This window comes from Mesorhizobium escarrei, assembly GCF_935825525.1.
In the GTDB taxonomy this organism is placed as follows: domain Bacteria; phylum Pseudomonadota; class Alphaproteobacteria; order Rhizobiales; family Rhizobiaceae; genus Mesorhizobium; species Mesorhizobium escarrei.
Genome location: NZ_CAKXZT010000121.1, coordinates 118,095 through 199,048, shown reverse-complemented (window position 1 = coordinate 199,048; position 80,954 = coordinate 118,095). Strand labels below are relative to the sequence as shown.

The 80,954-nt window shown below is 60.2% G+C and carries 79 protein-coding genes and 7 pseudogenes; 41 read left to right on the top strand and 45 right to left on the bottom strand.

Annotated features, from left to right (window positions below):
• A pseudogene (locus tag NMG80_RS13735) lies at positions 1-557 on the top strand (hypothetical protein); the annotation flags it as partial.
• A gap of 174 nt (positions 558-731) precedes the next feature.
• Here the strand turns inward: NMG80_RS13735 and NMG80_RS13730 are convergent.
• Both NMG80_RS13730 and NMG80_RS13725 read right to left on the bottom strand, forming a co-directional pair.
• On the bottom strand, positions 732-2,576 hold the full coding sequence (locus NMG80_RS13730) for a CHASE2 domain-containing protein (RefSeq protein WP_301943357.1): 1,845 nt from the start codon (positions 2,574-2,576) through the stop codon (positions 732-734).
• Positions 2,576-6,226, bottom strand: a complete 3,651-nt coding sequence (locus tag NMG80_RS13725) for a tetratricopeptide repeat protein (RefSeq protein WP_254018589.1) — start codon at positions 6,224-6,226, stop codon at positions 2,576-2,578. The genes NMG80_RS13730 and NMG80_RS13725 overlap by 1 nt, the downstream gene beginning before the upstream one ends.
• A 165-nt stretch (positions 6,227-6,391) precedes the next feature.
• Between NMG80_RS13725 and NMG80_RS13720 the strand changes: the two are divergent.
• The 4 genes and pseudogenes from NMG80_RS13720 to NMG80_RS13705 form a co-directional block, all read left to right on the top strand.
• Positions 6,392-6,655, top strand: a pseudogene (locus tag NMG80_RS13720) (hypothetical protein); the annotation flags it as partial.
• A gap of 851 nt (positions 6,656-7,506) precedes the next feature.
• A complete protein-coding gene (locus tag NMG80_RS13715; RefSeq protein ID WP_254018588.1) occupies positions 7,507-7,716 on the top strand; it encodes a hypothetical protein in 210 nt (69 codons plus the stop codon).
• Positions 7,717-7,752: 36 nt separating this feature from the next.
• A complete protein-coding gene (locus tag NMG80_RS13710; protein ID WP_254018587.1) occupies positions 7,753-8,082 on the top strand; it encodes a hypothetical protein in 330 nt (109 codons plus the stop codon).
• Positions 8,075-8,338, top strand: coding sequence for a hypothetical protein (locus NMG80_RS13705; protein ID WP_254018586.1), 264 nt, complete (start codon positions 8,075-8,077; stop codon positions 8,336-8,338). Before NMG80_RS13710 ends, NMG80_RS13705 begins: the two co-directional genes overlap by 8 nt.
• A 48-nt stretch (positions 8,339-8,386) precedes the next feature.
• Here the strand turns inward: NMG80_RS13705 and NMG80_RS13700 are convergent, their stop codons facing one another.
• From NMG80_RS13700 to NMG80_RS37835, 3 genes are all read right to left on the bottom strand, one after another.
• Positions 8,387-8,896 (bottom strand): ferritin-like domain-containing protein, encoded by a 510-nt coding sequence (locus NMG80_RS13700; protein ID WP_254018609.1) that lies wholly within the window; start codon positions 8,894-8,896, stop codon positions 8,387-8,389.
• Positions 8,897-8,989: 93 nt separating this feature from the next.
• On the bottom strand, positions 8,990-9,454 hold the full coding sequence (locus tag NMG80_RS37840; RefSeq protein WP_436798612.1) for a hypothetical protein: 465 nt from the start codon (positions 9,452-9,454) through the stop codon (positions 8,990-8,992).
• The gene (locus NMG80_RS37835) at positions 9,378-9,722 is read right to left on the bottom strand and encodes an ATP-dependent DNA ligase (RefSeq protein ID WP_436798614.1); all 345 of its coding nucleotides are present in this window, start codon (positions 9,720-9,722) and stop codon (positions 9,378-9,380) included. The genes NMG80_RS37840 and NMG80_RS37835 overlap by 77 nt, the downstream gene beginning before the upstream one ends.
• 372 nt (positions 9,723-10,094) lie before the next feature.
• Here NMG80_RS37835 and NMG80_RS13690 point away from each other — a divergent pair, with 372 nt between their 5' ends.
• A complete protein-coding gene (locus NMG80_RS13690; protein WP_254018585.1) occupies positions 10,095-10,283 on the top strand; it encodes a hypothetical protein in 189 nt (62 codons plus the stop codon).
• 26 nt (positions 10,284-10,309) lie between these two features.
• Here the strand turns inward: NMG80_RS13690 and NMG80_RS13685 are convergent, their stop codons facing one another.
• The 3 genes from NMG80_RS13685 to NMG80_RS13675 form a co-directional block, all read right to left on the bottom strand.
• Entirely contained in the window at positions 10,310-10,528 is a 219-nt protein-coding gene (locus tag NMG80_RS13685) for a KTSC domain-containing protein (RefSeq protein ID WP_254018584.1), read from the bottom strand.
• 34 nt (positions 10,529-10,562) lie between these two features.
• The gene (locus NMG80_RS13680; protein ID WP_254018583.1) at positions 10,563-10,748 is read right to left on the bottom strand and encodes a hypothetical protein; all 186 of its coding nucleotides are present in this window, start codon (positions 10,746-10,748) and stop codon (positions 10,563-10,565) included.
• A 131-nt stretch (positions 10,749-10,879) separates the two neighbouring features.
• Positions 10,880-11,053 (bottom strand): hypothetical protein, encoded by a 174-nt coding sequence (locus tag NMG80_RS13675; protein WP_254018582.1) that lies wholly within the window; start codon positions 11,051-11,053, stop codon positions 10,880-10,882.
• Positions 11,054-11,565: 512 nt separating this feature from the next.
• Between NMG80_RS13675 and NMG80_RS13670 the strand changes: the two genes are divergently transcribed.
• Both NMG80_RS13670 and NMG80_RS13665 read left to right on the top strand, forming a co-directional pair.
• Positions 11,566-11,868, top strand: coding sequence for a hypothetical protein (locus NMG80_RS13670; protein ID WP_254018436.1), 303 nt, complete (start codon positions 11,566-11,568; stop codon positions 11,866-11,868).
• Positions 11,868-12,314 carry a type II toxin-antitoxin system VapC family toxin gene (locus NMG80_RS13665; protein ID WP_254018581.1) on the top strand — a complete coding sequence of 149 codons (447 nt, stop codon included), beginning with the start codon at positions 11,868-11,870 and terminating at the stop codon, positions 12,312-12,314. The genes NMG80_RS13670 and NMG80_RS13665 overlap by 1 nt, the downstream gene beginning before the upstream one ends.
• Before the next feature lie 116 nt (positions 12,315-12,430).
• Here the strand turns inward: NMG80_RS13665 and NMG80_RS13660 are convergent, their stop codons facing one another.
• The 10 genes from NMG80_RS13660 to NMG80_RS13615 all read right to left on the bottom strand — a co-directional run bounded on the left by NMG80_RS13660 (position 12,431) and on the right by NMG80_RS13615 (position 22,057).
• On the bottom strand, positions 12,431-12,709 hold the full coding sequence (locus NMG80_RS13660) for a hypothetical protein (protein WP_254018580.1): 279 nt from the start codon (positions 12,707-12,709) through the stop codon (positions 12,431-12,433).
• A gap of 116 nt (positions 12,710-12,825) precedes the next feature.
• Entirely contained in the window at positions 12,826-13,104 is a 279-nt protein-coding gene (locus NMG80_RS13655; RefSeq protein WP_254018579.1) for a hypothetical protein, read from the bottom strand.
• Between the two features lie 12 nt (positions 13,105-13,116).
• Positions 13,117-14,649: a Fic family protein gene (locus NMG80_RS13650; protein WP_254018578.1), complete on the bottom strand. Its 1,533-nt coding sequence runs from the start codon at positions 14,647-14,649 to the stop codon at positions 13,117-13,119.
• A gap of 542 nt (positions 14,650-15,191) precedes the next feature.
• Positions 15,192-16,460, bottom strand: a complete 1,269-nt coding sequence (locus tag NMG80_RS13645; protein ID WP_254018577.1) for a flavin-containing monooxygenase — start codon at positions 16,458-16,460, stop codon at positions 15,192-15,194.
• Between the two features lie 70 nt (positions 16,461-16,530).
• Complete coding sequence (locus NMG80_RS13640; protein ID WP_254018576.1) at positions 16,531-17,277, bottom strand: SDR family NAD(P)-dependent oxidoreductase; 747 nt, start codon at positions 17,275-17,277, stop codon at positions 16,531-16,533.
• A 5-nt stretch (positions 17,278-17,282) separates the two neighbouring features.
• The gene (locus tag NMG80_RS13635; protein ID WP_254018575.1) at positions 17,283-17,969 is read right to left on the bottom strand and encodes an ABC transporter ATP-binding protein; all 687 of its coding nucleotides are present in this window, start codon (positions 17,967-17,969) and stop codon (positions 17,283-17,285) included.
• A 64-nt stretch (positions 17,970-18,033) separates the two neighbouring features.
• Positions 18,034-18,828, bottom strand: a complete 795-nt coding sequence (locus NMG80_RS13630; protein ID WP_254018574.1) for an ABC transporter ATP-binding protein — start codon at positions 18,826-18,828, stop codon at positions 18,034-18,036.
• A complete protein-coding gene (locus tag NMG80_RS13625) occupies positions 18,825-19,835 on the bottom strand; it encodes a branched-chain amino acid ABC transporter permease (RefSeq protein WP_254018573.1) in 1,011 nt (336 codons plus the stop codon). Before NMG80_RS13625 ends, NMG80_RS13630 begins: the two co-directional genes overlap by 4 nt.
• Positions 19,836-19,848: 13 nt before the next feature.
• Entirely contained in the window at positions 19,849-20,721 is an 873-nt protein-coding gene (locus tag NMG80_RS13620) for a branched-chain amino acid ABC transporter permease (RefSeq protein ID WP_254018572.1), read from the bottom strand.
• Positions 20,722-20,860: 139 nt separating this feature from the next.
• Positions 20,861-22,057, bottom strand: coding sequence for an ABC transporter substrate-binding protein (locus NMG80_RS13615; RefSeq protein ID WP_254018571.1), 1,197 nt, complete (start codon positions 22,055-22,057; stop codon positions 20,861-20,863).
• A 400-nt stretch (positions 22,058-22,457) separates the two neighbouring features.
• Between NMG80_RS13615 and NMG80_RS13610 the strand changes: the two genes are divergently transcribed.
• Positions 22,458-22,991: a CGNR zinc finger domain-containing protein gene (locus tag NMG80_RS13610; RefSeq protein ID WP_254018570.1), complete on the top strand. Its 534-nt coding sequence runs from the start codon at positions 22,458-22,460 to the stop codon at positions 22,989-22,991.
• 817 nt (positions 22,992-23,808) lie between these two features.
• Here the strand turns inward: NMG80_RS13610 and NMG80_RS13605 are convergent.
• The 7 genes from NMG80_RS13605 to NMG80_RS13575 all read right to left on the bottom strand — a co-directional run bounded on the left by NMG80_RS13605 (position 23,809) and on the right by NMG80_RS13575 (position 29,700).
• Positions 23,809-23,979 (bottom strand): LacI family DNA-binding transcriptional regulator, encoded by a 171-nt coding sequence (locus NMG80_RS13605; RefSeq protein ID WP_254018569.1) that lies wholly within the window; start codon positions 23,977-23,979, stop codon positions 23,809-23,811.
• Between the two features lie 136 nt (positions 23,980-24,115).
• Positions 24,116-24,853, bottom strand: a complete 738-nt coding sequence (locus tag NMG80_RS13600) for an SDR family NAD(P)-dependent oxidoreductase (RefSeq protein WP_254018568.1) — start codon at positions 24,851-24,853, stop codon at positions 24,116-24,118.
• Positions 24,854-24,927: 74 nt separating this feature from the next.
• On the bottom strand, positions 24,928-25,425 hold the full coding sequence (locus NMG80_RS13595) for a 2,4'-dihydroxyacetophenone dioxygenase family protein (protein ID WP_254018608.1): 498 nt from the start codon (positions 25,423-25,425) through the stop codon (positions 24,928-24,930).
• 324 nt (positions 25,426-25,749) lie between these two features.
• Positions 25,750-26,610 (bottom strand): sugar phosphate isomerase/epimerase family protein, encoded by an 861-nt coding sequence (locus tag NMG80_RS13590; RefSeq protein ID WP_254018567.1) that lies wholly within the window; start codon positions 26,608-26,610, stop codon positions 25,750-25,752.
• Positions 26,611-26,622: 12 nt separating this feature from the next.
• On the bottom strand, positions 26,623-27,771 hold the full coding sequence (locus tag NMG80_RS13585) for a dihydrodipicolinate synthase family protein (protein ID WP_254018566.1): 1,149 nt from the start codon (positions 27,769-27,771) through the stop codon (positions 26,623-26,625).
• Between the two features lie 7 nt (positions 27,772-27,778).
• Positions 27,779-28,558: a 3-ketoacyl-ACP reductase gene (locus NMG80_RS13580; protein WP_254018565.1), complete on the bottom strand. Its 780-nt coding sequence runs from the start codon at positions 28,556-28,558 to the stop codon at positions 27,779-27,781.
• Positions 28,555-29,700, bottom strand: a complete 1,146-nt coding sequence (locus tag NMG80_RS13575; protein ID WP_254018564.1) for an acyl-CoA dehydrogenase family protein — start codon at positions 29,698-29,700, stop codon at positions 28,555-28,557. Before NMG80_RS13575 ends, NMG80_RS13580 begins: the two co-directional genes overlap by 4 nt.
• A 174-nt stretch (positions 29,701-29,874) precedes the next feature.
• On the opposite strand from NMG80_RS13575, the gene NMG80_RS13570 reads away from it, so the two are divergent.
• Positions 29,875-30,894 carry an aldo/keto reductase gene (locus NMG80_RS13570; RefSeq protein ID WP_254018563.1) on the top strand — a complete coding sequence of 340 codons (1,020 nt, stop codon included), beginning with the start codon at positions 29,875-29,877 and terminating at the stop codon, positions 30,892-30,894.
• Positions 30,895-30,908: 14 nt separating this feature from the next.
• A complete protein-coding gene (locus NMG80_RS13565; RefSeq protein WP_254018562.1) occupies positions 30,909-31,388 on the top strand; it encodes a MaoC family dehydratase in 480 nt (159 codons plus the stop codon).
• Here the strand turns inward: NMG80_RS13565 and NMG80_RS13560 are convergent.
• Positions 31,385-32,965: an acyl CoA:acetate/3-ketoacid CoA transferase gene (locus tag NMG80_RS13560; RefSeq protein ID WP_254018561.1), complete on the bottom strand. Its 1,581-nt coding sequence runs from the start codon at positions 32,963-32,965 to the stop codon at positions 31,385-31,387. The two genes, NMG80_RS13565 and NMG80_RS13560, sit on opposite strands and share 4 nt — an antisense overlap.
• A gap of 251 nt (positions 32,966-33,216) precedes the next feature.
• On the opposite strand from NMG80_RS13560, the gene NMG80_RS13555 reads away from it, so the two are divergent.
• The gene (locus tag NMG80_RS13555) at positions 33,217-34,032 is read left to right on the top strand and encodes an aldo/keto reductase (protein ID WP_254018560.1); all 816 of its coding nucleotides are present in this window, start codon (positions 33,217-33,219) and stop codon (positions 34,030-34,032) included.
• Between the two features lie 61 nt (positions 34,033-34,093).
• On the opposite strand, the gene NMG80_RS13550 is transcribed toward NMG80_RS13555, so the two are convergent.
• The 6 genes from NMG80_RS13550 to NMG80_RS13525 form a co-directional block, all read right to left on the bottom strand.
• Positions 34,094-35,689 carry a GMC family oxidoreductase gene (locus NMG80_RS13550; protein WP_254018559.1) on the bottom strand — a complete coding sequence of 532 codons (1,596 nt, stop codon included), beginning with the start codon at positions 35,687-35,689 and terminating at the stop codon, positions 34,094-34,096.
• Positions 35,689-37,191: an aldehyde dehydrogenase family protein gene (locus tag NMG80_RS13545; protein WP_254018558.1), complete on the bottom strand. Its 1,503-nt coding sequence runs from the start codon at positions 37,189-37,191 to the stop codon at positions 35,689-35,691. The genes NMG80_RS13550 and NMG80_RS13545 overlap by 1 nt, the downstream gene beginning before the upstream one ends.
• 52 nt (positions 37,192-37,243) lie before the next feature.
• Positions 37,244-38,161: an ABC transporter permease gene (locus NMG80_RS13540; RefSeq protein WP_436798611.1), complete on the bottom strand. Its 918-nt coding sequence runs from the start codon at positions 38,159-38,161 to the stop codon at positions 37,244-37,246.
• 34 nt (positions 38,162-38,195) lie between these two features.
• Positions 38,196-39,707 carry a sugar ABC transporter ATP-binding protein gene (locus NMG80_RS13535; protein ID WP_254018556.1) on the bottom strand — a complete coding sequence of 504 codons (1,512 nt, stop codon included), beginning with the start codon at positions 39,705-39,707 and terminating at the stop codon, positions 38,196-38,198.
• Positions 39,707-40,684, bottom strand: coding sequence for an ABC transporter permease (locus tag NMG80_RS13530; protein WP_254018555.1), 978 nt, complete (start codon positions 40,682-40,684; stop codon positions 39,707-39,709). Before NMG80_RS13530 ends, NMG80_RS13535 begins: the two co-directional genes overlap by 1 nt.
• A 166-nt stretch (positions 40,685-40,850) precedes the next feature.
• Entirely contained in the window at positions 40,851-41,939 is a 1,089-nt protein-coding gene (locus NMG80_RS13525) for a sugar ABC transporter substrate-binding protein (RefSeq protein WP_254018554.1), read from the bottom strand.
• A 302-nt stretch (positions 41,940-42,241) separates the two neighbouring features.
• Between NMG80_RS13525 and NMG80_RS13520 the strand changes: the two genes are divergently transcribed.
• From NMG80_RS13520 to NMG80_RS13460, 13 genes and pseudogenes are all read left to right on the top strand, one after another.
• A complete protein-coding gene (locus NMG80_RS13520; protein ID WP_254018553.1) occupies positions 42,242-43,009 on the top strand; it encodes an enoyl-CoA hydratase/isomerase family protein in 768 nt (255 codons plus the stop codon).
• Between the two features lie 78 nt (positions 43,010-43,087).
• Complete coding sequence (locus tag NMG80_RS13515) at positions 43,088-43,741, top strand: TetR/AcrR family transcriptional regulator (RefSeq protein ID WP_254018607.1); 654 nt, start codon at positions 43,088-43,090, stop codon at positions 43,739-43,741.
• Between the two features lie 275 nt (positions 43,742-44,016).
• Positions 44,017-44,127: pseudogene (locus NMG80_RS37050) on the top strand (JAB domain-containing protein); the annotation flags it as partial.
• A 481-nt stretch (positions 44,128-44,608) separates the two neighbouring features.
• The gene (locus tag NMG80_RS13505) at positions 44,609-45,553 is read left to right on the top strand and encodes a MurR/RpiR family transcriptional regulator (RefSeq protein ID WP_254018552.1); all 945 of its coding nucleotides are present in this window, start codon (positions 44,609-44,611) and stop codon (positions 45,551-45,553) included.
• Between the two features lie 51 nt (positions 45,554-45,604).
• Positions 45,605-47,113, top strand: coding sequence for an ABC transporter substrate-binding protein (locus NMG80_RS13500; RefSeq protein ID WP_254018551.1), 1,509 nt, complete (start codon positions 45,605-45,607; stop codon positions 47,111-47,113).
• Positions 47,114-47,228: 115 nt separating this feature from the next.
• Complete coding sequence (locus NMG80_RS13495; RefSeq protein WP_254018550.1) at positions 47,229-49,124, top strand: ABC transporter permease; 1,896 nt, start codon at positions 47,229-47,231, stop codon at positions 49,122-49,124.
• A gap of 14 nt (positions 49,125-49,138) precedes the next feature.
• Complete coding sequence (locus tag NMG80_RS13490) at positions 49,139-50,188, top strand: ABC transporter ATP-binding protein (protein WP_254018549.1); 1,050 nt, start codon at positions 49,139-49,141, stop codon at positions 50,186-50,188.
• On the top strand, positions 50,178-51,335 hold the full coding sequence (locus NMG80_RS13485) for an amidohydrolase/deacetylase family metallohydrolase (protein WP_254018548.1): 1,158 nt from the start codon (positions 50,178-50,180) through the stop codon (positions 51,333-51,335). The genes NMG80_RS13490 and NMG80_RS13485 overlap by 11 nt, the downstream gene beginning before the upstream one ends.
• Complete coding sequence (locus tag NMG80_RS13480) at positions 51,332-52,822, top strand: aldehyde dehydrogenase family protein (RefSeq protein WP_254018547.1); 1,491 nt, start codon at positions 51,332-51,334, stop codon at positions 52,820-52,822. Before NMG80_RS13485 ends, NMG80_RS13480 begins: the two co-directional genes overlap by 4 nt.
• A gap of 65 nt (positions 52,823-52,887) precedes the next feature.
• Complete coding sequence (locus tag NMG80_RS13475; RefSeq protein WP_254018546.1) at positions 52,888-53,376, top strand: gluconate 2-dehydrogenase subunit 3 family protein; 489 nt, start codon at positions 52,888-52,890, stop codon at positions 53,374-53,376.
• Complete coding sequence (locus NMG80_RS13470; protein WP_301943356.1) at positions 53,373-55,001, top strand: GMC family oxidoreductase; 1,629 nt, start codon at positions 53,373-53,375, stop codon at positions 54,999-55,001. The genes NMG80_RS13475 and NMG80_RS13470 overlap by 4 nt, the downstream gene beginning before the upstream one ends.
• A gap of 134 nt (positions 55,002-55,135) precedes the next feature.
• On the top strand, positions 55,136-56,215 hold the full coding sequence (locus NMG80_RS13465) for a DSD1 family PLP-dependent enzyme (RefSeq protein WP_254018544.1): 1,080 nt from the start codon (positions 55,136-55,138) through the stop codon (positions 56,213-56,215).
• On the top strand, positions 56,212-57,348 hold the full coding sequence (locus NMG80_RS13460) for a pyridoxal-phosphate dependent enzyme (protein ID WP_254018543.1): 1,137 nt from the start codon (positions 56,212-56,214) through the stop codon (positions 57,346-57,348). Before NMG80_RS13465 ends, NMG80_RS13460 begins: the two co-directional genes overlap by 4 nt.
• A gap of 39 nt (positions 57,349-57,387) precedes the next feature.
• Here NMG80_RS13460 and NMG80_RS13455 read toward each other — a convergent pair.
• Positions 57,388-57,585, bottom strand: a pseudogene (locus tag NMG80_RS13455) (carbohydrate ABC transporter permease); the annotation flags it as partial.
• A gap of 38 nt (positions 57,586-57,623) precedes the next feature.
• Between NMG80_RS13455 and NMG80_RS13450 the strand changes: the two are divergent.
• A pseudogene (locus tag NMG80_RS13450) lies at positions 57,624-57,773 on the top strand (cytochrome c); the annotation flags it as partial.
• A 227-nt stretch (positions 57,774-58,000) separates the two neighbouring features.
• Here NMG80_RS13450 and NMG80_RS13445 read toward each other — a convergent pair.
• Both NMG80_RS13445 and NMG80_RS13440 read right to left on the bottom strand, forming a co-directional pair.
• Positions 58,001-58,357, bottom strand: a complete 357-nt coding sequence (locus tag NMG80_RS13445; protein ID WP_254018542.1) for a helix-turn-helix transcriptional regulator — start codon at positions 58,355-58,357, stop codon at positions 58,001-58,003.
• An 11-nt stretch (positions 58,358-58,368) separates the two neighbouring features.
• Complete coding sequence (locus NMG80_RS13440; RefSeq protein WP_254018541.1) at positions 58,369-58,983, bottom strand: cupin domain-containing protein; 615 nt, start codon at positions 58,981-58,983, stop codon at positions 58,369-58,371.
• Positions 58,984-59,103: 120 nt separating this feature from the next.
• On the opposite strand from NMG80_RS13440, the gene NMG80_RS13435 reads away from it, so the two are divergent.
• The 4 genes from NMG80_RS13435 to NMG80_RS13420 all read left to right on the top strand — a co-directional run bounded on the left by NMG80_RS13435 (position 59,104) and on the right by NMG80_RS13420 (position 62,034).
• Positions 59,104-59,715: a LysE family translocator gene (locus tag NMG80_RS13435; RefSeq protein WP_254018540.1), complete on the top strand. Its 612-nt coding sequence runs from the start codon at positions 59,104-59,106 to the stop codon at positions 59,713-59,715.
• A gap of 14 nt (positions 59,716-59,729) precedes the next feature.
• Entirely contained in the window at positions 59,730-60,050 is a 321-nt protein-coding gene (locus tag NMG80_RS37290; protein WP_367185950.1) for a DNA-3-methyladenine glycosylase I, read from the top strand.
• Between the two features lie 7 nt (positions 60,051-60,057).
• Positions 60,058-60,267, top strand: a complete 210-nt coding sequence (locus NMG80_RS13425) for a helix-turn-helix domain-containing protein (RefSeq protein ID WP_436798610.1) — start codon at positions 60,058-60,060, stop codon at positions 60,265-60,267.
• Positions 60,268-60,918: 651 nt separating this feature from the next.
• Positions 60,919-62,034, top strand: a complete 1,116-nt coding sequence (locus NMG80_RS13420; protein ID WP_254018539.1) for a Fic family protein — start codon at positions 60,919-60,921, stop codon at positions 62,032-62,034.
• A 166-nt stretch (positions 62,035-62,200) separates the two neighbouring features.
• Here the strand turns inward: NMG80_RS13420 and NMG80_RS13415 are convergent.
• Both NMG80_RS13415 and NMG80_RS13410 read right to left on the bottom strand, forming a co-directional pair.
• Positions 62,201-62,794, bottom strand: a pseudogene (locus NMG80_RS13415) (sensor histidine kinase); the annotation flags it as partial.
• 314 nt (positions 62,795-63,108) lie between these two features.
• On the bottom strand, positions 63,109-63,564 hold the full coding sequence (locus NMG80_RS13410; protein ID WP_254018538.1) for a Ros/MucR family transcriptional regulator: 456 nt from the start codon (positions 63,562-63,564) through the stop codon (positions 63,109-63,111).
• Between the two features lie 131 nt (positions 63,565-63,695).
• Here NMG80_RS13410 and NMG80_RS13405 point away from each other — a divergent pair, with 131 nt between their 5' ends.
• Entirely contained in the window at positions 63,696-63,851 is a 156-nt protein-coding gene (locus tag NMG80_RS13405; protein ID WP_254018537.1) for a hypothetical protein, read from the top strand.
• A 245-nt stretch (positions 63,852-64,096) separates the two neighbouring features.
• Here the strand turns inward: NMG80_RS13405 and NMG80_RS13400 are convergent, their stop codons facing one another.
• The 7 genes from NMG80_RS13400 to NMG80_RS13370 all read right to left on the bottom strand — a co-directional run bounded on the left by NMG80_RS13400 (position 64,097) and on the right by NMG80_RS13370 (position 71,318).
• Positions 64,097-64,930 carry a DeoR/GlpR family DNA-binding transcription regulator gene (locus tag NMG80_RS13400; RefSeq protein ID WP_254018605.1) on the bottom strand — a complete coding sequence of 278 codons (834 nt, stop codon included), beginning with the start codon at positions 64,928-64,930 and terminating at the stop codon, positions 64,097-64,099.
• A gap of 88 nt (positions 64,931-65,018) precedes the next feature.
• Positions 65,019-65,792, bottom strand: a complete 774-nt coding sequence (locus tag NMG80_RS13395) for an SDR family NAD(P)-dependent oxidoreductase (RefSeq protein WP_254018536.1) — start codon at positions 65,790-65,792, stop codon at positions 65,019-65,021.
• Between the two features lie 25 nt (positions 65,793-65,817).
• Positions 65,818-66,885 (bottom strand): ABC transporter ATP-binding protein, encoded by a 1,068-nt coding sequence (locus NMG80_RS13390; RefSeq protein WP_254018535.1) that lies wholly within the window; start codon positions 66,883-66,885, stop codon positions 65,818-65,820.
• 8 nt (positions 66,886-66,893) lie between these two features.
• Complete coding sequence (locus NMG80_RS13385) at positions 66,894-67,715, bottom strand: carbohydrate ABC transporter permease (protein ID WP_254018534.1); 822 nt, start codon at positions 67,713-67,715, stop codon at positions 66,894-66,896.
• A gap of 9 nt (positions 67,716-67,724) precedes the next feature.
• Positions 67,725-68,549 carry a carbohydrate ABC transporter permease gene (locus tag NMG80_RS13380; RefSeq protein WP_436798609.1) on the bottom strand — a complete coding sequence of 275 codons (825 nt, stop codon included), beginning with the start codon at positions 68,547-68,549 and terminating at the stop codon, positions 67,725-67,727.
• 133 nt (positions 68,550-68,682) lie between these two features.
• The gene (locus NMG80_RS13375) at positions 68,683-69,990 is read right to left on the bottom strand and encodes an ABC transporter substrate-binding protein (protein ID WP_254018532.1); all 1,308 of its coding nucleotides are present in this window, start codon (positions 69,988-69,990) and stop codon (positions 68,683-68,685) included.
• 65 nt (positions 69,991-70,055) lie between these two features.
• Positions 70,056-71,318 carry an ADP-dependent glucokinase/phosphofructokinase gene (locus NMG80_RS13370; protein WP_254018531.1) on the bottom strand — a complete coding sequence of 421 codons (1,263 nt, stop codon included), beginning with the start codon at positions 71,316-71,318 and terminating at the stop codon, positions 70,056-70,058.
• A 456-nt stretch (positions 71,319-71,774) separates the two neighbouring features.
• On the opposite strand from NMG80_RS13370, the gene NMG80_RS13365 reads away from it, so the two are divergent.
• The 8 genes from NMG80_RS13365 (at position 71,775) to NMG80_RS13330 (ending at position 79,431) form a co-directional block, all read left to right on the top strand.
• Positions 71,775-72,791 carry a hypothetical protein gene (locus NMG80_RS13365; RefSeq protein WP_254018530.1) on the top strand — a complete coding sequence of 339 codons (1,017 nt, stop codon included), beginning with the start codon at positions 71,775-71,777 and terminating at the stop codon, positions 72,789-72,791.
• A gap of 128 nt (positions 72,792-72,919) precedes the next feature.
• Positions 72,920-74,206 carry an ABC transporter substrate-binding protein gene (locus NMG80_RS13360; protein ID WP_254018529.1) on the top strand — a complete coding sequence of 429 codons (1,287 nt, stop codon included), beginning with the start codon at positions 72,920-72,922 and terminating at the stop codon, positions 74,204-74,206.
• A gap of 64 nt (positions 74,207-74,270) precedes the next feature.
• Positions 74,271-75,209, top strand: a complete 939-nt coding sequence (locus tag NMG80_RS13355) for a carbohydrate ABC transporter permease (RefSeq protein WP_254018528.1) — start codon at positions 74,271-74,273, stop codon at positions 75,207-75,209.
• The gene (locus NMG80_RS13350; RefSeq protein WP_254018604.1) at positions 75,209-76,042 is read left to right on the top strand and encodes a carbohydrate ABC transporter permease; all 834 of its coding nucleotides are present in this window, start codon (positions 75,209-75,211) and stop codon (positions 76,040-76,042) included. The genes NMG80_RS13355 and NMG80_RS13350 overlap by 1 nt, the downstream gene beginning before the upstream one ends.
• Positions 76,043-76,046: 4 nt before the next feature.
• Positions 76,047-77,177, top strand: a complete 1,131-nt coding sequence (locus NMG80_RS13345; RefSeq protein ID WP_254018527.1) for an ABC transporter ATP-binding protein — start codon at positions 76,047-76,049, stop codon at positions 77,175-77,177.
• 98 nt (positions 77,178-77,275) lie between these two features.
• Positions 77,276-78,004 carry an SDR family oxidoreductase gene (locus NMG80_RS13340; protein WP_254018526.1) on the top strand — a complete coding sequence of 243 codons (729 nt, stop codon included), beginning with the start codon at positions 77,276-77,278 and terminating at the stop codon, positions 78,002-78,004.
• 808 nt (positions 78,005-78,812) lie between these two features.
• Complete coding sequence (locus NMG80_RS13335; RefSeq protein ID WP_254018525.1) at positions 78,813-79,217, top strand: hypothetical protein; 405 nt, start codon at positions 78,813-78,815, stop codon at positions 79,215-79,217.
• Positions 79,218-79,236: 19 nt separating this feature from the next.
• Complete coding sequence (locus tag NMG80_RS13330) at positions 79,237-79,431, top strand: hypothetical protein (RefSeq protein WP_254018524.1); 195 nt, start codon at positions 79,237-79,239, stop codon at positions 79,429-79,431.
• A gap of 33 nt (positions 79,432-79,464) precedes the next feature.
• Here the strand turns inward: NMG80_RS13330 and NMG80_RS13325 are convergent.
• A pseudogene (locus NMG80_RS13325) lies at positions 79,465-79,632 on the bottom strand (recombinase family protein); the annotation flags it as partial.
• A gap of 441 nt (positions 79,633-80,073) precedes the next feature.
• On the opposite strand from NMG80_RS13325, the gene NMG80_RS13320 reads away from it, so the two are divergent.
• Positions 80,074-80,502, top strand: coding sequence for a putative toxin-antitoxin system toxin component, PIN family (locus tag NMG80_RS13320; RefSeq protein ID WP_301943355.1), 429 nt, complete (start codon positions 80,074-80,076; stop codon positions 80,500-80,502).
• Entirely contained in the window at positions 80,499-80,750 is a 252-nt protein-coding gene (locus NMG80_RS13315; protein ID WP_254018522.1) for a toxin-antitoxin system HicB family antitoxin, read from the top strand. Before NMG80_RS13320 ends, NMG80_RS13315 begins: the two co-directional genes overlap by 4 nt.
• Positions 80,751-80,954 lie beyond the last annotated feature (204 nt).

Sequence of the window (80,954 nt, the reverse complement as noted above, 5' to 3'; positions counted from 1 at the left end):
GGGAGCAGCAGTGGCGTTCTGCCAAGCAAACACACTGCAAACCGCTAGAACCAAGCCGGATGCGCCGTAAGCTCTGGTTCGCCTCAAAGTCATTGTTGCTGGACCTCTGCTACTCGCCGACACTCAACCTAACCACATCTGCTGACACTCGAGCCACGGTGACCACCGCCGTCACAGCTAGCGCATTTCTCATATTCAAGCTCTTGACCCGAACCAGTCAATGCCGCTGCACGGCGGCATCGTCGCCAGAGGGTGGTGAGCGGTCGCCCGTTCTGACCAGCACGAACGAGCATCTTGCGCCAGAAGCGGTCCATTCAGATGCGTTGATGGAATGGCAGCTACTCGGTCAGAACCAGATCTCTGCGATCACCCGCTTTGCGCCTCAATCTGCACTAGGCGCGCTAGAACGATCCTCCATCCAGCAGTCGGGCATCACCAGCCTGCGTGGCCTGGCCATCGCCCTGAACAACCGTGGCGTTCGAACAGTGCGCAACGGCCAATGGCAGGTCTCGAATGTGCGAAACATCTTGGCGCGGCAATCTGCTGCCCAGCTTTGATAGGCGGGAGTAACTAGGAGCCTGAGTCGCTCGAACTATCAATCGTAGCGGTGCCTCGACGACCGATCACATGGACCGAGGTTCGAGTAGGCATCAATGCGGTTATCGCGAGATAACCAGAACGAGCTACAAGGGGTCGCCGACAATCCTGTTCGAACGCGAACGGACAACCGCCTAACTTGCGGCTGTCGAAACCGGTGCGCTTACCGCCGCGGGGGCATAGACCATGGTAGACTCGCCGCGCCCCTTTACGGTGATCTCGCGCAGCGGGGTCAGCGGAATCCTGTCTGACACCAGTTCGGCGGTCGCCCGGCCGATCGCCAGCGGAACGCCGAGATCCTTCGAGGCGCCCTCCAGCCGCGATGCCAGATTGACCGCGTCGCCGAGCGCCGAATAGTCGAAGCGCTGCTCCGATCCGACATTGCCGACGACGCATTGCCCGGTGTTGACGCCGATGCCGATGCGCAGCGCTATCGGCGTTTCGCCGCGCGTTTCGGCTTCCGCCTGCAATTGCGCGTTCAGCCGATCTAGCGCGGCGAGCATTTCGAGGCTGGCCTCCACCGCATGGATGGCGTGGTCTGGATCGTCCAGCGGCGCGTTCCAGAACGCCATCAGGCAGTCGCCGATATATTTGTCGATGGTGCCGCCATGCGCCATCACGACGTCGGAAAGCGGCGTCAGCAGCCGGTTGACCAGCGTTGTCAGCCGCTCGGGATCGGCCTTCATCGCCTCCGCGATGGTGGTGAAGCCGCGAATGTCGCAAAAGAGAATGGTCAGCGTGCGGACCTCGCCGCCAAGCCGAAGCTGCGTCGGGTCGCGCGCCAGGCGTTCCACCAGGGCCGGCGACAGATATTGCGAGAAGGCGCGCGTTATGCCGCGCCTAAGCTTCCGCTCCGCCGCGAAATCGCGCGCCGCCTGCGCGCTTGCGACAAGAGTAAAGGCAAGCGCTGGCGCCAGCGGCGCGACGAAGACACGGCCGTAGCGCAGTGCCATATAGCTGCCGGCGAGGAGCGCCAGCACGGCAACCACAGCGCCGGCCAGGGTCTTCCATCCGGTCGACTTCCAGACGGCAAGAACGCCAATGCCCGCGCCAAGCAGGATCGAGAGAATTGCCGCCCATGCCGGGGGGCGCGCGATGAACAGCTGATGCGCCAGATTGTCGAAGACCGTCGCCTGGATCTCGACGCCGGAAACGAGCCTGCCGGTGCGGATGGTGAACGGCGAGGCGTGGACGTCGGCGCCGCCTTGCGACAGCGTCGGCGCGTTCTGCAGGCTGAGCCCGACCATGACGATGCGGCCGCGGAAAAAATTCTCCGGCAGAAAACTGTCGGGATCGAGCGCCTGATAGTAGGAGACGGCCGGATATGTGCGAGACGGGCCGAAGGCCTGCAGCAGCGCGTTTCGCGGTACAGTGGCCGGCCGGCCGGCGGCGTTCAGAAGCTCTGCCGCAAAGCCGTCGCCATAGCCCGGCACGCGCCGCAGGATGCCGTCGCCGTCGGGCGCGATTGAGGCGATGCCGGTTGCGGCGCCCGTCGCGGTGAAAATGGCCAGCGGCTCGACCCGGACATGCTGGGCGGCCTGCTCGGTCTCGATGAACGTCTCGTCGCCGGCCAGAACCACGTCCGGGCCAAGGCTCTTGACCAACGCTTCGTCCGCGGCCGCCGTCGACGGCTCGGCAAAGATGATGTCGAGCCCGACGGCTTTCGCTCCAGCGCGGCGCAGAGCCTCGACGAGCCGCCCGTGAAGATCGCGCGGCCATGGCCATTGCAGGCCGATCTCGGCAAGCGAGGGCTCGTCGATGGCGACAATGACCGGCCCGTCATCGGGCGGGGGCGGCGGCGAAATGGTCGAGAGATAATCGAAAGCGCGCGCCTCGACGAGCTTCCATGGCGTGAGCAGGGACAGACCAGCAACCAGCAGCACGGCGAGGACCGCGATCGCAAGAATGCCGTTGCGGCGGGAGGGGGTTCCGGGCGCGGAAGCGCCAAGGCCCTTCCACCACGGCCCGCCTGCAAACATCAGAACCGGACCTTCAGCGAACCGACGATGCTGCGGCCCCAGCCGGGGGTGAACGATGCGACCTGAAAATCCTCGTCGAACAGATTGTACGCGGCAATTTCGAGTTCAAATCGTTTGTCGAAAGGTTCCCAGGTCAGGAAGGCATCCGTCGACCAGTAGGATTCGAGCTCAGTCCCCGCCGCATCGCCGGTGCGTGAGCCGACATAGGTTTCGGCCAGCGTGACCTTGATGTTGGACGGGTGAACCCAGGTCAGGCCAAACCGCGCGGACGTTTCGGGGACAAAGGGCAGCGGGCCGCCGAAGCCTGGACTTGTCGGATCTTCGTTCTCTGAATCGGCGTAGGCAAAGGTCGCGAACGCGCCGAAGCCGTTGCCGATCCAGACGTTGGCCGTGGCGCTGATCCGGTCGAGCCGGCCCTCGCTGAGATCGATTGTGGTGGCGGAAGCCGGAACGCCGATCGAAAGTGTCTCGAATTCCTGATGCTGGTAATCGACGGCCGTAAAAAGGCGGCTGTTCCACTCGGCGTCCCAGCGCGCGGCAAACGTGTCCGAAAAGCCGTCGACAGCTAGAGAATTCTGATTGGATTGCAGGCCGAGTATTCCGACCGGCGCCAAGGTCGCCGACGTTATGAACGAGCTTTCGCGCAGGAACCCGGCGCGTAGGTAGTGGCCTTCGAAAGGCGTCCAGGCGACACCGAGCCGAGGCTCCAGGCGTTGTTCATCAATCGTGCCACCGTCGAGATAAGTGCCGAATAGGGCTCCCTCCACTTTGAGATTGGGGTTGAACTCGTAGACGGCGTCGAAATAGACGCGCCCAATGGCGACATCGACTGCCGTAGTGGATTCGGATATGATTGTGTCCGGGATAAAAGGAAACACGAAAGAAAACGTTTCGTCTTTTGAGACTTCCAATAGTCCGCCCTCACCTCCGTATCGGAGAGTCAAGTCACCGGTTCCGTAGATGTGATTGAATGCGGCGAGATAGGATTGCTGGCTGGTCTCACTCTCCAGAATGAATCCTGTTTCCCCGAAGCCGATTTCCTCCAAGCGGGTTCTGTTGCTTCGATCCGTAATGTCGGTCGCAAACAGCGCCGCGCTGGCAACGTTCTGGTAACCAAATGTATGGCTCCAGGCGACCCCGGCGTTGCCGGTTCGGGTGTCGCCGGTGTCGGCATACGTTCCTCCTAGCGGCAGAACGGTAGGGTCCAGCACTGTGCTTAGGTCGAACTCGAAATCCTTGACATCGATATACGCCACCACCCGGTCATTCGGCGTCGGCTTCATGGCCATGTAGCCTGTGCCGGTGATCGACCGGTCCTCGAGATCGAACTGGCCGGTCGCTGGATCATCGCCGCGACGCGTGTCGGTCTCCAAACCGTAGATCCTGCCGTAGAAGCTCCAGGGAAAGGGAGCTGCTTGATACCCTTGGGTTTCGATTTCGCTGTTCCAACCCAGATCGCCGTCGTCGGCGACAAAACCCCCGCCGACGGTGGTTTCGATGAAAGGTCGCCGGAGGATGTTGGCGCTCCTCTGGCGGCCGGCCAGCATTTGCGGGTCGAGCATCAAGCCTTGGAAAAACGATGAGAAGCTGGTTGTATTAGTGCCCGGTTCCGTCGGCACGTCGCCGAAACGCAGATTGTTGACGAAGGGATTTATGCTACCGGCAAGCGCCTGGTCGACATAGCCGGAGCCGGTGAAGGGATCGAAAACCGCGTCGCCGTAGTAGCGGCCCCAGGCGTTGAGATTGAGTAGCCGGAACGCGTCGTTCAACGTCGAGCCGGTGTCGCGATTGGCGCTGAGCGCGGCATAGTCGCCGCCGCGCGCTCTGGTGCGCTTCAGCGCTTCCTGTGCGCTGGCGATCGCCTTGTCGGCTTCGTACTCGTCGATTGCAACCGCCGTGCGGAAGGATGAAATCACCGGATCGTTCGGATCAAGGCGATCGGCGTTTTCGATAGCCTGTTCGGCGGGTTCCAGCTCGCCGGCTTCGTAATAGGCGACGGCAAGCAGCAGCAATCCATTGGAATAGGCCGGATTGGCGGTCGTGCCGGCGAGCAGGTCGTCACGCGCTTTGTCCAGTTCGCCGGTCTGCAGATAGTAGCGGCCGCGCGCAACCAGCCCGATGTCGAACGCCGGATCGACTGCGAGCGCCGTGTCGATTTCGGCCTTCGCTTCGGCCGTGCGGTCCTGCTCGAGATAGATGATGGCGAGGTTGGCGTGGGGGACAGGATCTTTCGGGTCGAGTTCGATAGCGCGCTTCAGCGCCGCCTCCGCCTCGCGAGTGGCGCCGCGCACGCTCTGAACGAGGCCGAGAGCGTTCCAGCTCGCCGAGCCGGGCGCCAGCTCCACCGCGCGCTCGAGGTCGGCAAGCGCGCCTTCAAGATCGCTCTTGATTCCGGCCCGATAACCGGCGCGTGCTTGGAGCGCGATCATATTATCCGGGTCGAGCGACAAAGCGCGATCGATTGCCGCTTCCACCTGTTCGCGGTCGTCGAGCAGGAACGCAATTTGTGCCCTGAGGGCGGGCAGCGTCGGATCACCGGGATAGCGCCGTTCGGCTCTTTCGAGAACGGCAATTGCAGCTTTGAGGTCGACCAGAAATCCGGCCGTCAGAGCCTCGGCGATGGCCGCGGCGACGCCGGCATCCCCATTAACCGGCGGAGCTTCGACATGGCTGGGGTCAGCCAGCGAGCGCGCATAGTAGCCGCCATAGCGCGCCATGACACGCCGGCCGGGATCGAGATGCGGCGCCGCGCGTTCGAACAGATGCGCCGCCTCGGCATAGCGCTGTTCGGCGCCGGCGATCAACGCGTCGATCAGATCGAGCCGGGCTTTCTGCGCGTGGGTCAGCGGGAATTGTCGCGCCTGCCGGGCCGCGTCGCGCGCCGCTTCCCGCCCTTCAAAGTCAAGATTAACCTCGGCCAATGTCACCCAGTCCTCGGCGGATCGGGACGACGGCTCCATCGTCTTTATCCTGGCGCGCGCCTTGCGCATGTCCAGACTCGACAATGCCGATGCTGGCAGGACGGTGAAAGCGTCGCGCAAGGAGTAGTAGAACAGCATCTGCTCGCGGTCGTCCGAATCGACGATGACGACCTTCGTCGGCGCCGAGCCGATGGTGGCCGCCGCGGCTTCGCCTTCGGCGACGCTGACAGAGCCGAATTCGTTGGCGAGTTCTACCGTGCCTTCCAGCACGATCAGCGAGGTGCGGCCGTTGCCGTCGACCGTCATCGTCCAGTCGGTGCCGCGGATGGCGGCGGCGGCGGCGGGCGTGTCGATGGTCAGCCCTTCGCCGCCGCGCTCTGCTCGCGCCCAGATGGTGCCGCTCTCCAGCTTGAACTCGGTGTCGGACGCCGCGCCGATCTTTTTGACCAGGAGCGTCGTATTGCGGCCAAGCCGCATCTGGGTGCGGTCGGCGAACAGCACTGCTAGGCTGCCGGTGGCGTTGGTGCGCAGATAGTCACCGGGGACGACGTCCTGCCTGAGATCGACCACCTGCCAAGAGGCGAATTCTAGGAAGCGCACTTCCTCGCCCGATTTGCGGGCAATGACCGACCCGGCCGCCGGCTGGTTGCGCGGCACGACATCGGCCGCCGCCGGCTGGATGCCGACGAGCGCCGTCAACAACAGCGAAAAACTTACCGGCCCCCGCATCGCAGTTCTGAAGCGCCCCCTCTTCGAACGGCTTTATGACGGTTCATTCATCGAACTGCCAAATACTCCGTTGCAGCAGATCGCCGAATACGGCAAACGTTGCTGCCCGGACACACAGCATCGGAAAACAGGCGAAAAAAAGAATGGCTGCTTCAACGAAAAAAGCTGGCGGTTGTTGGCAGCCAGGAGGTCGGCTCGGTGAGGGGAAAAGATTACCTTGATCATCTGAAAAAGATCAACGATGTCTTTTACGATCAGATAAAGATCGCGGACCAGAAGGCTGCGTATATCTTTACGTTCATGCTGGCGTTCCTGATAACCTCGTCGGAGGGCCGGGCGACGTTCCAGTGGCAGCGCTATGTCGATGCGCAGTTTCCGCTGGTGATCTTCTCGGCGATGATGGCGGTTGCCGCATCGATTTCGCTTATCTGCACTGGAGGTGAAAACTCGGCGTCCTCATGTAGCCCGATGAGATCGCGTAGGCGGCGCTCCAGCTCAACGGCGTTGCTGCTGAAGCCTAATTCCTGAAAGAACTTGCTGACACTGCAAACGGTGGTTGCAGTTTGAACACCCCCGGGATGACCAAGATGACGAGTGCAGTCGAAGGGTTCGGGTTGCTCCGCAGGCTCGCCGCAAGCGTCGGCAACACCCATTTGATAAACGCCCTCCTCATTCGTCGTCCCTCCAGACAACACGCCGTACCGTCCTGATTTCCGCAAGCCGCCTAACCCGAATGCCCTGCCGTTCCCGTGCCGATGGGTTCTGCGTTTCGACATGCATGAACTCGTGCTTTCCACAGCGTTCGCAACTCATTTTGCTCCCCACCAGTTCGGCCTCAATGTCCCCGAAGATCTCCTTCAGGTCCCCTGGCTGATACCAGCGTTTGACATTGCAGAGCCCGCATTGAACGCGCACAAGCTGCCCGACCTCGTGGGCATTGCTGAGCTTCCATTCGCTGCCGCGCTTACGTCTTCCACCAGTGTCAGGCATGACCCAAAATAGGAACGCATTCCTCCTCTGGTCAATTCTCTCTTGACAGTTTTGTTCCTATTTTGTTCACTGTGCCTGAAACGTTTGGAGGCACTGCCACGGATCGCATTGTGACGCTGGACAGCCGCCAAGAGGCCGACTTTACAGGACACGGCCGACAGGTTCGTTGCCGTCTACAAGGGCGACGCGATGAAGGCGCTCAAGGAAATGATCGTCCCTAACGGGCACCTTCCGGAACGGCTTTATGCACTCTCGGCACCGCGCCGGGCAACGCGATAGGAGGCACCACAATGGGCATTATGCACCTGGACCCCGAGGCCAAGGCGGAACTGCACTCTCAGGCGGAGAAGCTAATCGCTCGCTATGACAGCCCGCTTGAGACGGTGAAGGCGCTCATGGCATACAACTGCGAGCTTGAGACCCAGATCGTCGCTCTCGCGCACCGGCATCCGGGCTTGGTGCATGTCAGCTACGATGACACGCCGCCAGTCCTGGGGTGACAGCCGTGGGCGCTCACGCGAGGACGATGTTGCCCGATGCATGACCTTATCGCCTTTCTGAAAGCCAACTCGACGCTGGTGCTGGCGAACCCAGCCGTCTTTGCGACGTTTGCAGTTCTCTTCGGAGGCGGGGGCTTCCTAGTCGGCCGCTACTTGCTGACCGAGCGTATCGCCAATCTGGAAAGCCGAATAGCAAGGCGTGACGAGGAAATCGCAGACCTAAAGGGCGAACAGAAAGCTCCAAAGCGGGAACTGTCGATGGTGCCTTTGATCGGTGCTACTGCGATTTATCCCAGTGAACCGGAGCGACTTCCCGTGCCTGCTGCCGAACTCCCCGCCCAGCGGAAAGGCAACCAACGTGTCTGAGAACATCCTCCCACAGCAGAAGATCCCTAAGCTCATCGTGGTCACCGCCTTCGACCGCGACGAGAGCGGCGACCTTCAGCCTGTCTTTGGGCCAGCCGAGCAGCAGACCGAAGACCGGCCGATAAGAACCGCCAAGGGTCTGGCGGCGAAACATGCTGGCGTCATTGCGTGGTCGCGCGAAGCTAACCCGTCGCTGGGCGAATACCGCGAGCCGACGACGCTGTTTGTTGGCGGCGACGTCCCGGACATGGAGTGACAAGCTGCCGCGTCCGACGCGCAACACCGCTTGGAGAGGTGCAGCAGATTAGCGCTTAGCGCTATCGCTTTCCGTGTCGGCCCTCGCGAGGAACTGCTCGGTTGTCGAGGGAAGATGGTCTTTCAACCATTCCGCCATCGAGACCTCCTCTCGCAGGTTCTCTTCGCAAGCCCGCACGACCTCGGTTTCCCCTAGCGATTCAGCGGCGGCAATGAGGATCGTGTAGGAAGCGATTTCCATGTGTTCGAACGTGTAGCTCGCGAGCGATCCCTTCATTACCTCGTCGCCGGCGAAGATGCCGCTCAACGATTGCGCCATAGCAACCAACTTGCCGGCAGCATCCTTCATCGTGGATGAACCCTCATCCATCCGATCGAGACAGGCTTTCAGCCGAGCAGCCTGCTGCCTCGTTTCATCAAGGTGCAGCCGCATTCGGTCGGTGAGTTCGGGATAGTTCTCAATGCGGCTTAGCTGTCCGTTCAAGATCGTTTCGGCCTGTTCTTCCATGGCATGAGCGTCCCGAAGCCATTGGACCAGCCATTCTCGCGACTCAGACATTTCAAATCTCCTTTGTGGTAAAGGAGAACTGCCGAACGGTGACATTGTTCCTAGTCCGTCTGGTCAGCGTAGCAGGCGCGCTGGGTGAAAGAATCAATCGTCTTCCCAGAAATCCTGCAGCGACGCGTGCCGAAGGTCTTCCTCTCCCCTAAGGTGCTTCACGCGAGCCTTGATCCCCGGTTTGACCCACTGCGTCGCTGGCCGTTTCTTCATGTCCTTAGGCGCCGGCCCGGCATGTTCCTGGACGCGGTTCCAGAGGCGTTCCCGCATCTCGCGATTGACGCTGACGAAGGCGCTGCCAGCGTATTTCCCGGTGCCAGGTTCAGCTAGGAGGGCGAATGCCGGCTTGCCCTTCTCACGCTCGACGCCAAGCAGCTCAAACTCTCCGACTGTGAAGCACTTGGTCTTCAGCCAATTGGTCGTCGGGCCACTGCGGTATTTGGAGTCCGAACGCTTCGACACCATCCCCTCCAGGCCGGCCTTATCGAGGAGATGATAGATCGCGTCTGCCTCGCCGGGCAGTGCCTCGCTGAATTGGATGCGGCTGCCGGGCCTCAATTAGGCTGCCGAGAATTTCCCGCCTATCCTCCAGTTGCATGTCCCGCAGGTCGTGGCCGTTCAGGTGCAGCAAGTCGAGCGCGACGAAATAGAGATCGTGCTGGCGTTGGGTGATCGCCTTCCGCAGCTCGGCAAATTCCGAATGGCCCTCCTTGTTGAGAACGATCACTTCGCCATCGACGATCACGTTCTGAACATTCAGCCCCTTGGCTGTCTCGGCCAGGTCGCGATACTTGGCTGTCCAATCAAGACCCCGCTTGGTGAAGATGCGAACCTCCTCGTTGTCGATGAGGATTTGAGAGCGGTAGCCGTCGAATTTTGACCTCGTGAGTCCACCCGTCTCCGTGGGGCGGCTTGGCCACCAAGGTCGGCATCATCGGAGGAATGAACTCTAGCCGGCCAGCACCGGCAGTCACTCGTTTACGCACAGGTTCGAGTCTAGGCTCATCCGATTTGATGGCTAGGGGAACGGACCATGACCATTTTACTAAATTAGCAATGATGCATGAAGCGGCATATAATTCGCCCCAGCCGGCGAAACGAAACGCCCCCCCCGCTGGCTAGGCCCGGCGGCCCGATAGTCGCCCCCCAAGTGGCTGTCGGGCCGTCCCCTATCAGAGTATGCACGGTAGAGACCAACGTGAGCCGGGATAGAACCAACAACCCCGCAACCGGGATCAAGGGCAAGCGCCACGGGCCGCCTGCGAAGGACGAAGCAGAGCATTTCGAGTTCTGCCCCATTTGTGGCCAGGCGTTCGACAAGCGGAACCTTGGTGAGGTGCTGCATCATTATCTCCCCGACCATGAGCCGTTGAACCTCGATGGATAAGTGAACCGTCGTTCGCACGGATTAGGTCATCCAGGATCGTGACCGGTCCCAACCAGACGGTACCGGAAGTGATTGCGGATGTGGTCGTTGAAGAAGCGGCCCTTGGCGAAGGCGGCGCGGAACTCGGCGAAGGTCTCCGGCGGCACGTCCTCGAACTGGTAGCATTTACCGCTGGCCACGAACCACACAGAGAGGGTTTTGCGTTCCGGATCGTATTCCGTTTTGCGTATCGAGGTGGACGGCATGACGTTCGCGCCTTGGTTCGGCCGGGAGCGCCAGCTAGGGGGTTTCGTCCCGACTGGCCTTACCGATCGCCTCAAGCAATGAAGCGAGGGTTGGCGTCAGTTCTGGTTCGACGGTCAGCCCGAACAGCTTGTTTACGTGACGACGATTGTCCTCGGTACCGATCAGCTCCCGAACGGCGTCGGCAAGGGTGTTATGCCCGGCCTTATCACGCTTTGCCATGTCTGCATGTCCCAACCCCGCCCAGCCGCAACTCGCGGGTTACGGAATCGTTCCTTTAGGGGTCAGTAATGTTTGGTAGAAATTTCTGAGCGCGAAGGACTTTGGCTGATCAACCGGGAGCCATTAGAGGATCATTCGCGTTGGTCGAAGGCTACCGCATGCCCAAATGCCGGAGCCGCTTCCACGATAAACTCGATCAGATCACAGTCGGTCACTTCCCAATGGGGGCCATCTTCGCGCACCGCTGCTATGGTGGCCTTAACGGAGACGATTCCGCCGTATGGGGCTGCCTCGATGACCTCCATAACAAGGTCCTCGACTGTGCGCCCGTTGGTCGTCTTAACGTTCACCCGAGGGTTCCTCGGTCACTACCCCACGTAATCATTTGTTGCACTTTCCCGGAAAAAATCAACTTACGATTTCGTGTGAAAAAGGGGGCGGAATGTTTGGTAAAAATTTCTGAGCGGGTGATCCGATAACTGGCTCGCGCGAGGACCCCCGTGCCCCTCTTCGATCCACGACGCAGGGGCTTTGATGTTTCGCGGCTGGTGACGATGTGGCCCCAATCTCCGTAATCCGCCAGGTGGATATACGCCCGGGTGGACTGCCGAGATCATAACCGAGGGGACGTGGTCGGGATTACCGCGTAGTCCAGATACGTGCACTCTTCGGTCCAATCGCATTCTGGCGTAGTATTCGAGGCGTCGATTGGCAGCTTGGGTGGTCCTCGACAAAGGCGGATCCGCCCTCACCCCTAGCGGCCTTGTAGATTCTGGGCGTTCTGGTTATATTACCGGTTATACCTCCGGAGGCCCCTATGAGCAAGAGTCCTCAACGACGCGCTATCGACAACTATCGTGTCCGCCTGACTGAACGCGGGATGGTGCGTTTCGAGGTGATCGGCCGCGACACCGACCGTGAACTGATTCGCTCGGTTGCCCGGCGCTTGGCCGAGGGGGGCGCTGACGCCGACCGGCTCCGCAACGCCGTTAGCCAGACGATCTCGGGTGAGCGAGCAAAGAAGGGCGGCATCCTCAAGGCATTGCTCGCATCGCCGCTGATCGGCTCCGAACTCGACCTTACCCGTCCCCACGAGGAAGGACGTAAGGTCGACATTTGATGCGCTATCTTCTCGACACCAACATCATCAGCAATTTCACGAAACCTGCCCCTTCGCCGTCTCTCGTCGCCTGGATGGCTGAACAATCCGACGAGGATCTCTTCATTGCGTCCCTGACCCTTGCCGAAATCCGCAGAGGGGTGCTCGAGAAGCCGGCAGGCAAACGGCGCGATCAACTCGATGCCTGGTTTTCCGGCCCGCAAGGTCCGCAAACCTTGTTTGCCGGGCGTGTGCTCCCCTTCGACGAAACCGCTGGTCTCGTCTGGGCTAGGATGATGGCGGACGGTAAGGCGAAGGGACGTCCCCGCAGCGGCCTCGACACAATCATCGCCGCGGTGGCCGAAGCCAATGGCTGCGTTGTCGTCGCCGACAATGAACGGGATTTCGAGGGGAACGAGATCCTTAATCCGCTACGCAGTTCGCGCGGTGAGGAGGCCGATGGGTGACGTTTCTCGAACCGCCCGGACCATTCATTTCGAGCATTACCCGGCGGCAGCAACTTGCGAGTTGGACCGAGCGCGTGATCGAGTGCTTGCGGGCTTCTGGCGGCCGCATGCCTGTTTCAACTTCGTCCTAGAATGACGTCACCAGAGCGGCTCAGGGCAAAGATCCCGCAAACTATTGGCCGAAAACCTTGCCACTTGGTGCAGAAGCGTAACCAACATAGCGCATCATCGTTGAATGTCCGGAGGGCAAGGCTGTCGAGCCCGGCAAGCTTTGCCATCGTGCGAGTGAATCTCGGATCGTCTCCGCGGCGCAATGCGTCCGCAAGCGCGCCCAACACGCGCACCAATTCAACGGTGAAAAACCAAGTGACCTTGTCTTCGCCTTCGCCGTTCAAAAGGCGTCCTAGCGCATTACGATCTGCTATGTCGAGATTGTCTCTCCAGAAGCGAGCCACCGTGCGAAGAACACCATCGAAATCACCGCTGAGAAATCCTGCATAGAGCCGTTCGCCTAGGTTCGCTGATGAATATCCTCATCCCCGGCATCGGGATGAAGATCGATCCCGATATCGGAGTGGAACTCCTGCCGCGCATCAAGGTGTGCGGACTCGAAATATGGACGCAAGGCCTGGCAGAGAGTGCCGTGGTCTGCCTCTTTCTGCAAAAGCAGCAAATGACCAAAACTGCCATTGACTGACGGATACGCTTCTAGCGCCTCGTCCAAAGATTCGAACGGCGGCGAGCAGGTGTATTCAGCCTCCGCTCCGTTCGACAGCGCCGCATTTGCCAAGCCGCGCGCGGATCATGCAGCCTTCTCCATCGACCATCCGACGCGTTCTGCCAGGAACGTGGCGAACGGGCGAACGTCCATTTCCACGCTCGCGCTTTCCAGCACCGCCAGATAGCGTGCCCGGTCATCCACCCGGACCACGGTCCACGGATAGCCGCCTGAAGCCAGCATGGCATTCATGAGGAAGCGGGCCATGCGGCCGTTGCCATCGGGATAAGGATGGATGTATCCGACGAGCCAGTGGCCCAGCACACCGCGGACGGACGCCTCCGGCTCCTGCTCCAATAAATCAAAGAGCGCTGTCATTCCCTCCGGCACGACCTCCCACCGAGGAGGTACATGGCGGGAGCCTCGCAGATAAACTGGATGATTGCGATAGCCGGCGAGCGCGCCCGCGCGGAGGATGCCGGCGGCGACGGAGGGCTGGAACAGTTCGCGGTACCAGCCGCGATGACCTTCGCGGACGAGCGCACCGGGCGGCGCACCGCCGATGATGGAAGCGACAGATTCTTTTACCTGTTGAAAAGCCTGCCAGTAGCCGCGCGCGGCAAGGGCGTCGCGGTTCTTGCGGTCCTCGTCATTCACAACCGGATTCCAGTTGCCCTGCCTGACGCGGTCTATGAGGTCCGGGGTAACGCTGTATCCCTCGATTGAGAGCGAGTGATAGGCATCGCTCTGGTATATGTCGTCGACAAATTTCAGGTAGGCATCTCTGTCCTCCGGGAGGCCGGGTGCCGCCGGAAACGTCTCAATGACGGCCTGCCGTGTGTTTTCCCAGATCGCCTGCAGGCGGCCGACGATCGGCGGTGCGCCAGCGGCGATCGCTGGTACGCGCTCCTGCGGCATGAAAGGATCGGCCTCGCGCACGTCATAGCCTGCGCCTTTCATGGTCTTAGTGATTTCGCCGGCGAACGTGGGCCGTCCGGCACGCCGGAATGCGCCGGCAAGGCGTCCGGCAATGGCTGAATGGCCGCCATCTAGCAAACGGCCGAGAATGCCGGAAACATCTCTGACAGCGGCGAGCGCGACTTGCGCTTCAATCGGCGAGCGCTGGAAAAACGCTTCGGGCACTCTCACGAGCGCAGCGTCGGACGCAAAGAGGCGTAGCCCGTCTTTTTCGACGAGGTCCTCGGCCGACGGCATTTGCTTTTGCCGAAGGTCGTAAAGCGACGTTCCAAAGAGAAGCTGCAGGTTGTTATTCGCGCCTTTGGGGCTGTAGACGATGACCTGCGGAGGAATGGCCGTCGCTTCCGCATGAAGCAGGAGCGATTGCTCGGGCGAGAAGTGCCACTCATTGCCGAACCGTTCGCGGCAATAGAGAGCGCAAAACTCCCAGAACGAGGCGTACCAAGGGGTGGTGTCTCCCTCCTGGGGGCCTGTGGAGACGAGCCATCCTTTGATGACCTCGCGCAGGAAGCCATTTTGAAGGAGGCGCTCACGGTGCGCCCGCCTTATCTCTGCTGAACGAAACACGCGGCGCCCCCCGCTTTGCAGCTTTTTGAGGGTGTCTAGTGAGTCAGCGAGTTTCTCGTGAGGAGCGGCCATATCCGAGTCTTTGCAAGTTTTTGATGTCGCGCGATTACAAGTATATAATGCAGTGCTATCACAAGTCAATGATGTTGTGCAGTTACAAGTTTTTCCTGTCGGACAAACGCACGTTTTTCGTGTTAACTATCTGTAATCTATAACATATTTCTAGGAAAACGACGGCCTAGCTCGAAGCAGAGACGCGCTTCCGAGCCTCCTTAACTTGGGCCGTCCGTTGCCTTCCAGGTCAACGGCGAGACAGCGACAGCTGTGGCCTCATCCGATCTTTTGCTATCAGTCATCGGCACCACCCTGAGCAGGCGCTGAGTGAAGGCTATCCACGCCCTTGAATACGGTCGCAATGACATCACGGCGGTTGTCACGTTGGAACTCGAGAGCGAGCGAAGGTACCCGCTCAAGGCCTATGAATACCACGCCATCTCAGAATCAGGCGATCGTGCATGCGGCGCGAAGCAGACCCGCCTTTGTGCGCGCTATTCTACGCTAGAGCCCTCTCGGCTCCACCATCCTGAAAGTGGGAGGAGATACTACAGGTCGCTTTAACACGCGACTAGATTGCTGGCATGCTCGCGCAGCTTCGCCTCGGCCGCCTCGAGTTCCACGACCCAATGTGCGAGCAACCAGTCCATACGACCCGACGGAGCCTCGTCGGCGAACACGGTTGTCGACAGCGACGTGCCCAGCTGGAAACGGGCCGTAACCAGTTTTGCCAGCGTCTCGGCGCCGCGGCCGTAATTGTGCGGAGCGCCGCCTCGCGGGCTGCACATGCCGGAGAAATAGAAATTGTCGAAATCCGCCGAGATGAGACCGCCGACCTTCCGAGCGGGGAAGTCGCCGATATAGGTCAGGCACCCCTTCGACAGGAAGGGGACCGGGGCCTTATAGCCGGTGGCCCAGATCACGGTGCCCACTTCGGCCGACGTACCGTCGATGAAGACAACCTTGCGTCCTTCGAACCGCGCGATCTGCGGCACAGCCTTAACCCGTCCGCGCTGGGCCCAGTAGGGCACGAGCGTCGAGAAGGTCGGCGGCCTAGCCGTCCAGTCCTCGTCGCTCGGCTGGGGAAAGCCGTACGACCTCGGCTCGCCGACAGAGACCTTCACCATGAAGTGGTTGAAATCGTCGCCCGCCGCTCCCGGCATGTTGGCGTGAAAGGTCAGGTCACCGCGAGGCGTGCCGAAAAAGGATTGCGGTACGAACCAGGTCGGGCGGTGCAGTGACATGAGCGCCTCGCGGCCTGAGGCGATGGCGTCCGTGACCATGTCGCAGGCCGAGTTGCCAGAGCCGACGACGAGCACCGTGTTGCCGGCCATGTCGCCTGTGTTACGGTATTGCGAGGTATGGAGGATCGGCCCGTCGAACGTGCCCTCGACCTCAGGGATCCGTGGTGCCCAAAGATGGCCATGCGCGGCTACGAGCGCGTCGAAACGCTCCGTTGTCCCGTCCGATAGCGTGACATCCCACCCCTGCGTGCCTCCTTCGATCGGCACCGCCGCGACAACGGCGGTGTTGAAGCGGATATGGCGAAGAAGGCCGGATTCCCTTGCAAACCATCGGATGTAGTCGCGATACTGTTGCCCGGTCGGGAATTGCGGCGTCCCATCGGGCATCGGATAGCCTTTAAAGGACGTGGCGCGCCTGGACGTCAGCAGTTGAACCGTCTCATAGACGCTGCGCCAGATTCCGATGACGTCGTCTGTCTTCTCGAAGGCTTGCACGTCGTGACCTTCGGCGACCAACTCGCGGATCGCCACGAGGCCCGACACTCCTGCACCTACCACACAGATACGGGCCGCTTTGCGCACCATGATTTCCTACCTTTGTTCTCAGCCTGGACCGGCTGACCTGCCAGACCCGCCCGCACGCGGCTGCCATCGTTCAACTCATCAACTCGCCGCCAGTGACCTTGATCGTCTCGCCGGTGACGAAACTGACCCCCTCACGGTTCGCGAGGGCCCAGACCCATTCGGCGATTTCTTCGGGCTGTGCGACGCGACCGAGCGGGATGTGCTTCTCGGCCCCGACCATTCGTCCCGTCGCCGCGTTGCCCGGTGTATTCACCCATCCGGGCGCGATGCCGTTGACGATGATGTCGTCGCCAGCGACCGTTGCAGCCAACACGCGCGTTAGAGACACTACCGCCGCCTTCGAGGCGCTGTAGATGAGCTGCTGGGTCGAGGCGGTGAAGGCATCCGCCGAACTGATGGTGACGATGGCGCCCCTGGTGCCGGCAGCCCGCATGTGGCGGATCGCCTCCGCCGCGACGTTGAGCGTTCCCAGGACGTTCACGCCCATGATGCGGTCGAAGTGATCCACGGTGAAGGTCAGAAGGTTCGTCGGCGGAAAGATGCCCGCCGCCGTCACAGCCGCAGAAAGCTGACCGCCGATGCCGCTCCTGTCGATCGCGTCGGCGATCGCAGCCCGGTCGGTAACGTCGAGTGTGGCCGCGATGAGACTGGCCTCTCTACCGGCGTAGGCTTCGTGAAGCCGACCGAGGCCCTCGCCTGAAAGGTCCATCGCGAGAACGCCCCACCCTTTGGCCAGGAACTTCTCGGCGAAGGCGCGGCCCATTCCGCTGCCCGCACCGGTGACGATCGCCCATTTCGGGCCCTGCGACGTTGACATGAAGTTCAGCTCCTCTTTCCAAGATATGCTTCGGTCATCATCGGCGCGGTCGCCACCACATCGGGCGTGCCCTCGAGCACGACTTGCCCGGCCGCGAGAACATAGGCGTAGTCGGCGACACGCAGGGCGGCGCGCGCGTTCTGCTCGACGATGAAGACCGCGATCTTCCGGCTCTTGATTTCTTCGATGATCTCGAAGACACGCTTCACCAGCGCAGGCGCGAGGCCCATCGACGGCTCGTCCATGATGACGAGCTCGGGGTGGCGGATCAGCGCGCGGGCAAAGGCCACCATCTGCTGCTCGCCGCCCGACAAGACGCCCGAGGGGCGATTGACCAGGTTCTTCAGGGGCGGAAAGAGATCGAGCATCTCGGCGATGTCGTCGCTCGTGGCGCTGCCTTTGCTGCCGGCCCAGGCGCCCAGCTGGAGATTTTCAAGCACCGTGAGAGAGGCGAACATACGCCGTCCTTCCGGGACGACGCCGATGCCGCGCGCCATGCGCGCCGGCGTCGGTTCACGGGTGATCAACTCGCCCTTCCAGAAGATCTCGCCCGCGGTCACGGTCGTGGTGCCGCTGATCGTCTTCATCGACGTGGATTTGCCCGAGGCGTTGCCGCCAAGAAGCGCCACGATCTGCCCAGGGTAGATCTTATAGCTCACATCAGTCAGTGCGCGGAACTTGCCGTAGTTCACGCTCACATTGTCCAGCTGCAGAAGCGGAGTGCCGCTTTGACCAGCCGTCTGGTGCGTAGAGCAATCAGCCAAGGAATGCCTCCACTACTTTCTCGTCCTGCTGGATCATGCCGACGGGTCCATGGGCGATAACCGTGCCGCTGCTCAGCACGTAGACATTCGCGCAGAGGTCGCCGATCACCGACATCTTGTGCTCGACGAGAAGCATCGAGATCTTCTGGGCACGGTTGAGCGCGCGCAGCTGTTCGGTGAGTTCCTCCGTCTCGTGCGGGTTCATGCCGGCCATGGGTTCGTCGAGCAGCAAGAGTTCCGGCGCCGTCATCAACGCCCGGGAAATCTCGACCCGACGCCGGTTGGCGTAGGAGAGCGACAGCACCTGCTGATCGGCGCGCGGCAGAAGCCGGTCGCCAAAAAGCGCCATGACTGCCCTGGCCCGTTCGCGCTGCTCGGCCATTTCCAGCCGCGCGCGCGGCGTGCGCAGGATGCTGGCCACGTAGCCGGTGGCATAGTGGACGTGGCCGCCAAGCAGGATGTTCTGCTCGACCGTCAGCGTGTCGAACAGCCGGATGCCTTGGAAGATGCGAGACATTCCAACTGACGCGCGGCGGTGGGCGGGCATGTCGTGTACATCCGTGCCATTGATGCACACCTCACCCTGATAGGGTCCCCGATAGGCGCCCGAGATCACATTGATCAAGGAAGATTTTCCTGAGCCGTTCGGACCGATGAGCCCGATGATCTCGCCACTCGGCACCACGACGCTGACGCCGGCGAGCGCTTTCACGCCGCCATACGACAGCGTCAGGTTCGATACGGACAATGCGTCTCCCATCTTCGGCGTCTCCGCGGTGTCCGTCATTTTTTGATCAGGTTGGTGATCTTGGTCTTGCCAAGAATCCCCTGCGGCCGCGTCGCCATCAGGACAACGATCAGAAGACCGGCGAGGAGCAGCCGATAGTCCTGAAGCGGCCTGAGCAGCTCGGGCAGCAGGATGATAATGCAAGCACCGACGATTGAGCCGCTGATCCGACCAAGCCCGCCGATGACCGCCATCTGGAAGATGAGGAGGCTTGCCGTCACATCGAAGCTACGCGAGCCGACATAGCCGAGGTAGTAGCCGAGCAGCGCACCCGAAAGGCCTGCGAGCGCCGAGCCGATCGCAAAGAAGTAGATCTTCGGCGCGGCGGTCGCGATGCCGATGGATCTGGCGGCCACCTCGTCGTCGCGGATCGCTTCCATCGTAAGGCCAAACCGACTTGAGGCGATGGCCTGCGTAATGACGAGGCTCAGAAGGACGAGGCTGACGACCACCAGATAGAAGGGCGCTCCGACGCCCAGGTCGACGCCGAAAAGATGCATCGTCGGTACGCCCGTCAGGCCGGTCGCGCCGCCCGTGACATCCCCCCATTGCAGGATGACGTCGATCACGATGAGGTTGAAGCCGAGCGACACGATGAAGAGGTAGTCGCCGCTGATGCGTAGCGCCGGAAAGCCGACGAGCGCTCCGATTAACCCCGACAGGAGCATAGCCGCCGGGATCGTCACGGCCGCGTCCAAATTGTAGCGGACGGCCAGCACGGCCGAGGTGTAGGCGCCTACACCGACAAACGCGGCCTGCCCCATCGCCAAAAGGCCGGCATTGCCGATTATCAGGTTTTGCCCAACCGCCGCGGGCACATAAATCACCGTCAGGAGCGCGGCCGCCGACCAGATCGGCGGCAGGTCGAGCAGCGGGATCGCCACGACGATGGCAAGCCCGACCAGCCATCCCAACACCATCATCGTCTGGGCGCGGCCCGAGGGCTTGAGGCGCGCCAACGCTGACGCGTCGGACCTCGCCTTCACAGTGATCGGTTTGGAAACCACATCGAGCCCCATCTTATGGCCGCGAGGCGACCTGGACGCCGGCGATGCCGGTCGGCCGGAACAGAAGGAAGGCGATGAGAAGCGTGAAGGTAACGGTGTTGAGGAGCGCCGAGCTTACATAGCCGGTGACCATCGCCTGGAGTACGCCCAGAAAAAGGCCGCCCGCGAAGGCTCCCCAGACGCTGCCGATCCCGCCGATGACGGTCGCGGTAAAGGCGTTGAGCGTCCCTGAAAACCCCATCGTGACCGAGAGCGTGTTGTAGTAGGCGCCATAGAGGATGCCTCCCACGACGCCGAACAGGGCACCGAGCACATAGACCGTCACCACCACCCGGTCGACCGGAACGCCCATCAGCTCGGCCGTCGCCAGATCGTCCTTCACCGCACGCATGGCGCGGCCGAGATCGGTCTTTGTGCTGATGACCCACAGCAAGGCCGCCATGGCGAGTCCGACCGCGGCGACCAGGATCTGTAGGGGACTCAGCACCACCGGCCCGAGCCGGATGATGTCGGCCTGGAACGGGAACGGCATCGGCCGGATCCTTGAGGTCCAGATCAGCTGCGCGACATTCTCGATGATCAGGCCGACGCCCACGGCCGTCACCGTAGGCGCCAACCGGTTGCCTCGCACCGGGCGGTAGGCAAACCGCTCGATGACGATCGCGATCACCGCGCCCGCCACCAGACCTGCCGCGATCGCCAGCCACAACGGACTGCCGCTCGTGATCAACGACGCCGTCACGAAGGTGCCGAACATATAGACATAGCCATGCGCGAAGTTGATCTGCTGCAGGATCCCGTAGACCAGGCTGTAGCCGACGGCGAGCATCGCGTAGACGACGCCCGCGGTAAGCCCGTTCAGCAACTGTGTCGCGAAGAACTGCATCTGCCTTTGACCTTCTATTGCGTCACCGACTATTGCGCCCTGATCGTCACCGGCGATGAGTAGCGTCGCCGAGACGCGGATTGGGAACGGATTGAGGGTGTCGAGCCGAACGCCGATACTCGGGGTTCGGCGCCAGCTGTCAGTGGGCGTTTAACTTCTTGGTGCTCTCGTCGTCGAACACCCACTTGCCGCCGGTCAGCCGCAGCACGACAAGCGAGCCGCCGATATTGTCGCCGTTCTTGTCAAAGCTGATGGTGCCCATCGCGCCCTCATGCTTGGTCGCGCGAATGACCGGCATGAGGTTTTCGGTCGAGCCTTTGTTCTCTTCGATCGCCTGCTTCAGGACATAGATGTTGTCGTAGCCGGCTGCTGCCTGGACGCCCGGCTCGGCATTGAACTTCTTGGTGTAGGCCGCGACGAACGCCTTGTTCTGCTCACTCGGGTTGTTGATGTCATAGACATTGGTGACCCAGGTGCCTTCGGCCGCAGCCCCGGCGAGAGAGACATATTCGGGGACCTGGGTCTGGGCGTTGGCGAGAAGCGCGATGTGCTTGTCGCCGAAGGCGCGGACCGACTGGCTCACGGCGGCGCCCATGTCGGCGTAGTAGCCGGCGAGGAAAAGCGCATCGGGATTTGCCGCCGCGATGTTGGCGAGGACCGACGAGAAATCATTGGTCGAGCCGGTGATGTAGGTCTCGGCGGCGACGAGCTCGGCGCCCGAAGCCGTTGCGGCCCTCTTTGCAATCGCCAGAAGAGCTTGGCCATAGTCGTCGCTCGGATAAAGCACGGCGATGCGCTTGTAGCCCAGCACCTTGGTGCCGAGGTCCAGGCTCGCCACGCCCTGGATATCGTCGTTCGGGATAATGCGCGCGAAGTTCTCGAAGCCCTTGGCCGAAAGCGCCGGCGAGCTCGTCGTCGCTGCGAGGACCGGCATACCCACCCGCCCGAAGATCGGCATCTGCGCGAGCGTCGCCGAACTGCAGACGTTGCCCACAACCGCGACGACGGCCTTGTCGCTGATGATCTGGTTGGCCGCCGTCGCCGCCGGCGTCGGGTCGCACTGGTCATCATATTCGCTGAGCTTGATAGGCTTGCCGCCGATGCCGCCCGCCGCGTTGATTTCCTCGACGGCGAGATGGACGCCGTTCATCGTTTCAATTCCGTAGGCGGCGGCCGATCCGGTCAAGGGTGCGGTGGAAGCGATGTGAACCGCATCAGTGTCGGCCGCAAAGGCTGAGGTGCCGCAAAGACCCGGCAGGACGATGCTCGCGACCGCGAAGGACGCAATGGCAGGTATGGCGCGCCGAAGCGCGGCCTTGGAAACTATGGACATCATTTACGCCTTCTCTATCAGTTGGAGTTGAACGTCAGAGAAATACCATAATGAGTAAAAGTATATTTGCTCCTACCCCCTCACTTTCGACCAGATTGGATGCTGGCCCGCCAACCACCGGAGAACACCAATCAGTGGCGAAATTGATAACTCTGAAAAAAGGAGTGTCAATAGATTTGATACTGACGCCTTGCGCAAACGCGCTTTTTTAGGCAAACCGCGATTGCAGCGCGCGGTCGGGGTAGCGCCGCCCGCCGCGCGCATCGTGACACGGGTCGGGCATATGGCTTGGCTTGAGCAACCTATTTAGCCGATGTCTTGCCTGACATGCCGCCAGCCGGCTGGGAGCAACCTGACAATGAATGACTTTCTTTTCGGTCCTGACGTTCGGCCCTCCGCAGAAATGACGGTCGCGCTGATCAACACCTCTCCCGCTCGCGGTGGCGAAGAGGGGCTCAACGACACCGACACGCTTCGCGCTATGGGAGGCGAGGCCAGGGTCTATTACCAGCCCGATGGCTCGAAGGCCGAGATTCTCGCCATGCGCAAGCTGCGCGACCGGCTCGACGACATCGTGAAGGCGCCCGATAACCGGCAGCGTTTCACAATGCTGAACGAGCTTTTCTACTCAGCGTCCGCGATCCCGCAGATCGTCACGCATGCCGAGGATCCCCGGCCGCATTTCCACTATACCCTTGAGGACGCCTCGTATGTCGACCACCTCAAGGGCGTCACCGCCTATGCCCTGTCGCGGCTCATTATCATCGGCGAATGGCAGCGGCTGCGTACCTGCTCTGGGAACGCCTGCAACCGCCTCTTCTTTGACACCACCCGCAATGGCAAGCGGCTGTATTGCGATAGTCGCACCTGCGGCAATCGCATCCATGCGGCTCGCTATCGCATCCGTGCGGCGGAGCGGTCACTATCGGAGAACTGACACCCGACAACGCCGGTTGCACGATGGATTGCTGGGGGCGCTGACGGACACGACGCTCATGCATTTGGCGACGAATGATACGTACTTATGCAGGCGCAGCGCGTGCACGAGCAACGTTATCGGATCGACGCGGTCAAGCTTGGAACTAGGCGCGAGTGGCAACTCGCCTGCTTCTGTTCGCAAAAGGCCGCGGCCACCCTGCGGTCGACGTATCGCTCACGTGGTAGACGATCGCTGAGCTTATCGGCACCAAGCGGCAGCGCTTGAACCAAGTCATCAATCAAAGGCAAGCCGAAGCAAGGCGCCTCGAATGGCTGAAACGCATGAGGTGCAAAGCGGTCATCATCGCCTGAGCACTTCTTCGTCGTGTCACGACCAGAAGTCTGCGGTGACGGCACCAGATAGCACAGCCTACCTCTCCCAACTGCCTACCCTGTGGGATGCATTCAATGCGGCCTCCCTCGCGGGTCCGCTCGGGCTCTCCCTAAGGCGCATCAAATTGTGCAACAGCCCACTGCACAATTGAACGTCTTGAGGAGATCTCGTGTCGACCCAGCCTACCTGACGCCAGAAGAAGTCCTTGCCCGCTACCGTGGCAAGGTCAGCTAAGGCACGCTGCGGAATTGGAGAATGATGCGCATCGGTCCATCGTTCATCAAGATCGGCAAGGCCGCCGGATTGAGTCGTCCTTGGCGTTCGCGACGATTGTCAGATAGCCGGCCTCATAGGCGGACGTCACAATCGCTGAGTAATTCGGCAAAGAAGGGGTTGGACATGTCATGTACAATCGCGGCCAGAGGATTAGACTGGCCGGTCCTCAGGCGAGCAGCGTGTCGTCCCGAATAAACCCAACCTCGTCGGCGATTCTTCTTACCGTTTCCTGGATCTGCACCGAGAGTCGTCCCTTTCCCGACAACGCATAGGAGACCGCCGTCGTCGACAATTCGGCGGCCTTGGCGATATCCTTGATGGGGGGCCTCTTGCGCACGCTTACTTCCGGTCGAGATCACGCTGCATCACGTTCCACACAAATAATTACGATTGTCCAGTGTGGTGTTTTACGACCGCAACGCCCGGTCCCCGCAGATCGATGCCAATTCTGGCAAGTCTTGGGCGGTGGGAACTCAGGCAATGAGATAGCCGCCGTCAACGGGCAAAATCGCCCCGGTAACGAAGCCGGCGAGCGGCGAACATAGAAAGAGCGCGGGGCCCGTCAGGTCGCCCGGCGTCCCCCAACGACCCATCGGGGTGCGTTTCATTAGCTCGGCGTTGCGAGTAGGATCGGCACGCGGCACCGCGGTCATGGCGGTCTCGATCCAGCCAGGCGCCAACGCATTCACGCGGATGCCCGCCTCGGCATAGGCGATCGCGAGCGATTTGGTGAGTTGCACGATCGCGCCCTTGGAGGCGGCGTAGGCCGGAGCGTGCGGCGCGCCGAAAAACGCGAACATCGAGGCGATGTTCAGGATGGCACCACCGTTGGAGAGCGCCGATCGGAATGCGCTAGCGCAGCGCATGGAGCCCGTCAGATTGATGTCAACTACCGTTTCGAAGCCTTGGGCAGTGAACTCGGCGGCGCGCAGGTTAACCCCGGCGCAATTCACGAGAGCTGCAACGGATGTGAACTGAATGGCATACTCATTGACCGCCGCCGTGTCCCGCACGTCGAGGACGGAGTATACGATGGCGGACCCGTACCCGCGAGCGGTCTCTACCTCGGCAGCCGTAGCACCCGTCGCGTGGACGGTTGCTCCAGCCTCGGCGAACGCCGAAGCAATACCATTTCCGATTCCCGTGGTGCCGCCGGTTATGACAACATTCTTGCCCGCGAAAAAGCGCGTGGACCATGTGGACTCAGTCACTGAACACTCTCCTCGGCTCTCAACTCGGTGGCACAGCGCGAACTCACCGCCGTAGAAGAGGGATTGCGCCGGAACTATCGCACGAATTGATCGACGAAATCCTCACCTAGACCCACGCTTGCATAGTGCTTTCTGCACATATCGATCTTTGTAAAAACGTCTTCGAATCCAATCTGCTTGTTGTCCTTGTCCAGGTAAACCATGCAGCCGGAGATGTTGAAGAAGGTGATCATCTCGGCTACGTCATCGGGCACCGTGAGCGTGTGTATCTCGCCGGGCGGCTCGAACACGTAGGATCCAGTCTCTGCCACCCAGTCGTGCTCGAGATAGTGCCAGCGGCCCTTGATCACATAGCCATGCACGGGGGCCGGATGCAGGTGGCGGCTCAGGATCCCGGCGCGACGCACGCGAAGCAGATTGCACCACTGCCCCTGCAATGTGTTGAGCATAAGCGGCCGGAACCACACGCCCTCTGCCTGGGGCACCCAGACGCGCTCGTCGTTGGGGACGGCGGCGATAGCGATTTCTTTGGGTGCCAGCGGATGAGCCGAGCCGTTGAAGGATTGATACATAAAAACCTCTTTCGCTAGTTCTTCGGAACCGTGCGCCGTCAGCATGGTCCTGACAAGCGAGCCAAGAACAGGTCATCTTCGGCCAGCCATTCCGAATTAAGAGCCAAAGTGGCCTCAAACACCATGGCTCTGGTCACGCCTCGGACTTTCGCCCAAAATGTGAGCTGGGAAGGTGTTTGGCGACCTTCTCTGGTGACGTCTTGGCGGCACACCGATCGCTGCACCGCGGACCTGGTGCTGTGTGTCAGATTCGACGCCATCGCTATTCAGCTCGCCCCTCTCACGATCGGCCTCTTCTTCAAAGCCGACGCATTTTTCGATTGCTCAACAAACTGCCTTGAACCGTTCGACGCAGATGTCCAAAACATCGTTGGGATCTCGCTTCCACCAATTATTCACAGAGAAAACTTCCACCTCGCAAGGACCGGTGTAGCCGGCTTCCTCGACAGCCCGGCGCAAAGCCTTCAGGTCTGCCACACCATCGCCCATCATGCCGCGATCCAGAAGCACGTCGCGCGTGTCGGCGAGCCAGTCGCATAGGTGATATCCGGCGATCCGGACCGCGCTGGCGCGCTTGAGTTCCACCCCAAGCGAGAGATCCCACCAGACATGATAGACATCGACAGCGATGGCGATCGCCGAATGGCCGATCGTTTCACAGAGATGGACCGCGTCACGTACGGTGACCAGGCAGGAGCGGTTTCCGCCATAGACGGGATTTAGCGGCTCGAGAGCCAGCGTCACATTCGATTGCGCGGCGTAAGGCGCGGCTTCCGCAATGATTTCCGCAACCCGCTTCAGGCTCTCCGCCATACTGTGCGTGCCTGCGACCACGCCGCCTACGCAAATCGTGAGACAAGCTGCTTTCAGGCCGGCCGCCATGTCAATCGACGAGTGAAAATCATCGAGAACAGCTTGCCGGGTCGGTGGCGCGAGCGGACCGACCAGAAATGGTGAACGGCACAGACCGCTGACGGAAAGCCCGGCGGCTCTTGTGCGCTCGCCGATCTCGACCGCTCTCCCCCCGATCTCGCGGCGCCAAAAGGTTATAGCTCCAAAGCCGCGTTCCGCACAGGCATCGATTACCCGTTCCGGAGACCAGCCCGCTCCTTGACTTTCGACATTATGGCCGAGAGTCGCGGTATTCAGGGCAAGGGCTGAGTGATCCTTTGCGAAATCACGCATGTCGGTGCCCCCTCAGACGCCATACACCGCAAGCAGTTTGCGCATACGCGCTTCCGCCAGATCAGGATTACGCAACAGGCCATTTGCGTCGGCGAGCTTGAAAATATCGACGAAATAAGGAAGTGGCCGCATCGCCTGCGCACCATTCAGCATTACGAAATGGTCCTGGAAACCGTTCAACCAGGCCAAGAATACCACACCCGTCTTGTAGAAGCGGGTCGGAGCGCGGAAGATCAGACGGGCGAGCGGAACTGTTGGATCGAGGGTCCGTCGGAAGGCGGCTACGTCACCGGCCCCAAGCCTCGATATGGCATAAGCGGCGGCGGGCGCCAACGGATCGAATATGCCGAGCAGTGCATGGGAGTGGCCGCTATCGTCACCTTCAATGAGTTCGGGATAATTGAAGTCGTCGCCCGTATACATTTTGACGCCGACCGGCAGCCGCCGCCGCATCGCGATCTCCTTGTCCTTGTCGAGCAGCGAGATCTTGATACCGTCGACTTTGTCCCGGTTTTCGCCGATTACGGCAAGGCAGGTCTCCAGTGCCTCGTCGAATTTGTCCGCGCCCCAATAGCCGGCAAGCGCGGGATCAAACATGTCGCCCAACCAATGCAGGATGACCTTGCCCTCGCACTGCGCCAGCACATCGCGATAGACGGCTTCATAATCTGTCGGCGTTGCTGCGACCTTCGCAAGCGCCCGGCTCGCCATCAGAATAATCCGGCCGCCGATCTTCTGGATCGCCTCGACCTGCTCGAAGTAGGCACGACGAACATCGTCAAGCGAACGCGCTCCGTCGGCTTCGAGCTGGTCGGTGCCTGCACCGTTAAATACAAGCGCGTCGGGAAGTTCGGACTTTGTCCGGCGTATCAATTCGAGTGCGACTGGCCAGTCGAGGCCCATGCCGCGTTGCGCAGTATCCATGGCTTCCGCAATCCCAAGGCCGAGACTGGCGAGATGACGGCGGAAGGCCATGGTGGCCTCCCAGTCTACATCCGCCGGACCGGAGGGATCCTGGTCCGTGAAAGAATTGGCCACAACGTGCGCAGCTGAAAGTACCACGCGACAAGAATCCTCGCCAAGCGGCGTTGCTTCAATGGGTTTTCCAATCAGTGAGTACGGGGAAAGAACGCCTCGATCGTCGGGAAGCTGGATATTCATTTTGACCTCAGAAACGCGACACAAGCATGCCGGCATCAGCAGAGATCACATGCCCGGTCGTATAGGGCAGACCACCTGTTGCAAGCGTTGCGATAATGCGACCGATTTCGGACGGGTCGCCGAGCCGCGGAAAAAGCGTTAGGCCTTGTTCGGATATCCGTTTTTGATACATATCCCGCGCTACCCGGGTCATGTCGGTCTCGATCACGCCGGGCTGGATATCGTAGACAGCGATCCCCTCGCTGCCGAGACGCACTGCGAACACCTTGGCGATCATCGCCGCAGCGGCCTTTGACGTGCAATATTCACCGCGCTGCACGGCTACAGCAACGGCGTTGGAGGAAGATACGTTGATGAGACTGTAAAAGCGGCCGTCATCCCGGGTCCGACTTACAAGCAATCGCGCAAAAGCCTGCGACATGAAGAACTGCGCCTTCGCATTGACCGCCATGCAGCGGTCGTAGCTGTCCTCCGACACATCCAGGAGGTCACCGCGGTTCAGCACTGACACGCCGGCATTGTTGACCAGTGTTGACAGCGGTCCGATTGCCGCTTCGGCTTGCTCCAGCATCGCTGCATGAGAAGCGGTCACACTGACGTCGCCCGGCACTCTGACGGTTTTGGCGCCTTCGGCGGCCACTGCTTTTTCTGCTGCTGCAAGCTCAGCATCCTCGATCGGTCCATTCAGAGCGATGTCGAAGCCATTGCGCGCGAGTTCCACCGCCGTCGCCAGACCGATGCCGCGACTCGAGCCCGTGATAAAAGCAGCTTGGCGAACGGAGCTCATGCGCGCGCGCCGTGCTTGACCAGTTCGCGCGCGATGATCATGCGCTGAATCTGGTTTGTGCCTTCGTATATCTGCGTAATCTTGGCGTCACGATAAAGGCGCTCAACCTCGAAGCCGCGTATATAGCCGCTGCCCCCGAAAACCTGTACCGCGTCGGCAGTGCGCGCTACCGCCATATCGCTGGCGAAGCACTTGGCTATGGAACATGCCTTGGTTGCATTCTCTCCGCGATCCATCTTGACGGCGGCGCTGTGGACCAGGAGGCGGGCCGCTTCGATGTCCTTAGCCATATCTGCCAGAAGCCATTGTACACCCTGGAATTCGCTGATCTTCGAACCGAACTGCTTGCGTTGCTGGGCGTACTCAAGCGCAGCTTCCAGACCGGCCTGGCCAAGTCCGACTGCAAGCGCGGCTATTCCGACGCGCCCTTTGTCCAGAACACTCATCATCATGTGGAAGCCCCGCCCCTCCTCGCCAAGAAGAGCCTCGGATGGCAGCGCCACATCGGTGAAATTGAGCGTACCGACCTGACTGGCACGCTGTCCCATCTTGTGTTCCTTGGGGCCACGCTCCACCCCCTTGGACGTCAGATCAACAATGAAAATGCTCATGCCCTTGTGGCCAGCGGCCTTATCGGTGCGAGCAAGCACGAATCCAACGTCGGCCACCGGTGCGTTGTGAATCCAGATCTTGCCACCATTCAATCGCCAGCCTGAGCCGTCGCGGTCCGCAGTGGTGCGGATCCCAGACACGTCTGTTCCGGCTTCAGGCTCGGTGATGCAATAGGCGCCCTTTTTCTCTGCACTCAGAAGCGGCTTAAGCCAATGCGCCTTCTGCGATGCAGTGCCGTGGCGCACAAGGAGCGAGCTCACCAGTTCGACCAAGCCGCACTGATCGGCCACCGATGCGTAACCCTTGGAAAGCTCCTCCATGACAAGGGCGTAGGCAAGCGTATCGAAACCAGGACCGCCCTCCTCTTCCGGCACGCCGATCCCGAAAAGTCCAAGCTCTCCCATCTGCAGGTAGAGTTCGGCGGGAAATCGTTCCTCCCGGTCGAGCGCCTCAGCTTGCGGGCGGATTACATCCTCGGCGAACTGCCTCGCCATGTCTCGCACCTGCTCGTGCGTCGCGCTCAGATACATCGCCTCACCTATCTAACTTTTATGTAACTATTTAGTTACTAGATAACACCGGGCACTTCCCTCGTCAAGCTATCGTCAACCGCTATTGGAGACCTCCCTCTGGCCTGTCGCTATTGCCATTTAGGCCGCCTTCGATAAGATAACTAACCAGATCGTTACCAAATGGAGGAATGGATGCAAGCGGGAGACAAAAGAAAATTCGGGCGCATCGATATCGACGTGACCGCAATCGCATTCGGCACAGCGCCGATCGGCAACATCTTCAGTGAAATCGATGAAGAGACGTCCGACGGCATGATCCAGCACGCTTGGAACGCCGGCGTGCGCTATTTCGACACCGCGCCGTACTATGGCAATGGACTGTCCGAGTTGCGGACGGGTCATTCGCTTCGCTGGAAAAACCGTGACCAGTTCGTGCTGTCTTCCAAAGTCGGGCGAGTCCTGAAACCGAAGAAGCGCTCGGAGATCAATTTTGCGCCATGGGTGAATGCCGCGGCGAACGAAGCGACTTTCGACTACAGCTACGACGGCACAATGAGAGCTTTCGAGGACAGCCTGCAGCGGCTGGCGCTCGAGCGCATGGACATCTGCTTCATCCACGACATCGATGTCTTCACGCGCGGCGCGGATCAGCCGGAAGTCTTCAAAGCGGCCATGGATGGCTGCTGGAAGGCGCTCGCAAAACTGCGCGACGAAGGCGTGGTCAAGGCAATCGGCGTCGGCGTCAACGAATGGCAGGTCTGCCACGAAGCTCTGAAGCAGCGCGACTTGGACTGCTTCCTCCTGGCTGGCCGCTATACGCTGCTCGAACAAGAAGCGCTCGATGTCTTCCTGCCCCTTTGCCAGGAGCGCAACGCAGCCGTCGTTGTCGGCGGCGGGTTCAACTCCGGCATTCTGGCGACAGGTGCAGTCGAGGGCGCGAAGTACAATTACACGCCGGCGCCCGCCGAGATCATGAAGCGCGTCGCCGGCATTGAGGCCGTCTGCAGAGAACATAATGTGCCCCTGCCGGCTGCAGCCATGCAGTTCGTAGTAGCTCATCCGGCAATCCCGTCCTTTATCGCGGGAACGCGTACGGTGGAGCAGCTACGCAAGAATCTCGATTGGTTCACCCACCCCATCCCAGTGGAGTTTTGGGCCGACCTGAAGAAGAGAGGCTTGTTGCGCGAGGATGCGCCAACCCCGGCACGATAGCAGGAGGCGGTGCTATGGAACGCAAACGCAGACTGGATCACCGCTCCTACACCTATGACGATCTGCTACCGGGCGATTGGTTCGCCACGCCCGAACTTGTCGTCGAAGCAAGCCATATCGACCGCTTTGCCGAACTCTCGGGTGATTTCTTCGATATCCACATGTCGGACGCGGCGGCGCAAAAACTCGGCTTTCCGCGGCGCGTCGTACACGGCCTCCTGGTTCTTTCGTTAGCAGACGGGTTGAAGAACCAGTCTAGTTCACGACTCGAGGCCGTCGCTTCGCTCGGCTGGAACTGGTCATTCAATAGGCCTGTCTTCGCCGGCGACACGATCCATGCCGTCATCACTGTGCTCGACAAACGGCCAACCACCAAACCTGAGCGCGGAATCGCGAGACTGCAATTCGAAGTGACGAACCAAAAAGGCGAAATGGTTCAGTCCGGCACCAACGAACTCATGATGTTGCGGGCATGGATAGCTGGCTCCGACTAGGCCCGCTCCAGATTCAACCCGGACTTTTCCCGCCTGAAAAGCGCGTCCGCCATCGGTTTGACGTCGGGAGCAATCGTCAGGGGAAACTCTGCCCGCGCAAGGATGTCGTCTCGAATGTTGATCCCTGGCGCGACTTCGGTGACGACGAGACCCTCGGGCGAAAGTTTCATAACGCAGCGCTCTGTGACGTAGGTAACGTCCTGGCCCTGCGCTACGCCACGCTTGCCCGAAAAGGATACATGCTCGACCGCTTCGACGACCTTCGCGATCTTGCCCTCCTTGTCGATGACGAGCTTGCCATCGGCGATCGAGAATTTCGCTCCAGCGTTGAAATAGCCGGAAAAGACGATCTTGCGAGCGCGTGAGGTTATATCGACAAACCCGCCGGCGCCGGCCGTCACGTGCGGCCGCACCGAGAGCTTCGATACATTCACGGATCCATGCCGGTCGATCTGCAGGAAGGACAGAAGCGAAGCGTCGAATCCGGCTGCCTGGAAATAGGTGAATTGGTGCGGAGAGGCGACGAAGGCTTCGGCGTTAGAAGAGCACCCAAACTTGAAGTCGAGCAGCGGTATGCCACCGACCGCGCCCTGTTCGATCACCCATGTGACATCGCCGTGGCGTCCTTCCTCGAGGAAGATACGAGGAACATTGGCCGAAATGCCGAAGCCGATATTGACGGCCCAACCAGGTTGCAACTCCATGGCAACACGACGGGCAATGACTTTCGCAACATCAAAATCGGGAATGCTGAACGTGTCCAGTGGCCGAAACAGTTCGCCCGATATTGCGGCGTCGTAAACAGTCGCCGTCGTCTGAAGCTGATCTGGCGCCTCTACGATGCAGTCTACTAGAATGCTAGGCACGCGCACATCGTGAGGACGCAGCGTTCCGGACTGTGCAATTCGCTTGGCCTGGGCAATGACGATGCCACCACAGTTGCGGGCCGCGAGCGCCAGTTCCATGGCCCCGAGATGGGCCCCTTCATGCTCGAACGTGAGATTGCCGCGCTCGTCGGCAGTGGTGGCGCGAATGATAGCGACATCCGGCTTGATCGCCGGGAAGAAGAGCCACTCGTCGCCCTCGAATTGGATTTTCTTGACAATGGGTTTCCGCCTTGCGGCATCGTTCATCGCGCAACCGTCGAGATCGGGGTCGACGAAGGTGTCAAGGCCAACCTTCGTCAGCACGCCTGGCCGCATGCCGGCGGCTTCGCGCAGGATGTCGAATATGACGCCGCTCGGCACATTGTAGGCGGCGATCTCGTTCCTCCCAAGCATCTGCCAGATCAAGGGCGGCTCGGCTGAGGATGGTCCGGAAGGATAGGAGCCGCCGATTATCGTCGAAATTAGCCCGGTCTGGGCGAGGTGGTCGATGCCTTTGGTGCCGAACATGTCGCCGGCGGCGATAGGATGGATCATGGTTAGATCGCGCGGCGCGCGCTCGTTACGGAACCTCTCGCCAATGGCAGCGAGAACGGCATCAGGACAGCACAGGCCGCTAGAGGAATTCACCGCGACGATTGCCCCATTCGGGATCAGCGCCGCAGCCTCAGCCGCGCACTTGATCTTCGACATCATCACCTCCCACAGGTCATCACTAATTAAATAACTAGATGGTTATTACCATTAAGGTATTGGACATTTTTGATCAAGCTGTTCGAGAAAAATTCCGCCACCCAGAACTCAAAATAAAACTCGGATTTTTCAGTCTTCGAGGCAATTCCTCGACACCGCGCTTGAAAATGATATAGGATGCAGATAGTAAATAACCAGATGGTGCAAAAAGCGCGGCGGCTGGCGACGCGCTTGAATGAGGATGTTGCCCTTTGAGCATCTATTTCCAGAAGACCTACCAGCGCTCATTCGGCACCTTCCCTCTCAAGGGCGCCGAGCTCGCCGGCGCCATAAAGGCTGCGGTCGATGTTGGCTATCGCTCCTTTGATACCGCCCAAATGTATCGCAATGAGGCGGATGTCGGCGAAGGGCTTGCCCAGACTGGCGTCCCCAGGGATCAACTCTGCATCACGACGAAAGTTCATCCCGAAAATTTCGGGGAAGATCGTTTCCTGTCCTCTGTTGAGAGAAGCCTTCAGGATCTGCGGCTGGACTATGTCGATGTCCTGCTCCTGCATTGGCCGCCCAGTGGCGCGGTCGCCGGGCCGGTTAAACTGCTGGAGAAAGCCCGAAGCAGCGGCCTTGCACGGCACATAGGACTGTCCAACCACACTGCCCAGATGATGCGCGACGCGGCTCGCGCCATCGACACGCCTCTAGCGACCAATCAGGTCGAGTTCCACCCGCTTCTCAATCAGGACAAGCTCCTGGCTGCAGCGGTGGAAACGGGGATCCCCCTCTCCTCTTTCTGCTCCGTGGCGCGCGGCAAAGTCTTCAGCTATCCGCTTTTCACGGAGCTTGCTGAAAACTACGGCAAGCTGCCGGCACAAATCGTGCTTCGCTGGATCCTGCAGAAAGGCGTCTCGATCAACACCATGTCGACCAAGCCAGCCAACATCCAGGCCAACTTCGACATAATGAATTTCACCCTTTCGAGTGTCGATATGGCCCGCATCGATGCGATGACCGCTACCAACTATCGCATCATCGGCAAGGCTTCCGTCCCGTGGGCGCCAGACTGGGATTGAACTGATCGAGGCAGATTCCCACTTCCAAAAAGTGGGGTGGAACGGAGCGTTCATTCTTACGCTAGCGATTTCCCCGGATAAGGTCGCTGGCCTTTTCTCCGATCATTATCGTGGCAGCATTGGTGTTGGAGCCGACAAGGCTCGGCATGATCGAGGAATCGCAGATGCGAATGCCCTCGAGGCCACGTACACGAAGTTGCGGATCAACCACAGCCATGTCGTCTGAACCCATCTTACAAGTACCGGTTGGGTGGTAGGACGTTCGTCCGAATGCGCGTGCATAGGCCTCGAAATCTGCTTGAGTCTTGGCCTCTTTCCCCGGAAAATGCTCTCGCTTGATATATTTGGCCAGCGCGGGCTGGTTCATGATCTCCCGACTGATCCTCACGCCCTCGCCCGCAGTTCTCAAATCATGAGAATCCGCGATGAAGTTCGGGTCAACGATCGCTGCGTCTGCCGGATCGGCGCTGCGAAGCATGACCGATCCGCGGCTTTTGGGGCGCAGCACATAGGAATTCAGCGTGCAGCCGGACCCGGACGGGATCGCTGGAACGCCCGCCTCGACCCCCGCGCCCGCCAGGAAATGAAATTGCAGATCGGGGATAGGCTCCGACCTCTTCGAGTACCAGAATGCGCCACCCTCCACCACATTCGAGGTCACCGGTCCGGTCTTGAATAGCGTGTACTGAAGTCCAGCCCAGAGCATCCAATGCAGTTTGTCGTATTTGTTGAGGCTGGTTGGGCCCTTGAGTTCGTAGACGATGTCGACGCCGAAATGGTCGTTCAGGTTTTGGCCGACGCCCGGCAAATCATGCACCACCTCTATGCCGTTCGCCTTCAGATGCGTCGCGGGTCCGACGCCGGACAGCATCATGATCTTTGGCGACCCGACGGCACCGGCCGTCACCAGGATCTCTGCGGCCCTAGCAGTCCGCACTTGCCCGTTCTGGCGATATTCGACGCCCGTTGCGCGGTTGCCGGAAAACAGAATCCGGCTGGTCAGGCAGTCCGTCTGCACTGTCAGATTCTTCCGGTCGATAACTGGCCTCAGATAGGCAACTGCGGCCGAACAGCGGCGGGCATTGCGGATCGTCATCTGGTAGGTGCCTGCGCCCTCTTGCACCGGTCCGTTGAAATCCGGATTGTACGAGATGCCGAATTGCTGACAGGACTGCACGAACGCGCGGGTGATCGGCTGGGGCGTCTGAAGGTTGGAGACGCCGAGCGGGCCATCTGTGCCATGGTGCTCGCCAGCAAAGGTTTCGTTGCCCTCGGCGCGCAGGAAATAGGGCTTCACTTCAGCCGACGACCAGCCTGGACACCCTTCGTCATTGGCCCAGCGATCGTAGTCCGCAGCATGGCCGCGTGTAAAAACCTCAGCATTGATCGAACTCCCGCCGCCAAGCACGCGGCCCTGCGCATACAGAATTTCTCTGTTGTTGGCGTGCTTCTGCGGCGCAGTCGTCAGCCCCCAGGTCAATGGGCCGCCGGTCATCTTGGCGAAACCGACAGGCATGTGGATGTAAGGATGCGTGTCCTTGCCGCCCGCTTCCAACAGCAGCACGCGCACGGATGGATCATCACTGAGGCGCGCGGCGACCACGCAACCCGCCGATCCGCCACCGACAACTATGTAGTCGAACGCGTCTCCAGCCATTACGAGACCCAGTGATCACGCTTGCCGAGGGTGATGTGAACAGCCTTCACCTCGGTATATTCCTCGACCCCATAGATGCCAGTTTCTCGTCCGGTTCCAGATTGCTTGAAGCCACCAATAGGCAGCTCGGGCCCGCCGGAGATTGTGGTGTTGATCCAGACACGACCTGCCTGCACACGTCGCATCGCTTGCAGGGCCTTGTCGAGGTTCTTGGTCCAGATGCTGGCCGCCAATCCGTAAATCGTATCGTTGGCAATCTCCACCGCCTCCTCGAAAGTATCGAAAGGCAAGATTGCCAAAACCGGTCCGAATATTTCGTCGCGGGCAATCGCCATGTCGCGTCCGACATCGGCAAACAACGTCGGCTGGATGAAGCGTCCAGCCATGCCGTTGTTGAGCGCTTCGCCGCCACAGACAAGCCGTGCGCCTTCGCTTCGGCCGCCGGCGATGTGGCTCAGGATGGATTCGTTCTGGGCGCTGGTGATGATCGCGCCGACCTGGGTTTGCGGATCGAGCGGATCGCCAACCCGGATGCGGGAAAACTTCTCGGCCAGAAGCTTTTCGAAGTCTGCCGCGATCGACCGTTCGACCACCAGGCGGCTGCCCCCGACGCAGCACTGGCCGGCGTTGAAGCACGTGCCGAACACCACTCCGTCCGCGGCGTCGCCGAGATCGGCATCCGCAAAGACGATCTGCGGATTCTTCCCGCCAAGCTCCAAACCCAGCTTTTTAAAGTTGCCGGCCGAAGCCAGAAGCGCTCGTCGCCCGACTTCAGTCGAACCAGTGAAGGATACCATATCGATGCCGGCATGTTCGGTCATCGCTTGGCCGATGTCGCTGCCGCTGCCAGTAACGACGTTGAAGACGCCATCCGGCAGGCCGGCATTGGTGAGGATTTCGGCCATCAGCAGCGTCGTCGCCGACGTCACCTCGCTCGGCTTTGCGACGATCGTGCAGCCGGCCGCCAGAATGAAGGGAACCCGCTCGGCAAGGATAAAGAAGGGGAAGTTCCACGGCGTGATCAGCCCAACGACGCCGATCGGCTCGCGAGTAACGAGGCCCAGCGTCTTGTCACCGAGGTTGTTGAACGTGTCGCCATGCAAGGCGCGCGCGGCACCAGCCGCGTATTCGTAAATGCTGGCAGCGCCCTCCACCTCCCCGCGCGATTGGGAAATCGGCTTGCCAGTCTCGAGCGTTTCCAACAATGCCAGCTCGTCGAGCCGAGCGCGAATGCCCGCGGCCGCCTTCAGCAGCACAGCGGCCCGATCAACGCCCGCAAGGCCGGACCAGCGGCGATCCGCGAAAGCCTTTCGCGCGACGGTGACTGCGCGGTCGAGATCGTCTCTGGTGCATCGCGTGATGCGCGTTACGGGGACATTGTGAGCCGGGCTCCGCCGGATAATGGTCTCGCGCGACCCTCCCTCGACCCAACGGCCATCAACGAAGAAACCGAAATCCCGCGGATTGGCGGGCAATGCATGAAGCGGGCTTCTGTTGTCCATGTGTCTGCTTCTCTATGTTGGCGAACCGACTGCCCGACGGGGCGCCTCTAGCTCACTTGATGACAAGGATTTTCTTCCTGTCCATCGTGACGGCGACGGCGGCCACGAGGATGAATCCGAAGATGATCTGCTGGATGAAGACCGACACGCCCATGAAGGTCATGCCGATCCGCACAACCTGGATAATCAGCGCGCCGACAAGGGTGCGCCAAATGGAGCCGACGCCACCCGTGATCGCCGTACCGCCGACGATCACCGCGGCAATTGCCGGTAGAAGGAATTCGTTGGCGAGCGTAGGCGAACCTGAGCCGAGGCGCGCCGCCATCATGACGCCCGCCACGGCTGCCATTGTCCCGGACAACATGAAGGTGGCGATCTTGACGCGGTTGACATTTATACCGGACGCAATCACGGCGCGCTCTTGAGCGCCGACGGCGCGCACATACCGACCGAAAGGCGTCGCACCGAGCAGAACGCCGAGGATTAGCAGGAAGACGGCGCCAACCCAGATGTCGTTCGAAATTCCCGCGGTAGTGCCGACAGACCAATTCAGATATCGGCCGGTCAGATCTTCGGCGATGTCTACTGAGCGCGTGTCGGAGAACCAATAGGCCGCGCTGGTGACAAGGCCGCCCGCCGCAAGGGTCGCGATAAACGACGGGATCCGCAGTGCGATCGAGACAAAGCCGCTCAGGAACCCCGCGATCGTGCCTCCAAGGACCGCCAGCGGAATGGCAAGAAAACCGAGCTCCGGTAGATACACGGCAAGGATGCAACTGGCCATCGAGGCGACAGCCTGTACCGAGAGATCGATGCCTCCCATCATAATGACCAGCGTGAGTCCCGTAGCCATGAGAAAAAGGCTCATCGTGTCGGAAATTACGGTTTCAAAATTCGACAGTGAAAAGAACGTTGGGTCGTAAAGCCCGACGATGAGGACCATGCCGACCAGAACGGCGGGCGGGAGCATAGTGCGGATGTGTTCCATGGGGCTCTGCATCAACTCACATCATATGCTGGATGATTTCGAGTTGGGCCGGTTTGCCGCCGGCGGGCGCGTTGAACGAAGCGTTGACCACGCCATCCTTCATCACCAGGATCCGGCTCGACAGCCCAATCACCTCGTCCAGCGTGTCGCCAAGCAGAATGACCGCGAGGCCCTGGGCGGTCATCTCACGCACCAGCGAATACACGTCCTCCTTGGCGCCAACGTCGATGCCCCGCGTCGGATGGTCGAGGATTAGGATCTTAACGCCCGCGATCCGCCATTTCGCCAGCACAACCTTCTGCTGATTGCCGCCCGAAAGGCTGACGACCATCGTTTTCGTCGAAGGTGTCTTGATGCCGAGCTTTGCGATCCAATCCTTTGCGATCGTGCTCTCCTTCGCGCCGCTGATAATCCCGCCGGATGTGAATTTCGATAGGCAGGCAAGAGTCATATTTTCGGCCACAGTGAAAGGCGTGATCAGACCTTCCACCTTCCGCTCACTGGGAACAAACCCGATGCCACGGCCAACGGCATCATGCGCTGTGGCAAGCCGGACAACGTCGCCGCCCATGTGGAGGGTACCGCCATCAACCTTTTCGTAGCCAGCAAGACAGCGCGCCAACGCCTCACGGCCGGAGCCGATGACGCCGGCTATGCCAAGAACTTCGCCCTCGTGCAGGTCGAAGCTGACGTCGTGGAAAACCCCCGCCTTGCTAAGCTTGTCTACCTTCAGCGCTATCGTGGGTGAAGGCTGCGCCTGCTTCTCCTCGCGGTAATACTCGTGCTGAAGCTGACGCCCGACCATCTGCTGGTGCAGGGTATGGACATCCGCATTGGCAGCCGGGGTCTCATGCACGACGCGACCGTCGCGCATAATGTAGATACGGTCGCAGATCTCCAGGACCTCATCGAGCCGATGTGAGATGAACACGATCGAGGCACGTTGCTTGAGTTCGCGCACGATGTCGAAAAGCATCGCAACTTCCTTCTTCTCGAGCACCGACGTGGGCTCGTCCAGAAGAATTGTGACATCACGCTTGATGCGGCTGTCGAGTGACAGCGCCTTGGCGATTTCCACCATCTGGCGGTCGCTGAAGGTCAGATCGGCCGCGAGCGTGCCGGGATGGATCTTGAGCCGGACCTTTTCCAATTCCTGCGCCGCCGCCTCGTTCATGCGCGCCTTGGAAATCAGTCCGAAACGGAGGAACTCTTCTTCGCGGCCAAGAAAGATGTTTTCCGCGATAGTCAGGCTCGATATCACCGACTGTTCCTGGAACACCATTGCGATGCCCTTGTTAAAGGCATCTCGAGCGGAGCGAATTTCGACGTTGCGTCCGTCGATTGCGATACTGCCGGCGTCCGGCTTGTAGACCCCGTTCAGGATTTTCAGAAGCGTCGACTTGCCTGCGCCGTTTTCGCCAATCAGGCCGACCACCTCGCCAGTGGCGGCGCTGAAGGAAACGCCATCGAGCGCCTTCACGCCCGGAAAGGACTTGCTGATGCCTTTCATTTCGAGCGCAGGAAGCATCACTTCACCACATCAAGGCGCGAGCGGTCGAGCGAGAGAGCTACCGCGACGATGATCAGAAGTCCCTGCACGCCCTGCTGGATGTACGGTTCAACCCCCATCAGCACCATGCCGTTGGCAAGCACCACGACGATGAGCACGCCGACGACCGAATTGAGCACCGAACCGACGCCGCCGGAGAGCGACGTACCGCCCACGACCACCGCCGTAACGGTTGTGAACAGACGACCCTGGCTGATCAACGCGTGGCCTTGCCCAAATTGCGCTGCCGAGAGCACGCCGCCGAGGCCATAGAAAAGGCCAGCGAGGGAGAATATCAGGATGCGTGTACGCTCGATCGGAATTCCGGCCTGCCTGGCGGTGGTCTCGTCGGTTCCAATGGCATAGACCCAGCGGCCAATGCGGGTACGCTCCTGTATTACGTAAGCGACGATAACCGCGGCTAAAGCGATCCAGATGGCCATCGGCACGCCGCCGACCCGGCCGAGCGACAAGGCGCGGAAAGTCTGGTCGGAAATACGCACCGTCTGTCCGCCCAGCATGGCGGTGGCTATGCCAACGCCGGCAAAGCCGACGCCGAGCGTGGTCATGAAGGAGGGCGTTTTGAGGCGCACGTGGAGGACGCCATTGAGCAGGCCGAGCAGGCCGCCGGCAATGATTGCGACCGGCACCGCCCACAGACCGTAGTCATACCCTGTCAGGTCGTTTGCGACGAGCAGGCTGACCGTGACGGCGGTGACTGCGATCACGCCCTCGACGGACAGGTCGATGCTACCCATCAGGATGATGAACGTCGCGCCCATGGACAGCACCAGCGGGATCGCCGCCGTATTCAGCAATCGAAGTGAATTGGAAACGGTGAGGAAGTTGCTGTTGAAGAGGCTGACCAGGATACATAGGCCTGCAAGCACTGCGAGCGGCGCCCACGCGCGCCACTTCGCAAATCCTGCCTTGCTTGTCCGAACGGCCAACGCCACGTAGAAACCTCCCAAAAAATCCCGGACCCCGGTATGACGCCGGGGGCCGAAGTGCTTTTTCGAAGCGAAATGCTTAGTTCCGCGTTCAGGAAACCGCCGCCGGACTGTTCACGACGTGGCGAACGGGGAGCCAGCCGGGCTTTTTCCGGAGGCTTGAGACCAAGCTTTAGCTCCGATACTGGATCTGGCCGGTTGCCTTACCCCAGAGATCGTTGAAGTCGACCTTGCCTGGATTGGCGCGGTAGCCGGCGACCGTATCCTTGGTAACGATGATGGCGGTGCCGTAAAACTCCCGGTGCTCCTTGGGTTCCTTGGCAATGTCGATCTTGCCGGTCGCTACCGCATAGGGGATCGCCAAGCCCATGCCGCCGGTCCACATCGGGTCCCATGCGACTGTTCCCGCGAATTCCCCGGCCTCGACCGCCGCGACCGCCGCCTCGATTCCGTCCAGGCCGACGACCTGAACCTTGCCTGCAAGGCCGTTCTGCCGCAACGCCTCGAGTGCGCCGACGCCCATGCCGTCATTGGCTGCGAACACTCCCTTAATCTCGTCGCCGAAGCGCGTGATCCACGCCTGCATGATCTCGAACGCCTTCTGCTCGTTCCAATCAGCCGGCTGAAAGTCGAGCAGCTTGACCTTGCCGCCCGAAGCTTCGATCGCCTGGTCGAGACCGAGTTTGCGTTCTATGGCCGGCACGTTTGACAAGATGCCGCCAATGGCAACGATACCGCCCTCGCCGCCAAACGACTTGAACAGCGCTTCGGCGATGGTCTTGGCCGCTGGAACGCCGTCGAACGACATATGCGCGACATAGCTGGGATTATGATCCCAGGGATGCAGATCGTCGGGCTTGTTCCATTGGGTCACGACATAGCCGCCGGCCTTCTGGACCACCTCGACGATGACGCGCGCGTCGGGCGAATCGTTGGGGTCGACATTCAAGATCAGTTTGCCGCCTGTGCGCTGCAACAGCGCGCGAATGTCCGACATGCCCTTCTGCGAATTTCCTTCGGTGACGAGTTGCTCGTACTTGGCACCAATCGACTTGGCGAACTCCTCGCCGCCCTTGGCGAAGGCCGCGTGATAGGGATTGGCGAGCGAGCGCATGGAATTGGCCAGCGTCCACGTCGTCTCCTCTGCGCGAGCCTGCCGTGCGAACGGCAAACCCAGCGCGCCAGCGGCGCCTAGTCCGGCAACGCCTTTCAGCAGAGCGCGCCTACTCACACCTGATTTCTGCCAGTCAAACTTTGACATTCAATCCTCCCGACTCATTTTTCGCACTAACCAGTTACTTTATAGCGCAGCCATTATTAGCGCGCAAGCGGAAACTGGGAAGGGTTCTCCGAGGGGGCAGAGCCGACGCGTCCTGAGGCGTCTCCTATGCGGCCTGAGCGACCATCAAAGGCTGTCGGGCCATGGCCGAGTGCGCTCGGCGGCGGGCGACATTGTTAGCTGCTGCTGGATCAAAATCTCGTCCAAACCAGTCGGCTTGTAACCGTACAGTTACTTCTATACATTGGTCCAACCCGGATAGCTTTTCATGTGAGGAGAGACGATTGCGGCGAGAACATCTGGATATCAAGACCGAGGAACCGGTCAGGATTTTGACGATGACCGGCAAGCCGCGTCGCGGCAATCCGTTGTCGCGCGAACTCGCCGCCGATCTTGTCAACGCGTTGATCGATGCCGAGCAAGATCCGTCGATCCACGCCCTCGTGCTTGCCGGAACCGAAACTCACTTTTCAGTTGGTGCGGATTTGGAGGAGGTCAGCCAGATGACCGGGATTGACGCCGTCCTGGCTGACTGGCTCGAACAATTCGACCGCTTCGCCGAAGCCCGCAAGCCGACGATCGCCGCTGTCCGCGGCCATGCAGTGGGCGGTGGTTTCGAACTCGCGCTCTCCTGCGACATCCTGGTGTGCGCCGAAGACGCAAATCTGGCGCTGCCGGAAACAGGCATCGGCGTTATCGCTGGACAGGGTGGAACCCAGCGCCTCATCCAAATGGCGGGACGAGCGATCGCCTCGGACTTGATATTGACAGGCCGGTCACTGTCAGGGAGGGAAGCAAGCGCGCTTGGCATTGCTGCGCGGAGCTGCCCAGCCGACCAGGTCGTCGAGGGAGCCATCTCGATCGGCAAAAAAATCGCAGAGCGCAGCGCGCCGGCGGTGCGCTTTGCTCGGGAGGTGATCCGCGAGGCCGCCGAGCACCCGATGCGCCAGTCGCTGAGGATGGAACGCCTGCTCGCAGCGCTTATCCTCGATACGCCGGAACGCAAGCAACGGGTTGCGGCCTTCCTCAACCGCAAGGCCAACAAAACCTAGGATCAGGGGATTTTCACGGTTCTAAGCTAACCCTGCAACAACAGGATTTACATAAGAGAGGCAGTTCCTTTGACAACAGTGGATCCCGACAAGGCCGAAGTGGTGCCACGCAAGCCCCGCGTGCGCGACGCCGAGGCGACCCAGCGACGCATCCTCGACGCCGCCAAGAAGGAATTCGCCCGCAAGGGACTAGGCGGGGCGCGCGTCGACGACATCGCCGAGCGTGCGAAAGCCAATAAGCGCATGATCTATCACTATTTCGAGAGCAAAGAGAACCTCTTCCAGCGCGTTCTCGAGGAAGCCTATGTCAATATCCGGACCGCCGAACAAAAACTGGAACTCGATCATCTCGAACCTAAGGAAGCGCTGGAACGGCTGGTGCGCTTCACGTGGAAATATTATCTCGACAATCCCGAGTTCCTGACGATGGTCAACAGCGAGAATCTGCACAAGGCGCGCCACCTCAAGAAGTCTAAGGTCGTCCAGGTCCTCAGCCGACGGTTTGTGGCCATGGTTGACACCATCCTAGAACGCGGGGCGAAACAGGGCGTATTCAGGAAGGGCATCGATCCAGTCCAATTGAACATTACGATAGCGGCCATCGGCTACTATTACCTCACCAACCGTTTCACCGGTTCAATCATATTTGAACGCGATCTCATGACGCGAGAGGCCCTCGATACAAGACTGCAGTTCAACATCGACACGATCATGCGCCTGGTCTCCGAATAGCTCATCAGTTGTGCAGTCCGCTTCAGCAGCCTGAAAAGCAGTCTCTGCCAGAGAAGCGTTCAGACAAGTAGTTCTTGGGTTCCAAGCAGTGCTGGCGAGAGTGACGATCCTTCGGAATCCGTGGTTGATCGAGGCGTCAGAGTACTGAGTCAACGTATTCATGCCCAAGCGGGGACAATCACGAGCAGTCACAGACCCCAGTTCTCGGCCCCATCGCTTTATAGTTGACGCACAAGTAGCTGATATATATATATCGCTATTTTGCTCACAGGAATTTGATGCACAATCATTCGTCAGGCGACCCGACGCCGTCGCGCGCCGACATCGAGATGACGAAACTGATCATCGAGACCGCCAAACCGCTCGGCATTGCGATCCACGACCACCAGCATGAAGGGGCTGCTGATGATTTGAGCCCGAATCGAAGGTCGCGACTGCGAAAAGTGGAACCCGGTTTCAGCTGCACCGCTGAGGGTTTTGTCGAATGGATAGCCGAACTGTTCCGAAATCGGAGCGTCGCCGAAAATCCTGACGCAGCGGCCGGCCAAGGGCGAGCGAGAAGCGTAAGCAATCTTGACCAACTGTTCCGATAGTCGAGCCATGCTACGTCACCGGAAAATGCCTGCGATGCGTCACGCTGATTTGCGGTATCGAACGCAGAGGCGATACCGTAATTTACTCGGATGAATGAGCTCCTAGATCCTCTTGATCGTCGCCGGCATGGGTGAAGTAAATTGATGCAAACGCCAATGACCTGGAGAGCAGTCCGAAAGCGAGTGGTCCCGACGGAAGACGACGTACCTGCCATCGCTATCAGCCTTGAACACGTGTCCACGTTGCGAGATCAATTCCAAAGGGAGATATTCAATGGCTCGCGATCGGTCGCAAGAAAATCGCACATCACAACCTAATGATGGCGCGGTCGTCAAAGGCGACAAGCGCAATGCACAAGACATTATCGGACTGATTGTTGACCAGCAGTCACAGTTTTCCAAAACAAACCGTCGGATTGCGCACGCGATTTTGAGCGAACCGCATAGCTTTGTCGAAAAGCCCATCGAGGAACTCACCGCTTGGCTTGATGTATCGGCGCCAACCGTCACCCGGTTTTCCCGCATGCTGGGGTGTGACGGCTTAAAGGATCTCAAGCTTAAAATCATGGGATCGGTGCGCGTGGGTATCCGTTATCTTGAACCCCAGACGCCTCCCGGGTCCATCGCCGAGGTTGCGGAGCGCGTTAGCAAACGGGCACAGAAAACCATTGCAGATATGCATCACAATGTCGATCTCGAACGCGCTCAGGCGGTGGTCGACAAGATCAGCGTCTGTCACACGCTCTACGCATTCGGGAGTGGCGGTGTCTCCTCATGGCTCATCGAGGAGATCCAGAACCGTTTTTTCCGGCTGGGGATACGTGTCATTCCCTGTAACGATCACCAGATGCAATTCATGTTGGCGACGGGAGTGGACCGCACGGACGTCGTCATTTGCTGTTCGCTCACAGGCGCCAATGTCGAGCTTGAGAAGGCCGTATCCGTTGCTCGCGAGTACGGTGCGGTAACGATCGCGCTGACCCCGAGTGGAACACCTCTCGCCGGCGCCGTGGATGAGTTGCTGCCGATCAACAGTCCCCCGGACGAAGACATTCTGAGCCCAGCGTCAATCCGCTACGCTTACATGATCGCGATCGATATCATCTCTTATGGCGTCGCCATTGCACGCAAGGACGCCGGCCGGGAAAAACTTCGCCGCCTCAAGCAGCAGCTGGCGATCGCACGCGATGAGGCTCAGACCCAACCTCTATGCGACTGATCCGAGAAAATGTCTATTTTTTGTTTTTTCGATCAAAAATCAGCTTAAAAAATGACCACTTACTCAAAATGGCGGAAAAATGATCCGGAAATTAAAAATTTCGTTGGACAGCTAAAAAAAAATTTGCATAGTTGCCCCATAGTAAGACTTAACCGGCCTTACAGTTCGTCTTCCAGGTCGGAGATACCGAAAGTTATCTGCCGGCACAGCCGGTTGGCCGAAATCAAAAAAGCTATCACGATTGGGGGAACTAGCATGATTTCTTCGCTGGGACGACACCTGCTGTCCAGAAGACAGATACTGCAAGGCGCGGCGGGCTTATCCGCTGCAGCGATGATGGGGCCTCGCGCTTTCGCGGCGCCCTCCACACCGATCAGCTTCGTTGGCTGGCAATACCAGCCTCAGATCGTTGAAGAGAACGTCAAGACGTTCATGAAACTCTACGACGAGAGCGTGAATTACGAACTCGTATCGGGCGACTACCACCCCTTGGCGGAAACGAAGCTCACCGGCGGTCAGCATATCGACATGCTGTATTCCGAGGAGAATTACATCGCCCGTTGGCACGCAGCCAACTGGATCCGCGACATCGAGAGCCTGCCGGGCGTTGCCGATATCAAGGCCGGCATGTTCCCGGTCAGCGTGGAGTCGCTTTCGCTGCCAAACGGTGGGCCGCTGTGCGGACTCCCCTATTACGCCGGCTACAACACCTTCCTGTACAACGACGAGCATCTCGCAAAGGCCGGGGTTCAGACGCCGGAAACCTGGGATGCCGTTCTTGAGGTCTGTCGCAAGCTCAAGAGGGATGGCGTCTCCGAGGCGCCCTTCCACGCGATGTGGCAGCAGCAATGGCCGAATATGTCCTGGTATATGTTTGCGGCATGGTATTCCGAAGGCGCGAAGGTGTTCGACGCCGATGGGAACTTCGTCGACGAGCCGGCCTTGCGCAAGATCCTCGAAATCAACCAGACTTTCTACAAGGAAAAGCTGGTCGTCGAGGACATCATGACTTTGCCCGGCGAAGGCGTACCCAGCTATGCCTCCGGTCGCCACACGTTCATGGTGGTCCATGATTACAACCACAAGGTCGCCAATGATCCCGCCGTTTCCAAGATCGCGGGAAAGGTGCGCAACGCGATCATGCCGGGAGCGACCCGCTCGACCATGGCCTGGACGGCGGCCTATCTCATGGGCTCGCAACCCGTCGATGAGGAACGCGTGTGGAACCTGCTCCAGTTCTTCGGCGGCAAAGCCAAGGATGGCCAGTATCATGTGATCAAGCGCTGGGCCCTCGAGTTCGGTCTCGGCTCGGGCTACAAGGAAGTCATGCAGGATCCCGAGATCGTCGCCAGTTTCTCGAAATGGCGCGACCTCGATATTTCGGCCAAACAGCTCGGCATGGCGACGTCACGCGCGATCGGCAAGGCGATCTGGTTCCCGGAATGGGATATGTTCATGATGCAGCAGGTCCAGGAATACATCCGTTCGGGCAGCTCGACCGACCAGCTGGTGGCATCGCTTGCGGCCAAGGCCTCCGAGCTGAAGGCCCAGTATCAGTAAGGCATGCGGGGGCAGCCGGTCATCGGGACCGGCTGCTCCGTCCGCATCAACCTCCAACGACATCGCCAGACGCGGCATTTCCGGCGATCTGGCCCAGATGATGTGCGAGGACGCCATGACAACGACGCTGCTGCCGTCGCAAAGAATCGAGCCACTGGCGCACCAACGCCGCCGCAGGATCAGCCTTCCGGCCTTTGCTTATTTCTCTGTCGCCCCGACACTGATCCTGATGGTCCTGATCGTCGGCGTGCCGCTCCTCTACAGTCTCTACCTGTCCTTCAACATCACCAATCCGATCACCAAGCGCTGGATTTTCGTTGGCTTCGCCAATTATACGAAGATCTTCCAGAGTCAGGACTTCTGGTATGCGCTCGGCCGCACGCTTTATTTCTCCGCGATTGCGGTCATCGGAACGACCGTACTCGGAACACTGATCGCACTCGTTTTAAACCAGCGATTTGCCGGCCGCGGCTTCCTGCGCAGCGTCGTCCTTGTTCCCTGGGCCATGGCGCCTGTGTCTATCGGGGTGCTTTGGTCCTTCATCTATGCCGGCAATTTCGGTCTGTTGAACGGCTTTCTCAACGACGTGGGCCTCGGTTCATGGGGACGGGCATGGTTCGGAGAGGGCTTCCGCGCCCTCAACCTCGTGGCGTTGACTCAGGTCTGGAACCAGACGCCGTTGACGACGCTGATGCTCCTTTCCAGCCTGCAGTCCATGCCGGGCAACCTGCATCGCGCAGCCATTCTCGACGGCGCGGGACCGGTCAAGCGCTTCTTCTCGATCACGCTGCCCTGGCTCAAGCCGACGCTGCTTTTCTCCACCATTATCTCCACGATCAATGCGTTCCTGGCCTTCGACATCATCTGGATCATGACGCGCGGCGGTCCGGGCGCGGCGACCACCACATTGTCCTGGCTCGGCTATATGCAATCCTTCCAGTTCCTGAAGTTCGGCGAAGGGGCCGCTCTTCTCTACGTGCTGACGTTTCTCAGCCTTGCATTCGCGATCGCCTATTTCGCCTTCCTCAGCCCCAGGAAAGCCAGAACGACAGTGCCGGTGATGGCCGCTCCAGCACTGCAGACAGCCAGCCGCCTGCGCCCCCCCATGGTCGTCTTGCCGGAGTGGAAGCCGAAGAGGCTCATGGGCCCGATTGCCACGCGCAACACGGGTAGGATCCTTTTCGCGCTCGCCGTTGCTGCCATTTTTGTCTGGTCTTTCCTACCCGTCGCCGCACTGATCCTGATCAGCCTGTCGCCAGCCACCGACCTGATCCGAACGCCTCCCTCCGTGGTGCCCTCGACGCTCACCTTCGAGAATTATCGGGCGGTGCTCATGGCGCAGGGCACGACCAGCGTGCAGGCCGCACGCGTGCCATTGTCCCTGCTCAACAGTTTCGGCATCGGCATCGTTGTCTCCGTCGTCAATGTCGCGCTCGGCACCTTGGCTGGCTACGGTTTTGCCCGCTACGCCGGACATCGTTTCTTTGCCGTCAGCCTCTGGGCGCTTCTTTTGACACGTATGGTTCCTGCGCTGACGCTGGTTCTGCCGTTCTTCGTCATCTTTCGGACGCTCGGGCTCATCGACACCCATCTCGGTCTGGTGATCGCATATTCGACGATCCTGATGCCGCTTGCCGCCTGGATGATGAAGACCAGTTTCGAGACCGTACCTCTCAGCCTGGAGCGCGCGGCACTCATCGATGGCTGCAGCCGCTGGACGATGTTCTGCAAGGTTCTGGTGCCTGTGGTGCGGCCGGCTATCGTCGCGGCGCTGATCTTCTGCTTCCTGGTGTCCTGGAACGAGTTCCTCTTTGCCATGATCCTGACCTCGACCCCCAAGACGCAGACAATCCCGGTCGTCATCGCAGGCTTTCTCAACCAGGCACGCTTCTATGAGTATGGGCCGCTTTTTGCGGCCAGCGTGCTTGCCATCCTGCCGCCTGTGGCGGTCGCCTTCTTCTTCCAACGTTACCTCGTCCAGGGTGCGCTTTCCGGCGCCGTCAAGGGCTGAAAGGAGCTTCGAGCATGGCATCGATCGAAATTGCCGGCCTCAACAAGCGGTTCGGGACGATGGCTGTTTTGAAAGGGCTCGATCTTTCGATCAGCGATGGCGAGTTCATTTCCTTCCTCGGACCGTCGGGATGCGGGAAATCGACTTTGCTGTTTTGCATCGCCGGCCTTGAGGATATCGACGAGGGGTCCATCCGCTTCGACCACAAGGAGATTTCGGATCTCGGTCCGCGCGAACGCAACATCGCGCTGGTCTTCCAGGACTACGCGCTCTATCCGCACATGACGGTACGCGAAAATATCGCCTTTCCACTGCGCCAGCAGAAACTGGACGAGGCAACCGTGGACAAGCAGGTTGCCTGGGCCGCCGATGTTCTGGGTATCGAGGCCCTTCTCGACCGACCGCCGGCAGCGCTTTCCGGCGGCCAGCGCCAGCGCGTTGCCGTTGGCCGCGCCATCGTCAGAAACCCCTCGGTACTTCTAATGGACGAGCCGCTTTCCAATCTCGATGCCTCGCTGCGCGTGCGCATGCGCACCGAGATCCGGCGCCTCCAGAAGGCGCTCGGCATTACCGTCATTTTCGTCACGCACGATCAGGAGGAGGCCATGGTGCTGTCCGACCGGATCGCCGTGATGAAGGACGGCGTCGTGCAGCAGTTCGCACCGCCGATGGAGGTCTATTCGGCTCCCGCTAACCAGTTCGTTGCAGGGTTCATCGGCAGCCCGCAAATGAACTTCTTGCCTGCCAATCTCTGCGGCGGCAGCTCCGACCGCGTTCTCGGCGTCCGTCCCCACGATCTGAAACCGGGCGCACGCGGCAATGGCGGCCTATCATTGTCCGGCAAGCTTCTGTTGATCGAGCCTGCGGGCCCTTTCCAGTTTCTCGACGTCTCGGTCGCCGGCCATGTCGTCCGCGCAACCTGTAGCGATGCGTCCGGCCTGTCTGCAGGCCAAAGCATCACGCTTTGCGCGAGCGCGGACGCCGTTCGCCATTTCGCCGCAGACGACGGCACCCGTATCAACCAGCAATTCTTGGAAACCGAAAGCCGAATTCATGCCGTATGAGCTTGTTTTGAAAAATGGTCGTGTGATCGATCCTTCCCAGGACATTGACCGCATCGTCGACGTTGCCTTCGCCGGCGGAAAGGTCGCCGCGCTTGGGGACAGTCTTTCCGGCAAGCAAGAACGAAACGTCTCCGGCTTGATCGTGACGCCCGGCCTGATCGATCTGCACACGCATGTCTACTGGGGCGGAACGTCGCTCGGTGTGGACCCCGACGCGTTTGCTCGAAAGAGCGCGGTTTCGACCTGCGTCGATACTGGAAGTGCGGGACCGGGAAATTTTCCGGGATTTCGCAAACATGTGATCGAGCGGAGCACGGCCCGCATTCTCGTTTATCTGCATATCTCCTTCGCCGGCATCTATGGTTTCGCGAAGAACATCATGATCGGCGAAAGCCATGACATGCGGCTCCTTGCCGGCCGGGAAGCGGTGGAGACCATCAACGCCAACCGCGACGTCATCATCGGCGTGAAGGTGCGCATCGGCCGCCACGCCTCCGGGCCTGCCGGTATCCAGCCCCTAGATGTCGCCCTGCAGGTCGCGGATGAGACGGGCCTGCCGCTGATGGCCCATATCGATGAGCCGCCGCCATCCTACGAGGCCGTTGTCTCGCGCCTGCGCGGCGGCGACGTGCTGACCCATTGTTTCCGGCCCTTCCCCAATGCGCCCATCGACGGCAGAGGCAAGATCAAGCCGGAAATCCTTGAGGCAAGGCATCGAGGCGTTCTTTTCGACATCGGCCACGGGATGGGCTCCTTCTCCTGGAAGACGGCACGCTCAATGACGGCGCAAGGTTTCCTGCCGGACACCATCTCTTCCGACGTTCATGCGCTCTGCATCGAGGGCCCGGCCTACGATCAGGTCACGACGCTTTCGAAATTCCTGGCGCTCGGCATGTCGATCAATGACGTCATCGCAGCCTCGACGGTCAATGCGGCCAAGGCATTGCAGCGCCCCGAGCTTGGAACGTTCAAGATTGGCTCGGCCGGGGATGCGAGCATCCTCGAATTGCGCAGCGGCGCGTTTTCCCTTGAGGATACGCGCGGCGAGATTGTCGTTGCGCCTGAACGTATCTTTGCCGCCGGTCTGGTCATTGCCGGCCAGGATATCGGTACCGACGATCAAACACTCGCAGCAGCGGCCGAATGAAGGAGACAAAAGAAATGGATGGTGGCTACGCTATGAAAGATGCGCCGGCCAATTTCATAGGCGGCGAATGGCAGACGGAGCCGGAGACCATGGCGGCGGTCAATCCCGCAACCGGGGAGATCATTGCCCAGCTGCCGCGATCAAGCCGCGAGACGGCGCAACGCGCAGTCGCTGCGGCAAAGACAGCCGCGCCAGCATGGGCCGACATGCCGGTTTTCAAGCGCGCCGCGATCTGCGTTGCCATCGCCTCGGCAATAGACGCCGCTCAAGAAAAGATCGCGCGCATCCTCTCGGCCGAGCAGGGCAAGGTCCTTGCAGAGGCTATAGGTGAGGTCGGCAAGGCTGCCGACGGCTTCCGGCTGGCATCCGAGCTCGTCAAGCAACTGGGCGGCCAGACCCTGCCTGCGGAGGATCCGACGAAGCTCGTCATGACGATCCGCCAGCCGCGTGGGGTTTACGGCGTCATCACCCCTTGGAATTTCCCGGTCAACATCCCCGTGGAATATCTGGCACCGGGCATTGCGACCGGGAACACCATCGTCTGGGTGCCCGCCCCATCCACCTCGCTCGTCGCCTGTGCCTTGATGGAGGCAATCGACAGCGCCGGCCTTCCCGCCGGCGTCATCAACCTGGTCATCGGCGAAGGCGCAACCGCTGGCGATGCCGTCGTGGTTCATCCCGACGTTGCGGCCATCGGCTTTACGGGGAGCGCTGCGACCGGAAGGAAAATCGCCGAGCGCGGCGCCGGCAAGCCGCTGCTTCTGGAACTGGGCGGCAACGGCCCCGTGATCGTTTTCGAGGATGCCGATCTTGACGCGGCGGCCGCCGCCGCGGCCGGCGGCGCATTCTTCAATGCCGGTCAGGTCTGTGCCGCGACGGGCCGCGTTCTCGCGCATCAGTCGATTGCCGAAAGCCTGTGCGAAAAGCTCGTCGCCCATGCCCAAAAACATGTGCTTGGCGATCCCTTCCATCAGGGAACGAGCATGGGACCACTCAACAACGCCAACGTCGCGGCCAAGGTCAAAGAGCACGTCGATGACGCCATCGCACAGGGTGCCAAGGTGCTCTATGGCGGCAAGCCGCGCCCCGATCTCGGCAGTGGACTGTTTTTCGAACCGACGATCATCGCCGGTGTCACGCGCGAGATGAGAATCAATCGCGAGGAAACCTTTGGCCCGATCGTCCCGGTTCTCGCGTTCAAGGACGAGGCCGAAGCGCTCGATCTGGCGCTCGACAGCGAATACGGCCTGTCGGTGGGCGTCTTCACGGCGGACGTGGCGCGGGGTGTTTCGGTCGCCAAGGCAATCCCCGCCGGGATCGTCAACGTCAATGCCGGCAGCACCTGGTGGGAAATTCACCTGCCCTTCGGAGGTGGGACCGGCACCAAGAGCGGCATCGGCCGGCTGGGCGGCGTGCACACGATGGAAGCCATGACGGAACTCAAGATGATCACGGTCACGATCGATCGAAAGGCAGGTGTGGCATGAGCTCCCAATCGCTTGCTTTTGCCGGCGAACGGAATTCGCCCCTTTCTCCGCCCGAGAGAACGCGGATGATCCGCGCTCTTGTCGATGAATTGATCCCCGGCAGCGAGGGCTGGCCCTCCGCATCCGAGGCCGGCGTGCACGGCATCGTCGCGATGCGCCTCTTTGCGGACTGGAGCGATGTGCAGATTACGGCACTGGCCGATCTGCTGGGCTGGGAAAAGGACGGCCTTTCAAGCGCCAATGGTGAAACCCGCATCGCGTCCGTCAAGGCCTTCGAGGACGCCGACACCGAGCTTTTCGACAAGGTCTATACGGCGGTGACGCTTGCCTATTACGAAACGCCCTTTGTCATCGAAGCCATTCGAAACACGGGACGTCCATACTCCCACCGGCCCCATCTGACCGGCTATGACATGGCGCCCTTCGATTTCAACCGGGACCTGCCAGCCCATCGGCGCGGCCATTACCTGGAAACTGAAAACGTCAGGCCCGTCGATATGTCGTCGCTCGACCTGGACACGGTAAAGACAGATCATTGGGGACTGGAAAGATGACGACAGAGCGCATCTGTGATGTATTGATCGTGGGCGCTGGCGCGACAGGATCCTTGGCAGCGCTGACACTGGCAGAAGCCGGTCTCGATGTCGTCTGCCTGGAACAGGGTTCCTGGGTGGAGCCGAAAGATCATCCGCATCTCCATGCCGACTGGTCGTGGCAGCGCCGGACCAACTGGAGCCCGGATGTCAACAAGCGCAGCCATCCGGACGATTTCCCCGTCAATTCGGACTCCTCGCAAATCCTGATGTGGAACGCTGTCGGCGGATCGACCAACGTCTATGGCGCAATTTGGCCACGCTATCGTCCTTCAGATTTCCGCAAGGGCACGGAGCATGGTCTTCAGCCGGACTGGCCGATCACCTATGAGGATATCGCCCCCTTTTACGAGCAGGCCGACAAGCTCGTGGGCGTGTCGGGACTGGCCGGCGATCCGGCCATGCCACCACGAGACCGCTGCCCGACCCCGCCAATGCCTGTGTCCAAGGTGGCGAAGCGCCTTGCTTCCGGTTTCGATGCGCTTGACTGGCACTGGTGGCCGGTCGAGGCCGCGGCGATCTCCGAGGATTACGACGGTCGGCCGGCCTGTAACAATTGCGGCACATGCAACGGCTGCCCGCGCGGATCGATGAGCAAATATTCGCTGTCCATCTGGCCGAAGGCATTGAATGCCGGCTGCGAACTGCGCATCAATGCCCGCGTGCTCAAGATCGAGAAAGACCTAGACGGCCGCGCAAGCGGAGCTCTCTATGTCGACCGCAACACCGGGATGAAACATTTCCAGAGGGCGAAACTGGTTATCGTGGCTGCGAACGGCATCGGAACGCCACGGCTCCTTCTTGCATCCGACAATCTTGCCAACACCAACGACCAGGTCGGACGCTACCTCCTGCATCACACCCTGGTTGCCTGCGAAATGTGGGTCGACGAGCCGGTCGATGGTCATATCGGTTACGTCGCATCCCTGCTGTCACGGCAGTTTGCCGAAACAGACCCGTCGCGTGGTTTCGTCAACGGTTTCAATTTCAACTGCATCACCTCCACGCCCTCGGCGGGAGAGCTTGCGGCAGGCTGGTTCACGCCGGCCCGCGCGCCGTGGGGCCGCGACCATCACCCATGGTTCGAGCGCCACTTCGGCCATTCCATCGGCGTTTTCGGCATTGGCGACGATCTGCCGAATCCGGAAAATCGCGTGACGCTGGATCCGGTGCTGAAGGATTCCGACGGCGTGGCTGCGGCAAGGACCCACTATGCACCAGGTGAAAACGACAAGCGCATGATGAACTACATGCTCGATCGTCTCGAAGAGCTTGCAAAGGCCTGCGGCGCTTTCGAATATCGGCTGCATGATTATCGCGACAAGGAAGGCGTTTATCGCACACCCGCCTGGCACATGATCGGCACCTGCCGCATGGGCAGCGACCCGTCGACATCCGTTGTCAACCGGTGGCATCAGACCTGGGAGGTCCCCAATCTTTTCATCGTCGATGGAAGCGTGCTCGCGACCGGCGGTGTCGTCAATCCGACGGCGACCATCTCGGCGCTCGCCTTGCGTGCCGCGGTCTATATCCGCGACAATTTCGAAACCCTGTCGCAGCAGACGCGGCCGTCGATAGCCGCCTGACGCGAACGACGCGGGTTGTTCGTCAATCGTCTCGCATGCCAAGCAAAGACGATCTCCTGCCCGCATGGTCATGATTGGCATCATTGCGATCAGAGAAAGACAAAATGCTCCAGCGCCCCCCTGCCGAGCCCGGAATGAGCGAAGCGGATATCGATACCCCTGCCCTCATCATCGATCTCGATGCAATGGAAAGCAATCTCGACCGCATGGCCGCATTCTGCCGCAACGCAGGCGTGCGGTTGCGCGCTCACGCGAAAACCCACAAGTCCCCCATCATCGCCCACTGGCAGATTGCCAGAGGGGCCATCGGCCAATGCGTGCAAAAAACAGCGGAGGCCGAGGTTCTTGCCTGGGGCGGCGTCAGCGACATTCTCGTTTCGAACGAGGTCGTTTCCGCCCGCAAGCTGGCGCGACTGGCCGCGCTGTCCAGGATGTCGAAAATCTCGCTTTGTGCCGATAGCGCGGCCGTGGTTGACCAGATCGAGGCAGTGGCCGAATCCTTCGCCACGCGGTTGACCGTGCTGGTCGAGATCGACGTCAGCGGCGGCCGCTGCGGTGTGGAGCCCGGCGAGCCCGCCGCAGTACTTGCAGTACGCATAGCGAGAAGCCGCCATCTGGTGTTCGGCGGCCTGCAATCCTATCATGGGCGCGCCCAGCACCTGCGCACCGAACAGCAGCGGTGCGACGCGATAGGCCAGGCTGCGGCGCGAACGATGGATACGGTCGCCGCAATCAGGAAGCAAAGCCTGGAATGCGCAATTGTAGGCGGCGCAGGCACGGGAACCTTCGCCCACGAGGCAGCCAGCGGCGTATACAACGAGCTGCAGGCCGGCTCCTATGTGTTCATGGATGCCGACTATGCGCGAAATCGTCCCGCTCCCGATTTCGAACAATCGCTGTTCGTTTTGAGCACCGTCATGAGTGCTGCCCGTCACGGTATCGCGGTTCTGGATTGCGGCCACAAGGGGATTGCCATCGACAGCGGGCTTCCTCTCATTCACGCCAGACAGGATATCGACTATGCCGGCGCATCCGATGAGCACGGTTCGCTCGTCCTGCGTTCGGACCCTGGAAGCCTTGCCATCGGAGAAACGCTGCGCCTCGTTCCGGGCCATTGCGATCCAACGGTCGACCGCTACGACTGGTATGTCGGCATGCGCGGCAAGCGGGTCGAATGCGTCTTTCCTGTCGCGGCGCGCGGAATGATGCAATGACGCTTGCGGTTCTTCCTGAGGTCGAAACCATATCCCCAGAACTGAAGCTGCACTGCATCGCCTGCGATGCCACCCTGCCGCCAACGCTGGTTTACCGCTGCCCCGATTGCGGCGGCATACTGGAGGTTGTACGTCAAAAACCGGAGGGCCACAGCTGGCTTAGGGCCGACTTCGTCGGAGATGGCATTACGCTTGGAGAAGGCGGCACGCCGCTTCGAGAGCTCAGACCCAATCTCCTCCACGCCGGCTTCAGTGGTCGGCTTCTTGTCAAGGACGAAACCCGCAACCCATCCGGCTCCTTCAAGGATCGCCTTGTGGCAGCGGCGTTGAGCCGGGCGATTGCGCTTGGCGCGACGGGTATCGTCAGCGCGTCGAGCGGCAATGCCGGTGCTGCTGCCGCTTGCTATGCCGCGAATGCGGGAGTTCCCGCCATCATCGTTTGCCCGGACGCGACGCCGCGTGGCAAGCTGGCGCAGATTGTTGCCTATGGCGCCGCGCTTGAGCAGGTGCCGGGCCATTACGGAAACGCGTTTGAGCACGCCAGGCAAATCTGCGCCGAAACAGGCTATGCAAATCTGACGACGACCTATCTGAACCCTTATGGCGTGGATGCCCTGCGGCTGATCGGGCAGGAGCTCTATGAGCAGATGGAATGCGTCGGACCCGACTGGATCGCCATCCCGACGAGTTCCGGGCCGTTGGTCAAAGGTGTCTTTCAGGGCTTCATGGATAGGGCTGGCAAAGTGCCGCGTCTGATCGCGGCGCAGTCGGAAGGTTGTGCTCCGATAGCGAGAGCCTTCGAGGACGGAAAGATCGACGTTGATGGCTGGGAGAATCCCAACACGATCGCTTCGGGCATTTCGGACCCGTTGCAGGCCTATCCCGAGGAAGGCAGTCTGACGCTTTCGCTTGTCCGTGCAAGCAAGGGCCTTGCTTACGCCGTCGGCGATGTGGGCATTCGCGAGGCTATGATCGACCTGGCACGCAAAGCCGGTCTCTTCTGTGAACCGACGGGGGCGGCCTCTCTCGCTGCGGCCCGGGATCTGTTCATAAAAGGCACGATCGGATCGAGCGATACCGTCGTCTGCATTGTGACCGGACATGGTTTCAAGGATTTTGCAGCTTGGACCTGACCGATGAGAGCGGCCTCTGCGTCGGAACCCGTCCTTGCCTTAGCCTTTGACCGCTCCAGCGATCATGGATCCTGATATCTGCCGATACATCACAAGACCCAGCAATGCCGGCGGCAAGGCGCCCAGCACCATAACCGCGGAAGCGGTTCCCCATTTCACACCGCCGCCGCTTGCGTCGAAAAAGAAGGACGCGCCGACCGTCATCGGAACGGCACGGTTGGTTGTCAGCATGAGGCCAGACGCCACCTGAGAACAGGAACTTTTCGTACCTGTGCGATGACGCCATGGCGATCGCGGCATTCCTCCAAAGTGTGAAACCGGTCGACAACGACGTTCCCGAGCCGTTCAAACCGGGAGAAAAAGTGTCGAGCTTCATGTTCCGGATCATGCCGCCGGGTGAAACCGCAGCTGCCGCGCCGAAATAGGCCGGGTACGACTGCGCGGCTTTCGACCTCACATTGGAAGGGCTGATCGCCGACGTTGAAGCTCTGAACGACGCCGGGCGGTTCGGCTACGGCTTCGACGGCCTGTCAATCGGTGTGGGTCTCCGCGCCGATCGGCACAATACCCAGAAGTGGCAATGCGGCTTAAAGACAGCGAATGTCAGTCGAACGGCCACAAGCTTGATGGACGGGGCTTCCTGACGTCTGCGTTAGCCCGCCCTTTGCAGCTTTGAGGGCTCTGCCGCAAAAGACGCGGCCAATCTGCGTGCCGAGCTGTCATACGCGCCGTTGTTCTGCTTCCGCCACTGCCCCGGGCCTATCCCGAAAATCGCGGTGAACCGGCGGTGGAACGCAGGCAGCGACGCGTAGCCGCAGCGTTCCGCGATATCGGCGATCGGAAGCCTGGTATTGATGAGCATTTCCCGGGCCTTGGTCATCCGCCAGAGGGTGAGATAGGCCGAGGGTCCCATTCCCACCTTTGACGAGAATCGCGCGGACAGGACTGAACGCGAGAGGCCGGCATGGCGCGCAAGGCTGTCCACCGACCAGTTGCGCGCAGGCTCCAAGTGGATTGCGCTCAGGCACTTGGCGACGGTGGGTCGCGCAGCGCCTCCATATAGGGATGGGCCGGACTGCTCGCTGTCGCTTCCCGTCTCAGGCTCTGGATCAAGAGAATCTCGACGACCCGATGCAGGACGAAAAACGCGCCGGGGCCGGACAGAAGCGCTTCGTCATGCAAAAGTTGCAGCGCCGAACCGCAGGTCGCGTCATTGCGTTTGAGCACGATCACCGGCGGAAGAACGGACAGGACCGGGTGCAGGATGCCCGGATCGAACCCCAGATAGCCGCACAGAATCCGGCAATCCGGCGCGCCGTGACCGACGCGCAGCGTGTCGCCCTCGACCGGATGAGCGGCGAGGACGGCCTCCAGCGGTATCGCATCACGCGCCGCCGCGTCCGAGGACAGGATCTGCGACGCCCCTTCGGGCACCAGAACCATGTCGCCGGGGTTCAACGCCACCGCCGGTTGACCAGGCACCGCCACATAGGCGCGCCCCGAAAGCATGTGGTGAAAACGGATATGCCGCTCTTCCTCGGGAAGGCGCACGGCGAAGGGCGCGTCGAGGGCGGCGTGGAAATAGAGTTCGGCCTTCAGCCGCAGGCTGGAGCAAATGTCGTTCAGCACATCCATGACGCAACAATGAGCCGGCTTGGGACGATCTGCAAATGAATACCGACAATCAGGCATCGTTTAACTCAAATTTGCCAGCTATTGGTCGGAAAGACACGATCCCCATGAATGGAGAGCTCCTTGTCCCTGGAAACGCTCTTGGCCCTGATCGGCTTTGCCTTCGTCATGTCGATCTCGCCAGGCCCCGGCAACTTCCTGCTGCTCGCCTCCGGAGCGAATTTCGGCTTCCAACGGTCTATTCCCCTCGTGCTGGGGATCAGCTTCGGCTTCCTCAGCATGGTCTTCGCTGTCGGGCTGGGGTTGGGGGCTGTGCTGGAAACTTATCCGACCGCGGGGCAGATCCTGCGCGCCGCCTGTACGGTCTATGTGCTTTGGCTTGCGTGGAAAATCGCTAGGAGCCGATCGCTTGGGAGCGGCTCGGGCGCGGGACTCGAGAAGCCCTTCACCTTCCTGCAGGCCGCAAGCCTGCAATTGCTCAATCCGAAAGCCTGGACGGTCGCGCTGATCGTCACGGTCTCCTATCTCGAGCCCGAGGCCGGAGTTCCAGATCTTCTTCTGCTGATTGCGGTCTTTGCCGCCGTGACCATCCCCTCGATCAGCGTCTGGGCCTTGTCCGGGCATGGCGTGCGCGGATTTCTGGCCCGAGGCAATCGCATCGCGATTTTCAACATCGTCATGGCGGTGTTGCTTCTCGCCTCGATGCTTCCCGCGATCCTGTCCGTCGCGCATTGAAAGGAATCTCGGAAATGCGCAGCTTTGAGGAAATTCAGGAGATTGCCGCGGGGCGGCAGAGTGGACAAGCGGCGCTGGAGGCGCTTCTGCCTCAAGCGTTGACACCGGAGGCGCTCGGCCGGACGCACGATGACCACTGGCTCTCGGCCATGACGAAATGCCTGTTCCAGGCGGGATTCAACTGGTCCGCCATCGAGGCAAGATGGACCGGTGTCGAGGCCGCTTTCGACGGGTTCGATCCCCGGAAGATCTCCCTGTGGTCGGAGGAAGACATCGACAGGTTGCTCTCGGGCCGGCGGATCGTGCGGCAAGTAAATCCTGCTCGGACCGATTGAGTTCAAATTGCTACGTCACATGCTGGAGAACCCGGAGAAGGTGCTCAGCCGCGACGAACTGATAGAGGCAGCCTGGCCCGGCAATGTCTATGTTGGCCCGCGCACGGTCGATGTCCATATCAGCCGGCTTGCGAAAGTCGCTCGGGCAGTCATCCCAGCGTGTCACTATCGCACTGTCAGGCTCGGCGGTTACGCGTTGGAGTGCCAGTCGTTTTGATCGATGGCGTTCGACCAGATCATCGCCGAACATCTATGCTGCCGCCTCCGCTGGAAGGCGCCTGTAAATGAAGGTTCATGTAATTCGAACCGCGTCACTAGCATAGGAAATTTACAAGTAGACGAGACCGAAGCACGGTTGGGGTTTGTGGATCTTTCTTCGTCGGTACCGTTGATGTTGTACGTCTGGGATTGTTGGCACGAGGCGCCCGCCGACGGCAAAGGGTCAACGCGCAACCTGCGAGATGACGATCACCTGGATCTCGGTCTCGCCATCTAAAGTGCAGATCAACACGCTGCAAATCCGCGTGGCGGTGGTTCGATCCGTCTCCCGTTACCACCTTTCCCACGCTCCTTGGCGCCGTTGGAAGGCATTCTCGCCCAGGAGGGCGGTGAGGCGCCCAGCGATTTCGACTTCGATTCCGCCGATCCTCGATGGATCTCGAAACACAGTAACGATCGCGTCCCGCATCGCCTCTGCGGATTTGGAATCGCCAGCCACGATGCCTTTTGTAAGCCCTGTTTGAGGATGGATGGCTGGACAGAGTATCGGGGGGACAGGCGGCAAAGCCGCGATTTCCGAGGCATAGAGACGACTGCTATAGCTCATACTTTCTGTCATTATGAGTTATAGAAAGGTGCGTTATAACTCATGATATGGAATTGGGAGCAGGCTGACTGGCCGCATTTCACCTACGATAAGAATGTATTGGAACCACTGGAAAGCGAGTTCCTGTTGCAATCGGGCGAGTTCCTGGGCGTCTTTCGTCATGTCGGTTCCGACGATCGCGACCAGATCCGCATCGATCTTATTAGCGAGGAGGCCTTGAAGACATCCGCGATCGAGGGGGAATACCTCAACCGCGAGAGTCTGCAATCATCCCTGCGCCAGCAACTTGGACTGGGCAGCGAGACCAGGCGCATTCCACCTGCCGAGCGGGGCATCGCGGAAATGATGGCCGATGTCTACTTGCATTTTGCCGATCCGCTCTCACATCGCACCCTCTATGCTTGGCACAAGATGGTGATGTCGGGTGAACGGCGAATGGAGACCGTCGGCAATTATCGCCGACATGCCGATGCCATGCAGATCGTTTCCAATCGGCTGGATCGGCCCAAAGTGCATTTCGAAGCGCCGCCCTCGACGCGGGTAAAATCCGAAATGGACACCTTCGCCGCTTGGTTCAACGATACCTCGCCCAAAGGCAAGACGCCGCTCCCGGCGTTGACGCGTGCCGGTATCGCGCACCTTTATTTCGAGAGCATTCACCCGTTCGAGGACGGCAACGGCCGCATAGGGCGTACCCTCTGCGAAAAGGCGCTGGCACAAAACCTGGGTGAGCCCAGCCTCATCGCGTTAGCCTACACGATCGAACGCCGCCGCAAGGCGTACTACGACAACTTGGAGGCCAGCAACAAGAACAACGCGGTTACAGACTGGCTGCTGTACTTCGCCAACACGATCCTTGAGGCGCAACGCGTAACGCTTGCGCGGGTAGAATTCTCCGTCGCCAAAGCCAAGTTTTACGAACGCCATCGAGACCAGTTCAACGAGCGCCAGCAAAAGGCCATCGCCCGGATGTTCCGTGAAGGGATCGAGGGCTTCCAAGGGGGTCTCAGCGCCGAGAACTACATCGCCATCACACAGGCATCCCGCGCGACCGCAACGAGGGACCTGCAGGACTTGGTTGCTAAGGGTGCGCTAACAAAAACCGGGGAGCGTAGGCACACGCGCTACGCACTCCAAGTGTCCGATTCTAACAGATAGATTTTTGCCATTCGGCATGGTCCGTGACCGCGCGCGTCCCAGATCGTCATCGCAACGGCAGCACTGGCATTGTTGACCGACGAAAAGACCGTAGAGGGGACTTTCGATACCTGGTACCAAAAGGCCGAGGCGCTTTGGAACGCTCGCTTGAAATGATCATGCTTGGCTAAGTTTGCTGTGGAACAGCGTCGAAAACGACCCTCTGGGAAAGACCGCCGCCGGCGCGGTTTTCCAGTGTGACGGTTCCACCGAAGCGTTCGATGATTTCCTTGGCAATGGCGAGGCCGAGGCCGGCCCCCGGAATGGATTGCCGGCGGCCGGGATCGACCCGAAAGAATGGCTCGAACGCCTTGCCCAACAGTTCCGGCGGGATGCCGGGCCCGCCATCGGCGATGGTGAGGACGGCATGATTGCCTGCTGCGGAGAGAGAGATGCTGCAACCCTTGCCGTGGGTGGCGGCATTGACGATCAGATTGCGCAATGCCCGACGAAGGCCGAGTGCCCCTGCCTTGACCATGACCTTGTCCAGATGCCCGATCGACACGGCGTGACCGAGCGAAATCATCTCGGCCTCGATGTCACGGACCAGCCTTTCGAGGTCGACCGGTTCGACGGCGTCCTGATCGACCTCCTCGCGCACCAGCCGGATGGCGCTGTCGGCGATGCGGTCGAGCTCCTCGAGATCGTGCAGCCATTTCTCGCGTTCTTCATCCGCCAGGAACTCCGCGCGCAGCCGCATGCGCGTCATACGAACATGAAGCCGGTTCCGTTCCATCCGCTCGCAGTGCAGGTCGCCAACCGCATGCATGCATGGAACCGCTTCCAGGATCACCGCTCCCGATAAACTAATCATCCAAGAGGGTGGTCGCGAGATGCAAATCCAATTTTGGGAGAATACGGCGAGCCGACTACACTCTTTATTGGCGGCGATGTGCCAGACATGGAGTGATCGGTCGAGTTGGTCAGTCCACCCACCTAGACTAATCGCAGGAGAGGAGCCTTCCTCCCTCCCTAGCCCTTCCGATTTCGGGCGCCCGAGCGTTGAATCCAGAACTGCCGGATTGCGGCGGAGGCCTAGGGTTTTGCTTTCCGCTTTGCTTGCGCTTTCTTCGGCGGCGTTTTCACCGTCGCCTTGCGACCGAGGCCAATCGATTTTGCAAGGGCTGACCGCTGAGCCGAGTAGTTCGGCGCAACCATGGGATAGTCTCGCGCCAATCCCCACTTGGCTCTGTACTCGTCAGGTGTCATACTCAGCAGCCCTAGGTGACGCTTCATGGATTTGAACTTACGCCCATTCTCCAAGCTCACAATGTAGTCGGGAAATATCGACTTCTTGGGATTTACAGCCGGAGCAAGTACTGGTGGCGGTGGCACGACCGGCTCGAGCAGGCCCGATAACGCCGTATTGACGCTGGCGATCAAACTCGGCAGATCGGCCGCAGGCATTGCATTGTTCTGAACATAGGCGGCGACAATGTCCGCCGTCAGGCCTAACAGATCAGAGTTCGTCTGACCAATTGCTTCGTCCATTAACCTAGTCCCCTCGTTGATCTCCCGTTCCTATTCGGGAAATTCAGTCCGCGCAATTGCAACAACGATTATTCATGGGCAGGTTGCTGCGGCAGCAATGGTGCTCGTGAACAAGTCTCAGGATGCCCCCCATGGCCGCACCTGTTTACCGCCCGGCTCACGCCGATTTGCGTCGTCAGCACACGGGCCGTAGCTTGCTTGTCATCCGGCTCGCCGCGGGCGGGCCGGGCGCTTCAAATGGCTGGTGCGCGCTGGCAAAACAGCTGTTTGAGGACCTCGACGGGTAGCTTCGGCAGCCAATTCGACTTTTCGACGCGGCGGGCGGCGTCCTCCCGGAATGGTTTGAAAAGCCGCATCTTGCCGTCGGATCTTTTTGCCACATGGCGCCGATCGCCCGCTCGCCGGGAAAGCTTGCCCGACCAAGGCTTTGAGGACATTCAGACGATTGCTTCGACCCAGCCTGCCGCAGCGCCTGCGTCAAATTCACAGCGCTCATGATCTGGTCTAGTTCACGTCGGCCCATGGGCCGGCATCACAATTGGGAACGACCTGAAGCTGGCAAGGCACTGGCGCTAACCACCGTCACTTTTCGCTCGGCGGAGCGCAAGGACAAAAGTGCGTCCTGGGAGATGCCTTCGTCCGTGATCACTTCGTCGATCTCGGAAATATCCGAAAGCGTACAGAAACCAGGTGCGGTGAACTTCGAGCTGTCGACGAGCAGGATCGTCTTGCGGGCAGAGGAGATCATTGCGCGCTTGAGAGACGCTACCTCCAGCGAGGTTTCCGTCAGCAACGTGCCCGTCACAGCCGAAGCACCGGTCATGCAGAGGTCGGCATGGAGCGTTTTGATGAAGCTCTCGCCCGGCTCGCCGGCAAGGTGCCGGTAGCCGGGACGGACGGTGCCGCCCGGCAGGATGATGCGCCAGGATTTGATGTCGGCCGCGAAATCGGCGATCTCAAGACTGTTCGTCACAACGGTCAGCGGCAAATCCCGCTCCGCCGCGGCGCGCACGGCCTCCATCACCGTCGAAGAACTGTCGAAGATGACACTGTCACGCGCGCTCAACCGGAGAGCTGCCTCCTGTCCTATGGCTGCTTTCTCGGCGTGTTGCAGCTGTGCATTCACCGAGGTTTCACGCTCGAACGTCGCTCGCATCGGCTGCAAAAGATGGGCACCGCCATGGGTGCGCTCAAGATACCCTTTCTCGACTAGATGTTCGAGATCGCGGCGAACTGTCGATTGTGATCCGCCAATCGTGTCAGCCAGTTCCTGGATGCTGGCGGCACCATTTACGCGCAGGTGTTCCAGGATAAGAGCACGGCGCTTGGCCGGAACAAGTTCGACGCGTTTGGTGGAAGACTCCATTTTGGTGGAAGACTCCATGCTATCGCCCCTCATCGGATTTTTGGCCATGCGGAGGCCAGGATGGCTGGCGCTCAATTTCAGTCAATATCTACCAAATCGTATAGCCGCAATCCACGACCACGACAGAACCGGTCATGGCGCTCGAGGCGTCGGTGGCCAGGAAGAGGATCGTCGATGCAATTTCGTCAGCGCGCGCGACCCGCTTCATCGGTGTCATCGACATCCATGTCGGCATCATCCGCTCGTCGGTGAAACCGCCGCGCGACATCGCCGTGTCGACATAGGTTGGAGCCACGCTGTTGACCCGCACGCCGCGTTCTGCCCACTCGCCGGCGAGCGACCTGGTCATATGATGAACGCCCGCTTTGGCGGCGTTGTAGTGGACTTGGCGCTGCGGCTTGTTGGAGATCAGCCCCGACATCGACCCGACAGTTACGATGGCGCCGCGCCCGCGCGCGAGCATTGGCCTGGCGAATTCGCGGCAACACCAGTACGCGCCATTGAGATCCACATCGATCACCTTGAGCCAAACGTCATCCGTCATGTCCTCGCCGCCTGTATCCGGCCAGGCGATTCCTGCGTTCGCGATCAGGATGTCGATGGCGCCGTAGCGCTCGTTGGTGGTACGTGCTGCCTGGGCCACGGCCTTTGAGTCGGTGACGTCCAGGAGCAAGGTGTCAACTTCGTGGCCCTTGACCTTCATCTCCCGCTGGCCAGCCTGGAGGACTTGAGCATCCATGTCCGAAATGACGACTTTTGCTCCCGCCTCGGCCAAAGCCTCCGCCGAGGACAGGCCTATGCCACGTCCGCCGCCGGTGATGAAAGCGACCTGCCCGTCGAGCCGAAATTTTTCGAGGAACATTTGTTATCCTTTGGTACGCTGGTTTTCAGTTGAGGGCCTGGCCGTCGGGACCAAAGAGGTGGAGACGGGAAGGATCAAACGATATGGGGACGATGTCGCCAACCCGGGCTGGCTGCTGATCGCCGGTTTTGATGGTCAGGAGTTGGCCCTTGCCGATGTCGACATACACGAGCGTCTCGCCGCCGAGATGTTCGATAACGGAAACCTCTCCCCTGGCGGCGCCCCCTGCGCTGAGCAAGAGCGCCTCCGGCCGCAAGCCCAGCGTAATCCCGGCACCGTCCTTGAGGGACACGTCGCCAATAGGTAAGCGCTGGCCTCCATCCAGAAACGCGAAAGTCTGCCCATCTCTCCTGGAGACGGATGCGCCAACCAGATTCATCTTTGGGGAGCCGATGAAGCCGGCCACGAAAGTGTTGGCAGGCTTGTTGTAAAGATCGAGCGGACTTCCGACCTGCTCCACGATCCCCGCGCGCAGTACCAGGATGCGATCGGCCATGGTCATGGCTTCCACCTGGTCATGAGTCACATAGATCATGGTCGCGTTTAGGTCCCGATGGAGTTTCGCCAATTCGACGCGCATCTGTACCCTAAGTGCTGCATCCAGATTCGAAAGTGGCTCATCGAACAAGAAGACCTTTGGCTCGCGCACGATCGCGCGTCCGATGGCAACGCGCTGCCGTTGGCCGCCGGAAAGCTGCCCCGGCTTGCGGTCGAGCAATGCCTCTAGCTGCAGAATTTTTGCTGCTTGGCGAACCTTGAGGTCTCGCTCGGCCTTCGGTACGCCCGCCAGCATGAGAGCGAATCCCATATTCCCCGCGACCGTCATATGCGGATAGAGCGCGTAGCTTTGAAACACCATCGCAAGGCCGCGCGCGTCCGGCGATACATCGTTCATCCGGGCGCCGTCGATCAACAGATCGCCAACTGTAATCTCTTCAAGTCCGGCAATCATGCGCAGCAACGTTGATTTGCCGCAACCCGATGGACCCACAAACACCACGAACTCCCGATCCCGTACAGTGAGATCGACCCCTTTGATGACTTCGACAGCGCCATAGTTTTTACGGACGGACTTGAGTTCGACACCCGACATGACAACTCCTATTTGACAGCGCCAAATGTTAAGCCGCGCACCAATTGACGCTGCGTGACCCATCCGAAAATCAGTATGGGCGCGACCGAGGCAAGTGATGCTGCCGACAGCTTGGCCCAGAAATAGCCCTCGGGATTCGAGAAAGAGGCGATGGCGAGCGCCAGCGTGCCCGAGTCCACGGCCGTCACGTTGATGCACCAGAAAGACTCGTTCCACGACAGGATGATGCAAAGAAGTGCGGTCGATGAAATGCCCGGTGTGGCAAGCGGTACCAGAAGATACCGCAGTTGCTTGAGTGGGCCGGCACCATCCATGCGCCCCGCTTCGAGGATCTCGGCTGGCACTTCCTTGAAATATGAATAGAGCATCCACACGACGAGTGGCAGGTTGGACAGAAGGGTGATGGTTATCAGTGCGGTTCGGGTATCGAGCAAATCCAACCAAACCAGCATAAGGTACATTGGCACGAGAACGCCGACCGCGGGCATGAACTTGGTGGAGAGCATCCACAACATGATGCTGCGTGTCCGTTTGGTCGGATGGAACGCCATCACATAGGCTGCGGGTGCAGCGATCAGAATGCCCAGAAAGGTCGAGCCGAGGGCCACCAAGACGCTGTTCCAAGCGTGGCGCACATAGTCAACGCGCTGATTCATCTCAGCGAAGTTTTCGAGTGTCGGCGTGAAGACAAGGAGCGGAGGCGATGCATAGGCGTCCATCTCCGTCTTGAAGGCGGCCAGCGTCATCCAGAAGACTGGAAACGCCATAATGAAGGCTATGAGCCAGCCAAGCACCGTGCGGATGACTAGCGCGCGCTTATTCTTGACCATGGCGCCCGCCTAGAGCTGCCGCGCAATGGCGCGGACGAAAAAGAATGCAACGATGTTGGCGACGATGATGGCGAAGATACCTCCGGCGGACGCCACTCCGACGTCGTAACCGAGCAACCCACGGGAATAGATGTAGAAGGGAATGTTGGTGGTGATCACGCCTGGCCCACCGACCGTGGTCACCAGGATTTCTGCGTAGATTGCGAGGAAGAAGATCGTCTCGAGCATGACCACGACGGCGACCGGCCTGGCGAGGTGCGGCAAAGTGATGAAAATAAAGCTGGTAGTGGCACCTGCACCATCCATGCGGGCCGCCTCCAGCTGCTCGCGATCGAGCGATTGCATGGCCGTCAGCAGAATAAGCGTTGCGAACGGAATCCACTGCCATGAAATGATGATGATGATCGCAGTCATCGGGTGGTTGGTGAACCAGTCGATCGGCTGCATGCCGAAGCTCCTGCTGAGCCAGGCGAACAACCCATAGACGGGATGCATCAGCAGGTTCTTCCAGATCAGGGCGCTGACAGTCGGCATGACGAAGAAGGGCGCGATGACGAGGAGCCGCGCAATGCCTCGCCCGAAGAACGGACCATCATAGAGAACCGCAAGCAAGACGCCGGCGGTGACGGTCACCACGAGCGGCACCAGCACAAGAACCAGCGTGTTCCACACGACCCGCGGGAGATCCGGATCAGTGAGCAGGAAGTAGTAATTTTCCAGGCCCACGAAGGTGGCGGGGGGCGAGAGCAGATTGTAGCCCTGGAAGGAATACCACAGCGTCAATGCCAATGGGACGATCGCCCAGATCAACAGCAGGCCGACCGCTGGTGCCATGAGCGGCCACGCTCTGACTGTCCGAGTGGGTTTGAACCAGCTGCCGGTCGGTAACGACGACATTGCGGTTGCGTTTTCCATAGGAAATCCCTGGAGGTAACCGGGGCCGCAGACCGGCCCCGGTTGTCCGACTTCACTTGATGTAGCCGGCCTTCTTCATGGTGCGATCGGAATTGGCGGCGGCGGCATCAAGTGCCTCGTCCACCGACATCTTGCCCGTCAGTGCGGCGGCAACCTGCTGCGCCGTGAAATTGCCGATCGCTTGCATTTCCGGGATCGTGGCAAAAGTGATGCCGACATATGGTTTCTTGTTATGGGTGGTGTTGACCGGATCGGCCTCTTCGATGGCGACGAGAGTAGGCTTGGCGAAAGGCGCCGCCGTCTGGTAGTCGGCGCTCTCGTAAGTGGACTTGCGCGTGCCGGGGGGAACCGTCACCCACCCCTCCTCTTTTCCGATCATCTTGATGTAGTCTTTCGAAGTCGCCCACTCGACGAACTTCTTAGCCTCTCCGGAGTGTGTCGACGACGAAGGGATGCCGAGCGCCCAAGCCCATAGCCAGCCATTGCCCTTGTTCCAGGATTCGATCGGCGCCTGAGCGAAACCGACCTTGTCCGCGATCTGCGAACGCTTTGTGTCGTAGAGGAAGCCGGCAGCCACCGAAGCATCGATCCACATGGCGCATTTGCCACTCGACATCAGCGCAAGATTTTCGTTGAAGCCGTTGCCGACCATGCCGGGCGGGCCAAATTTGTTTCCGGCATCGACGTAGAACTTCACGGCTGACTTGAAGGCGTCGCTGTTGTAGCCAGAGGTCCAGTCCGGGTTGAACAGCTGCCCTCCCCATACATTGCCCATGAGGCCGACAATCGCCATGTTCTCGCCCCATCCTGGCTGTCCACGGATGCAGAGGCCGTAGAACCCGTTCGCCTTGTCATTCAGTTTTGCAGCGAAGTCGGCGATCTGCGTCCAGGTCGGCTTCTCGGGCATTGTGAGGCCGGCCTTCTTGAACAGATCGGTGCGGTAGAAGGTCAGCGTACTCTCGGCGTAAAAAGGCAGCGAATAGATCTTTCCATCGGAGGAGAGGCCGTCGCGCACGCTCGGCAAGACGTCGTCGATGTCGTAGCCATCCGGCATGTCATCCAATGGCACGAGCCATCCCGCTTTGCCCCAGATCGGCGTTTCGTACATACCGATCGTGATGATGTCGAACTGGCCTCCCTTCGTAGCGATGTCGGTGGTCACGCGTTGGCGCAGTACATTTTCTTCCAGCACCAGCCACTTGAGCTTGATGCCCGTCTCTTCTTCGAACTTTGACGAGTAATTCTGCATGACGATCATGTCGGGATTGTTGACCGTGGCGATGGTCAGAGTGGTTTCCGCCAAGGTCTGACTGGATATGAGCGCGGTCGCTGCGAACAGCAGTGATCTCAAGAGCTTCATGCTTCATTCCTCCACTTAATACGCCGATATCGGCACTCCCCGGACGTTTGTCCGATCACGACGGTTCAAAGGCTTGAACCTTGAAATCCATCAACGGGTGACGGAGCCTCGCGCCCAAGCACCAGTAGACAGCCAGCTGTGAAACTGTCGCCCAGGCCGAGAGTTGTCGTCGGCCGATCGAGATAGGGAGCGGGGCAGGCAACGAACGACCAGTCTCCCCTTTGTGAAAAGCTTGCAAACGGCATGTTCTCGAATCGCGCCGCCGGGTCGGTACGCACTTCGGACACCGGCGATCCAGCCGCGGCGCGCGCCGCTGCAATTGCGCACCCGGCCATGAGGGCATTCAACTCTTTGCCAGGATCACCTCGGGTTGCGGACGCCGCCCAGGTATCGGCATGCACGCACACCCGATCTAGCTGCAGCCGCTCGCCGAGCGCGAGCAGGGCGTCCATCGGCTGCTCCGCCGACGGGTCCATCGCAAGCAACTCGGAATGGCTCATGCCGATTGAAGTGACGGCGCCCCTCGACAGGTTAAGTACCGCCCGCATTGCATCGGGGGTGACGTAACCGGCGAGTTCGAGATGAATGGTCTTGAGGCCAGCGGATTTCCACGCGCGGCCCAAGTCAAAGACGGCCTTGCTCGCGCCTTCGACATTCTCCTCAGGCTCGTCGTTCAAGCCTGATAGAAGACCAGCGGCGGCGGTTGGGGCTAGTTTCTTCGAAACTTCCACGAAGTCGCGATCTTTTTGTATGCCGCGATCGTGAAAACGAACGATGATTCTGGAAGACCGTTTGGGGACCACATCTCCGACCGCGCTGCCTGCAGTATATTCGAAGATGAAAATCTCAGGCATACGCTGGCCAGTCGGCACAACGTCGGCCGCCCGCACTGCGACCCCGCCTTGCCCAATGAGGACATCTGAAGGAATCTGGCGCAGCATCTGCTCATAGCGATCCTCGAGGGCAATCAACGTCGGCGCGCCCAACCGGGACAATACCCAGGCGGCCTGGGGACCGGTGCCGCCAAGGGCATAACGAACGCCGAGTCTTTCGCGTAGCCACGCGGGCCCCTCGGGCCATTCCACCCTGACTTCCCCACCCACGCCGTTCGCGACCCGGCGCTTCATCATCGCGGCAAGTTCAACCGCTTGACGATTGATTTTCTCTTCAAGAAGCGGGCCAACGTCGCGCATGTCGATGCGCGCATCGATGCACGCGCTCATTCCGCAAAGGAAAACCCCAGCTCCCGAATCCGCATGCCTCCCGACGGGCAGGCCGGCCGACAGCGCCGCATATCGCGCGGCCCACCTCGCGGTCGGGACATTCATCACAGGGCTCCTCCACAGCCGAGCGACCGCGTCGCCAGCCGACAACTGCCATTTTCTATCAATGTCTGCCAATGTCAACGAAAATTTGACCTGATCCTCTCTTTATCGGTCATTTCAGGTATAATTTTGCGCATTGCGGCATCAGTTTGTGCGCCGCAACACCCGATTCGTTCATATTGAGTTGCGTCACACAGCTCCGTCACGACTTAATAATGGCAGACTCCCGAAGGACCCGGACGCCAGCAGATACTATATAATCGTTTGATTTTATTGATTATTTTATTTTGGTATCGCAAATGGCGTGTGCGCCAAACGCACCGGGCTGCGCACTTTCGAGCACTAAAAGAAAGATATTGACAGATTATGGAATATCCTCTTAATGGCTTTGACGACAAAGCGCCGTAGGCATTCACTGTCTTGCAGCTGGACACCAGCTACTGTTGAGGAAAATGAACGATGGTGACGAGACTCGACCGGAAACTGGCAAACATCAGGGCAGGACGTTACACCCGCTCGGATTTCGTGATCGCCGACGCGAAGGACAGCGACGTTGGCGCAGGTGTGACGGCGACGGGTTTCGACTGGACCGCAAAACCTGCTCGACGCCGCAGTCGCCAGCAGTTCATCACGCAGATCGAAGAAATCATCAAGCAGGACATCGTCGACATCATGTTGGTGTCCCAATCGAACCTGGAACTGCTGGATGGGCGCGGTGCATTCGTCGGCAGCGACGTGAAGCCCGCGATCCGCGGCAATCTGGAAACAATGTGCTGGGGCGCCGTGCGCCACGGCGTCTATACCCAGAAGCCGTCGGTGCCCTTCCGCGACACCAATCTTTCGCGTGCCATTGCCAACTACCCGACGCGCGGTACGGACCTTGCCCTCTATTCGGTTTCCTTCAGCAACGATGTCGAACTCGACATCCGCACGTTGAATGCCTTCGCCGAGTTCCGCGCCGAGGCGGCCCGGACCAACTTCAAATATTTCTATGAAGTCTTCAATCCGAGCGTGGATATTGGTCTCGACCGCGAGCAGATCGGCGAATTCGTCAACGACCACATCATCAAGTCGTTGGCGAGCGTGCCACAGGCCGAACGTCCGCTTTTCCTGAAGACGCCCTATAACGGGCCGAAAGCGCTGGAGGAACTTGTCAATTTCGACTCCGAGCTGATCGTCGGCGTGCTCGGCGGTGGCGCCGGCACCACCCGCGACACGTTCGAGCTCGTCGCTCAATCAGAGCGCTACGGCGCTCGCCTGGCGCTCTTCGGCCGCAAGATCAACCTCGCCGAGGCGCCGCTTCACCTCATCGTTCTGATGCGGGCAGTTGCCGACGGTACGATCGGCCCGGAGGAAGCGGTGCGCGCCTATCATGGAGACCTGCAGAAGCTCGGGCTGACGCCGAACCGCCCGCTCGCAGACGACCGGGTGATCACGGAGGACGTGTTGACGGTCGCGGCCGCCAAGGCCGCCTGAGGCCGGAACTGATGAGCGGCGGAAGCAATCCGCTGCTCCGTTAGGAACGTGACCCTCCATTGGGTCACAGCGCCCGCGAGTAGGAGGCTCGAGGCGCGCATTACGTGGGAGAAAAAGGGAGGAATATGATGAGGAAGCTGCTGTTTCTTGCGACGATGATCCTCGTCGCTGCTCTTTCTGCTGCTTCGGCCAACGCCGAGCAGAAAGAGGTGACCGTCTGGTCCTGGTTCGTCCAGAGTACGATGGAAAAGTCGATCGCTGCCTTCGAGAAGGCGCATCCGGACGTCAAGGTCAAATATACCTATTACAACTACTCGCCCGAATACATCACCGCCCTGAAGGCAGCGGCGGCGTCCGGGAGCCTGCCTGACGTGATCGGCCTGCAGCCGGGCTCGCTCACCCAACAATATCGCGAAAATCTTGAAGCGGTGAACGACCGCGCCGCCAAGCAGTGGGGCGACAACTGGGCGGAAAAGATCTTCCCGGTCAACCGCAAGCAGATGCTGATGGGCAATCCGAAGGGCGACGAAAATTATTATATCATCCCCCAGGAATCCCAGGTCCTGTGCATTTGGTACAACCGCAAGATCTTCGAAAAGCTCAATCTTTCGGCCCCAAAGACCTATGACGAGTTGAAGGCGGCGGCCAAGGCACTGACGGACAACGGCTATATCCCGATGTTCCAGGGCGCGGCCGACGGCTGGCAGAACGAGAACGTTTTCCTCATGCTCGCCAACCAGTTCTCGCCAGGCATCGTCGACAAGGCCCAGGCCGGTGAAACGCCATGGACGGCGCCAGAACTCGTCGCGGCCATGAAGGCCTGGAAGGGTCTCTTCGACGACGGCATCTTCCAGCAGGGAGCGCTGGGGGCGCATGCCTATCCCACGGGCGCTCAGCTCTTTGCACAGGGCAAGGTCGGCATGATGGCGCTCGGCTCCTGGTGGATGCAGGAAAGCAAGTTCCCTCCCCCACTGTCGGAGTTTGTCCAGAACATGGACGGCTTCGACTTCTTCTATCTGCCCCCGGTCAAGGACGGCAATCCCGCGAGCCCGCCCGTCGGCGGCATCGACATCGGCTACGGCCTGACCAAGAACGGCGGCAAGAACCCCGAAGCCTGGACCTTCCTTGCCGAACTCACCAGCGGCGTTGGCCTGCAGGAGGCGTTGAACGACCTCAACGACCTTCCGGCATTCGAGGGCTATTCGCCGAAGGGTGACATCACCGATCACGTAAAGGAGTTGTCTGCCCGCTTCATGGCAGATCTGCCCAAGGCGGAAAACCAGCGCTTTGCCTCGCCGGCAGTCGCCGAGGCGCTCGACAATGCGCTTGCCGGCGTCGCAGCCGGCAGCATCGAGCCGGAAGCAGCACTCGCCACCGTTCAGGTGGCGACCGAGAAGGCACTTGCTGTAAAGTAGACCGAGACGAACGACCGGGCGCAGAGGCGCGCCCGGTTCCTTTCAGTCTGAACTGGCGAGCATCATGAGCACAGAAGCCATGCGAGCCGGATCCGCCATCGCGGCGGTCAAACGGCGATCGGCATCCAGAGCTTCGAGGCTCTATCTTTTCGTTCTTCCGGCGACGCTTCTCTTTGTCGTCTTCATCGCCTATCCGATTCTCTGGGTTGCCGGGCAGAGCCTCTATGTCGGCACAAGCGCCGGAGCGGTCTTTGCCGGGCTCGCCAACTACACGACGGTTCTCGGCGATCCGACCTTTTGGACCGTGGTGCGCAACATGTTTCTGTGGGGCGTCTTCACCATACCGGTGCAGATGCTGATTGGAGGGGTGCTCGCCTATTTCATCGAGCGTCATACCCATGCCCTTCGCGGCTTCTTTCGCACCATGTTCTTCCTGCCGGTGGTGACCTCGGTTTCGGTCATCAGCCTGGTGTGGGTGCAAATTTACGCACCCTACTATGGCATTGCCCAGGAGTATCTGAAGCATGTCGGCATCGTCATGGCGACATCGCCGATCGGCGACCCGAAGAGCGCGATCTATGCGCTTATCATCGTCAACATCTGGCAATGGACCGGCTTCTCGATGCTCATGTACATCGCCGGCATTGCCAACCTGCCCACCGAAGTGCTCGACGCCGCCCGCATCGACGGCGCCAAGGGCTGGCGACTTGCCGTGCATGTCATCGTGCCGATGCTGGCACCTGCAACGAAATCCCTGCTGCTTCTGGGCGTTATCGGCACGTTGCAGACCTTCCCCATCGTGCACCTGATGACCGGCGGTGGCCCAAACCGGGCCAGCGAAGTCTTCGGCACCTTCATCTTCAAGCAGAGCTTCGTGCTGGGCGACACCGGCAGCGGGGCCGCACTCTCCGTTATCGTGCTGGTCATCGCACTCGCCCTCTCGCTGATCCAGATCGCAGTGCTGGGTGCCCGTCTGACGCCGGCGGGAAGGCAGCGCCCGTGATGATGCCGGCCGCCCGTATCAAGATCCGCAGCATGGTCATCCATGCCGTTCTCTTCATCGTGCTCGGCTTCTGGATGATCCCGCAGATCTACATGCTGTCGATCGGGCTGCGCACCCCGGCACAGGCCTTCGACGCCAAGCTCTTCACCTGGCCGGTGACCTTCGACAATTTCATCATCGTGATTCGCGACAATCCGCTGGGGGCCATCTTTCTGAACAGCCTGATCATCACCGTTGCCACAGTTGTGATCGTGGTCGCAGTGTCCTCGCTCTTTGCCTTCGCCTGCGCGATCCTGAGGCTGAAGGGCTCGATCTTCCTCTACACGACGCTGCTGACGACCTTGATGGTTCCGCTCGCCTCCATGGTCCTGCCGCTCGCAATCCTCCTCCAGAACTTCGGCTGGGTGAACACCTATATCGGCCTCATCCTGCCCTATGCGGCGCTCGGTGTGCCGTTTGCCATGGTCATCCTCAAGTCGTTCATGGAGGATGCCCCGCATGAACTCTTTGAGGCGGCGCGGGTAGACGGCTGCAACGCATGGCAGACCTATTGGCACGTGGCCTTGCCGCTTGTGCGACCGGCCCTGGTCTTCGTCACGATCTGGCAGTTCATCGTGACGTGGAACGAGTTCTTCCTTGCTCTCATCGTCCTCACCAAAAGCGAGATGAAGACGCTCACCATCGTACCGATGCAATATTCCGGCCTCTACATGGCCAACCCCGGTGCCCTCTTCGCAATCCTGACGCTGATCGCGCTTCCCCTCATCCTCCTCTATGTGCTGGTGCAGCGCGCCTTCGTGCGTGGCCTGCTCGCCGGTGCGGTAAAAGGCTAGATCCATGGCGACGCTTACGATCGACAAAATCACCAAGGCCTTCGGCAACACCACGGTCATTCCGGAACTGTCGCTGACAATCGAGGACGGCGAGTTCTGCGTGCTGGTCGGGCCGTCGGGCTGCGGCAAGTCCACGCTGCTTCGGATCATCGCCGGGCTGGAACCGATCAGCTCCGGTCGCATCCTGGTCGATGGCGTCGACATGAGCGGTGCCGAGCCACCGGAAAGAGGCGTGGCCATGGTGTTCCAGTCCTATGCGCTCTATCCGCATATGGATGTCGGCCGCAACATCGGCTTCGGCCTGAAGATCGCACGGACACCTGCCGCCGAGATCGTCGAACGCGTCGGGCGTGCTGCCGATAAATTGCGGCTCGGCTCCTACCTGAAACGCAAGCCGCGAGAACTTTCCGGCGGGCAGCGCCAGCGCGTCGCCATCGGCCGCGCCATGACGCGCAAGCCGAAACTCTTCCTGCTCGACGAGCCACTCTCCAATCTCGATGCGGCGCTGCGTGTCGGCATGCGCGTGGAGATCGCGCGGCTGAAGTCTGAACTGGCATCCACCATGGTCTACGTCACGCATGACCAGGTGGAAGCCATGACACTTGCCGACCGCATCGTGGTGATGAATGGTGGGCGCATCGAACAGGTCGGCACACCGCTCGAGCTTTATCACCGGCCAGCCAACCTGTTCGTTGCCGGTTTCATCGGTTCGCCGGCGATGAATTTCCTGAATGGCAAGGTGGTTGCCGTTCACGGCTTGGTCGCGACCGTGGCTCTTTCCTGGGGGCCGACGCTGGTCATTCCGATCGAGCGGCATGTCGAGCCTGGCGAAATCGTTACGCTGGGCATTCGACCGGAACACGTTGAGCTTGCGGGCGAAGGACAGGCCAATGCCCATGTCGTGCAGGCTTCGATGGTCGAACTCCTCGGCAGCGACACCTTCATATATGCCAATGAACGCGAAGAAAGCCTGGTCATTCGCGACAGCCGCGGCCGGATCGTACGGGCGGGCGACCGCATCGCGATCTCGCTGCCGGCCCGCGTCTGCCATCTCTTCAACGGTGATGGCGACAGAATTTCCGATGCCCCCGCGGCATATGCGGAGCCCGTCCCACTCAAGGAACGAATCAACTGATCACGATGAACGGTCCGGCAGCCGATGGGCTTCGAAGACCAAGCGTCGGGTTTGCCGCGACACAAGCTTAAAACTTAGAACAGGGACAAGAGGAAATCATGACGGATTTTCAGGGCAAAAAGATCTTGGTAACGGGCGGCAGCGGCGGCATCGGTGGCGCTACCGTGCGGCACCTGGTGCGGGCGAACGCCGACGTTATCGCTGCCGGACGCTCCCGCGAAGCGCTCGATGCCATCGCCAAAGAGACGGGTTGCCGCACCGTGACCTTCGACCTTGCCTCGGAAGACGAGATCCGAAATGCCCTGGGTGGCCTCGACCTCTGGGGGGTGGTCAATTGCGGCGGTTTCGGCGGTGAGATCGCAACGCCGATGGATACCGACATCGCCATTTTCGACAAGGTCATCACCATCAATGCGCGTGGCGCGCTGTTGGTCACCAAATATGCAACGCAGCAAATGGTCCGCATCGGCAAGGGCGGTGCGATCGTCAACGTCTCCAGCCAGGCAGCGCTCGTCGCGCTCGAGGGGCACATTTCCTACGGCTCCTCGAAGGCAGCGCTCGAAAACATCACGCGCTGTTCGGCTTTGGAGCTGGGCAAATACGGAATCCGCGTCAACAGTGTCAATCCAACCGTGGTCATGACACCAATCTCATCCGGCCACTGGAGCCAGCCGCATATCGCCGAACCCTTCCTGAAGCAGATGCCGCTCGGCAGGTGGGCAACAGAGGACGAAATCGCTGGCCCGATCGTGTTCCTGCTCAGCGATGCGGCCTCGATGATCACCGGCATTTCGCTCCCCATAGATGGCGGCTATAGCTGCCGATGAGACCTATGGCAGGCCCTCTCCTCGACATCGAGAGTGAGTTATTCAAGATCGTGGGAACCGATTTCCTATCCACCTGCTCTTGGAGGAGGCCCACCGCTATATCGGTGCCACGCCATCGCGCTACGCGGTCGACTCCACCAAGGGATTTGAACGGATAGCCAAAGAGGGGCGTAAGTATGGGATATTCATTGTACTCGCCTCGCAGCGACCTAGCGAATTGTCCAAGACGGTCCTTAGTCAGTGCTCCAATTTCGTGGTGCACCGCATTCAAAACCCGGACGATCTCTCTCGCAGATTCGCCAGATGGCTCCATTTATATCTGATGCAGTTCTTAAACGCCTTCCATCGCAACCCAAGCAGCACGCGACCACGTAGCGACGGAACAAAAATTGTGGACCTTTGGTTTCACGAGGTAGGAAGGAGAATATTCGTCTGTCGTATTTAGGTGATGGAATAAGCAAATAAAAGGCGCGATCGATCATACCAACTATTCTCGAAGCGTATAAAATTTTGGATCGTGCAGACTGTGGGCGTCCTTCACGCCATCGCGCCAATACCACCGCAATCCATTTTGAACATCACTACAGTTTCGGTCGCGCCTCCAAGCGCCACCTGCAGGTGGCGGAGGAGTTGTGTGGCCTCATGAGGGTTGAACGAATGCTTCGGGCCAAGTTTGCATGCCAGCTCCGCCGACTGAACCAAGTCCGGAGATTCATATCGACGCTTGGATTGGACGCTCGCGCCAGCCGGAACCATCTGCCACGACGAGCGGTTTACCCATCGAAGGGACTGCACTGGATGCAGGATAATGGAATTTTTGGATATGGAACTGGCGAGAGCCCGACAGCGGCTCAACCGAGCGGAGCTCTCCCTTAAACGTGCGAATGAAATGCTGGATGAAGACCGCGGCGTCGGCATCAATATCGCGCTGTGCAGCAGGATACGGGCTGCGCAACGGCGCGTGGTGGAGGCCAGATCGCGGTTGACGAAGATCGATCCCACCGGCGCTGACGGAGTTCGCACGGGTTTGAACCATCCGGGTCGTGAGCGCCTTCCGATCCGCCGCTGCCCCATGTTGTCACGGGTAGCGCCTCCGACCGTGCAGCAATATGTGAGGGCCGGCCTCTCATTCGTCACGGCCCTCCGGCCAGCTCTTTGCGAGCGTAAGGTCGGAGAGCGGAACGAAAGGCGGGTTCGCGAATTCGATCGCTAGACATTTGGAATTGTCGCCCATGAGGCTCGCGACCCTCCACCTTGAAACTGCGAGATACGGCGATGTATATCGCGCCGGCAGGCTCGCGCGACTGACGCGGCAAATGATCCGGCACATCAAGCGCACTGACACCTCGGCTCAAAAAGTCGAGCAGGCGCTGGCTAGGTTGGCCGAAGCAAACGCGCCCATGGACCGGCTCACGCTGCATCAGTAAGGCCGCCACGCATCGGCGAGAAGCGCTGGAGTCTGGTCGAAGGATGACGCTTGCACCGGATACGGCCGCGTCGGCATAGGTCCCAACGACAGTCCACTTCTCCCTGGCCGCGAGCTCTCGGCAAGGCCGTAGCTGATCCTCGATAGAGGCTTCGCGCTGGTTGTCGGATGAGTAACGAGCATACATCGCGGCACGGGTCATGAACCGCTCCTCTTCCTCTCTTTGCTAATGTCCGCCGCCGTCCCCACCCTCCCCTCCTGACGGTTTTTTCTCAGGAGGATGAACTTTGTTGTCGTTGGCCGCCTGCAATTCCTCGAAACGCTCCCGAGCAACCCGCCGACCCAACAAACGGGCGATCGACAGGACGGCTCGTTCAGCCATGTCTCGTGCCGACATGTCAGCCCTGTAATCGTGGCTTGCGCTTTTCCCAGGTTTGGCCTCGTCCACCATGGCATGCCCGCTCTTCTGTGTAGATCGAGGGCATTGAGCGGCGTGCATGATCAGCAAGACAAGTTCAGTTGGCGCGCTGTCGTAGTGTGGCGTGCAAATACTTGAGCAGTGCGATTTGGAATTCCGCAGCCAGGCAAATTACCAAAAGCTCTGCCCCCTTGCAATATTGCACGCGATATCCAATATGCCTGCATGAGGCTGCTTTTCGATACGGCGACCATGGTGGCTGCGATCCGAAGTGATGCTGGCGCCTCGCGCCAACTGTTGGTGGCGGCTTTGGAACGCCGGCTGACGCTCATCGCTTCGGTGACGCTGATGATCGAGTACCAGGCGGTCATGACAAGGCCCGAGCACCCTGAGGCTTCCGCCCTGTCGGCCGAGGATGTGAACGCGTTGCTAGATGCCGTGGCGGCCGTCGCCGAGCCGGTTCGCCTTCTCTTTCTCTGGCGGCCCGCCGTTCGAGACCTGGACGACGACATGGTGCTGGAAGCTGCGGTAAACGGACTGGCGGATGCTATAGTGACGTTCAACCTACGCGACTTCGGCAAGGTGGCCGAGCGCTTCGGTATCATGGTCCTGTCGCCTGGTGAGGCGCTGAGACGATTGGAGAGAAAGACATGAGGAGAAGCAATTTCGCACTGCGGCTTCAGCTCTCGCTTCTCGATGAGGCGCGCAAGGTAGCGGAGAGCGAGGGCGTGCCGCTCAACCAGTTTATTAACGTGGCAGTCGCTGAGAAGCTTTCGGCCCTGCGCACGGAGAGCTACTTTCATGAACGCGCTGCCCGTGCCGACATCCCCAAGGCGCTGGACATCCTGAATCGGGCCGGCAAAGGGAAGGCGCCAATCAAGGGCGACCAACTGCCAGACTAACGCACCCTGAAGGGGGTGGAACAATAGCGCTCGTACCGGAATGCGTTCGAAGCGTCCGCCTAGGCGAAAACTGCCGGTCAAGACTGGTGCGGCACGCGCCATCGCGAAGCCGCTCTGGCCTTGAGGGGTTGGCTTCGGTCCGACACCGCGTTTCGCCGCGAATGGCTGCACTTCGCCGATTGCATTCTGGCCGGTGCGACGCCG

Excerpts from the sequence above, each read along its gene's own strand:
- NMG80_RS37290 (WP_367185950.1), top strand. The coding sequence starts at position 59,730 with ATGCGCAGCTTTGAGGAAATTCAGGAGATTGCCGCGGGGCGGCAGAGT.
- NMG80_RS13730 (WP_301943357.1), bottom strand. The coding sequence starts at position 2,576 with ATGTTTGCAGGCGGGCCGTGGTGGAAGGGCCTTGGCGCTTCCGCGCCC.
- NMG80_RS13525 (WP_254018554.1), bottom strand. The coding sequence starts at position 41,939 with ATGTCAAAGTTTGACTGGCAGAAATCAGGTGTGAGTAGGCGCGCTCTG.
- NMG80_RS13665 (WP_254018581.1), top strand. The coding sequence starts at position 11,868 with ATGCGCTATCTTCTCGACACCAACATCATCAGCAATTTCACGAAACCT.
- NMG80_RS13365 (WP_254018530.1), top strand. The coding sequence starts at position 71,775 with ATGGTGACGAGACTCGACCGGAAACTGGCAAACATCAGGGCAGGACGT.
- NMG80_RS13675 (WP_254018582.1), bottom strand. The coding sequence starts at position 11,053 with ATGGAGGTCATCGAGGCAGCCCCATACGGCGGAATCGTCTCCGTTAAG.
- NMG80_RS13620 (WP_254018572.1), bottom strand. The coding sequence starts at position 20,721 with ATGCAGTTCTTCGCGACACAGTTGCTGAACGGGCTTACCGCGGGCGTC.
- NMG80_RS13355 (WP_254018528.1), top strand. The coding sequence starts at position 74,271 with ATGAGCACAGAAGCCATGCGAGCCGGATCCGCCATCGCGGCGGTCAAA.
- NMG80_RS13645 (WP_254018577.1), bottom strand. The coding sequence starts at position 16,460 with ATGGTGCGCAAAGCGGCCCGTATCTGTGTGGTAGGTGCAGGAGTGTCG.
- NMG80_RS13420 (WP_254018539.1), top strand. The coding sequence starts at position 60,919 with ATGATATGGAATTGGGAGCAGGCTGACTGGCCGCATTTCACCTACGAT.
- NMG80_RS13540 (WP_436798611.1), bottom strand. The coding sequence starts at position 38,161 with ATGCTCCCGCCCGCCGTTCTGGTCGGCATGGTCCTCATCGTCGGGCTT.
- NMG80_RS13710 (WP_254018587.1), top strand. The coding sequence starts at position 7,753 with ATGCATGACCTTATCGCCTTTCTGAAAGCCAACTCGACGCTGGTGCTG.
- NMG80_RS13345 (WP_254018527.1), top strand. The coding sequence starts at position 76,047 with ATGGCGACGCTTACGATCGACAAAATCACCAAGGCCTTCGGCAACACC.
- NMG80_RS13490 (WP_254018549.1), top strand. The coding sequence starts at position 49,139 with ATGGCATCGATCGAAATTGCCGGCCTCAACAAGCGGTTCGGGACGATG.
- NMG80_RS13650 (WP_254018578.1), bottom strand. The coding sequence starts at position 14,649 with ATGGCCGCTCCTCACGAGAAACTCGCTGACTCACTAGACACCCTCAAA.
- NMG80_RS13545 (WP_254018558.1), bottom strand. The coding sequence starts at position 37,191 with ATGGACAACAGAAGCCCGCTTCATGCATTGCCCGCCAATCCGCGGGAT.
- NMG80_RS13580 (WP_254018565.1), bottom strand. The coding sequence starts at position 28,558 with ATGAGCTCCGTTCGCCAAGCTGCTTTTATCACGGGCTCGAGTCGCGGC.
- NMG80_RS13360 (WP_254018529.1), top strand. The coding sequence starts at position 72,920 with ATGAGGAAGCTGCTGTTTCTTGCGACGATGATCCTCGTCGCTGCTCTT.
- NMG80_RS13405 (WP_254018537.1), top strand. The coding sequence starts at position 63,696 with ATGGCCGCACCTGTTTACCGCCCGGCTCACGCCGATTTGCGTCGTCAG.
- NMG80_RS13320 (WP_301943355.1), top strand. The coding sequence starts at position 80,074 with ATGAGGCTGCTTTTCGATACGGCGACCATGGTGGCTGCGATCCGAAGT.
- NMG80_RS13400 (WP_254018605.1), bottom strand. The coding sequence starts at position 64,930 with ATGGAGTCTTCCACCAAACGCGTCGAACTTGTTCCGGCCAAGCGCCGT.
- NMG80_RS13380 (WP_436798609.1), bottom strand. The coding sequence starts at position 68,549 with ATGGCACCAGCGGTCGGCCTGCTGTTGATCTGGGCGATCGTCCCATTG.
- NMG80_RS13585 (WP_254018566.1), bottom strand. The coding sequence starts at position 27,771 with ATGAATATCCAGCTTCCCGACGATCGAGGCGTTCTTTCCCCGTACTCA.
- NMG80_RS13315 (WP_254018522.1), top strand. The coding sequence starts at position 80,499 with ATGAGGAGAAGCAATTTCGCACTGCGGCTTCAGCTCTCGCTTCTCGAT.
- NMG80_RS13725 (WP_254018589.1), bottom strand. The coding sequence starts at position 6,226 with ATGCGGGGGCCGGTAAGTTTTTCGCTGTTGTTGACGGCGCTCGTCGGC.
- NMG80_RS13630 (WP_254018574.1), bottom strand. The coding sequence starts at position 18,828 with ATGACGGACACCGCGGAGACGCCGAAGATGGGAGACGCATTGTCCGTA.
- NMG80_RS13465 (WP_254018544.1), top strand. The coding sequence starts at position 55,136 with ATGAGCGAAGCGGATATCGATACCCCTGCCCTCATCATCGATCTCGAT.
- NMG80_RS13570 (WP_254018563.1), top strand. The coding sequence starts at position 29,875 with ATGCAAGCGGGAGACAAAAGAAAATTCGGGCGCATCGATATCGACGTG.
- NMG80_RS13715 (WP_254018588.1), top strand. The coding sequence starts at position 7,507 with ATGGGCATTATGCACCTGGACCCCGAGGCCAAGGCGGAACTGCACTCT.
- NMG80_RS13330 (WP_254018524.1), top strand. The coding sequence starts at position 79,237 with ATGAGGCTCGCGACCCTCCACCTTGAAACTGCGAGATACGGCGATGTA.
- NMG80_RS13470 (WP_301943356.1), top strand. The coding sequence starts at position 53,373 with ATGACGACAGAGCGCATCTGTGATGTATTGATCGTGGGCGCTGGCGCG.
- NMG80_RS13335 (WP_254018525.1), top strand. The coding sequence starts at position 78,813 with ATGGAATTTTTGGATATGGAACTGGCGAGAGCCCGACAGCGGCTCAAC.
- NMG80_RS13700 (WP_254018609.1), bottom strand. The coding sequence starts at position 8,896 with ATGTCTGAGTCGCGAGAATGGCTGGTCCAATGGCTTCGGGACGCTCAT.
- NMG80_RS13670 (WP_254018436.1), top strand. The coding sequence starts at position 11,566 with ATGAGCAAGAGTCCTCAACGACGCGCTATCGACAACTATCGTGTCCGC.
- NMG80_RS13610 (WP_254018570.1), top strand. The coding sequence starts at position 22,458 with ATGACGGTCGCGCTGATCAACACCTCTCCCGCTCGCGGTGGCGAAGAG.
- NMG80_RS13370 (WP_254018531.1), bottom strand. The coding sequence starts at position 71,318 with ATGAATGTCCCGACCGCGAGGTGGGCCGCGCGATATGCGGCGCTGTCG.
- NMG80_RS13550 (WP_254018559.1), bottom strand. The coding sequence starts at position 35,689 with ATGGCTGGAGACGCGTTCGACTACATAGTTGTCGGTGGCGGATCGGCG.
- NMG80_RS13410 (WP_254018538.1), bottom strand. The coding sequence starts at position 63,564 with ATGGACGAAGCAATTGGTCAGACGAACTCTGATCTGTTAGGCCTGACG.
- NMG80_RS13640 (WP_254018576.1), bottom strand. The coding sequence starts at position 17,277 with ATGTCAACGTCGCAGGGCCCGAAATGGGCGATCGTCACCGGTGCGGGC.
- NMG80_RS13535 (WP_254018556.1), bottom strand. The coding sequence starts at position 39,707 with ATGCTTCCTGCGCTCGAAATGAAAGGCATCAGCAAGTCCTTTCCGGGC.
- NMG80_RS13440 (WP_254018541.1), bottom strand. The coding sequence starts at position 58,983 with ATGGATGTGCTGAACGACATTTGCTCCAGCCTGCGGCTGAAGGCCGAA.
- NMG80_RS13685 (WP_254018584.1), bottom strand. The coding sequence starts at position 10,528 with ATGCCGTCCACCTCGATACGCAAAACGGAATACGATCCGGAACGCAAA.
- NMG80_RS13390 (WP_254018535.1), bottom strand. The coding sequence starts at position 66,885 with ATGTCGGGTGTCGAACTCAAGTCCGTCCGTAAAAACTATGGCGCTGTC.
- NMG80_RS13560 (WP_254018561.1), bottom strand. The coding sequence starts at position 32,965 with ATGTCGAAGATCAAGTGCGCGGCTGAGGCTGCGGCGCTGATCCCGAAT.
- NMG80_RS13340 (WP_254018526.1), top strand. The coding sequence starts at position 77,276 with ATGACGGATTTTCAGGGCAAAAAGATCTTGGTAACGGGCGGCAGCGGC.
- NMG80_RS13590 (WP_254018567.1), bottom strand. The coding sequence starts at position 26,610 with ATGCGTGATTTCGCAAAGGATCACTCAGCCCTTGCCCTGAATACCGCG.
- NMG80_RS13575 (WP_254018564.1), bottom strand. The coding sequence starts at position 29,700 with ATGTATCTGAGCGCGACGCACGAGCAGGTGCGAGACATGGCGAGGCAG.
- NMG80_RS13385 (WP_254018534.1), bottom strand. The coding sequence starts at position 67,715 with ATGGTCAAGAATAAGCGCGCGCTAGTCATCCGCACGGTGCTTGGCTGG.
- NMG80_RS13350 (WP_254018604.1), top strand. The coding sequence starts at position 75,209 with ATGATGCCGGCCGCCCGTATCAAGATCCGCAGCATGGTCATCCATGCC.
- NMG80_RS13395 (WP_254018536.1), bottom strand. The coding sequence starts at position 65,792 with ATGTTCCTCGAAAAATTTCGGCTCGACGGGCAGGTCGCTTTCATCACC.
- NMG80_RS13565 (WP_254018562.1), top strand. The coding sequence starts at position 30,909 with ATGGAACGCAAACGCAGACTGGATCACCGCTCCTACACCTATGACGAT.
- NMG80_RS13480 (WP_254018547.1), top strand. The coding sequence starts at position 51,332 with ATGAAGGAGACAAAAGAAATGGATGGTGGCTACGCTATGAAAGATGCG.
- NMG80_RS13375 (WP_254018532.1), bottom strand. The coding sequence starts at position 69,990 with ATGAAGCTCTTGAGATCACTGCTGTTCGCAGCGACCGCGCTCATATCC.
- NMG80_RS13500 (WP_254018551.1), top strand. The coding sequence starts at position 45,605 with ATGACCACTTACTCAAAATGGCGGAAAAATGATCCGGAAATTAAAAAT.
- NMG80_RS13485 (WP_254018548.1), top strand. The coding sequence starts at position 50,178 with ATGCCGTATGAGCTTGTTTTGAAAAATGGTCGTGTGATCGATCCTTCC.
- NMG80_RS13595 (WP_254018608.1), bottom strand. The coding sequence starts at position 25,425 with ATGTATCAATCCTTCAACGGCTCGGCTCATCCGCTGGCACCCAAAGAA.
- NMG80_RS13680 (WP_254018583.1), bottom strand. The coding sequence starts at position 10,748 with ATGGCAAAGCGTGATAAGGCCGGGCATAACACCCTTGCCGACGCCGTT.
- NMG80_RS13615 (WP_254018571.1), bottom strand. The coding sequence starts at position 22,057 with ATGATGTCCATAGTTTCCAAGGCCGCGCTTCGGCGCGCCATACCTGCC.
- NMG80_RS13495 (WP_254018550.1), top strand. The coding sequence starts at position 47,229 with ATGACAACGACGCTGCTGCCGTCGCAAAGAATCGAGCCACTGGCGCAC.
- NMG80_RS13475 (WP_254018546.1), top strand. The coding sequence starts at position 52,888 with ATGATCCGCGCTCTTGTCGATGAATTGATCCCCGGCAGCGAGGGCTGG.
- NMG80_RS13460 (WP_254018543.1), top strand. The coding sequence starts at position 56,212 with ATGACGCTTGCGGTTCTTCCTGAGGTCGAAACCATATCCCCAGAACTG.
- NMG80_RS13505 (WP_254018552.1), top strand. The coding sequence starts at position 44,609 with ATGGCTCGCGATCGGTCGCAAGAAAATCGCACATCACAACCTAATGAT.